General features: G+C 63.3%; 94 protein-coding genes, 1 tRNA gene, 1 pseudogene and 1 riboswitch (2 of these 97 only partly in view). Of the genes and pseudogenes, 35 read left to right on the top strand and 61 right to left on the bottom strand.

Annotated features, from left to right (window positions below; translation table 11 throughout):
- From EHO51_RS03645 to EHO51_RS03620, 6 genes are all read right to left on the bottom strand, one after another.
- A protein-coding gene (locus EHO51_RS03645; RefSeq protein WP_124737746.1) for a hypothetical protein crosses the window boundary here: on the bottom strand, window positions 1–715 show its 5' portion. Its footprint begins 29 nt before the window's first position; the window shows 715 of its 744 coding nt (coding positions 1–715); it begins with the start codon at window positions 713–715; its stop codon lies off the left edge, out of view.
- Window positions 712–1,992, bottom strand: a complete 1,281-nt coding sequence (locus tag EHO51_RS03640; protein WP_124737745.1) for a tyrosine-type recombinase/integrase — start codon at window positions 1,990–1,992, stop codon at window positions 712–714. Before EHO51_RS03640 ends, EHO51_RS03645 begins: the two co-directional genes overlap by 4 nt.
- Window positions 1,993–2,476: 484 nt before the next feature.
- The gene (locus EHO51_RS03635; protein ID WP_124737744.1) at window positions 2,477–3,178 is read right to left on the bottom strand and encodes a hypothetical protein; all 702 of its coding nucleotides are present in this window, start codon (window positions 3,176–3,178) and stop codon (window positions 2,477–2,479) included.
- Between the two features lie 83 nt (window positions 3,179–3,261).
- On the bottom strand, window positions 3,262–4,455 hold the full coding sequence (locus tag EHO51_RS03630) for an HlyD family secretion protein (RefSeq protein ID WP_124737743.1): 1,194 nt from the start codon (window positions 4,453–4,455) through the stop codon (window positions 3,262–3,264).
- Between the two features lie 57 nt (window positions 4,456–4,512).
- Window positions 4,513–6,084, bottom strand: coding sequence for an efflux transporter outer membrane subunit (locus EHO51_RS03625; protein ID WP_245434861.1), 1,572 nt, complete (start codon window positions 6,082–6,084; stop codon window positions 4,513–4,515).
- A 17-nt stretch (window positions 6,085–6,101) separates the two neighbouring features.
- Entirely contained in the window at window positions 6,102–7,688 is a 1,587-nt protein-coding gene (locus EHO51_RS03620; RefSeq protein WP_124737741.1) for an MFS transporter, read from the bottom strand.
- 457 nt (window positions 7,689–8,145) lie between these two features.
- Between EHO51_RS03620 and EHO51_RS03615 the strand changes: the two genes are divergently transcribed.
- Window positions 8,146–9,048 carry a LysR family transcriptional regulator gene (locus EHO51_RS03615; RefSeq protein ID WP_124737740.1) on the top strand — a complete coding sequence of 301 codons (903 nt, stop codon included), beginning with the start codon at window positions 8,146–8,148 and terminating at the stop codon, window positions 9,046–9,048.
- Here EHO51_RS03615 and EHO51_RS03610 read toward each other — a convergent pair.
- The gene (locus tag EHO51_RS03610; RefSeq protein WP_124737739.1) at window positions 9,037–9,951 is read right to left on the bottom strand and encodes a LysR family transcriptional regulator; all 915 of its coding nucleotides are present in this window, start codon (window positions 9,949–9,951) and stop codon (window positions 9,037–9,039) included. The two genes, EHO51_RS03615 and EHO51_RS03610, sit on opposite strands and share 12 nt — an antisense overlap.
- A gap of 294 nt (window positions 9,952–10,245) precedes the next feature.
- Between EHO51_RS03610 and ccrA the strand changes: the two genes are divergently transcribed.
- From ccrA to EHO51_RS03595, 3 genes are all read left to right on the top strand, one after another.
- Window positions 10,246–11,517 carry a crotonyl-CoA carboxylase/reductase gene (ccrA, locus tag EHO51_RS03605; protein WP_124737738.1) on the top strand — a complete coding sequence of 424 codons (1,272 nt, stop codon included), beginning with the start codon at window positions 10,246–10,248 and terminating at the stop codon, window positions 11,515–11,517.
- Between the two features lie 91 nt (window positions 11,518–11,608).
- Window positions 11,609–12,514, top strand: coding sequence for a sulfate adenylyltransferase subunit CysD (cysD, locus tag EHO51_RS03600; RefSeq protein WP_124737737.1), 906 nt, complete (start codon window positions 11,609–11,611; stop codon window positions 12,512–12,514).
- Window positions 12,515–12,713: 199 nt separating this feature from the next.
- Entirely contained in the window at window positions 12,714–14,003 is a 1,290-nt protein-coding gene (locus EHO51_RS03595; RefSeq protein WP_124737736.1) for an adenosylmethionine--8-amino-7-oxononanoate transaminase, read from the top strand.
- Window positions 14,004–14,213: 210 nt separating this feature from the next.
- Here the strand turns inward: EHO51_RS03595 and EHO51_RS20455 are convergent, their stop codons facing one another.
- The 8 genes and pseudogenes from EHO51_RS20455 to EHO51_RS03555 all read right to left on the bottom strand — a co-directional run bounded on the left by EHO51_RS20455 (window position 14,214) and on the right by EHO51_RS03555 (window position 22,470).
- Window positions 14,214–14,477 (bottom strand): hypothetical protein, encoded by a 264-nt coding sequence (locus EHO51_RS20455; protein ID WP_164479339.1) that lies wholly within the window; start codon window positions 14,475–14,477, stop codon window positions 14,214–14,216.
- Between the two features lie 108 nt (window positions 14,478–14,585).
- Window positions 14,586–15,149 carry a hypothetical protein gene (locus tag EHO51_RS03585; protein ID WP_124737735.1) on the bottom strand — a complete coding sequence of 188 codons (564 nt, stop codon included), beginning with the start codon at window positions 15,147–15,149 and terminating at the stop codon, window positions 14,586–14,588.
- A gap of 511 nt (window positions 15,150–15,660) precedes the next feature.
- Window positions 15,661–16,512 carry a DUF6671 family protein gene (locus EHO51_RS03580; protein ID WP_124737734.1) on the bottom strand — a complete coding sequence of 284 codons (852 nt, stop codon included), beginning with the start codon at window positions 16,510–16,512 and terminating at the stop codon, window positions 15,661–15,663.
- Between the two features lies 1 nt (window position 16,513).
- Window positions 16,514–17,617 (bottom strand): dihydroorotase, encoded by a 1,104-nt coding sequence (gene pyrC / locus EHO51_RS03575; protein WP_124737733.1) that lies wholly within the window; start codon window positions 17,615–17,617, stop codon window positions 16,514–16,516.
- A 33-nt stretch (window positions 17,618–17,650) separates the two neighbouring features.
- The gene (locus tag EHO51_RS20450) at window positions 17,651–17,800 is read right to left on the bottom strand and encodes a hypothetical protein (RefSeq protein ID WP_164479338.1); all 150 of its coding nucleotides are present in this window, start codon (window positions 17,798–17,800) and stop codon (window positions 17,651–17,653) included.
- 122 nt (window positions 17,801–17,922) lie between these two features.
- Window positions 17,923–18,213, bottom strand: coding sequence for a formate dehydrogenase subunit delta (locus tag EHO51_RS03570; protein ID WP_245434727.1), 291 nt, complete (start codon window positions 18,211–18,213; stop codon window positions 17,923–17,925).
- A pseudogene (gene fdhF, locus EHO51_RS03565) lies at window positions 18,210–21,078 on the bottom strand (formate dehydrogenase subunit alpha). Before fdhF ends, EHO51_RS03570 begins: the two are co-directional and overlap by 4 nt.
- Window positions 21,079–21,762: 684 nt before the next feature.
- A complete protein-coding gene (locus EHO51_RS03555) occupies window positions 21,763–22,470 on the bottom strand; it encodes a Crp/Fnr family transcriptional regulator (protein WP_124737730.1) in 708 nt (235 codons plus the stop codon).
- A gap of 140 nt (window positions 22,471–22,610) precedes the next feature.
- Between EHO51_RS03555 and EHO51_RS03550 the strand changes: the two genes are divergently transcribed.
- Window positions 22,611–23,231 (top strand): hypothetical protein, encoded by a 621-nt coding sequence (locus tag EHO51_RS03550; RefSeq protein WP_124737729.1) that lies wholly within the window; start codon window positions 22,611–22,613, stop codon window positions 23,229–23,231.
- A gap of 366 nt (window positions 23,232–23,597) precedes the next feature.
- Here the strand turns inward: EHO51_RS03550 and EHO51_RS03545 are convergent, their stop codons facing one another.
- From EHO51_RS03545 to EHO51_RS03520, 6 genes are all read right to left on the bottom strand, one after another.
- Window positions 23,598–24,593, bottom strand: a complete 996-nt coding sequence (locus tag EHO51_RS03545) for a polysaccharide deacetylase (RefSeq protein ID WP_124737728.1) — start codon at window positions 24,591–24,593, stop codon at window positions 23,598–23,600.
- Window positions 24,590–25,702 (bottom strand): hypothetical protein, encoded by a 1,113-nt coding sequence (locus tag EHO51_RS03540; protein ID WP_124737727.1) that lies wholly within the window; start codon window positions 25,700–25,702, stop codon window positions 24,590–24,592. Before EHO51_RS03540 ends, EHO51_RS03545 begins: the two co-directional genes overlap by 4 nt.
- Window positions 25,703–25,824: 122 nt before the next feature.
- Window positions 25,825–26,412, bottom strand: coding sequence for an Isoquinoline 1-oxidoreductase subunit (locus tag EHO51_RS03535; protein WP_124737726.1), 588 nt, complete (start codon window positions 26,410–26,412; stop codon window positions 25,825–25,827).
- Window positions 26,413–26,452: 40 nt separating this feature from the next.
- Window positions 26,453–26,953: a (2Fe-2S)-binding protein gene (locus EHO51_RS03530; RefSeq protein WP_432431924.1), complete on the bottom strand. Its 501-nt coding sequence runs from the start codon at window positions 26,951–26,953 to the stop codon at window positions 26,453–26,455.
- An 11-nt stretch (window positions 26,954–26,964) separates the two neighbouring features.
- Window positions 26,965–29,790, bottom strand: a complete 2,826-nt coding sequence (locus tag EHO51_RS03525) for a xanthine dehydrogenase family protein molybdopterin-binding subunit (protein ID WP_205788996.1) — start codon at window positions 29,788–29,790, stop codon at window positions 26,965–26,967.
- A 217-nt stretch (window positions 29,791–30,007) separates the two neighbouring features.
- Complete coding sequence (locus EHO51_RS03520) at window positions 30,008–31,243, bottom strand: M48 family metallopeptidase (protein WP_124737723.1); 1,236 nt, start codon at window positions 31,241–31,243, stop codon at window positions 30,008–30,010.
- A 344-nt stretch (window positions 31,244–31,587) separates the two neighbouring features.
- On the opposite strand from EHO51_RS03520, the gene EHO51_RS03515 reads away from it, so the two are divergent.
- From EHO51_RS03515 to EHO51_RS03505, 3 genes are all read left to right on the top strand, one after another.
- Entirely contained in the window at window positions 31,588–31,989 is a 402-nt protein-coding gene (locus EHO51_RS03515) for a DUF423 domain-containing protein (RefSeq protein ID WP_124737722.1), read from the top strand.
- Window positions 31,990–32,021: 32 nt separating this feature from the next.
- On the top strand, window positions 32,022–32,459 hold the full coding sequence (locus EHO51_RS03510; protein WP_026222846.1) for a response regulator: 438 nt from the start codon (window positions 32,022–32,024) through the stop codon (window positions 32,457–32,459).
- A 166-nt stretch (window positions 32,460–32,625) separates the two neighbouring features.
- Window positions 32,626–34,452 carry an AsmA family protein gene (locus EHO51_RS03505; RefSeq protein ID WP_245434726.1) on the top strand — a complete coding sequence of 609 codons (1,827 nt, stop codon included), beginning with the start codon at window positions 32,626–32,628 and terminating at the stop codon, window positions 34,450–34,452.
- Between the two features lie 10 nt (window positions 34,453–34,462).
- On the opposite strand, the gene EHO51_RS03500 is transcribed toward EHO51_RS03505, so the two are convergent.
- From EHO51_RS03500 to EHO51_RS03485, 4 genes are all read right to left on the bottom strand, one after another.
- Window positions 34,463–34,756 (bottom strand): hypothetical protein, encoded by a 294-nt coding sequence (locus EHO51_RS03500; RefSeq protein WP_245434725.1) that lies wholly within the window; start codon window positions 34,754–34,756, stop codon window positions 34,463–34,465.
- Window positions 34,757–34,852: 96 nt separating this feature from the next.
- Window positions 34,853–35,056, bottom strand: coding sequence for a hypothetical protein (locus EHO51_RS03495; RefSeq protein WP_018407613.1), 204 nt, complete (start codon window positions 35,054–35,056; stop codon window positions 34,853–34,855).
- 159 nt (window positions 35,057–35,215) lie between these two features.
- Window positions 35,216–35,286 (bottom strand) — tRNA-Cys (locus tag EHO51_RS03490).
- A 78-nt stretch (window positions 35,287–35,364) separates the two neighbouring features.
- Window positions 35,365–35,850: a cupin domain-containing protein gene (locus tag EHO51_RS03485; protein WP_124737721.1), complete on the bottom strand. Its 486-nt coding sequence runs from the start codon at window positions 35,848–35,850 to the stop codon at window positions 35,365–35,367.
- A gap of 109 nt (window positions 35,851–35,959) precedes the next feature.
- Between EHO51_RS03485 and topA the strand changes: the two genes are divergently transcribed.
- Entirely contained in the window at window positions 35,960–38,881 is a 2,922-nt protein-coding gene (gene topA / locus EHO51_RS03480; protein WP_124737720.1) for a type I DNA topoisomerase, read from the top strand.
- A gap of 141 nt (window positions 38,882–39,022) precedes the next feature.
- Window positions 39,023–41,299 carry a ribonuclease R gene (gene rnr / locus EHO51_RS03475; protein ID WP_205788995.1) on the top strand — a complete coding sequence of 759 codons (2,277 nt, stop codon included), beginning with the start codon at window positions 39,023–39,025 and terminating at the stop codon, window positions 41,297–41,299.
- 9 nt (window positions 41,300–41,308) lie between these two features.
- On the opposite strand, the gene EHO51_RS03470 is transcribed toward rnr, so the two are convergent.
- A complete protein-coding gene (locus EHO51_RS03470) occupies window positions 41,309–42,301 on the bottom strand; it encodes a hypothetical protein (protein ID WP_124737719.1) in 993 nt (330 codons plus the stop codon).
- Window positions 42,302–42,671: 370 nt separating this feature from the next.
- Here EHO51_RS03470 and rpmG point away from each other — a divergent pair, with 370 nt between their 5' ends.
- The 5 genes from rpmG (at window position 42,672) to EHO51_RS03445 (ending at window position 45,952) form a co-directional block, all read left to right on the top strand.
- On the top strand, window positions 42,672–42,839 hold the full coding sequence (gene rpmG, locus EHO51_RS03465) for a 50S ribosomal protein L33 (RefSeq protein WP_014892635.1): 168 nt from the start codon (window positions 42,672–42,674) through the stop codon (window positions 42,837–42,839).
- Between the two features lie 488 nt (window positions 42,840–43,327).
- The gene (locus EHO51_RS03460) at window positions 43,328–43,741 is read left to right on the top strand and encodes a hypothetical protein (RefSeq protein WP_124737718.1); all 414 of its coding nucleotides are present in this window, start codon (window positions 43,328–43,330) and stop codon (window positions 43,739–43,741) included.
- Window positions 43,742–43,745: 4 nt separating this feature from the next.
- Complete coding sequence (locus EHO51_RS03455; RefSeq protein WP_124737717.1) at window positions 43,746–44,492, top strand: 3-deoxy-manno-octulosonate cytidylyltransferase; 747 nt, start codon at window positions 43,746–43,748, stop codon at window positions 44,490–44,492.
- Window positions 44,489–45,352 carry a prephenate dehydratase gene (locus tag EHO51_RS03450; protein ID WP_124737716.1) on the top strand — a complete coding sequence of 288 codons (864 nt, stop codon included), beginning with the start codon at window positions 44,489–44,491 and terminating at the stop codon, window positions 45,350–45,352. Before EHO51_RS03455 ends, EHO51_RS03450 begins: the two co-directional genes overlap by 4 nt.
- A gap of 165 nt (window positions 45,353–45,517) precedes the next feature.
- A complete protein-coding gene (locus tag EHO51_RS03445) occupies window positions 45,518–45,952 on the top strand; it encodes an HIT family protein (RefSeq protein ID WP_124737715.1) in 435 nt (144 codons plus the stop codon).
- Window positions 45,953–46,017: 65 nt separating this feature from the next.
- On the opposite strand, the gene EHO51_RS03440 is transcribed toward EHO51_RS03445, so the two are convergent.
- Both EHO51_RS03440 and EHO51_RS03435 read right to left on the bottom strand, forming a co-directional pair.
- A complete protein-coding gene (locus EHO51_RS03440) occupies window positions 46,018–47,556 on the bottom strand; it encodes a DEAD/DEAH box helicase (RefSeq protein WP_124737714.1) in 1,539 nt (512 codons plus the stop codon).
- Between the two features lie 241 nt (window positions 47,557–47,797).
- Entirely contained in the window at window positions 47,798–48,154 is a 357-nt protein-coding gene (locus EHO51_RS03435; protein WP_124737713.1) for a hypothetical protein, read from the bottom strand.
- A 266-nt stretch (window positions 48,155–48,420) separates the two neighbouring features.
- Here EHO51_RS03435 and clpS point away from each other — a divergent pair, with 266 nt between their 5' ends.
- Both clpS and clpA read left to right on the top strand, forming a co-directional pair.
- Complete coding sequence (clpS, locus tag EHO51_RS03430) at window positions 48,421–48,777, top strand: ATP-dependent Clp protease adapter ClpS (RefSeq protein ID WP_018407599.1); 357 nt, start codon at window positions 48,421–48,423, stop codon at window positions 48,775–48,777.
- Window positions 48,778–48,786: 9 nt separating this feature from the next.
- Window positions 48,787–51,225, top strand: coding sequence for an ATP-dependent Clp protease ATP-binding subunit ClpA (gene clpA / locus EHO51_RS03425; RefSeq protein ID WP_124737712.1), 2,439 nt, complete (start codon window positions 48,787–48,789; stop codon window positions 51,223–51,225).
- A gap of 112 nt (window positions 51,226–51,337) precedes the next feature.
- Here clpA and uvrA read toward each other — a convergent pair whose 3' ends face one another.
- Window positions 51,338–54,340: an excinuclease ABC subunit UvrA gene (gene uvrA / locus EHO51_RS03420; RefSeq protein WP_124737711.1), complete on the bottom strand. Its 3,003-nt coding sequence runs from the start codon at window positions 54,338–54,340 to the stop codon at window positions 51,338–51,340.
- Window positions 54,341–54,624: 284 nt separating this feature from the next.
- Entirely contained in the window at window positions 54,625–55,461 is an 837-nt protein-coding gene (locus EHO51_RS03415; RefSeq protein WP_124737710.1) for a hypothetical protein, read from the bottom strand.
- Window positions 55,462–55,632: 171 nt separating this feature from the next.
- On the opposite strand from EHO51_RS03415, the gene dctA reads away from it, so the two are divergent.
- Entirely contained in the window at window positions 55,633–56,946 is a 1,314-nt protein-coding gene (gene dctA, locus EHO51_RS03410) for a C4-dicarboxylate transporter DctA (RefSeq protein ID WP_124737709.1), read from the top strand.
- 215 nt (window positions 56,947–57,161) lie between these two features.
- Complete coding sequence (gene ssb / locus EHO51_RS03405) at window positions 57,162–57,665, top strand: single-stranded DNA-binding protein (RefSeq protein WP_124737708.1); 504 nt, start codon at window positions 57,162–57,164, stop codon at window positions 57,663–57,665.
- A gap of 13 nt (window positions 57,666–57,678) precedes the next feature.
- Here the strand turns inward: ssb and lpxB are convergent, their stop codons facing one another.
- The 14 genes from lpxB to EHO51_RS03330 form a co-directional block, all read right to left on the bottom strand.
- On the bottom strand, window positions 57,679–58,821 hold the full coding sequence (lpxB, locus tag EHO51_RS03400; RefSeq protein ID WP_124737707.1) for a lipid-A-disaccharide synthase: 1,143 nt from the start codon (window positions 58,819–58,821) through the stop codon (window positions 57,679–57,681).
- Window positions 58,818–59,615 carry an acyl-ACP--UDP-N-acetylglucosamine O-acyltransferase gene (gene lpxA, locus EHO51_RS03395; protein WP_124737706.1) on the bottom strand — a complete coding sequence of 266 codons (798 nt, stop codon included), beginning with the start codon at window positions 59,613–59,615 and terminating at the stop codon, window positions 58,818–58,820. Before lpxA ends, lpxB begins: the two co-directional genes overlap by 4 nt.
- A 136-nt stretch (window positions 59,616–59,751) precedes the next feature.
- Window positions 59,752–60,216: a 3-hydroxyacyl-ACP dehydratase FabZ gene (fabZ, locus tag EHO51_RS03385; RefSeq protein WP_124737704.1), complete on the bottom strand. Its 465-nt coding sequence runs from the start codon at window positions 60,214–60,216 to the stop codon at window positions 59,752–59,754.
- Between the two features lie 66 nt (window positions 60,217–60,282).
- Window positions 60,283–61,353 carry a UDP-3-O-(3-hydroxymyristoyl)glucosamine N-acyltransferase gene (lpxD, locus tag EHO51_RS03380; protein WP_124737703.1) on the bottom strand — a complete coding sequence of 357 codons (1,071 nt, stop codon included), beginning with the start codon at window positions 61,351–61,353 and terminating at the stop codon, window positions 60,283–60,285.
- Between the two features lie 82 nt (window positions 61,354–61,435).
- Window positions 61,436–63,799 carry an outer membrane protein assembly factor BamA gene (gene bamA / locus EHO51_RS03375; protein ID WP_432431920.1) on the bottom strand — a complete coding sequence of 788 codons (2,364 nt, stop codon included), beginning with the start codon at window positions 63,797–63,799 and terminating at the stop codon, window positions 61,436–61,438.
- 359 nt (window positions 63,800–64,158) lie between these two features.
- The gene (locus EHO51_RS03370) at window positions 64,159–65,313 is read right to left on the bottom strand and encodes a M50 family metallopeptidase (RefSeq protein WP_124737702.1); all 1,155 of its coding nucleotides are present in this window, start codon (window positions 65,311–65,313) and stop codon (window positions 64,159–64,161) included.
- A 55-nt stretch (window positions 65,314–65,368) separates the two neighbouring features.
- Complete coding sequence (gene dxr / locus EHO51_RS03365) at window positions 65,369–66,616, bottom strand: 1-deoxy-D-xylulose-5-phosphate reductoisomerase (RefSeq protein WP_124737701.1); 1,248 nt, start codon at window positions 66,614–66,616, stop codon at window positions 65,369–65,371.
- A gap of 10 nt (window positions 66,617–66,626) precedes the next feature.
- Entirely contained in the window at window positions 66,627–67,505 is an 879-nt protein-coding gene (locus EHO51_RS03360) for a phosphatidate cytidylyltransferase (protein WP_124737700.1), read from the bottom strand.
- A complete protein-coding gene (locus EHO51_RS03355) occupies window positions 67,502–68,281 on the bottom strand; it encodes an isoprenyl transferase (RefSeq protein WP_124737699.1) in 780 nt (259 codons plus the stop codon). Before EHO51_RS03355 ends, EHO51_RS03360 begins: the two co-directional genes overlap by 4 nt.
- A 51-nt stretch (window positions 68,282–68,332) precedes the next feature.
- Window positions 68,333–68,893, bottom strand: a complete 561-nt coding sequence (gene frr / locus EHO51_RS03350; protein WP_014892614.1) for a ribosome recycling factor — start codon at window positions 68,891–68,893, stop codon at window positions 68,333–68,335.
- A gap of 171 nt (window positions 68,894–69,064) precedes the next feature.
- Window positions 69,065–69,793, bottom strand: a complete 729-nt coding sequence (gene pyrH / locus EHO51_RS03345; RefSeq protein WP_124737698.1) for a UMP kinase — start codon at window positions 69,791–69,793, stop codon at window positions 69,065–69,067.
- 189 nt (window positions 69,794–69,982) lie between these two features.
- A complete protein-coding gene (locus EHO51_RS03340; RefSeq protein ID WP_124737697.1) occupies window positions 69,983–70,972 on the bottom strand; it encodes an SDR family oxidoreductase in 990 nt (329 codons plus the stop codon).
- Between the two features lie 374 nt (window positions 70,973–71,346).
- A complete protein-coding gene (gene tsf, locus EHO51_RS03335) occupies window positions 71,347–72,273 on the bottom strand; it encodes a translation elongation factor Ts (RefSeq protein ID WP_124737696.1) in 927 nt (308 codons plus the stop codon).
- A gap of 89 nt (window positions 72,274–72,362) precedes the next feature.
- Window positions 72,363–73,415, bottom strand: a complete 1,053-nt coding sequence (locus EHO51_RS03330) for a 30S ribosomal protein S2 (protein WP_124737695.1) — start codon at window positions 73,413–73,415, stop codon at window positions 72,363–72,365.
- A gap of 423 nt (window positions 73,416–73,838) precedes the next feature.
- Here EHO51_RS03330 and EHO51_RS03325 point away from each other — a divergent pair, with 423 nt between their 5' ends.
- Window positions 73,839–74,030, top strand: coding sequence for a hypothetical protein (locus tag EHO51_RS03325; RefSeq protein WP_029650981.1), 192 nt, complete (start codon window positions 73,839–73,841; stop codon window positions 74,028–74,030).
- A gap of 204 nt (window positions 74,031–74,234) precedes the next feature.
- Here EHO51_RS03325 and EHO51_RS03320 read toward each other — a convergent pair whose 3' ends face one another.
- The 3 genes from EHO51_RS03320 to cobO form a co-directional block, all read right to left on the bottom strand.
- Window positions 74,235–75,164, bottom strand: a complete 930-nt coding sequence (locus EHO51_RS03320) for a DMT family transporter (RefSeq protein WP_124737694.1) — start codon at window positions 75,162–75,164, stop codon at window positions 74,235–74,237.
- Complete coding sequence (locus EHO51_RS03315) at window positions 75,161–76,204, bottom strand: sterol desaturase family protein (protein ID WP_124737693.1); 1,044 nt, start codon at window positions 76,202–76,204, stop codon at window positions 75,161–75,163. The genes EHO51_RS03320 and EHO51_RS03315 overlap by 4 nt, the downstream gene beginning before the upstream one ends.
- 167 nt (window positions 76,205–76,371) lie before the next feature.
- Window positions 76,372–77,004 (bottom strand): cob(I)yrinic acid a,c-diamide adenosyltransferase, encoded by a 633-nt coding sequence (gene cobO, locus EHO51_RS03310; protein WP_124740024.1) that lies wholly within the window; start codon window positions 77,002–77,004, stop codon window positions 76,372–76,374.
- A 48-nt stretch (window positions 77,005–77,052) separates the two neighbouring features.
- Window positions 77,053–77,249: riboswitch (cobalamin riboswitch) on the top strand.
- Window positions 77,250–77,300: 51 nt separating this feature from the next.
- Here cobO and EHO51_RS03305 point away from each other — a divergent pair.
- The 12 genes from EHO51_RS03305 to EHO51_RS03250 are packed head-to-tail and all read left to right on the top strand — an operon-like array spanning window position 77,301 to window position 89,779.
- Window positions 77,301–77,486 (top strand): CbtB domain-containing protein, encoded by a 186-nt coding sequence (locus EHO51_RS03305; protein WP_124737692.1) that lies wholly within the window; start codon window positions 77,301–77,303, stop codon window positions 77,484–77,486.
- Between the two features lie 12 nt (window positions 77,487–77,498).
- Complete coding sequence (locus EHO51_RS03300) at window positions 77,499–78,161, top strand: CbtA family protein (RefSeq protein ID WP_124737691.1); 663 nt, start codon at window positions 77,499–77,501, stop codon at window positions 78,159–78,161.
- Complete coding sequence (cobW, locus tag EHO51_RS03295; protein ID WP_124737690.1) at window positions 78,158–79,189, top strand: cobalamin biosynthesis protein CobW; 1,032 nt, start codon at window positions 78,158–78,160, stop codon at window positions 79,187–79,189. The genes EHO51_RS03300 and cobW overlap by 4 nt, the downstream gene beginning before the upstream one ends.
- 6 nt (window positions 79,190–79,195) lie before the next feature.
- Window positions 79,196–82,624 carry a cobaltochelatase subunit CobN gene (gene cobN, locus EHO51_RS03290; protein WP_124737689.1) on the top strand — a complete coding sequence of 1,143 codons (3,429 nt, stop codon included), beginning with the start codon at window positions 79,196–79,198 and terminating at the stop codon, window positions 82,622–82,624.
- Window positions 82,608–83,888, top strand: coding sequence for a precorrin-3B synthase (gene cobG, locus EHO51_RS03285; RefSeq protein ID WP_124737688.1), 1,281 nt, complete (start codon window positions 82,608–82,610; stop codon window positions 83,886–83,888). Before cobN ends, cobG begins: the two co-directional genes overlap by 17 nt.
- Window positions 83,885–84,517 carry a precorrin-8X methylmutase gene (locus tag EHO51_RS03280; protein WP_124737687.1) on the top strand — a complete coding sequence of 211 codons (633 nt, stop codon included), beginning with the start codon at window positions 83,885–83,887 and terminating at the stop codon, window positions 84,515–84,517. The genes cobG and EHO51_RS03280 overlap by 4 nt, the downstream gene beginning before the upstream one ends.
- A complete protein-coding gene (locus EHO51_RS03275) occupies window positions 84,514–85,278 on the top strand; it encodes a precorrin-2 C(20)-methyltransferase (protein WP_124737686.1) in 765 nt (254 codons plus the stop codon). The genes EHO51_RS03280 and EHO51_RS03275 overlap by 4 nt, the downstream gene beginning before the upstream one ends.
- The gene (cobJ, locus tag EHO51_RS03270) at window positions 85,275–86,027 is read left to right on the top strand and encodes a precorrin-3B C(17)-methyltransferase (protein ID WP_124737685.1); all 753 of its coding nucleotides are present in this window, start codon (window positions 85,275–85,277) and stop codon (window positions 86,025–86,027) included. Before EHO51_RS03275 ends, cobJ begins: the two co-directional genes overlap by 4 nt.
- Window positions 86,024–87,226: a precorrin-6y C5,15-methyltransferase (decarboxylating) subunit CbiE gene (gene cbiE / locus EHO51_RS03265; RefSeq protein WP_124737684.1), complete on the top strand. Its 1,203-nt coding sequence runs from the start codon at window positions 86,024–86,026 to the stop codon at window positions 87,224–87,226. The genes cobJ and cbiE overlap by 4 nt, the downstream gene beginning before the upstream one ends.
- Window positions 87,205–87,621, top strand: coding sequence for a cobalamin biosynthesis protein (locus EHO51_RS03260; RefSeq protein ID WP_124737683.1), 417 nt, complete (start codon window positions 87,205–87,207; stop codon window positions 87,619–87,621). Before cbiE ends, EHO51_RS03260 begins: the two co-directional genes overlap by 22 nt.
- A complete protein-coding gene (gene cobM / locus EHO51_RS03255) occupies window positions 87,618–88,382 on the top strand; it encodes a precorrin-4 C(11)-methyltransferase (protein WP_124737682.1) in 765 nt (254 codons plus the stop codon). The genes EHO51_RS03260 and cobM overlap by 4 nt, the downstream gene beginning before the upstream one ends.
- The gene (locus EHO51_RS03250) at window positions 88,379–89,779 is read left to right on the top strand and encodes a cobyrinate a,c-diamide synthase (RefSeq protein ID WP_124737681.1); all 1,401 of its coding nucleotides are present in this window, start codon (window positions 88,379–88,381) and stop codon (window positions 89,777–89,779) included. The genes cobM and EHO51_RS03250 overlap by 4 nt, the downstream gene beginning before the upstream one ends.
- A 229-nt stretch (window positions 89,780–90,008) precedes the next feature.
- On the opposite strand, the gene EHO51_RS03245 is transcribed toward EHO51_RS03250, so the two are convergent.
- Both EHO51_RS03245 and EHO51_RS03240 read right to left on the bottom strand, forming a co-directional pair.
- Window positions 90,009–91,265: a L,D-transpeptidase family protein gene (locus EHO51_RS03245; protein ID WP_164479337.1), complete on the bottom strand. Its 1,257-nt coding sequence runs from the start codon at window positions 91,263–91,265 to the stop codon at window positions 90,009–90,011.
- A gap of 153 nt (window positions 91,266–91,418) precedes the next feature.
- Window positions 91,419–92,384: an acetyl-CoA carboxylase carboxyltransferase subunit alpha gene (locus EHO51_RS03240; RefSeq protein WP_124737680.1), complete on the bottom strand. Its 966-nt coding sequence runs from the start codon at window positions 92,382–92,384 to the stop codon at window positions 91,419–91,421.
- Window positions 92,385–92,557: 173 nt separating this feature from the next.
- Between EHO51_RS03240 and EHO51_RS03235 the strand changes: the two genes are divergently transcribed.
- Window positions 92,558–93,442 (top strand): alpha/beta fold hydrolase, encoded by an 885-nt coding sequence (locus EHO51_RS03235; RefSeq protein ID WP_164479336.1) that lies wholly within the window; start codon window positions 92,558–92,560, stop codon window positions 93,440–93,442.
- Window positions 93,443–93,570: 128 nt separating this feature from the next.
- Here the strand turns inward: EHO51_RS03235 and EHO51_RS03230 are convergent, their stop codons facing one another.
- Genes EHO51_RS03230 through EHO51_RS03220 form a run of 3 tightly spaced genes read right to left on the bottom strand, consistent with a single transcriptional unit; the run spans window position 93,571 to window position 99,272 of the window.
- On the bottom strand, window positions 93,571–94,929 hold the full coding sequence (locus EHO51_RS03230; protein ID WP_124737678.1) for a TolC family protein: 1,359 nt from the start codon (window positions 94,927–94,929) through the stop codon (window positions 93,571–93,573).
- Window positions 94,926–98,072 carry an efflux RND transporter permease subunit gene (locus EHO51_RS03225; protein ID WP_124737677.1) on the bottom strand — a complete coding sequence of 1,049 codons (3,147 nt, stop codon included), beginning with the start codon at window positions 98,070–98,072 and terminating at the stop codon, window positions 94,926–94,928. The genes EHO51_RS03230 and EHO51_RS03225 overlap by 4 nt, the downstream gene beginning before the upstream one ends.
- A 9-nt stretch (window positions 98,073–98,081) precedes the next feature.
- Window positions 98,082–99,272, bottom strand: coding sequence for an efflux RND transporter periplasmic adaptor subunit (locus EHO51_RS03220; RefSeq protein ID WP_245434724.1), 1,191 nt, complete (start codon window positions 99,270–99,272; stop codon window positions 98,082–98,084).
- Window positions 99,273–99,552: 280 nt separating this feature from the next.
- Between EHO51_RS03220 and pepN the strand changes: the two genes are divergently transcribed.
- A complete protein-coding gene (gene pepN / locus EHO51_RS03215; RefSeq protein ID WP_124737676.1) occupies window positions 99,553–102,189 on the top strand; it encodes an aminopeptidase N in 2,637 nt (878 codons plus the stop codon).
- A gap of 135 nt (window positions 102,190–102,324) precedes the next feature.
- Window positions 102,325–104,763 carry a PAS domain-containing sensor histidine kinase gene (locus tag EHO51_RS03210; protein WP_124737675.1) on the top strand — a complete coding sequence of 813 codons (2,439 nt, stop codon included), beginning with the start codon at window positions 102,325–102,327 and terminating at the stop codon, window positions 104,761–104,763.
- Here EHO51_RS03210 and EHO51_RS03205 read toward each other — a convergent pair.
- From EHO51_RS03205 to EHO51_RS03165, 9 genes are all read right to left on the bottom strand, one after another.
- Complete coding sequence (locus tag EHO51_RS03205) at window positions 104,655–106,067, bottom strand: sensor histidine kinase (RefSeq protein ID WP_124737674.1); 1,413 nt, start codon at window positions 106,065–106,067, stop codon at window positions 104,655–104,657. The two genes, EHO51_RS03210 and EHO51_RS03205, sit on opposite strands and share 109 nt — an antisense overlap.
- Window positions 106,051–106,734, bottom strand: a complete 684-nt coding sequence (locus EHO51_RS03200) for a response regulator transcription factor (RefSeq protein ID WP_124737673.1) — start codon at window positions 106,732–106,734, stop codon at window positions 106,051–106,053. Before EHO51_RS03200 ends, EHO51_RS03205 begins: the two co-directional genes overlap by 17 nt.
- A gap of 176 nt (window positions 106,735–106,910) precedes the next feature.
- Window positions 106,911–108,428, bottom strand: coding sequence for a Do family serine endopeptidase (locus EHO51_RS03195; protein WP_124737672.1), 1,518 nt, complete (start codon window positions 108,426–108,428; stop codon window positions 106,911–106,913).
- Between the two features lie 218 nt (window positions 108,429–108,646).
- On the bottom strand, window positions 108,647–109,651 hold the full coding sequence (gene corA, locus EHO51_RS03190) for a magnesium/cobalt transporter CorA (RefSeq protein WP_124737671.1): 1,005 nt from the start codon (window positions 109,649–109,651) through the stop codon (window positions 108,647–108,649).
- Between the two features lie 14 nt (window positions 109,652–109,665).
- Window positions 109,666–110,262, bottom strand: a complete 597-nt coding sequence (grpE, locus tag EHO51_RS03185; RefSeq protein WP_124737670.1) for a nucleotide exchange factor GrpE — start codon at window positions 110,260–110,262, stop codon at window positions 109,666–109,668.
- Between the two features lie 56 nt (window positions 110,263–110,318).
- Entirely contained in the window at window positions 110,319–113,129 is a 2,811-nt protein-coding gene (locus EHO51_RS03180; protein ID WP_124737669.1) for a [protein-PII] uridylyltransferase, read from the bottom strand.
- Complete coding sequence (gene gshB, locus EHO51_RS03175) at window positions 113,126–114,103, bottom strand: glutathione synthase (protein ID WP_124737668.1); 978 nt, start codon at window positions 114,101–114,103, stop codon at window positions 113,126–113,128. The genes EHO51_RS03180 and gshB overlap by 4 nt, the downstream gene beginning before the upstream one ends.
- Window positions 114,104–114,474: 371 nt before the next feature.
- Window positions 114,475–115,314 carry a serine O-acetyltransferase gene (cysE, locus tag EHO51_RS03170; RefSeq protein WP_124740021.1) on the bottom strand — a complete coding sequence of 280 codons (840 nt, stop codon included), beginning with the start codon at window positions 115,312–115,314 and terminating at the stop codon, window positions 114,475–114,477.
- 3 nt (window positions 115,315–115,317) lie between these two features.
- Window positions 115,318–115,343, bottom strand: partial view of a LemA family protein gene (locus EHO51_RS03165; RefSeq protein WP_124737667.1) — the end only. Its footprint extends 571 nt past the window's final position; only the last 26 of its 597 coding nucleotides appear in the window; its start codon lies off the right edge, out of view; the stop codon is at window positions 115,318–115,320.

Here is a 115,343-nt window from a genome sequence, read left to right as displayed (position 1 = left end):
GGGGGGTCTGGTCGGCCGAGCGCCGCTGCTTGCGGTCGCGCGAGCGCATCGCGCTAACGAAGCCCGCTGGTGAGACGTTCATCTCAAAGACGTGGTTCACCGTTCGCGTCGCCACGACGACTGAAGCGCTGGCCTCGTCGCTCAGACTCTTAGAGCCTCGGTAGCCCAGCTGCGTCAGGCAGTTTTTGATTACTTCGCCGATTTCTTTCGCGGGGTGGTGCCACGGTGTGCTGTGATCGCCGCGTGAGGGGCCGGGTTCTGGATCTCCATGGCCGCCGAGCGCCATGAGATCGAGCTTGAATTCCAATATCCGCGCTTGAAACTCGCTCACGCTAAGGTCGCCAAATCTATAGCCGCAGCCGTAGAATTTTTCGATTTCGGTCAACGACCGACTGAGCTCGTTGAGCTGCACGTAAACCGAGACCGCATGATCCGCGACCTTGCTCCGCTTCTTTGCCTCAACGTCGCTCGGTGTGACGTCCTTTAGTTGCGAAAGGGGAACCTCTTCCTTCTTCTTGGAATAGCTTGCCCGAAGCCGGGCATTCTCGTGCGCGTTCACAATTTTTCTGATTTCTGTAGCCAATTCCACGCATTGATCGATCGATCGAATCGGATTGCCGCTGCCCAGTTCTTCGCTGAACCACCGATGGAGTTGCGAGGGCAGTTCACCCCATCGCTTCGGGGCTAACTCGTTCCTGCCTAAGTGCTCTGTCATCGGGCGCCGCCTCGGCGCACTTCGACGACGTTGCTGGGCTCCACAGTTCCGAACGTCGGCGCGAACTTCCGGATCGTTTCGGCGACATAGCTCGGCGCAAGATGTGCATAGTGTTTCTCGCACATACGGGTGTCGCTGTGTCCGAGGTTCTGCGCCACGACATTGAGCGGCGCGCCGGCCATCGTTAACAGCGAGGCGTAGGTATGCCTGAGGACATGGATGCCGGCCGCGGGTTTGATTCTCGCACCCTCGCATGCGTCCTTCATAGGGCGCAGCTGATGCGACTGGCCCCAAGCCCCGCCGCCGTCCTTCTCAAGCATGGGCGCGTTGGCTTCTCGCCCGGCAACGAGCTGGCGGAAGAACCGCTGCCCTTCTTCAGTCAGGACGACGTGTCGCGCTTTTCCCGATTTGCTCTTACTCACGAAAACCGTCCCAGCGTCGGCATTGAAATCCCCTACGCGTAGCCGCGCCAGCTCACCGTAACGTGCGCCGGTCAGCAGGGCGGCGTTGACGAGATGGCAAAAGGCGCCCTGCGCCGCATTTACGAGCCGCTGCGCTTCGTCGACGGTGAAGTAGCGAACGCGCGCCGCTTCCACTTCGCGGAATGGCTTGACGGCGCGCCATGCCGCGTCTGAATCGGTCTTGCCGTCCCGAAATGCTTGGTTCAACGCCGCGCGCAGCACGGTTAGCGTCCTATTTGCGGTCGCTTGGCGTCGCCGCTTTTCCTCTTCAGTCTGCGGCGCAGCGAGCGCTCGAGATTTCTTGCCGGCCTTGCCGCGCACATGCCGTGCGCGAGCTGCGACTCCATTCCGCCATTTCGTGATCACGTCGCGATCCAGATCGCGCACAAGCAGATCGCCCAGCTTGGGGCGGATCAAGTTGTCAGCGCGGTTCTTCGCATCGGTGAGGCTTTTCGAGTGTTCGGCCTCAAGCCGGGCGAGATAATCGTCCATCGCGGCATTGACAGTGAATGGCCCCGTGGCCTTGGTCCCTCGCGCTTCCTGCGCGCGCTCGCGCGCCGCGGCCTGCGCCTGGCTAAAATTCAGAATGGTCTTGCCGTCGGCGTCCTGAACGTCGTCGGCGGTCCCGATAGTCTCGACGGTATATTGTTCTCCGCCGAGATAGCGGCGCACGACCCATTTCCCCCCGCTCTTGCCCTTTCGATAGCCAAGATGGAGGCCGCTATCGAGCGCGCGAAAATAAGGCTTAGGCGCGCGCTTCAGTTTCTCGCGCGCTGCGCGGCTGTCCAATTTGGCGTCGCGGACCGTCTTTGCCACGGCGAAAACCCCCTCTTGTCCAATATGTGTCCAATATATCGGGGCACAGCACTGCGCACAAGAGTGAAGCGATATACAATTAACTGCAGGAGTTTCAGAAGGATATGGAATTGGCGTGGAGCGCTGTGGAGCATATTCTATGCCCTTTCACGGCGAAAACAGGGGTTCGAATCCCCTTGGGCGCGCCACTTCGGCACAAAACTGGGAACGCCAATTCCCGCCGATTTCCCATCGGCGGCGGCGGCGAGCGTGCGCAGCGGCGCTGCTTTCGACTCCATGATGCGGACCTGCGGTTCGTCGACCTCGACTCGCTGGGCCAGCCCGTCGAGATGGTCGCGCCGGTGTTCGCTTCTCGCTCTGTGGACTCGCGACGCCGGCAGTGGGAGGCGATTGGCCCGGCTCGACGAAGTCGGCGACGAACTTCCAGACCCGCGCATCCCCTTGCGCGGAACTCACAGCGCCAAAACCACGAATATTGGCGTTGTCAAAATCTCGGCGGCGGTTGCGGATGAGGCTCGGGATCAACCCATTCCTCCCACTCGATCGCGAAGAGAATATTTTTCTCGTAGAGAAATTCCGTCACGCGCTGCTCGATCTCGTCTCTCAGCGCAAAATCGGGCTTATAGCGCAGACGTCGCCATGGCAGGATGGGCGGCTCCAGCGTGATGGCGACGATATATTCCTCCACGCTTTCGTCGTCTTTAGGGCTGCCGGCATGGGCGATGGCGACCCAGACGGGGGAGAAGGCTTTCTCCCGAAGCCAGAAACCCCAGCCGTAATCCTCGCCGATCGGCTTGCTCAGCGAGACGGCCTTATCCTCGCGCCTCGCGATGAAATGCTTCAGTTCATCAGCAAACGCGCGGCCCCGATGGCCGTGAATATTCTGCACGCCGCTTGGGTCATCCACATAGCGGCCGGTCCTCACTTTGATGATGCGACCGGCTTTCGTGTCGCGGGACATGACGACGGCAAGCCGGACGTTGGCCGCCGAGATGAGAACGGCGAGAACAATGAAGGGGACGAGAAGCACCTCTTCCGGCACGAATTCGTACATTGCGAGCGACGGATCGAGGACGACCGACAGGCCGGTCAGAATCCCCATCGGAACGAGAAGGATCAGCGCGGCAAGCAGCGGCCCGGAAAGCAGGCCGAGCAGAATGTTCTGAAGGTGTTGCTTTCGCTCCATTCAGCTTGCTCCGACGCCCGCAAAGCAACGATGCCCGAGTCCCCGCCGGGTCCGTTTAACGCAAAGGGCGGCGCCGCTGCGACTCATTTCATCGCGACGGCGCAGGCTTCCGCCGCGTCCGGCGCGTCAAGCAAATTGTTCTTGATCACGGCTTCGGCCCGCGCCCTTGCTTCAGCCAGATCCTTGTCGAATACTTCGGTCGTATATTCGCTCGTCGCCGTCTTGACGATCGAGTCATTGGGCGACACGGGCGTGCTGTTCACGTCGATCGTCGTGATCGTCGAAAGCCCCGGCCGCAGCGGCTGCTTTTTCAGCTCTTCTGGGTCGATCGCGATGCGCACCGGGATGCGCTGCACGATGCGGATGAAGTTGCCGGTGGCGTTGTCCGGCGGCAGCGTGGCGAACACGCTGCCCGAGCCGGGCACGACGCCTTCGACGACGCCATGATAGGTTCGCTTGCTCCCGTAGAGATCGACAATGATCTCCGCCTTCTGCCCCGGCCTAATGCTCTCGAGACGGTTCTCCCAGAGATTGGCCTCGACCCAGAGATGGTCCAACGGCACGATATTCATGATCTGGTCGCCGGGCTTGACGCGGAAGCCGACCTGAACGCGGCGCTTGGCGACATAGCCCGTGGCCGGCGCGCGAATGCTCTGGCGCAGCGTTTCGACATAGGCGTCGTTGAAGCGCGCCCTCGCCGCCTCGATATCGGGATGGCTGACGCGCGTCGCATTGACGAGGCGCGCATCGAACGCCTGCAGCTCGGCGCGCGTCTCGCGCCAATCGGCTTCCTGCGCGGCGAGCTGGTCTTCGGTGTTCTGCAGAATCTGGCGCGAGGCGGCGCCGCTCGGCGCCGCCGACCGATAACGGGCGAGATCGTGCCGCGTCCGTTCGCGTGTCGCCGTACGGGAGGCAAGTTTCTGGCATACCTGCTGCCGACTGGCGAAAAGCGCGCCGACGGCGCGCACGGCGCGACCGAGTTCCGCCTCGGCTTGTCCCAACACCGCGCGCGCGCGCTGGGCGTCGAGGCGAACCAGCACATCGCCCTTTTTGACGAGCTGAGTTTCTTCGGCATTCACAGCGGCGACGACGCCCGTAGCGTCCGCCATCACCGGAATGATGTTGCCCGTAACAAAGGCGTTGTCCGTCGTGACGCGGTCACGGTCATAAGTGAGCCATTTGAACAGCGCTAGGAACGCGGCGACCGCAATTGCCAGGAAGACGACTTTAAGAAGAAAGGACCTTCTCGCGCGGATGCTTTTTCTCGACAGAGACATGGACTGATCACACCACCGCTTGCCGCATCAACATTGTACTCCCCGCGCAATGTCGTCTCAGCCGCCGGTCAGCGACTGGATTCCCTCGACGACGGGCGTGATTGGATCGGTCTCGGGCGCGGGCTTCGGATAATCGGGCCCCGGCCCGCCTGCAAAGCCGCCTCCAAGCGCCTGATAAAGATCGACAGCGGCGATCAGCCGGTCGCCTTCGAGCCCGCGCTGGGCAAAAATCGCGTCCAGCAGGTCGGCGCGTTCCTGCAGGATTTCTCGCTGGTCGCGCAGGCCGTCGCGCAGCCGGACCTTCGACAACGCCAGTTCGGTTTGGCGCGCGCGAACGAAGCGGCTTTGCGCATCGAATTCCGAGCGCGCACGCCTGAGATTGGCGATCGCATCAGCGACCTGCTGCGCAGCCTGCAGCAGCGTGTCATTATAGGCGTCGACCGCCTGATCATATTCGGCGCGCTGCACTTCAAGATTGCCGCTCAGCCGACCGCCCTGGAAGACGGGCAGGCGAATGGTCGGGGCGGCGACGTAGCCGAGCGCGGAAGGATTGAAGAGAAAACCCGCGAGCTTGCTAATCTTTGTCGAAGTGACGGAGGCTTCGAAGCCGCCGCCAAATGCAAGATCGACGGAGGGCAGAAACAGAGTTTTCGCGGCGTGAACGCGCGCCGCCCACGCCTCGGCCCGCGCGAGCGCGGCCGCGAGATCTGGACGTCGCCGCAACAATTCGATTGGCAGAGCTTTCGGCAATGCGGGCTGCGCCGGCACGACGCTGCTGCGCCCGTTGAGAACCGTGAGGCCCGCGTCAGGCCCTTCGCCCATCAGCCGCGCCAGCGCGTCGCGCTGCAGCGTGATCGCCGCCTTGACCGTCGCCTCGCGCCGCACGGCGACCTCTTCATTCGTGCGCGCGATCTGAACGCCATCGAGCGTATCAAGCCCGGTCTGGTAGCGGGTATCGGCAAGCGCGCGCAACTCTCGGCGCATTTTCACCAACATGGTTGCGAGGCCCGACTGCTGTGTCAGCGCGTAGCCGCGCAAATAGGCTCGCGCGACTCCCGTCGTCAGTAAAAGCCGGCTTTGCTCCGTCTCGCCCGCCTGCGCCGCCACCTCGCCGATCGCGGCGTCGAGCAGCGCGCGATTCTTCTGCCAGAAATCCAGCTCCCAGGTCAGCGCCAGCGGATTGATGAAGGCCATGGTCTTTTCCAGACCGCCTTGCTCCGGATTGTAGGAAGCGACGACGCCATGCAGCGGATTGCGCGACTGCCGCATGCCGAAAGTTGAATTGACTTCCGGCAGGAGACGGGCGCCGAAAATACGAATGGCGGCGTCGGCCTCTCGCAGCGCGTTTTGCGCCTTACGGTAGTTCTGATTGTCGGACAGCGCTTTGTTGATGACCGCGTCGAGTTCGGCGCTGCGGAAGGCGCGCCACCACTCCTCCCGCGGCCAGGCCGTCTCGCCCTCTACAACGGGAAGGCCCGCTTTCGAGAGCGTGCGGGTCATCGCGGGCTGCTCGATGAATTGTGAGCGGTCCGCTCTGTCGATGGGCAAGCACGCTGCGAGCAAAGCACCGGAGACCGCGGCGACGCTGACGCGGGTCGCGCGCCTGAGTTTGGCTGCGAGCCAACGCATTTTACGAACGAGAACCATCAATGCTCCGCCGCCATCGTCTGATGGAGCGGAGGCGCCGAGCCGCCCGCCAGCTTTGCTGGATATTTTTGGAGTTTGGCAAACCAGACGACACCGCCAAGCAGGAACATAATGACGGCGCCGAGCAGAAATGCGTCATCCATGGCAAGAATGCCCGCTTGTTGGCGGATGGCGCGCGCAATCACGCGACGCGTGACCGATTCAGACAGGCCCAACGACTGAAGCTGCTGCGTCAACGCCGCCAGCGTGTCCAGCGAGGCGTAGCGGCGGCCGCCGAGATATTCGGATAGGTTGAGTTGATGCCACGGCGTGCGGCGGAAGTAGACGACGCTCTGAAACGCGATGCCAAAAGCGCCGCCGACGAGACGAAACAGCAGGAACTCTTCCGCCGCCCGCTTATACGCGTGTCCTGATAACCCGTACGTCGCGAGGGTCGACGTCGGCGCCGATAGCGCGGCGACACAAAAGCCCAGGAAAACAACCGGTATAGCGAGCTTATCGTATGAAGCGTTCTTGTCGAAGAGCCCGAGCCAGGTGAGCACGACCGACGAGCACACGCACATCATGCAGATCACGAAGCGCACATCGAGCTTCTTCGAAATCTCGTACATGAAGCCAGCGAGCGGCAGGCCCGCGACCATCATCGCCAGATAGACATGGCCTGCGAGCGAGGACGTGTAGCCGAGCAAAAGCTGCATCTGCACCGACAGCAGCGACATCAGCCCCTGTATGACGAGAAAGCCGAGGAAGCCGCTGAGGACGCCAATGGCGTAACTCGAGCGCGAAAAGAGCCGCACATCGACGATCGGGTGGCGTTCGCCCCATTCCCAGATGATGAAGAGAGGTAGAGAGAATATGACGGTGATCAGCGCGACCGACAGCAGTGACGAGCCGAACCAATCGAAATCATTGCCCAGGCTCAGCATCATCTGCATGGCGATCAAGGTGATCACGAGCAGCACATAACCCACGGCGTCGAAGCGCACGATCTTGCGCTTATATTCGCGGCCATAGAGCAGCGCGCCAATGATCGCCGAGATGAGAACGCCCAGCGTGGCGTTGGCGTAGAACAGCCAACGCCAGGAAAAATACTCGGCCCAGAAGCCGCCGAGAAACACCGCCAGCGTATAAGGCAATATGCCGAGCGCGGCCCAGTAGCCGAGGCCGATCCTGTACTGTTTTTCCGGCAGTTCGCCGAGCGCCGCCGACTGACTGACGACCGCAAGGAAGCCGCCGAAAACCCCGAAAGCAAACCGCGTTGGGGCGTACATAAAAACGCTTTCGCTCGAGACGCAAATCAGCGAGGCGATCGCGTAGAAGAAATAGCCGAACGTCAGCACGCGATACTCGCCGAAACGACCGGAAAGGATCCTCGCGAACGGCACGCCGAGCGCAACCCCGATGAGATAGAAAGTTGTTCCCCAAGCGGCGAAGCTCGGCGTAACGCCTTCAAGCGATCCGGCTGAGTATGGCGTCAGCACGCTATGGCCGGAGACATTCGACAAAACGTCGACGTATCCAATCCCCAGCGCGCCAAGAAACAGAAGCAGCTTGCCGCCAACCAGCCTATCGAATGATACGATCATGCTGGCCGCCGTTTGCGAAAATGCGGCTCGACGTTCGCGAGCGCATCCATGACGGCGAGCACAACTTGTCGCACGATTGACTCAGATGAACGATTCACTTCCACACAAGGTGTTTCCGCAAGGCTTTCTTCGTTAGCAAAACGCCTACCGCGCAACAAATTCGAAAAACCAAACGTAACATTGCCTTTTTCGATACTTTCGCGTCTGTGCGCGCGTGGGGAGGGATCCTTCTAAACGACCTCCCGAGCGCGCCATCTAATGGACGACTCTGTCTTCGGGCGGCGCGAACACACGCTTCCCATCGAGTAGATCTTGTGGAAAACGAGGTCGGATTCTGGCTCGGGCCGACGTTGTCACAGTCCTTTAACAAAAGCGAACGGCAGGTTCGCAAATGCGAAATTTTCCCTCCCATGCCCGCGCTGTATGAGATTCGAGAAACAGACTCCAGGCTTTCATATTGGACCGGCTCAACTATCAGCACCTGTATTACTTCTGGATGGTCGCGAAGACGGGCTCGATCAAAAGCGCCTGTGAAGCGTTGAACCTCGCGCAACCCACGATCAGCGGTCAGCTCGCCCTGTTCGAGAAGGCGATCGGCTCGAAGGTGTTCAAGCGGGAGGGCCGGAAACTCGATCTAACCGAGCATGGCTGGCTCGTCTTCAATTATGCGCATGAAATATTCAGCGTCGGCGACGAACTGACTAAATGGCTGAAAGGCGCGTCGGGGGAACCGAGCCGCAATCTTAAGGTCGGCGTCTGCGACGGCGTCGATATGTCGATCGCGCTGCGACTGCTGTCGCGCGTACTGAATGCTCAGCATCCGCCGACGCTCTGCTGCGCCAGTAGCGACGCGGAAAGCGTGCTGCAGAATTTGCGACTGCGCGCCTACGATCTTGCGATCCTGACTGCGCCCCCGGTGTGTTCCGATCCCAACGCCACGTCCAGCCACCTACTCGCGACCCTCGAAATCTCGCTGTTCGGCCCGGCGGCCAAAGTGAAGAGCCATAGCAAGGGCTTTCCGCAGTCGCTTCATCGCGCGCCCGTGGTATTGCCAATTCAGAAAAGCTCCCTGCGACAATCGCTGGATCATTGGCTCCAAATTCATGGAATTGAACCGGACATCAAGTCGGAAATCGGGAACAGCGAACTGCGAAAGAGCGTCGCCGCGAGTTGCGACGCACTGACTTTCGCGCCGACTGACGCGCGGCAGGAAGTCCGCCAGCGCTATGGGCTGGAAGTTATCGGCGCGATCCATGGCGTGGAAGAGAGAATCTACGCGGTGACAACTCAAAGGAAAATAAGGAATCCCGCCATCGCGCAGATCATCGGGAGCATCGACGCCCACGAGCTAATCCCTTGACGATCGCTGTCGCTCGACGCCGAGGAGCTCTTTCAACAGCGGGTGTTCGAACCGGCGGCTTCGGGTAATGGCGTAAAAGGACTCCGTGATTTGACCGAGGCGACAAAGCTCGACCAACGCGCCGGACGCGAGCTCGTCCTTAACCACGACCGGCGGCGCCAGCGTAACGCTATGGCTCTCTCTGACGATCAGACGCAGCATCGCCATGTCGTCGACTTCGGCAAGCACGATCGGCTTTATGCCCGCTTCGTCAACGATGCGATCGAAAGCGATCCTGATCGCCTCTCCGCGCCCGGGGAGAACAATTGGCACTCTTGCGAGATCGTTCGGAAATCGAAAAGAAGCGCCTCTGCCTCTTCCTTTTCTCAGCAGCTCGGGATGACCGATGATGCTGACCGCCTGCTCGGCGATGAGCAGATTCCGCCATTCTGAATTCAGCTCCATGGTCGCCGGCTGATTGGCGAGCACGAGATCGAGCGCATGCGTTTCCATCTGGGGGAGAAGCTCTCCGAGCGCCCCCGACTTCACGACCAGTTCCACATCCTCGCGGTCGATCAGCGGCTTGAGAAACTCGATCTGGAAGTTGCGGGACAGCGTGGCGACGGAGCCGATGCGCAGCATCTGACGATGGCCGAGACTCATGCTCTTGAATGTGCTCAGCAGCTCGTCGCCGGACTTGAAGACCACCTTGGCGTAGTCGAAGGCGATGCGCCCCGCTTCGGTCAGGCGAAGCCTGCGGCCATCTCGCTCGAAAAGCGGCTGACCGAGCTGCTCCTCTAACGACTTCAGTTGAACTGACAGCGACGAGGGCGATACGTTCAGCAATTTCGCGGCGCGCGTCAGGCCGCCTTCATTTGCGATTGCCCAGAAGTATCGAAGGTGATGGTAGTTCAGAAAGCTCATAAATCTATCTATGATCGGAACGACTTGCTCCATCAATCGAATTTTTTTTGCGCCGCAGCAGCGACAGTCTCGCCCTCGATTGAATGGGACCGACATCGGGCGATCTGAAAAAGCTGGTTCGGCCATTTCGTCGACGTCCTGCTCCTCTGATCGCATCAGACGATCCGCCCGCCATCGGGCGACCGGCCAGTTCGCTCCTTCCGTTCTCTTTCTTCGAACGATTCATTCTGAACTTCGAATTTTTCACCTACTCGAAGTATTCATAGTCTTTTCTGACAGTTGGATTGAGGAGAAATGATGCTCAAGGATCTCTATGAAATTGGTGAATTCCCGCCGCTCGGACATGTGCCGAAGAAGATGTACGCCTGGGCCATCCGACGCGAGCGTCAGGGTCCGCCGGAAACCGCCATGCAGATGGAGGTCGTGCCGACCTGGGAGCTCGACAGTCACGATGTGCTCGTGCTCGTGATGGCGGCCGGCGTCAACTACAATGGAATCTGGGCATCGCTCGGCGAGCCTGTGTCCATGTTCGACGGACACAACAGTCTCCATCACATCGCCGGCTCCGATGCATCCGGCATCGTCTGGGCGGTGGGCTCCAAGGTGAAGCGCTGGAAGGTCGGCGACGAGGTCATCATCCACTGCAATCAGGATGATGGCGACGACGAGGCGTGCAATGGCGGCGACCCGATGTATTCGACGTCGCAAAGGATTTGGGGTTATCAGACGCCGGACGGGTCCTTCGCCCAGTTCTGCCGCGCGCAGGACCGACAGCTCATGGAGCGGCCCAAGCACCTGACTTGGGAGGAGTCGGCCTGCTACACTTTAACGCTCGCCACCGCCTATCGCATGCTCTTCGGCCATACGCCGCATGAGCTCAAGCCCGGCGACAATGTTCTCGTCTGGGGCGCCTCGGGCGGCCTTGGCGTTTTCGCCGTGCAGATTTGCGCGGCGGTCGGCGCCAATGCGATTGGGATCATCTCGGATGAGTCGAAGCGCGACTATGTGATGTCGCTCGGCGCCAGGGGCGTCATCAACCGAAAGGATTTCAACTGCTGGGGTCAGCTGCCGAAGGTCAATTCACCCGAATACCATCAATGGACCTTGGAAGCGCGCAGATTCGGCAAGGCGATCTGGGACATCACCGGCAAGAAAGACGTCGACATCGTCTTTGAACATCCGGGCGAGGCGACCTTTCCGGTCTCGGTGCTGGTCGCGAAGCGAGGCGGCATGGTGGTGTTCTGCGCCGGCACGTCCGGCTTCAATATCACCTTCGACGCGCGCTATGTGTGGATGCGTCAAAAGCGCATTCAAGGCTCGCATTTCGCGCATTTGAAGCAGGCAAGCGCCGCGAATCTGTTCGTGGTCGACCGCCGCATCGATCCCTGCATGTCTGACGTCTTCTCGTGGGACAGCATTCCCGCAGCGCATATGAAGATGTGGCGCAACGAACATCCGCCGGGAAACATGGCGGCGCTCGTTATGGCGCCAAAGCCCGGGCTGAAGACATTCAGCGAGACGATCGCCGCGGCGCGCGAAGGCGCAAGCGTCTCCGAAGCGGCATGATCGGCAACAGTGGCGACCGGCGCCAAGTCGGCGGAACGCTTGGCGGTCGACCGCACAGGACTCCGCTGAGGGTGAGAGGAGACGCGTTGTTTTGACGGGTCAGCTTTCTCATCTCTCCTGGCTCGAGGCGGAGTCCATCCATATTCTTCGAGAAGCGGTAGCGGAAGCCGAACGACCGGTGATGCTGTTTTCGGCGGGCAAGGATTCAACGGTGCTTGCGCATCTCGCGCTCCGCGCCTTTTATCCGTCCAAGCCGCCATTCCCGCTGCTGCATATCGACTCGACCTGGGAGTTCCGATCCCTCATCGAATTTCGTGACTTCTTCGCGCGAACGCATGGCTTCACGCTGATCGCTCATGCTAACGAAGACGGTCGCGCCGCGGATATAAACCCGTTCGATTACGGCGACCGATATACGCTGCTCATGCGCACCGAGCCGCTGAAGGCGGCGCTTGATCACGGAAAATTTGACGTGATTTTTGGCGGCGCGCGGCGGGACGAAGAGCGGTCGCGGGCAAAGGAGCGGATCGTTTCAGTCCGCAGCGACAAACATGTCTGGGATCCGCGCCAGCAGCGGCCCGAGTTCTGGCGTCAGTTCAATCTGCGTTTCGGCAAAGGGCAATCGGCCCGGGTGTTCCCGCTGTCAAACTGGACCGAGGCGGATTTGTGGCATTACGTGCTGATGCACAAGATCGAACTGGCGCCGCTCTATTTCGCGTCGCCGCGGCCCGTCGTCGAGAGAAAGGGTTCGTTAGTCGTCGTCGACGACGAAAACAGAATGCGATTCCAGCCCGGCGAGAGTGTCGTGACGAAGACAGTACGCTTTCGCACGCTAGGTTGCTGGCCGGTCACCGGCGCCATCGAGTCCGAAGCGGCCGATATCGAAACCGTCGTCGAGGAAACGTTGCGTTCAAAATGGTCCGAGCGGCAGGGGCGCGTCAGCGACGGCGAGGACGGCGGTTCGCTCGAGCAAAAAAAGCGTGAAGGCTATTTCTAGCAACACCCGCTGATAGAGAAGGCGAGAATGTCAGCATCCGGTTGTCAGTGCAAAAAGCCGCTAGTAATTGTTTAGTCGCCGTCCAGCTGTCCGCACGCGATTGCGGCCTCTCATTAAAGGCGACGTAGCGCAGCGTGCGAATGATTCCCGACCTCTACGTCTCCGCGCCATTTATAGAGTTCAATCCTAGAGAAAGCGCATGATCTGCTCCAACGACGGGCACTCGTATGGTGAGGAGGATGGGGGAGGTCTCGATGGCGCCAATATTTGGTTGCCTTACACCCAAATGAAAACCGAGCCGCGGCCTTTGCTCGCTGAGGCGACACGTGGCGCACGCATTCGGCTTGCAGACGGACGCGAGTTAATCGACGGCGTCGGTTCCTGGTGGACGGCATGTCATGGCTACAATCATCCGCATATTCTGGCTGCCATGCGCACGCAGATGGAGCGTATGCCACATATCATGTTTGGAGGAATAACCCACGAACCGGCGCTGCGTCTCGCCAAACGGATCGCCGCGATTTCTCCCGGCGATCTTACCCGAGTGTTTTTCGTCGACTCAGGTTCGGTCGCGGTAGAAGTTGCTCTCAAGATGGCTGTGCAGCACTGGTTGAACAAGGGAGAAACGGGGCGTACAAAATTTGTCCACTTTCGTCATGGCTACCATGGGGACACAACTGCCTGCATGGCGGTCTGCGATCCGAATGAGGGCATGCACAGCCACTTCGGGAATTACCTTCCAAAGAATTTTTTGGCGGATCTCCCTCGCGACAAGGAGACAAAGACGGCACTAGATGATTTGTTGAGACGTGAGCGAAATCGTATCGCTGCTGTTATCATCGAGCCGATTGTGCAGGGCGCGGGAGGCATGAAATTTCATGATGCGGCGACCTTGCGGAGTGTGCGAGATCTTTGCACAAAACACGACATCCTTATGATCGCCGACGAGATCTTCACCGGCTTTGGCCGAACCGGTAGGATGTTTGCCTGTGAACACGCGAGCGTAATTCCTGACATCATGTGTATCGGGAAAGGGCTGACTGGAGGCACAATTACGTTGGCGGCCACGCTCGCTCGTATTCATGTTTTCGAGGCGTTCTGGTCGGATGATCACCAGAAAGCCCTCATGCATGGCCCGACCTATATGGCAAATCCCCTCGCTTGCAGCGCCGCGAACGCATCTCTGGATCTATTCGAGAGCGAGCCCAGGTTGGAGCAGGCGCAGCGAGTAGAGTTCGCGCTGAAGCGCGACCTTGAACCGTGTCGTGATCTACCAAGAGTCATCGATGTACGAGTGCTAGGAGCGATTGGCGTAGTGCAATTCAATCGGGAGTTGGATCACGGAAGGGCCCGAGCCAGTCTTCTCGCGCAGGGCGTATGGATTCGCACGTTGAAGGATTGCATCTACCTCACTCCCGCGCTGAACATTCAGGATGCAGAACTGCGGGAATTGACGGATGCGGTCGTCGTGACTGCCAAAGCTTTATAGGAACGATCCTGCATTCAGGTCCTCGCGGGGCTTCCGACCGGTAATCTCGCCTGGCGAATATAACGGCCGTCGAGATCGACCCGGCGCCAGCGCGCAGCGGACCGATCGAACCCGCCGCACACCACAAGCGCCTGCTTGTGAAGCTCCCCTCCGGCGAACCTAAAGTTTCCCGCCCCGAGTCCAAAACGGCCCGGGTCCGCGCCACGCGCCTCACCAGCCCCAATGATGGCCGCCATGTCCTCGCGGGCTGAAGTGATCGTGACGATGGCCCGAACGCCGGCCATGGTCTGCGCCCCAGCGTCCGCGGTCGTTATCGATCCAGGCGCCGCTGTGGCGATGGCTCTTGATTCCATCAGCGCCGAAATGAGCGCGCGGACTTCTAAATTCAAAGTTGTCGCGCGCCGCCGCGGGCTCCGGCGGGAGGAAGAGTCCGGCAAGCGCGACCGCCGCGGCCGACATTTCTCTTATTCTCATTCGGTGCTCCTATTCGTCGCGCCCAGAACTCCGGCGCTGATCACGCTGCGGATAGGCGGACTGGCCTATCCGCGGAAAACGCGATCAATTCATAAAGTTTAATTCAGATCAGTCGTCAACTTCGCTGCTGGCCTCTGCGTGCTCGAATTCGTCCACACGCCGTATGGATCCACTCGTTCTGTTCCATGTGAGGGGCTCGCCAATTAACTCCGGAAACAATATTCGTAACCGCTCGGTCTGAAGCCAAATATGCGCCAACCCATCGGCTGCATCGAAGACTGGAGCGAACTGCGGAGCAGTATGATGTTGGTGAAATGTCCGCTGTTCAATCAAGGCTAACACCAACGATTCACGTAAAGCTCCGAGATCCACTGAACTGCTTCCAAGTGCAGCATCAAACCAACACAATAGCCATATGCCGCTCGAACCAAATGATCCGCTGGTCCGGAATACACGATGACCAGATGCCGAGGTGCGGCCCAACAGCTCTGGGGGTGTATCGACCCCTAAGGGGTCGACCCATATTCCAACAAACTCGTCGTCATGCTCTTCATGAATTGTCGGGAATGGGGCGTCCCGAAACGCTAGAAACTCTCCAGCTTCCTTGCAAGCGCGGGGAATATCATTGTCAGATCGAACCAAGAGCAGAAGGCACTTGTCGAACTGTCCCATCGAGCAGCATCCTCTTCATTCACTTCTAAGGTCCTATCGGGCACTCTCGTGTGGCGACCGAAACGCGCCCGTTGATTACAAGCGCATCCTTGTCTCCACGCCCCTGTCCCGCGAGTGCCGCCGTCGTCGATAGCATCACGCGCATGCCCGACTTTGGCAGTTTAGGCGGATTTCCATCGTTGCAAAAATTCAAAATCTGCAAGCATTTGTTTCAAAATAGCTCGCTTTGTAACCGGCCCCAGTCTCGCTAAGACGCGCCATTCGGTGAAGAGAAAGTTCGATCTTCTGCGGATGCAGCGCGCGCAGCGCTTCAGTGCGACGTCATGCGGCCGAAGATGGTTCGACAAGAGGGTCGATCCCGCAAGACCACAGTTCCTCTTGCTGAAACGGTGCGCGTGACCGCGTCACCGGCGAAGCTTGCTCTTCGCCTCATGGAGAATCCTGCGAGGAAAGTTACACTGCGTCAGTGTCAACAACAGAAGGTCCGGGAGCTGGGTATTCTCTCAATGCATCATGGGTTGCACAAAGGGCAGTGCTGAGGCGGCGCGCGCTGCAATCCATCTCTTCGAAGGCGCTCTTCCGTGTAATCGCATGCGGGACACCCTAATATCTCAGCAACGACCAACGCAGTGGGCGTCCCGCAGGCTTCGCAGAGCAAGCCGGCGCGAGATCCGGTTCGACCAAAGCCCGGCGCGCCGCAGGCCGGGCATTGCCGCGCCAAGCGCTGCGCCAGGCGTTCGGCCAATATGGCAAGACTCCTCATCCGCGTCGGGTTGAAGTGGGCGCGCATGTCCGTCTCCATGCGCGCCCGACCATCCGATGATACAGCAGCGGCTGCTTCAATGGCGCGCCTTAAGCTGTCGGAGTCGACAATGCCCTTAGCGAGAGCAGACGCCGCCTCACCTTCGTTCGGCCGCACGATCAGCCCATGGGTCGGAAAACCGATCCGTTGCAGAAACGCGTCGGACGCTTCCCCCGGCGAAATGACCCGATGATCATAATTCGTTTTCTCCGTGACTAAGCTTTCGGTGACAAAAATTCCGCTCTCGTCATCTACAAAAACCAGAAGCTCCATGCCTGCAGGAATATACGGAATGGCGGGATGCGGACCGAATGAACCTTCACTCGCAAGCCCAAGCGGCGCACCTGCGGCGCTCATACCCAGACGCGCTTTGCGCATGGCGACGTCGAGCATCGCGCCATTGCGCGGAATCTCTCCAGAGAACGTGCCAAATTGATCAGTATCTAATCCAGGCGTTGAAGTGACGATTAGACCGAGCGTAGACATGAGCGCGGGCGCAACGGCCTCTTCCTTGCGGTGCATCGTGGCGATCACAGCCGTTCGATTGCTCGCTTGGGCCATGCTAGTAAGCGCCGCTCGAGCGACCGCGAAGGGTCCAGGCGAGGGTAGCGTTCGCCTGAAACGGTATGATGCGAGTGTTGGCGACAACCATGGTTGAGGGCACTCTTCTGGGTGTCCGTTCGAGGACGATGGCGCCCGTGTTGAGGGGAAGACCGTAGAAGCGGGGGCCATGTTCAGCCGCGAAGGCTTCCAGTCTCTCCAGCGCGCCTTCCTCCTCGAAAACCGCCGCGTAGGTTTCCAACGCGACGGGAGCGTTGAAAATGCCGGCGCATCCGCAGTCGGATTCCTTGTTGCCGACCGCGTGCGGCGCCGAGTCCGTGCCTAAGAAAAACTTCGGATTGCCCGACGTCGCCGCGCGGCGCAGCGCCAGTCGATGCCGTTCCCGCTTGGCGACGGGAAGACAGTACAGATGCGGGCGGATACCGCCTTCGAACATCGCGTTTCGATTGATGACCAGGTGATGCGGCGTGATCGTCGCGCCGAGGTTCGGTCCGGCGGTCTCGACGAATGCGACGGCCTCCTCGGTCGTTATGTGCTCCAAAACAACTTTGAGCGCCGGGAACGCTGCGAGAAGTTTCGCGAGAACGCGCTCGATGAATACAGCCTCACGATCGAATACGTCGACGCGGTGGTCAACGACCTCACCGTGCACCAGCAACGGCATCCCAAGTCGCTGCATCACCTCGAGGACAGGATAGATGCGCTCGATATCGGTCACGCCTTGCGCGGCATTGGTGGTCGCGTGCGCCGGATAGAGTTTGGCCGCCGTGAAGACGCCAGATCCGAAGCCCCGCTCGATTTCGCCAGGTTCAATAGTGTCGGTGAGGTACGCGGTCATGAGCGGCGTGAACGCGAGACCCGGCGCGAGCGCCGCCTGAATGCGCGAGCGATAAGCCTCCGCAGCGGCAACCGTCGTCACCGGCGGAACGAGGTTTGGCATTACGATAGCCCTCGCAAATTGCCGGGCTGTTTCGTTGACCACTGTCCCCAGCATGGCGCCGTCACGCAGGTGCACGTGCCAATCGTCCGGCTGTCGGATGACCAATCTGGTCGCCGCGCCGGGCGTCGGAGTCTTGATCGTCACCGGGTCGCTAAAACGAGACATGACAGTTCCAAAGGACCTCGCCATCGCGATCGATCAAAGCAGCTTCACCACCTCCCCAATGGCGGGGGGCGTCACGGTTCGGTTCTCCTGATAGCGCAAGGCGATGACCTTGGACCGAGGAGCAAACTTGCCCTCTCGCCAATCGCTTCCCTCGTTCGGATGGATCAAGCGTCGGCGGACCAAGATCGAGGCTCCAATCCCCCTTCGCGTGAAAGAATAAGAAAGGACGGGTGGGGCGCCCGCCCTTTCTATTCGCGGCAATGGAGTTACGGGGGCAGGTAAAAATTCTCCATAAGCCGCTTTGGTCAAGCCTTCGGCGGTCCGTAATAGCCGGGCTTGGAATGGGTATCGTTCAGCAGCAGTTTCGCGCCTTCGACGACATGGGGCGCGAGGCCCGCGCCCCCCGTCTCGATCAGCGCCAGCAACTCGGCGCGCATCCTCGGATCCCAATAGGTCCGCAGATGATTCCTGATGCCTTCCGCGCGCCTTTCGGGCGGATAGGGCGCGAAGAAATCGCCGATCTGATTGGCCATGAGAACGATGCGGTCGAGCGCCATGACAGGAGTGTCGGCGCCCTGCGAAGGCGACTGCGTCATGCGCATTCCGCCGGCTCCAGTTCCTCGATGCGCGGCTTTTCCGCCTCGTGCGAGCTGTCCGCGGCGGGGCCGTTGGTGCGCACGACGTCGACCGCCGTGACCTTGTATTCGGGACAGTTCGTCGCCCAGTCGGAGAGGTCCGAGGTGACGGCGTTGGCCTTCGACTTCGCGTGGTGGAACGTTGTGTAGACGACGCCCGGGTTCACCCGCTCGGAAATCTTCGTGCGCAGCTCGATCTCTCCGAAACGGCTCGACAACTTCACCCAGTCGCCGTCGCTCACGCCGCGTGACATCGCGTCCTGCTCGTTGATCTCGAGCACGTCTTCGGGATGCCACATGGAGTTCGGCGTGCGCCGCGTCTGCGTGCCGACATTGTATTGTGAGAGAATGCGGCCCGTTGTCAGCAGCAGCGGATATTTATCGTTGGTGCGCTCCGCTGTCGGCACATATTCGGTGAGCATGAAGGCGCCAAGCCCGTTGGCGCGCGGAAACTTCCCGATGTGGAGCACTTCAGTGCCCTCGGGCGCGTCCTCGTTGCAGGGCCATTGCGCCGAGCCGACGCGGTCGATCAGCGCGAAACTTATGCCGCGATAGTTGGGCGACAGCCGCGCAATCTCGTCGAGAACCTCGCCGGGATTGTTGTAGGTGACGTTGTAGCCCATGGCGTTCATGAGCTTTACCGTGATCTCCCAGTCCTGAAGGCCGGCCAGCGGCTCGATCACCTTGCGCACGCGCGAGACGCGGCGCTCGGCGTTGGTGAATGTGCCGTCCTTCTCCAGCGACGAGGAGCCGGGGAAGAAAATATGGGCGTATTTCGACGTCTCATTGAGGAAGAGATCATGGAGCACGACGCACTCCATGTTCTTCATCGCGGCGATGACGTGGTGCTGGTTCGGATCGCTCTGCACCGGATCCTCGCCCATGATGTACATGCCCTTGAAGGACCCCGCGACGGCGGCGTCGAGCATGTTGGGCAGGCGCAGGCCGGGCTCGGCGTCGAGCGTCACGCCCCATTCCGCTTCAAAGCTCGAGCGGGTGGCGTAATCCGTCACGAAGCGATAGCCGCTGAACACATGCGGCCAGCTGCCGAGACAGCTTCCCCCCTGCACATTGCCCTGACCCCGTAGCGGATTGACGCCCACGCCCTCGCGTCCCAGCATGCCGCAGGAGAGGCCGAGATTGCCAAGGCACATCACGCCCGTCGAGCCCTGCGAATGTTCGGTGACGCCAAGGCCATAATAGATGGCGCTGTTGGGGCCGCCGGCATACATCCGCGCCGCCTTGCGGATGTCCGCCGGATCGACGCCGGCGAGCGGCCCGATGACTTCCGGCGCATATTTGTCGGAGCCGACAAGCGCCTTCCAGTTCTCGAACTCGTTCACCTCGCAGCGAGCGCGCACGAATTCTTCATTGTAGAGCTGCTCGCGCACGACGACATGCGCGATGCTGTCGAGGATCGCGACATTGGTGCCGGGCCGGATCGCAAGGTGGACGTCGGCCTTGCAATGGGCGGATTCCACGGTCTCGGTCTTTCGCGGGTCGATGACGATGAGCTTCGCGCCCTGGCGGATGCGCCGCTTCATCAGCGAGCCGAAGACTGGATGGCCCTCAGTCGGATTGACGCCGACAACCATGATGACGTCGGCCTGAAGGATAGAATCGAAGTGCTGGCTGGCCGCGCCCGCGCCGATCGTGTTGGTCAGGCCGAACTGCGTCGGCGAGTGGCAGATGCGGGCGCAGTTGTCGATATTGTTGTTGCCGAGCACCGCGCGCGCGAATTTCTGGACGAGAAAGATTTCCTCATTCGTGCAGCGCGAGCTGGAGACCGCGCCCACCGACTTAACGCCGTATTTGGTCTGGATGCGCCTGAATTCGCTCGCCGCGTAGTCAAACGCCTCCTGCCAGCTCACGGGCTTCCACGGGTCCTCGATCGAGGCGCGGATCAGCGGCATGCGGACGCGGTCCGGCGCAATGTAATAGTCGTAGGCGAAGCGGCCTTTAATGCAGCTGTGGCCATGGTTCGCCTTGCCTTCTTTCCAGGGCGTCATGCGCACGATCTTGCCGGCGCGCGTCTCGGCCTTGAAGCCGCAGCCGACGCCGCAATAGGCGCAGGTCGTGACGACCGATTTCTCAGGCTTCAGCGGGTTCGGCATGTCTGTACTCTCCCTCGAAGAGGCTCTTCTCGACCAGCGCATGGCTCGGGCAGGCCTGCACGCAGGCGCCGCAACTCACGCATTCCGATTCGAAGAACGGCTGATCCTGGCTTGCGACGACTTTGGATTCGAAGCTTCTGCCGGCGATCGTGAGCGCGAAGGTCCCCTGCACCTCTGCGCAGGCGCGCACGCATCGGCTGCAGACGATGCACTTGGCGGGATCGAACAGGAAGTAAGGGTTGGAGGCGTCGACGGGCGCGTCGAAGTGATTGGCGCCGCCCTTGCCGTATGGATGGGATGCGACGCCTTCGGCCTTCAGCGTTTCGTGGAGTTCGCTCCACCCCTCCACCATCTCGCTTTCGGGGAAGTCGGAAAGGTAAAGCTCCAGAACGCCCTTGCGCAGGCGTTGCAGCGTTTCGGTCTGGGTCTTGACCTTCATGCCCTCGACGACCGGCGTCGTGCAGCTAGCCGGGAACCCGCCGCGGCCTTCGATCTCTACGAGACAGACGCGACAGCTGCCAAAGGGCTCGAGCATGTCGGTGGCGCAGAGCTTCGGGACTGCGCGGCCCGCTTTCGCGGCGGCAAGCATGATTGAACTGCCGGCCGGAACCGTGACGGTCACGTCGTCGATATCAAGCGTTACGGGCGATCCATCACGTGGTGGGGTGCCAAAATCGATCTCGTCTTTCAGTCCGCGCAGTTCAGACCACATTCGCTGCCTCGCCAATCTAAAGCTGCCTTTTCTTGTTCCTTCAAGAGGTCACGACCCACTCAAGAGTGGGTTTTCCTTCCCTCGCACAGTTGCTCGATCTGCGACGACCTCAACGTCGCAACATGATGCAACCAGCTGGCATGGTCGCAGAGCTCAGCGCCTTTGGTGCTTCCGGCGGCGCCAGGAGCATGGCGTCAGGGTCCCAAGCCCTGCGACGTCGCGATCGGGATCGGGTCGGCGAGGCAAAACTGCCATCGCCGAAAATATGCCAACGGCGCTATATTTAGTCGAACGCGAACATCTCTCAATTTCAATTTGTCGAATAGCTCGTTCTATTATGGCAAAACGCCAGCGAGCACGGGATTTCGCCGAAAAATTATGGACTTTCTGGCGACTCGGGCTGGACTAACGGGGGAGACATGACGTTCGCCAGAAGCAAGCGAAGCGGCCAATGGCGCAGTATGGACAGAGCATCATAGCGGCGTAGCGTAGGCGTAGCCAGAGCCGCCTCAGATACGGAAATTTTACGGAAAACCCCTCCCGGAACGCCGGTGAATTTCGGTTAACGCAGCGCCTATCCTTCCGACGCTCGCCGGTCTTCGCGCTGTGGGCGTCCGGGGTGCGCACATATGGTGCTTGGACCCCGGACCATTGCATTTTGTCATTGCAAACGGTGGCGCTTTCTCATTCCGGGCTCTGATCGGGATTGTCAGCTTGAGAGCTTAGCGCCGCGCGCGGATCGTCGTGCAAGACGACGTTTAGTAAGGAACTGTGGACGGTAAAATGTCCATTATATTCGATGAACCCCAATCTCCGAAATTTATTCAAAAAGAAACTGACGCGCGATCGCGTTGTGCCAATCATGTCGGCGAGCGTTTCCTGAGTGATCGACGCCAATATCGGCTGCGGACTGCCTTCCTGGCCAAAATTAGCGAGGAGCAAAAGGAGACGCGCGAGTCGTTTCTCGCTTGAATTAAAGAGCTGGTCTATGAGATCGGCTTCGATACGAATGTTGCGTGCGAGCAAATATGTCATGAAAAGCGCCGAGAAATCGGGATTGTCATGCAAAAGACGGATGACCGTCGCCTTTTCCACGCGCGATAATGTGCAGTCGGTGATCGCCGTCAGTGTCGAGATGCGCAGCTTCTGACCGGCGAGACATCCCTCCCCGAAGAAATCGCTTGCGCCAAGGATGGCCACTACAGCTTCCTTGCCTTGCGTGGAGAGAGTCGTGACTTTGACTTTGCCTTCCTGAATAAAGAATAGCGCATCCGCAGGATCGCCCTGAGAGAAAATGACTTGGCCCTTATTCCAGTTTGAGGTGCTTCTTCCGGCGCCGGCGATGGCGAGAAACGCCTTTGGGTCGAAGACCGATTTGGAAACATTCGACATTCAACATGCTCGGCTAGAGTTCTTCGATTATTTATAGCGCTATTTCTAGTCTCTCTTTTTTATCATTGCAGAGCTGTTTTGCACAGACTCTGGCCCTGCGGCTGCTAACTTTGCCTTCGCCCGAGAAACGCTCGCGCTGGTTGAAGCGGACCTCCGGAAATTCCCGCTTCTTTTCGGACAACAGCTTCAACCAAAGCGTTTCCTTGCGGCCCGACGCCTGGTCCGAACTTCCTCCCCCCAAGGGCCAGGCGTCGCAACCAAATGAACACTGGTCGTTGGCTATGGAGATTCGCGCTGCCGCCAAACATCATGGCAAAGGCGACCGTGCAAAAGGTTCGCAGCATTCTGAAATGGCGCATTCACACTCTGAGAAGGCACATGGCATATTCAAGGAAACGAGAAGCAGAATGAAACGCTTCGTTCTCGTTGATAGGAAAAGAAGTCGAATCTGCTGTGATACGGCGGCAGTGGGTTGGCATGCGCCGATCTGGACAACGATTGCGGCCCATCTTGAAAATGTGCCGGTCCTATCTGCCTCAGCCGCACGTCTTGTAGACCAAAGTCTACGCAAGGCCGCTGAGGATTACATCTTCACCCCTTTTGCGGCGGACCAAGATTCAGAGGGCTATCTGGTTTTTATTTGTAGCCGCGAAGAAGCTTTTAATCCGCCGATGGCGTCTGAATCGCTCAGTTCTGATGAGGCGGTTACATCAGTCACAACAAGCTGGAAATATGTCGGTTACGTGCGCTGCGCTCACTGAATTTGACGCGCGATGCGGGGCATCGGCGTTATGTCCAGAGCGCCAGCCGAGCGAGTCTGACGCCGTTCACATAGATGGGCCGGAGGCGTCGGCATAAAGCGTCGCGAGCTGCGTCACGTCATCGATGCGCAGCGCGCGGCCGTCGCAATGCTCAATGCCCGCGGCATCAAAATGTCGCCGCAGCATTTTCACTTTTTCAGCTGGCGCCAAAACTTGCCGCAGACTCGGCCATCCGCCGATCGGTCAAATGTCGAGCCAGGATGAGAGCGCCGCCGGCAGTTCGCGGCGCCAGATCGCCAGATGATCTCTGAACGACGGATCATCCGTAACACGCTGGGTTGCTCTCCCTCGATGCGACAGCTTCGCTCATCTCAGGCCAGCCGCCTTCAAAATGGCGTCGGCGTCCGCCAGCCATACAGCGTCGTCTTCCTTGAGGCGCAAAAGAACCCGCCGCAGCGCGAGAGCTCCGTCAGGCGCGCCGACGACAAAGGGGTGAATTCCGATGACCACAGTCGTGGCGCCTCGCGCGGGGTTGGCGCGCGCCTCAATGACCAGTTCCGATACATAGTCCAACCAGAGCGTCTCGATCTCGCGGGTCGTCTTCATCCGCGCCAGATATTGCCCCATGTCGACGGTAACGGTCGGATAGGGCAGCAGGATGAGCGAACCTTCCGGCGTCTTCAAACGTGAGATGACATCCGAATCCATCTGGTCGAGCGTGTAGGCGACGCCTTCGGCGGCCATCGCCCGCATCGTGTCGCGATTGGCGTAGACGCTCGGACTCGACCAGCCCGTCGGCCTGACGCCGGTCGCTTCGGCGATGAGATCTAATGTGCGGCGAATGTAGGCCTTCTGCGCGCCGATGCCACTCCGGAGCGGCAACATGCGGCTTGTGTTGTTCATGCCATGCGCGATGATCGGCGCGTTCGGCAGCATCGTACGGAACTCCTTCCAGACCGATGGATGCTTGCCGAAAAACTCCGCATTCACCACGATGGTGAGCGGCACATTCAGTTCTTGGAATAGCCGGCCGACGCGGACAACGCCCCAGTCGATCGCGTATTGACGGAACGCCTCGTTCACGAGGTCAGGCTTGCGCGACGCAAGATCCGGGCGGAAGATCGGACCTTGGCCGAAGCCGAACTGCTCTACGAAGAACGCAAAGCTGACAGCGACCTTTTTGCCAGCCGGCCAGGCGGCGGTGTGGATCGCTTCGCGCTCGTAACCCGCGACGCGATCAACTCGATCTTGGGCGCCGCTCTCGAGGGGAAGCAGAGCGGCGAAAAGGAGCGCAACTCCGACGATAAGGCCAAACTCGGGAGCCTTTCGCGCCGTGATCCAGTTTACAGGATTCGAATTCAAGGAAGATCGCTCAAGCTCTTGGCGCCGGGCCCGGGCGTGATCAGCGTCGGCCATTGACGTGAGCCGAACGGCACTTGCGGCGGCAGGACCACATTCATCTTGCGCTTCGCGTCTTCGTCGATGATCGCTTGCCGGGCGTCTCCGCCCATCAATTCAAAATCCATAAGATGGTAATCGCCGAAGAATGCGGCGCCCACCGATCGGTCGGCGATGATCCGCGTCAGCGACTCCAGCATATCGTCGGGCGTCGTGGTGAAGGATATCGTCTCGATCAGCATCAAGCGATCATTGATGGCCTCAGGGCCGAAGAACTGCGCGAGCACGCTAAACAGGACATTGTTCTGGCGGGCGACATAGATCGTATTGCTGGCCGCATAGGTTTTGTCCCAGTCGGCGCCAAGCATCTCTTTCCAACCGCCGATGACATCCATCCAATGCGCGACCTGGGTCTGCGCCGCCCAAGCGATATTTTTCTTCAGCAGCGGCGACTGCTTCTTGGCGAATTTTTGCAGGCCTTCCGCTGAGATCGCGTTGTTCTTCAGGCACTCGTCCATGAAGGCGATGTTGTTTTGCAGAATGCTTCGATTGTTCGTTCGCCAGTCTTTTTGCATGCCGCTCGCGTCAAGCGTGTCGAGCGCGGATTGCATGCGGCTCCTATACGCCGCCAAGGCGCCGCGCCATGTCGTGTCCTTGGGACTGTTCAGATACGGAACGACGACTTCGGCCAACGCCATGGTGCTGTGGCCAACCGATTTCAGCAACTGATAGACGATCGGCGCCTGCGGCGCCTCAATCGGCGCCATGCCGGGTCGATAAAGGATAAATCGCCCGCCGGCGCCGGAAAAGAGTCCCAGAATAATTGGATGCTTCGCGAGGATGTTTTTCTTGAAGATCTGCGCGGCGTCGCCATACAGCTGGAACATCGACGTATTCAGCTGCAGCAGATTTTTGTTGGCGATTTCGGCTGGGCTGGCGGTCTCGGCGCCGACAAGTCCTGTGAAGTAGCTTGGCAATTCCGTCGCGCACGCGGGCGAAGCCGATAATCCAAAAACGACAACCGACGACAGCAGCGTGCGAAGACGGCTTGTCGTGAGCGTGGTGGGCATCATGAGACTCTCCAGTGAGATGGGGACAGCATAGGCGCGGCGTGGACGGGCGACTGTGTCGACGATAGATGCGGGGGCGTCGTGCGATCGCCGCCGGAAGGCGCACAGGGTTCGCTTATCCTCCGCTATTTCGGGCACACTGCCCCGGTGTTGATCCAGGCTTCGACGAGCGCCCCCGCCTCCTTCTGCGTTCCCGGCGCGGGTTGGCGGCCAAATCCGGGCGACCAAGCCCAGCCTACGAGCGTGTCGTCGCCAATGTGGCGCGCGAGCGCGTCCAGCGAACGGCCGCCATTGCGCGCCTGATCCTTGATCTGCGCACAGATCTCACCGAGCGTTTTGCCTTCCCAGCCCATCTCTCGCGGCGCGAGACGCCATTCGTGGTGACCGGGAACGCGGCCGGGATCAAAATTGGCGTCCTGATGGCAGATCGGACAGCGCATCGCCGTGAGGCCTCGGCCATCCGGTCCCCGCTCGACCGGCGGCTGGTGAACGCGGCCCAGTTCACCCTGATGCGGGCGATCGCCGGCGGGATGGCAATTGACGCAGCGGGGGTTGGTCAGGACTTTGCCGAGTTCGGTAAACAAGGCCGCGGACCGCGTCGCTGCGTCGCCGATGCCGGCAAATGTTTCTGGCGTTGCGAGCGTCGCCGATCGGCTGTCGCATGTCACGCATGTCGTCAGTCCCACGACCGCTGCGAGAACCGCAAATTTCATCTTCGGCTCCCCTCCCGCGCCACACTCATGCGAACTTTTGCTACGTCAGATATCGTCCCGGATCTGCGAGAACGACGTCGCGCACAGCCTCGTGATATTTGAAGTAGCCCGTGCAGCGGCACAGATGTCCGTCAAACGCGTCCGCGATCGTTTTCTCGAGATCGTCGCGCGCCACCGGCGTCTTCGCCAGACGCTCAAGCAGAACCTGTCCCTCGTTCAAGAAGCCGGCTGTGCAATAGCCGCATTGGAACGCGAAATGGTCGATGAAGGATCTTTGCAGCGCAGTGAGCTCGCCGTTCGTCGCATGCCCTTCGACGGTGCGAATGGATTTCCCGTTGAAGCTCGTCGCCGGAACGATGCAGGTTGGACTGGTGTGGCTCGTCCCGTCCGGATCGTCGATGATCACCGCGCAACTGAGGCACTGCCCGGCGCCGCAGCCAAATTTGGTGCCGGTGAGCCCAAGGCGCTCGCGCAAAAAATCATTCATGGTCAGTTCGTCGCGCACCTTCACCGGGCCGTAAGCGCGCCCATTGATCCTCATGCGCACAGTCGTCACGTGAGCGCTCCCTTGAGCATTTGTTGAGTCACCGGCAAGGCGTGGAAGCGACGCCCCGTCGCGTCGAAGATCGCGTTCAACAACGCCGGAACAATGGGAATCATGACGACCTCAGCCATGCCCTTTGGCGGATCGTTCGGCAGCGGGGGCAATATTTCGATCTCGAGCGCCTGCAAAGGCAAGTCCGACCCGCGCGCAATCAGATATTGCCCGAGATTCCATTGCCCATTGCCGGGCCCGTCTTCATAGAGCGGCAGCGATTCGAGCAGCGCGTAGCCGACGCCCATCGCGAAACCGCCCTGCGCCTGGCCAAGCACGATTTCGGGCGTCAGCGCTCGACCACATTCGAGGACAGTATATGCCCGGTCGATGCGCAAGGCGCCGGTGTCGCGTTCGATCTCGACACGAACCAGCGCGCCGCACAGCGATGTGTAGGAGGTCCCGATCCGGTTGAACACGGTGGGCGGGTATTTGACGTCGGCGCGATCTAAGCGAACGAATTTTCCTGAGCCTTTTCGCACCGCCAGCGCATCAATTTCCGCCGTCCACCCTTGTCCGTCGATCCCAAACGTCGCTTTCGACCATGACCAGCGCGAGAAGCTGTGCGCCATCGCCGCTGTCACGCCTTTGCGCGCATGGGCCCTTGCAGCGATCTCCGATAGCGGCAAAGGTCTCAACGCCGGCATCACGAGGCGCCCCTGCTCCCAACGCGCCGCGTCCAATTTCGTGGCTCTCGGATCGGTTGGCGCGAGTCCCCAAAGTTCGAGCGCCGCGGGCCACAAGCCGAACCGGAAGATGACGCGGGCGGCTTCGGACGCCGAATGAGTCCCGACGTGCGCGCCAATCGAGGAGCTGGTTGGCGAACTGATCGCCGGAACCCAGCGCGGATCGCGTTGCGCGGCGTCCTGCGTCGCCTGGTCCATCGTGTAAGGGTCGCCGGAGGTGACGAGCCCGAGCGCGGCGAAACGGTCGACTTCCGCGACGGCAACTTCGTCGGCCACGGCGCCGAGATGGGCCGCGACTCGGTTCGCAAGGGCGGTCCCTATGCCGTTCCCCATCTCGACGTGATCGCAGCGGATCGAGATCCGACCCTTTGGGTCGACCTCAACTGACGACAAAGAAGTGTCGGCGCCACTGCCGTAATCCTTGGTGACGCAAGCCACGCCCGTGCCGACAACGCTCCCTGGGCGCCGACCACGCGCTTTCTCTTCGGCGCGCTGTCGCCAGATCGCATGCTTTTCCAGTCTGTCGAGAATCTCGGGCGTGCGAACCACGACGTCATACGTGTTTCCCGCCATCGTCCGACCGCCGGTCTTCAGCGCGTTGCGTCGGCGAAATTCGATCGGATCAATCGCCAGCGTCGACGCCGCCTCGTCAATCAACACTTCCAGCGCCGTCATCGTCTGCAGCGTGCCATAGCCGCGCATCGACCCGGCCGTCACGCCGCGTGAATGCAGCGCGACTGTGGTGACGTCGACTTTTGGCACATCGTAGATGCCGATCGCGGCGTTGGCGGAAACCGCCGCCACGCTCGCCGAATAATTGGCGAGGCCGCCGCCATTCAGCACATGGTCAGCGGCGAAGGCGGAGATTTTGCCTGTCGCTCGATCGACGCCGATGCGTGTGCGCATCTTGAACGCATGCCGCTTAATTCCCCCCTGGAACTGCTGATAACGATCTTGGGAGAGCCGCACGGGGCGACCGGGAAGGAACATCGCCGCCAGCGCAACGTAAAGCGGGAATGGCGTGTGGTCGCGTCCCCCAAATCCGCCGCCCATATAAGCGAAATGCGCGTTGATATGCGCCGGCTTGAAGTTGGCGCGGGCGTTGCCCAGCAGAGTTGCGACGGAGGTTGCGGCGTCGTACGGCGACTGCACGCCGAGAACGAGTTCGAGGTTTTTGCGCTCAGCATCATACCAGGCGAGACCGCATTCGGGCTCGAGAAACATTGGATCAACGGATTGGGTCTCGAATTCGCGGTCGAGAACGAGAAGATTTGGAGTGTCGGCCTCAAGTTCCGCGCGGATCTGTTCGCCGTAGCTCGCCGCATTGGCGTAGGCGGCCCCTGTCGGCACGGGGAGCCGCGCCCATATTGGGCCGCCCCCCTCTTGAAAGAACCCTGGACTGACCCAGCCATCCTTGACCGGCGAGTAAACGTCGGGCGCGTCAGGCGTCGCGCCGGCGACGCGCGTGAATCGAAACGCGCCGTAGTCGCGCTCGACGACGGGACCCGTTTCGGCGCCGAATTTCAGGAGCGTTTCATTGCGTAAGGCAAGCCGCGCCTGATCGAAATTGTCGAAGCTTTCATAGATCAACAGAGCCGCCGGCTGACCAAGATACAAGGGCGTCTTGCCGACGGGGCAGAACAGGTCGCCGGAATAAAATTTAGGAACGCGAGCGCCGATGCGCGCGAGATCAGCTGCGGTCACGATCACGGAGGGTTTCAAAGCGCCGCTCAAGCGCGCGAAATCGACGCCCTCGTAGATGTGCGTGGCGTTCGCCGTCCGAATGAGCATGGCGTGCGCGGTATGCGTCGGCCATCCCGGGAGATCCGCGGCGCGGAAATCGGACGCGTATAGCTTCGCCCCTGTGACTTTGGCGACCCCATCAATCCGGCCTGCGCCCGTGGCCGCCGGATTCCAGCGTTGTCTTCCAGGCAGCGTCTCACGCGCTTCAAACCCGCGTTCCTTCGCTAGCGCGAGACGCGACAGGCTGAGCGCAATGCCGCTCGCGGTGACCAGCTTGGCGAACTCGCGTCGAGAAGCATTCACGCTCCGACCTCTTGGTTCCAGCTCGGCGACCGCCAACGGCGATGCTTTCATTCGCACGGGCATAGATCGCCAGCAAGCCCGGCTCTCCGCGCCTTGGTCTCTACAGGCGCTGATCCCAGGAGATCAATCCGACCAAATTGACGATGCAGTCGCCGTAAGTGCTTCGCGCGATGGGTTCGCATCGACTGCGACAGCTTTATCGCCGTCGTCGACCGCACCGAAGGGATCGCCGCCGTAACGAAGTCGCGGCCGACGAGCCTCGCGCCCGCTACGCCGCGGCGCGCAGTTGCGCGACCCGCACCGGCACCGGCGGATGCGAGAAATAGAAGGTGGCGTAGAGGGGATCGGGCGTCAGCGTTGCGAGGTTGTCGCGCGTCAGCCGGGTCAAAGCCGAGATCATCGGCTCCTTGCCGACAATATCGCGGGCGAAGGCGTCGGCTTCGAACTCCGCCCGGCGCGACCGCCACGCGAGCAAGGGCGACAGGACATGCGAGATCGGCTCTCGCGCAAGCAGCAGCGCGACGAGCACCACGCCGGGGTCGTTCGGCAGGCCGAACCAGCCGGCGAAGACATCCGAAGCGAAGGCCCACCACAGCACCGCGAAACCGACGAAGGCGATCGCGGCCGCCAGCGCCAGCATCTGCCGCACATGGCCGAATTTGAAATGGCCGAGTTCATGCGCGAGAATCGATTCGATCTCGTCCGGCGAATGTTTCTCGAGCAGCGTGTCGAAAAAGACGATGCGCTTGGCCTTGCCGAAGCCGCTGAAATAAGCGTTGCCATGCGTGGAGCGCGTTGAGGCGTCCATCACATAGAGGCCTTTCGACTCAAAGCCGCATCTGGCGAGCAGCGCCTCCATGCGCCACTTCATGGCGCCGTCCTCAAGCGGCGAAAACTTATTGAAGAGCGGCGCGATGACGGTCGGATAGATCACTGTCATCGCAATCGCGATAGCGATAAAGACGACATAGGCGATGAGCCACCATGTGTCGGGGGCGGCGCTCAGAAGCCAGAACATGCCAAAGAGCAAGGGCGTCGAAATGGCGAGTTCCAGCGCGCCGGACTTTGCTTGGTCGACGAGAAACTTTTGCGGCGTCAGCCGATTGAATCCGAACCTGTCTTCGAGCCAGAAGGCGCGCGCTGCGGCGAAAGGCATGTCGATCAAGCTGCCGATCACGCCGAAGACGAGAACGAAAAGAACGCTGCGAACGAGGCCCGGTTCGACGAAGGCGGCGATCGCCGCATAAAGCGGCGCGAGCCCCAGCGCCAACCACGCGATAGAAATCGCGGCGTCGAAAATCGTTTCGGCGACTGAAAATTTTGTTTTTGCGATCGTATATTCGGCGGCGCGGCGATGATCGTCGAGCGTGACTTCCTGCGCGAAATCCGGCGGCACCTGATCGCGATGGGCGTCGACCGTCGCCGTCTGCCGCATGCGCAGATACACGCCAAGTCCGGCGGAGGCGGCGATCGCCAGACAAATCACGACGCCCATTGCGCTCATTCTTCTCTCCCGCAAACTTTCATGCGGCAATATAGGAAAGTCCGCCCGGCTTTGCGAGAGCGCCGCCTTATGTCGCCGCCGAGCTGGACCGCTGTGCGCTTGCGCTCTCCTCGCTAAAGCTGATCTCGCCTTTAGTGCAGACGACGTCTTTCTCTTGACCGTTGCAGTGTGAACCCAAAGCCTGGACACCGCTATGTTGCGACACGACGGTTTGCAGGGGGCGATCTACCAATGAAGAACGCTGGTCGATTCTGCTCGATGTCTATAATTTGGCAATGACGCCTGCGACTCTTCTTAAGGTTGAGAACGCCATCCAGCGGAGGCGCGAAACGGAGTTCGCCATATTGAGACTGTCGTTCGCCATCGCGACCATCGCCGCTCTTCAAGGAGCGGCCGGCGTGTCTCTCGCCGCCGCCGCGGCCCATGCCGACGCGAGTCCTTTTCTCGCCACGGCAAGCCAATTTCTAATGATCCACGCCGCCGCCGGCGTCGGACTCGCGGCGCTTATCCGCACGACGCCGCGAGCAAAGGCGAAATGGCTCGCCGCTATCGCGCTGGCGCTCCAGGCGGGAGTCACGCTGTTCGCGAGCGACCTTGCGGCGCGGGTCTTTTTATCGGGAAGACTGTTTCCTCTCGCCGCGCCGATCGGCGGCGGGCTGACGATCCTGAGCTGGTGCGCTCTGGCCGTCTGGGCGGCGTTCGCCATGTTCGCAGCAAATTCGCTGCAAAAGCCGCCCGAAAGCTAGACAACTGCGGCATTCCGCCCCACCATTTATTCATGTCGGTTTCCAGCTCCGGCCTTTCGTCTTCGGCCGCTCCGAGAGATGACTCCCAGCGCACGAGCGATCCTTTGCTCGGGCGACGGCTGCTGATTGTCGAAGACGATCCCTATATCGCGCTGGCGCTGGAAGAGACGCTCGCGGAATTCGGCTTAGTTATCGCGGGGATGGCGCGCAGCGTCGACGAAGCGGTGCGGCTGTCCCGCGAGGATGGAGTCGATCTGGCTTTGCTCGACGTCAATATCGGCCACGAAAGGATTGATCCGGTCGCCGACGCGCTCGCCGCCCGCGGCTGCCCCTTCATTTTCACGACGGGATGCGGGCGCGCAGGACTGCCCGAGGCGCATCTTGAGCACGCCATGGTCGAAAAACCATTCTACGTCGAGGAGATCCTGACCGCGCTCCGCAGCGAACTGTCGCGCGCCGAAGCGCGCTAGGCTCGGCCTTTCGCCACTATATCGCCGCCCTTAGCCGCGACAAGCGACGTCCGAAGACTTTGCTTCAGGAGCACGGCTGCTGCCCTCCGCCATAACCGACAAGGCTTCCGCATCGTTGAAAGCGCGCCGCCCTTCAGGCGCTGCGCTTCGGCTATTGGCGACGGCCTTGGCGGCGGGGGCAACCCTGGCGGCGATCGCCGCCGTTGTTGCACCGTGGCTGTTCTCGCCCGGCGCTCTCATGGACGCCGTCGCCGACCAGCTCCAAGGCTCTTCGGGGCTCTATGTCGCCGCGCGCGGCCGAACGAGCTTCTCGCTTTTTCCGCGTCCGAGCATCGCCGTCGAAGGCGTCGCTTTCGCCGACCGGAATGGCGCGCTGCTTATCGAGTCGAGCGAACTTCGCGGCGACGTCGACGTTCTGCCGCTGATCGCAGGGCGCCTCAAAGTCGCCTCGGTGAAGCTCGTCCGGCCGCGCGCCCGCATCGATCTTGATAAAAAGCCGGCCGGCGTGGCCGGCGCAGCCGCCCGAGCGGCCGCCGCAAAGCCGGCGACGCTGGAAGCTGCGGCGGCCGATAATGTGCGGTTTGGGGTGGTGTCGATCGTCGACGGCGACGCTCGGATCACCTACCGCAGCCGCGTCTATGCGCTGGAGCGAATCAACGCGAATTTTGAATGGCGCCGCATCGGCGAGGCGGCGGCGCTGACGGGCGCGTTCGATTTGAACGGCGAACGGCTCGAGGCGATCTTATGGGTCGCGCGTCCAGGAGCGCTGTTGCGTGGAGAACCGTCCGTCGTGACGGGCCGGCTTGACGGCGAGAGTCTTCGTGTTGAAGCGCAAGGCGTGGGACAACTCGGCGCCAACGCCCGCTTTGAGGGGCGCGCGGCGGCCAGCGCGCCTTCGGCGCAACAGGCGCTGCAGCTCTTTGGCGTCGCCGCGCCCCTGCCCGGCCCCTTCACCGACGCGCAATTCTCCGCGCAAGCGACGCTCGCGCCCGGAGAGGCGCACTTCAAGGGCGCACGTCTATTTGTCGACGGAAACGAATTTCGCGGCGATATCGACCTTCAGAAGGAGGATGGCCGCCCGACGCTGACGGCGGCGCTCCAAAGCGAGTTCCTCTCCCTGCGGCCGTTTCTCGCCGACGCGCCGCCGCTTGTCGCCGCGAACGGACAGTGGAGCAAGCAGCCGTTCGATCTCCCGGACCTCTCCGGCGCCGACGTCGATCTGCATCTCGCCGTCGGCCACGCCAGACTTGGCCGGCTGAAGGTCGAAGACGCCGCCATCGAAGTCACGTTGCGCGATGGCGCCGCGGAGTTCGCGATAACGCAGGCGCACGCCTATCGCGGCGGACTCAAGTTTCGGGTTTCCATCGCGCCTTCGCCCGACGGGCTGTCGCTGCGCGCCAATGCGCAAATGACGGCGGTCGAAGCGGGCCCGCTGCTCTGGGACGCTTATGGAAAACCTGTTCTGGCGGGATCGCTTAATGCGACTCTCGCGGTGGACGGCGTCGGCGACCGGATGGCGACGCTGATGCAGAGCCTGAACGGGCGCGCCAACCTCGCTCTTATCGACGGGGAGATCTCCGGCGTCGATCTCGAAAAAGCGCTCCGCCGATTGGAGACGCGGCCTCTATCGAGCGCCGTCGACATCCGCTCGGGCCGCTCGACGCTCGACGCCGCGAGCGCGGCCGTAAAGATAGAGAACGGCGTCGCGGACATCTCCGAGGGCGCCGCGCGCGGACCCGGCTTTACGCTTGCCTTCGGCGGCTCGGCGCGCCTCCCGGAGCGCAGTCTCGCGGTCAGAGCCGTTGCGCGAGAAGCCGACAGCGCAGGACAGACCGCCGACTCTGCGCCAGGCATCGCGCTCGAACTCGCCGGCCCCTGGGACGAATTGGCGTTGGGGCTGGACGCGCAGGCCTTCATCCGTCGCTCAGACGCGGCCGCTCCGCTGCTGCCGCGACTAGACCCGCCGCCCCGGAAGGAACCGGCGGGGCGATGAGGCGAGAAGGTTACACGTCCTCCAGCTGCGTCTCGTGCAGCAGCCTCGTCAGTTCGTCAGGGATATCGAGATAGCGGAAGCGGCGAAGCTCAAAACCAACCTCAACGACGCCCCAGGGCGGCGCATAGGTCCGCCAGGGCGAAACTTCCCCAAGAATGACAACGTGACCGCCATCTATGCCGCGGGCGATCCGCGCAACCGTGTAAATTCCGCCACGGGCCAAGCCCTCGCAATGGCCATAGGGGCCCGCAGTCGCGTCTACGCAAACTACCTCGGCGCCGGGAGGCGTTTCAGGACTAATCATCTGGCGACCTCGTTCTGCGGCGCGATGAACGCGCGCTCCTAAATTAATTATGGAGCGCGCGTCGGCCGACGAAAGAGCCGACGCGCCGCGGAGCGATCACCAGACTTTCAAAAAGCCCAAAAAGCCTCTCTTCAGCTTCTTGCGGTCGAGAGCGCTGAGTTCGTCATAGACGCGGCGCGCCGACGCCCGCAATTCCAGAAGCCTGTCATCTGAGACGTCGAAATCAAGCACGGCGGATTTCAATTCGCGGCGCGCCTGGTCCAGCCGCGCCTGCGCATCCGCAATCAACGCATTCAGCATCGTTACCCTCTTCGATGTGATGTCGCCCCAACTATACCGCAACTGCGAAGAAAACGAACCCAAATGCAGCGCGTATTGACCGCGCGGCCCGCTTCTTCTGCGCTATCGTTAAGTGCGCGCCTTCAAAATATGGCGCCGATTTCTCGTGTGAGAAAGGCGAGGCCTCGGAGGGAATCGAACCCCCGTACAAGGATTTGCAGTCCTCTGCGTAGCCACTCCGCCACGAGGCCTTAGCACGGCGTGCGCCGCGTGCGACCGCTCATACAGGAGGGCGTCATGGCGAGCAAGCCAGCTCGCGCTTCCGCGCATCAATAGGGACGGCCGTCCTTGTGCGTCATGATCCAGCGGCCGTCCGGGCCGAGCGCCGCAGCGAGGTCGTCGTCGGGATAGGTCGCCGCGTCGCCTGCCGACCGGTCGCCAATTTCCAGATAGACGACGTCGCGATCGGTTCTGTTGACGAGGCAGTGGGCTGCGCCCAGCGCGGGGAAGCCCGCGCACATGCCGGCGCGCAGGAGGATCTCCTCATCGTCGCGCAGCAGCGTCGGCTCTCCCTCGAGGATAAAGACGAATTCGTCCTGCCGGCTGTGGCGATGCTTCAGCGCGGACTGCGCGCCGGGGGCAAGCGTCGTCAGATTGACGCCAAAATTGGTCAGGCCAAAAAAGTCGCCAAGCGACCGTTTCTCGCGGCCACGAACCCGCGCCGCGAATGGGTCGGGGTAGCTCGAGCGCTTGGCCCGAGGGGCGACATCCGCCGCCACGACTGCGGCCGACAGGCGCCTGATCGGCTTTTCCATGGCGCAGCTTTCCTTCCGGCCCCTGGACTGGCCAATTTGACAGGGGGCGCCCATTTTGACCATCTTCCGCCGCTCGCCAAGCCGGCGCGCCTCCTGGAATGATCACGAAATGAATGTCGTCATCGTCGAATCAGCGGCCAAAGCGCAGACGATCAACAAATATTTAGGCAAGAATTTCAACGTGTTGGCCTGCTACGGCCATGTTCGCGATCTTCCCGCCAAGGACGGATCGGTCGACCCCGACCAGGATTTTCTCATGGTCTGGGAAATGGACGCCAAGGGCGCGAAGCGCGTCGCCGCCATCGCCGAGGCGGTGAAGGGCGCCGACAAAGTCATCCTGGCGACCGACCCGGACCGCGAGGGAGAGGCCATCTCCTGGCACTTGCTCGACATTTTGAACAAGAAGCGCGTGCTCAAGGATAAGAAGATCGAGCGCGTCGTCTTCAATGCGGTCACCAAGGCGGCGATTCAAGAGGCGATGGCGCATCCGCGCGAGATCGATCAGGCGCTGGTCGACGCCTATCTCGCCCGCCGCGCGCTCGACTATCTCGTGGGCTTCACCCTGTCGCCGGTGCTGTGGCGCAAACTGCCCGGCGCCCGTTCGGCCGGCCGCGTGCAATCTGTCGCGCTTCGCCTAGTCTGCGACCGCGAGCTCGAAATCGAGAAATTCGTCGCACGCGAATATTGGTCGCTCGTCGCCCATCTGACGACCAAGGCGGGCGAACCCTTCACGGCGCGCCTCGTCGGCGCCGACGGCAAGAAGATTTCGCGGCTCGACATCGGCGCGGGTCAGGAGGCCGAGGACTTCAAGAAGGCGCTAGAGACCGCCGCGTTCGTGGTGCGCTCGGTCGAAGCGAAACCGGTGAAGCGCCACCCTTACGCGCCCTTCACGACCTCCACCCTGCAGCAGGAGGCCTCGCGAAAGCTCGGCCTCGCGCCGGCGATCACGATGCGCATCGCCCAGCGGCTCTATGAAGGCGTCGACATCGGCGGCGAGACGGCGGGTCTCATTACTTATATGCGAACCGACGGCGTCGACATGGCGCCCGAGGCGGTGGCCAGCGTGCGCCGCGTGATCGGACGGGAATATGGCGAGCGTTTCGTTCCCAAGGTTCCGCGCAAATATACGACAAAGGCCAAGAACGCGCAGGAAGCCCACGAGGCCATCCGCCCGACCGACCCGGCGCGATTGCCCAAGGATGTGGCCAAATATCTCGAACCCGAGCAGGCCAAGCTCTATGAGCTGATCTGGACGCGCACCATCGCCAGCCAGATGGAGTCGGCCGAGATGGAGCGCACCACCGTCGACATCGACGCCAAAGCCGGCGCCCGCGCGCTCGAGCTGCGCGCGACAGGTCAGGTCGTTCGTTTCCCGGGCTTCCTTGAACTCTATCAGGAAGGCCGCGATGACGGAGAGGACGAGGACGGCGGTCGCCTGCCGGCGATGGCGCAGGGTGAGCCCTGCGCGCGCGAAAAAATCGACGCCACCCAGCATTTCACCGAGCCGCCGCCGCGCTTCACGGAAGCGACGCTGGTCAAGCGCATGGAGGAGCTCGGCATCGGGCGCCCTTCGACCTACGCCTCGACGCTCGCCGTGCTGCGCGACCGCGACTATGTGCGGATCGATAAGAAGCGCCTCGTGCCCGAGGACAAGGGACGCCTCGTCGTCGCCTTCCTCGAAAGCTTCTTCTCGCGCTACGTCGAGTTCGACTTCACCGCCGACCTAGAAGAAAAGCTCGATCTCGTCTCCAATAATGAGATCGACTGGAAGCAGGTGCTGCGGGACTTCTGGAAAGATTTCTCGGCGGCCGTCGACGGCACCAAGGATCTGCGCGTCAGCGAGGTGCTCGACAGCCTCAACGAGCTGCTGGGTCCGCATGTCTTCCCCTCAAAGGAGGACGGAGGCGATCCGCGGCTCTGCCCCGCCTGCAACAGCGGTCAGCTCTCGCTCAAGATCGGCAAGTTCGGCGCCTTCGTCGGCTGCTCTAACTATCCCGAGTGCCGCTACACGCGAACCCTGTCGCCGCCGACGGGCGACGCCGCCGACGCGGCGAGACCGGGCGTGAAGGTCCTGGGCGTCAATCCCGAGACCGGCGCGGAAGTCACCCTGCGGGATGGCCGTTTCGGCGCCTATGTGCAGGAAGGCGAGCAGGAGGAAGGCGGCGAAAAGCCCAAACGCGCGTCGCTCCCCAAGAGCATCAGGCCTGACGATCTGACGCTGATGCAGGCCATCGCCCTGCTCGCGCTGCCGCGCGAAGTCGCGAAACATCCGACGAGCGGCGATCCGATCGTCGCCGGCATCGGGCGCTTCGGGCCCTATGTCCAGCATGGCAAGACCTACGCCAATATCGGCCGCGACGACGACGTGCTGAGCATTGGCGCCAACCGCGCCATCGATCTCATCGTGCAGAAGGAGTCGGGCGGCGGAGGCTCCCGTTTCTCGCGCGGCCCGGCGGAGCCGGCGCGCGTGCTGGGCGATCACCCCCAGGGCGGATCGGTGACCGTCAACGCTGGCCGTTTCGGTCCTTATGTGAACTGGGGCAAGATCAATGCGACGATCCCGCGCGCCATCGATCAGGCGTCGCTGACGCTCGAACAGGCGCTCGAGCTTCTCGCCGAGAAGGCCGCCGGCGGCGGCGCGACGGGCGGCGGGGGACGCTTGCTGGGCGAGCATCCCGAGGGCGGCAAGGTCACGGTGCGCCCCGGCCGCTTCGGCGCATACGTTAACTGGGGCAAGATCAACGCGACGCTGTCCAAGGGCGCTTCGGCCGACGACGTGACGCTCGAAGAGGCCCTGCAACTGATCGAAGCCAAGGGCGGCGCGCCGAAGAAATCGGCGAAAAAAGCGCCGGCCAAGAAAGCGGCCGGTAAGAAGGCGCCGACCAACGCCAAGAAGAAAATCGAAGACAGCGACGAGGCGCCCTTCGATGAATCCCAGCCCGTAAAGGTCGCCGGGACGGTCGCAAAGAAAGCTGCAGCCAAGAAGGCGCCCGCGAAAAAGCTGGCGACGAAAAAAGCCGCGGCGAAATAAGAACGCTCTCTCGAATTTCGCCGATCTTGAAGCAGCGTTTCAACTTTGCCGCCGGCGTCCTATATGTGTGATGCCGAGTCCGGTTGAAGTGCGCGCGCGCCGCGTCGAACGGCGATTTTATTGCCTCTTTTGAGCGAGCCCTTGGCGAAAGACGACACAGCAAAACACACGCCCTCCCGCGAAGACATCCTCGCCTTCATCACCCGCGAAACCGAGGCGGGCGGCCCGCGCAAGATCGGCGTGCGTGAAATCGCCCGCGCCTTCGGCGCTGCCGGCGACGACCGCATCGCCATCAAGCGCCTGCTCGCCGAGATGGCGGACGAAGGCATTCTGGAAAAGCGCGGCAAGCGCGTGAACCGCAAGGGGACGCTGCCGCCGGTGGCGCTCGTCGACATCATCGCGCGCGACCGCGACGGCGAGATGATCGCCGCGCCGGTCGAATGGGACGAGGACGAGCTAGGGCCGGCGCCGCGCATCCGCATTCACGCGCCGCGCCGCGCCCGGCCGGGCGAGCCCCTGCCCGGCGTCGGCGACCGCGCACTCGTTCGCGCCGAGCCCGACCGCGACGCCGGACCAAACGAGCCGCCCTATGTCGGACGCGTCGTCAAACTCCTGTCGCGCCAGCGGCAACGCGTGCTCGGCGTGCTGCATATCGAAGCGAATGGCGCCGGCCGCATCGAGCCGATCGACAAGAAGCAGGCGGGACGCGAACTCGCCGTCGCGGCGGCCGACATTGGCGCAGGCAAGCACGGCGATCTCGTCTCGATCGATCTCGTCGGCAAGACGCGCTTTGGCGCGCCGCGCGCCCGCGTGCGCGAAACGCTCGGCTCGGTGACGGGCGAAAAGGCGGTGAGCCTCATCGCGCTGCGCGCGCATGACATTCCCGACGTCTTTCGCGCCGAGGCGACGGCGGAGGCCGAGCGCGCGCAGCCCGCGTCTCTGCACGGCCGCGAAGACTGGCGCGATCTGCCGCTTGTCACCATCGATCCGCCGGACGCCAAGGACCACGACGACGCGGTTCACGCGGCGCCCGACAATGCGCCGGACAATGACGGCGGCTTCGTCCTGACGGTCGCGATCGCCGACGTCGCGCACTATGTGACGCCGCGCTCGGCGCTCGACCGCGACGCCTTGGAGCGCGGCAATTCGGTCTATTTCCCTGATCGCGTCGTGCCGATGCTGCCCGAGCGCATCTCCAATGACCTGTGCTCACTGCGGCCCAATGAAGATCGGCCCGCGCTCGCTGTCCGCATGCGCGTCACCAGCAAGGGCAGGAAGATCGACCACAGTTTTCATCGCGTGATGATGCGCTCGCACGCCAAGCTCGCCTATGCGCAGGCGCAGGACGCAATCGAAGGGCGCACGGATGAAACCACGAAGCCGCTGCTCGCTCCGGTGCTGCGGACGCTTTACGCCGCGCATGAAGCGCTGCAGCACGCCCGCAATCTGCGCGCGCCGCTCGATCTCGATCTGCCCGAGCGCAAGATCCTTTTGAAGAAAGACGGCTCTTTCGACCGCGTCATCATTCCGCCGCGGCTCGAAGCGCATCGGCTGATCGAAGAATTCATGATTCTGGCGAATGTCGCGGCGGCCGAAACCTTGGAGCAGCATCGCCAGCAGCTGATCTACCGCGCGCATGACGAACCTTCGCGCGAAAAGGTCTCGGCGCTTTCGGAGTTCCTGGCGACGATCGGCGTCAAGCTCGCCAAGGGCCAAGCGCTGCGCCCCGCGCATTTCAATGTGATTCTGGGTCGCGTGAAGGGCCTGGAGCACGAGAACATCGTCAACGAGATCATTCTGCGCACGCAGGCGCAGGCCGAATACACGCATGAAAATTACGGGCACTTCGGCCTCAATCTGCGCCGCTACGCGCATTTCACCTCGCCGATTCGCCGCTACGCCGATCTGATCGTGCATCGCGCGCTGATACGCGCCTTGAAGCTCGGCGAAGGCGCCTTGCCGGAGATGCCGGTTGGCGAACTCGCGGAGATCGCCGCGCGCATCTCCGCGGCAGAGCGGCGCGCCATGGCGGCGGAGCGCGAGACGGTCGATCGGCTCATCGCGCATCATCTCGCCGATCAGATCGGCGCGCGCTTTGCCGCGCGCATCTCCGGCGTCACGAGATCCGGTCTGTTCGTGCGCCTCGCCGAGACAGGCGCCGATGGATTCGTGCCGGCGGCGACTCTGGGCCGCGAATATTACGCCTATGACGAGGCCGCCCATGCGCTCACCTCGCGCTCTGGGGTCAGCTACCGGCTGGCGGATATTATAGAAGTGAAGCTGATCGAGGCGGCGCCGATCGCCGGCGCCTTGCGTTTCGAGGTCGTGAGCGGCGGCGAACGCCGCGCGCCGCCGCCTCGGGCGAGCGCCAAACCAAAGGATCGGCGGACGTCAGCGCGTTCCAAGAAGAACCGATAGGCCGGGCGCTCACGCGCCCTTCGCGCAGATGAAGACCTGGCGGCGCCTGCCCCAGCATTCCCCGGTCCGATAGACCTTGCCGAGGCTGCGGCCGCCGAGGCTCGCCGTCCACGTCCGTCCATGATCTTGCGTCAGAACAACGGCGTCGTCTCCGGCGTTGAGCGTCACCGTTGAGCGCGTGGGCTGGCGGAGCATGCAGCTGCGCTCGAAGAGAACCCGTCCATCGACCTTGACGAAGCATTTGGCGCGGCGACCCTCGTTCGCGGGCTCGTCCTTGCGCTGGCTTTCGCGCGCCGCAGTCCGCGCCGCTGGCGCCTCGTCGCCCGGCTCCGCCGTCGCGGCCGTATCGACCGGCGGCGCGTCGTCGAAGGCGGTCTTCGGCAGCGCCGCGTCAAGCGGCGGAACCGCCGCCGCGCCGAGCGCCGACGTTGGAATGTCCGCTTTTGGGGGCGGCGCCAGCGGCTCGGGCAAGGGCTCCGCCGCGGCCTGAGCCTCCAGAAGCCGCTCTTTCAGCTCCTTGGAGCCGGGCGTCGGCGGCATGGGAGGCGCAATTGTGTCCGGCGGGGCGCTCACGGTAAGCGCCGAGGATGGCGCGACGTCGGCGGCTTGCGCGGCCTCGGTCACGGGCGCCGGCGGCGGCGGCTCGATCCGCACAGGCGTCGTCGGCGTTTCGACCTGACGCAGCGTCGCGCCATCAGCGCGCAGCGCTGGCGCGCCTCTCATCGCGAAAGTCGCGACGACGCCGCCGCCTCCAAGCAGGATCATCCCCGCGACGACATAAAACCAGACCGGCGCTCTGAATGACGCGGTGCCCTGAACCGCGCGCCACTCGCCAGCGACGTCGCTCAAAAAATCCTTGATCCAGCCCATCGCGCGCGTGTTGCGGAAGGGCCTCTCCAAGCTTTCGAGCTCTCTTAAGAGGCGCCGCTTCTCTTGGAGTATCCGCCGTTCAAAATTCTCCAACTCCGCGACTTTGCGCCGCTTTTCGAGTGTTACGCTCATACTACTCACTCCAAGCGCGTTCGCGTGAAGGCGAAGGAAGTACTTCTTCACGACGATACATGCAGGCGCTGCGCTCGACGGCGCGCGCGAGCACCAGCTACTTACGAGATAGTTTCCTCCCGCCCGAGTATTGCCGCGCAATTCGCCGGAGTCGTTCCGGCCCTACGCTGCTCGTCTTGTGGACTAATCAACAAAATTATGGCTGTTCTTTGCCGCATCCTCTTGACGAGGCGCGAATCGCGTTCGACTCAGGTCGGCCCCGCGCGCCTTCTTGACATCGTTCGCACCGCACGTATGTTGCCGGCCAATTCGCTCCCGGCGCGCTCAGCGACCGGGACGATTTCATTTCTCTGATAGACTGGGATGAGCGATGGCCAAGTCCGCCATGATCAAGATCAAGCTCCTGTCCACGGCGGATACGGGCTATTTCTACGTGACGAAAAAGAACGCGCGCACCAAGACGGAAAAGCTCGTCTTCAAGAAATACGATCCCGTCGTGCGCAAGCACGTGGAATTCAAGGAAACCAAGATCAAGTAAGCGCGCGCAGATAACGCGCGCGCCTTGCCGTAAGCGCGCAGATAAAGCGCGCGCCCTGTCGAGGCGTTCGTCACAACCGCTGGTCTAGCCAGGAGGAGCGTCGCCGCAGGGGGACGCTTCGAGAATTTTTGGCTGGAGAGAAACCGCTTGGGGAAGGCGGCCGACTGACGATGGCTTCAAGGAGGCCACTCCAACCACCGCCAGTCGGCCAACCCCACGGACCCAGGAGATGCGGCGGACCTGAGCACTCCGCAGGGTATTCAAAGTTGTGCCGAATACGCATCAAACGCTTACGCACGCCATGGGTCTTCTTACAGGCCCTTCGACGCCGCCAGACGCGCAACTCATTTGGCGCAGTCACGTTACTCCGGCTGCACAAAAATGCAACTATCTGATATGAATTTTCACAGACGCTGAGTTGCGAAGCGTTTGTGCGATATCGAAACAAATAACATCGCGCTGCGATGAACGCGGCGCCGGAGGAGTAGATGGCTTCTGGATTCCGCTTTGTTCTCGGCGTCATGGCCGGCGTCTCGATCGCCCTGACGCTTTCCGGTTGCGGCGATCATATGCCCGGCGACGCCACGGGCGCGAAGGTCTTGCGCAATCTTCTGGAGAAGAACCGCGTGGACGCCAAGCTCGTGTCCTTCAAGAAAGTGCAGGGCCGCGAAGTGAAGCGCGAGAACGTCGACGCTTACGAATTGATGTATGAGGCTGAAATTCTGTTTCCCGAGGGTTTCGAAGCCAAATGCGCTGATGAGCGCGAGCGCGGAACCTGCGCCTTTCTCGGCCTCGACAACGACCGGACATTCACCAAGGCCGAAGTGCACACGAGCGAAGGCACACTGCATTTCGTGAAGAGCGAAAAGGGCTGGATGGCCGAGGACAGCAACGCCTATTAGCGCCGTGCAGGCGCTCGCGCCGATCGTCATCATTCCGGCGCGTCTGCGCTCGACGCGTCTGCCCGGCAAGCCGCTCGCCGAAATCGACGGTCGGCCCATGATCGTCCATGTCTGGGAGCGCGCATGCGCAGCGGCGCTCGGACCTGTCGTGGTCGCGACCGACTCTCCTGAGATCGCGCGCGCGATCGAGTCGGTCGGCGGACACGCGGCGCTCACGCGCGGCTCTCACGCCTGCGGCAGCGATCGCATCGGCGAAGCCTTGCGGGCGCTCGACCCGCAATGCCGCCATGGCGCCGCCGTCAATCTGCAAGGCGACCAGCCCTTGCTTCCTGACGGGGCGCTCGAAGCGGCGCTCGCGCTTCTCGACGATCCAGCCGTCGACATTGGCACCCTCGCCTGCCCGGCGCGCGCCGAAGAAGCCGGCGATCCCAACGCCGTCAAGCTCGTGGGAGCTCCGCTCGCGCCTGGTCGGGTTCGCGCGCTTTACTTCACCCGAGCGCCCGCCCCCCATGGCGATGGGCCGCGTTTGAAGCACATCGGCGTCTACGCCTTTCGCCGCGCCGCTCTGGAACGATTCGTCTCGCTGCCGCCCTCCTCGCTTGAACTGCGCGAAGGGCTTGAGCAGCTGCGCGCGCTCGAGGCCGGCATGCGCATCGACGCTGCGCTGCTGGACAAAGGCGCCCCTTCGGTTGATACGGAACGCGATTTGACCGCGCTGCGCGCCGCGGCGCGCGAACAGGACCCAAAGTGACGCAATATATCGCCTATCAAGGAGAACCCGGCGCGAATTCCGACCTCGTCTGCCGTCAGGCCTTTCCCCAACTGACGCCGCTTCCATGCGCAAGCTTTGAGGACGCCTTCGCATCGGTGACCGAGGGGCGCGCCGTGCTCGGCATGATCCCGCTCGAAAATTCCATCGCCGGACGCGTCGCCGATATTCATCATTTCCTGCCGCATTCCGGTCTGCATATCGTCGGCGAACACTTCCTGCCGATCCATTTTCACTTGATGGCGCCCAGGGGCGCGACGCGGCAGGGGCTCAACAGCGTTTACAGCCATGTCCACGCGCTGGGTCAGTGCCGCCGCGCCATCCGCGAACTCGGCCTCGCGGCGCATACCGCCGGCGACACCGCCGGCGCCGCGCGCGAAGTGGCCGAATGGGGCGATCCGACGAAGGCCGCGATCGCGCCGCGACTCGCCGCCGACATCTACGATCTCGACGTGCTGGCCGAGAATATCGAGGACGAAGCGCATAACACGACGCGCTTCATCGTGCTGTCGAAGACCAAGCAATGGGCGGCGCCGAACGCGGGTTCGACCATCACCACCTTCATCTTTCGCGTGCGCAACGTGCCGGCCGCGCTCTACAAGGCGCTCGGCGGCTTCGCCACGAATGGCGTCAACATGACCAAGCTCGAAAGCTACATGGTTGACGGCGAATTCGCCGCGACGCGCTTCCTCGCCGACGCCGACGGACATCCCGAGCAGCCGGCGATGGCGCGGGCGCTCGAAGAACTGCAGTTCTTCTCCAAGGAAGTCGAAATTCTCGGCGTTTATCCCGCGAGCGATTTTCGACTCACCAATATTCGCGCCTTCGCCTTTAGGGATTGACAGGCATCAAGGGCAATTGCTTTCCTTGTCGGCCTTCTTCAGCGAGAACGGACTGTCGCCCAAGCGACGCTTCGTTCGCGCCATGAGCGACGTCCCTTAAGACGCAAGCGCCCGTCGGAACGGCCAAAATGAATTTCAGGAGCAAGCGCTCGAAGGGAACAGCCCATGGCCGTCGCCTATGATCCCAATAATATTTTCGGCAAGATCCTGCGCGGAGAAATCCCTGCGCATAAGGTCTACGAGGACGACGTCTCGCTCGCGTTCATGGACATTATGCCGCGCGCCGAGGGACATGTTCTGGTGATTCCGAAGGAGGGCGCGCGCGGCCTCCTCGACGTCTCGTCGGAAACGCTCGGTCAATTAATGAAGCGCGTGCAGCATGTCGCCAAGGCGATCGAAAAGGCGTTCGCCGCGGACGGCCTGACCCTGCATCAATTCAACGAAAGCGCCGGCGGACAGGTGATTTATCACCTGCATTTCCACCTGCTGCCGCGTTGGGACGGCGTCGCCTTGCGACCTCCGGGGACCATGGCCGACGATGCAAAGCTCGCTGAACAGGCCGAGAAAATTCGCGCCGCCATGGCGCCTTTCGAAGGATGAGGCCGCCGCGGCGACGGCTTGCCTGATCGGGCAAGCCTTTGACCAGGCGAGCCTTGCTGGAAGACCTATTCTTCGCCGACTTTCGCCGGCCTCAGCGCCACCGGGCGCAGCAGGAAGGACGGCACGTGGTCGCCCAGTCCAATGACGGGGGGCCCATCGTCTTCATGATGGCGCGGGCGGCGCTCACGACGGTCTGCGACAGGCGCCCCTGCCGGCGCCCCATAGGCCGGAGGCCGGAGACTTTCTCCCTCCGCCTTGGCGCGGCCGCCGCGGGACCGGCCCATGCTGACGGGCGCCTCGCGTTCGGCGGCTGGCCGGCGGTTGACAGGCGCTTCGCGCTCGGCGGCGGCTGAGCGGCGGTTGACGGGCGCTTCGCGTTCGGTGGCGGCTGGCCGGCGACCGCGTTCCCGGCGGGGTCCGCGTTCGTCGCGCTCGCCGCGGCGCTCTTGCGGGCTCGTCTCCATGGGCGGCGGCAAGGCGTCGAAGCCCGGCCCCTCCCAGTCGATCGCCTTGCCGATCAGGCTCTGGATCTGGTCGATATATTTCATGTCGTCGCCAGTGACGAGCGTGATCGCCACGCCCGATCGGCCGGCGCGGCCGGTGCGGCCGATCCGATGCACGTAATCCTCGCTGTGCGTGGGGACGTCGAAGTTGAGCACATGACTCACGTCCGGAATGTCTAGGCCGCGGGCCGCTACATCCGAACACACGATCAGCGACACATCGCCATTCTTGAACGCGTCGAGCGAGGCCATCCGCGCCAGCTGATCCATGTCGCCGTGCAGGGCGCCGGCGGAAAAGCCGTGCTTGACGAGCGAGCGATGAAGGGTCGCCACGTCGCGCTTGCGGTTGCAGAAGATGATCGCGTTCTTGAAGTTTTCGGCGTCGCGAATGAGCTTGCGCAACGTCTCACGCTTGTCGGCGTGGCCCCGCGAAGCGACGAGAACCTGCCTGATCGTGGTCGCCGTCGTCGCGGCGCGCGAGACTTCGCAACGGATCGGATTATGCAAAAAGGCTTCAGTCAGGCGCGTGATCTCAGGCGGCATGGTCGCAGAGAAGAAGAGCGTCTGCCGCGTGAACGGCACCAGCTTGCAGACGCGCTCGATGTCGGGAATGAAGCCCATGTCGAGCATGCGGTCGGCCTCGTCGATGACGAGAATTTCGATGCCGGTGAGCAGCAGCTTGCCGCGATCGAAGAAGTCGAGCAGTCGGCCCGGCGTGGCGATCAGCACGTCGGCGCCGCGCATGATTTTGGTTTCCTGCTCGCCGAAGGCGACGCCGCCGATCAGCAGCGCGACGTTGAGACGATGGTTCTTGCCGTATTTGGCGAAGCTTGCTTCGACCTGCGCGGCAAGTTCGCGCGTCGGCTCGAGAATAAGGGTTCGGGGCATTCTGGCGCGAGCCCGGCCGCTTTCGAGACGGCTCAGCATCGGCAGGGTGAAAGCGGCGGTCTTGCCGGTGCCCGTTTGGGCGATGCCGAGAATGTCGCGCCCCTGCAAGGCGGGTGGAATGGCCTGCGCCTGAATTGGCGTGGGGGTCGTATAGCCGGACGTTTGGACGGCTGCGAGAACCTTTTGGGAAAGGCCCAGTTCTTCGAATGTCATTAATTATCCTGAATTACGGCTCGCATGTGCGGAAATTCCGCTTGCGCGCTAGCCGTAAAGAAGCGCGCGTGGATTGTTGAGAGAAGTCGCCGTCGTCGCCGCAACGGTATCTGGCCCGCCGACGGTCCGCCGCAAAGAAGCGCGGGCGATAGCCACGGGAATGCTTTAAGGGCAATTGCCAGATTGTCAATAAATATATGCGTCTGTCGGGCTGCGCACACGAGGGCTGGTCGCAAAAAAACTAATGATTGGCGATTTCGCCAGCTTCGCCGCAAGGCGTCAACGCCTTCCGCCCTTTGCGCCTGTCTGGAATCGCGCCTGTCGGCAAACGGTCGATGTCGACCTCGCGTTGTCCGGTCGGCGCTGGCGCCTCGGTTTGCGGCGCCGGCTTGGCAAGACCGGGCAGATCGGCTCCTGCTCCCCGGGAAAGGCCCGCGGGCGCTAGCGCTTCGGGAGGCTCAAACATATTTGAGAGCAGCTTGGCGCCGAGCACGCTGCACAAACAAGCGGCGATCGACAGCGCCGCGAGACTCCAAACGCCCGCCGGAAGGCCGGCGCGGGGGTGGCTTAAACGGCGATGCTCGACGGTTCGACGCACTTGAATGCCTGAAGGTTAGCGGTGTGACGCTAATCTTGCGTAGGTAAATTTTTTATTGATGCGACTTTCGACAAACTCGGCGACGGCGCGTCGCGCGACCCCTTGCCAAGCCGGGGGGAAAGCTCAAAACTAGCGATATTCTTGATTTCCCTCACTGTGGAAATGGCCCAGATTCTGCGAGGCGACCCTAAAAGAACCACTGTGCCGACCTACATGAAAAGGATCGAAAGGGTGAAGACGTGGCGGCGGAGGATTTAACGCTAGCGATGGCGGCCAATGCGCCGCGAGCGGCCAAGGAGCCGCGCAAGGGAGGCGACGTCGGTCCCGGGGCCGGAACCGCGCTCGTCACGCGAACGCGTCCTCAGACGCGCAAGCCCAATATGTATCGGGTGCTTTTGTTGAATGACGACTACACGACGCAGGAGTTCGTAGTGATCGTGCTGCGGAAATATTTCAACAAATCCGTGGAGGAAGCCACGCGCATCATGCTCCACGTTCACAATCACGGCGTCGGCGAATGCGGCGTTTACACCTACGAGGTCGCTGAGACCAAAGTCACCCAGGTCATGGATTTTGCAAGGAAGCATCAGCATCCCCTGCAATGCATCATGGAAAAGAAATAGGACGAGCGCATGCCGACCTTCTCGCGCAATCTCAAGCAGACCCTCGACCGTGCGCTCGCCTCCGCCCGCGAGCGGCGCCATGAATATGCGACGCTCGAGCACCTGCTGCTGAGCCTCGTCGAGGACGTCGACGCGTCGGCGGTGCTCCGCGCCTGTTCCGTGGATCTCGACGTGCTGACCAAGAATTTGCGCGACTATATCGATCGCGAGCTCGACAACCTCGTCAACGAAGACGCCGATGAATGCAAGCCGACCGCCGGGTTCCAGCGGGTCGTGCAGCGGGCGATTATCAGCGTCCAATCGTCCGGCCGCGAAGACGTCAGCGGCGCCAATGTTCTTGTCGCGCTGTTCGCCGAGCGCGAAAGCCACGCCGTCTATTTCCTGCAGGAACAGGACATGACGCGCTATGACGCCGTCAATTTCATCAGCCATGGCATCGCCAAGCGTCCCGGGCTTTCGGACGCCGGCCGGAGCCCGCGCGGCGTCGAGGACGACGGCGAGCGCAGCGAAGGCCGCGAGGGCCGCGACGGCGAGAGCCGCAAGAAGGAAGGCGCGCTCGAGGCCTATTGCGTCAATCTCAACAGGAAGGCGCGCGACGGCCGCATCGACCCGCTGATCGGCCGCGAGCCGGAAGTGCTGCGCACGATTCAGGTCCTGTGCCGCCGGCAAAAGAATAATCCCCTGCTCGTCGGCGATCCCGGCGTCGGCAAGACCGCGATCGCCGAAGGCCTCGCGCGTAAGATCGTCTCGAACGAAGTGCCGGAGGTTCTCGCCGGCGCGACGGTGTTCGCGCTCGACATGGGCGCGCTGCTCGCCGGCACGCGCTATCGCGGCGACTTCGAAGAGCGCCTGAAGCAGGTCGTGAAGGAAATCGAGAATCACAAGAACGCGATTCTCTTCATCGACGAGATCCATACGGTGATTGGCGCGGGCGCCACCTCGGGCGGCGCGATGGACGCCTCGAATCTTCTGAAGCCCGCGCTGGCGCAGGGGGTTCTGCGCTGCATCGGCTCGACGACCTACAAGGAATACCGGCAGTATTTCGAGAAGGACCGCGCGCTCGTTCGCCGCTTCCAGAAGATCGACGTCAACGAACCCTCGATCCCCGACGCGATCGAAATCGTGAAGGGGCTCAAGCCCTATTTCGAGGAGTTCCATAAGATCCGCTACACCAACGACGCGCTGAAGGCGGCGGTGGAGCTCTCGGCGCGTTACATTCATGACCGCAAGCTGCCGGATAAGGCGATCGACGTGATCGACGAAACCGGCGCGGCGCAGATGCTGGTCGCGGAAAACAAGCGCAAAAAGACCATCGGACTGAAAGAGATCGAAACGACGATCGCCACCATGGCGCGCGTGCCGCCGAAGACCGTCTCCAAGGACGACGCCGAAGTTCTCGCGCATCTCGACGAGACGCTGCGGCGCGTCGTCTATGGGCAGGATAAGGCGATCTCGGCGCTGACGTCGGCGATAAAGCTGGCGCGGGCGGGTCTGCGCGATCAAGAGAAGCCGATCGGCTGCTATCTCTTCTCCGGACCGACCGGCGTCGGCAAGACGGAGGCCGCGCGCCAGCTCGCGACATCGCTCGGCATCGAGCTCGTGCGCTTCGACATGTCGGAATATATGGAGCGCCATACGGTGAGCCGGTTGATCGGCGCGCCTCCCGGTTATGTCGGATTCGATCAGGGCGGACTGCTGACCGACGCCATCGACCAGCATCCGCATTGCGTGCTGCTGCTCGACGAGATCGAGAAGGCGCATCCCGATCTCTACAACATCCTGCTGCAGGTGATGGATCACGGGAAGCTGACCGACCATAACGGCAAGACCATCGACTTCCGCAACGTCATCCTCATCATGACGACGAATGCGGGCGCGCAGGATCTTGCCCGCACGCCGATCGGCTTCACGCGCACGCGCCGCGATCTCGACGACAGCGAAGCGATCAATCGGCTCTTCGCGCCGGAGTTCCGCAATCGTCTCGACGCCATCGTGCCTTTCGGTCATCTGCCGGTCGACGTCATCAAACGCGTCGTCGACAAATTCATCATGCAGCTCGAAGCGCAGCTCGCCGACCGCAACGTCACGATCGAGCTCACCGACGAAGCGCGCAGCTGGCTCGTCGAGCACGGCTATGATGAAGCCATGGGCGCGCGGCCGATGTCGCGGGTCATCCACCAGCACATCAAGACGCCGCTCGCCGACGAGGTGCTGTTCGGCCGCCTGAAGAACGGCGGCGCGGTGCGAGTCGTCGTCGTCGGCGACGACAGCGGAACGAAGTCGCTTGGCTTCGTCTTCCCGGAGGGTCCGGTGTTGCCGCGGCCTGAGCGCGACATCTTCGAGGCCGGCAAGAAGCGCGCGGCGGAGGAAGCCGCATCCGGAGATGATTCGGCGATTCGCGCTGCGGATGCGGAACGCGACGAACGTCCGGCGCCGCTGAAGAGCTAACTCTAACGGCGGCGCGTCGCACAACAAACAGGGGCCGCTTCGCATGCGCTGCGAGGCGGCCCCTAATTTTTTGAGCAGAAGACGTGGCGGCGGCGCTGGGCGCGACGGGCTTTTAAACCGTTCGCGCTTTCTTGGGTTTCGCCGGCGCCGGCGCCGCCACGGATGGTTTGCGCGCCATCGCTTCGGCGAGATAGCGCCCCGTGTGGCTGCGCGCTTCCTTGATGATCTGAGACGGCGGTCCCGCCGCGACGATTTCGCCGCCGCCGTCGCCGCCCTCCGGCCCCATGTCGATGATCCAATCCGCCGTCTTGATGACTTCGAGATTATGTTCGATCACGACCACGGTATTGCCCTGTTCGACAAGCTCATGCAGCACTTCGAGCAGCTTGGCGACGTCGTGAAAATGCAGGCCCGTCGTCGGCTCGTCGAGAATATAGAGCGTGCGGCCTGTGGAGCGGCGCGACAACTCCTTGGAGAGCTTGACGCGCTGCGCCTCGCCGCCCGACAGCGTCGTCGCCTGCTGGCCGACATGGATGTAGTCGAGGCCGACGCGTTTTAAGGTTTCCATCTTGTCGCGGATCGAGGGCACCGCCTTGAACAGGGTCGCCGCCTCCTCGACCGTCATGTCCAGCACGTCGGCGATGGATTTTTCGCGATATTTCACTTCGAGCGTCTCGCGATCGTAGCGCTTGCCCTTGCACACGTCGCAGGTGACGTAAACGTCGGGCAGAAAGTGCATCTCGATCTTGATGACGCCGTCGCCCTGGCAGGCTTCGCAGCGGCCGCCCTTGACGTTGAAGGAGAAGCGTCCCGGCGCATAGCCGCGCGCCTTCGCCTCCGGAAGACCCGCGAACCATTCGCGAATAGGCGTGAAGGCGCCGGTATAGGTCGCCGGATTGGAGCGCGGCGTGCGGCCGATCGGCGACTGGTCAATGTCGATGATCTTGTCGATCTGCTCGAGGCCTTCGAGGCGATCGAAGGGCGCCGGGTGCTCATGCGCGCCGGAGAGTCGCCGCGCGACGGCCTTGTAGAGCGTTTCGATGACGAGCGTCGACTTGCCGCCGCCCGAGACGCCAGTAACGCAAGTGAAAAGGCCAAGCGGCACTTCCGCCGTGACCTCCTTGAGATTATTGCCGCGCGCGCCGAAGAGCTTGAGCCAACGCCCGGCCGTCGGCTTGCGCAGCTTGTGACGAAGAATCACCTGCTTCTCGCCGGTCAGATATTGCCCGGTGAGCGAAGCTGGATCGTTCATGATCTCCTGCGGCGTCCCTTGCGCGACGATTTTGCCGCCGTGAATGCCAGCGCCGGGTCCGACATCGACGACATAGTCCGCGGCGAGAATCGCGTCCTCATCGTGCTCGACGACGATGACGCTGTTGCCGAGATTGCGCAGACGCCGCAGCGTGTCGAGCAGACGGTCATTGTCGCGCTGATGCAGCCCGATCGACGGTTCGTCCAGCACATAAAGGACGCCGGTCAGTCCCGAGCCGATCTGCGACGCGAGGCGGATGCGCTGACTTTCGCCGCCCGAGAGCGAGCCTGAATTACGCGACAGCGTCAGATAGTCGAGGCCGACGTCGACGAGAAAATTTAGCCGGTCGCGAATCTCCTTCAAGATGCGGAAGGCGATTTCATTACGCTTCTTGTCGAGCGCGTCGGGCAGCGCGCGAAACCAGTCGAGCGCGGCGCGCACCGAAAGCTCCGATACTTCGCCGATATGTTTGCGCGCGACTTTGACGGCGAGCGCTTCGGGCTTCAACCGAAAGCCTTCGCAGGCGAGACAGGGCGTCGCCGACATATAGCGGCCGATCTCTTCGCGCGCCCATTCGCTGTCGGTTTCGAGATAGCGCCGCTCGAGATTGATGACGACGCCTTCGAACGGCTTCTTCACGTCATAGGCGCGAAAACCGTCGTCATAGGAGAAGCGGATCTCCTCCTCGCCCGAGCCGTAGAGAATGACGTTTCGCGCCTTGTCGGAAAGCGTCTCCCACGGGACGTCGAGCCGAAACTTGTAATGCTTGCCGAGCGCTTCGAGCGTCTGCTGATAATAGGGCGAGGTCGATTTCGCCCAGGGCGCGATCGCGCCTTTGCGCAGCGTCAGCTTCGGATTCGGGGCGACGAGGTCGGCGTCGACCTTCTGCTCATGGCCGATGCCGCCGCAGACCGGACAGGCGCCGAAGGGATTGTTGAACGAAAACAGCCGCGGCTCGATCTCCGGGATGGTGAAGCCCGATACGGGACAGGCGAATTTCGATGAAAACAAAATGTGATGCGGCGCGTAATGCGTCGAGACGTTCGCCGCCGGCTGCACGGGCGCGAGCAAAACGTTCTGGCCCTTTGGCGCGTCGGCGAATTCGACGACGGCGAGGCCGCCGGACAAGTCGAGCGCGGTCTCAAAACTGTCGGCCAGTCTCGCGCTCATGTCGGGACGCACGACGATGCGATCGACCACGACATCGATGTCGTGCTTCAATTTCTTGTCGAGCGCCGGCACGTCGGCGATCTCATGATAGGCGCCGTCGATCTTGAGGCGCTGGAAGCCTTTCTTCGTATATTCGGCGATCTCCTTTCGGTATTCGCCTTTGCGGCCGCGAACGACCGGCGCGAGCAGATAGAGCCGCGAGCCCTCAGGAAGCGCCAGCACGCGATCGACCATCTGCGAGACGGTCTGGCTCTCGATCGGCAGCCCTGTCGCCGGCGAATAGGGCACGCCGACGCGGGCCCAGAGCAGACGCATATAGTCGTGAATCTCGGTGACCGTGCCGACGGTCGAGCGCGGGTTTTTGGATGTCGTCTTCTGTTCGATGGAGATCGCCGGCGATAGCCCGTCGATCTGATCGACGTCGGGCTTCTGCATGATCTCCAGAAATTGCCGCGCATAGGCCGACAGCGACTCGACATAGCGTCGCTGGCCTTCGGCATAGATGGTGTCGAAGGCGAGCGACGACTTGCCCGAACCGGACAGGCCGGTGAACACCACCAGCTTGTCGCGCGGAATCGTCAGATCGACGTTCTTGAGATTATGTTCGCGCGCGCCGCGGATGGAGATGGATTTCGAGTCAGCGAAAGCCTTCTCCACCACTAGGGCCACGGATTTTTTGCTGTTGCTCGCCATTGATGAGGGCTGGTGGGGAACGGGAAGCGCTAATTTAGGCGCTCGCGGGGGGGAAAGCCACTTGTTGCGCTGCGCAAATCACAAGCTGCTTAATTGCCAGGTAGACCGTCTCCTAGGTAGCGAAGTGGGGCAATTGGGCAGCCTTTGATCTGGGTGCGCTTTCGCCCTCGGTCCTCTCCGCCCAAATAATGAATTCTTGAGCAGCCGACGACTCCGACGCCAACGATCATTAGGGCAGCGCTGCGGCAGTGCTAACCAAGCATTTTCCCCATGGTAACAATATGTCATTCACTACTTGCAACATCGGAGACGCACGGTTTCTCGGGCTCCCTGGAAATTACGATTTCTCCCTGCTCCAACCTACCGGCAACCGACTCGTAATACTCGCCATCGAAGCGTGTCTTTTTCGTGCTTGACTGTGAGGCGATCCGCACGAAACCTTTGATTGGTTTGAACTTTAGATCGTAATGATAGATGATATCCTCATCAAGATAGGCAGAGGGGTCGCTGTACCACGAGTCGTTGGAGCAGGTTATCTTCCCGTCCGGCGCCTTTTTCCAGTTTCGAACGCCGATCGCTCTAAATGCATTTTGATAGCTGCCTTCGAATTGGACGATATTCATGGTACCGCCCCAAGAAGAACCGTCGCTTCCCCTTGCCCAATAACTCCATTGACCAAGTACCGTAGGCGGGCAGAAAACGCCAAGCATAGTGCATGTCAGGCCAGCAACGTCTTTCTTCGCATCGTCCCACTTGCCAACAGTGAAAACGTACAGGCATGCGCCCCCGAGCAGCAACACGAGTAAGATGATCGTCATCTGCGCTGCAGCCAGTAGCCGGCTACCGCCACCATGAATCAGCACTTTAAAATTTTCGAAAAGTCGATGCAGTAACAGCCACGCAAGAGCCCACGCGTTCTTCGGCAACCCAATCAACTGATCGTGCGCTACTCGTGTTACTCGTCTGAGCCTAGTTTCTTTGGGGGGAACATTCTTTTGAGCGTTGGCTCCGTCGATTACCGCAACCGCATCGTGGCTCTCTGGGTCCCTCGTTTGGAGGAGACGCTGAGTAACGACATGCCAAATTGATTCGCCGATCCGGCGCAAAAACGTCGCTGCCATGACCTACCACTCCAGTCAAAGTTCCACTCAAACCAATACTGGAAATGCTCGCATATTTTAGATTGAGGCAAATTGATGTCAAGAGAACAGATAATATGCCCTCTCGCTACCTTGCCAAAAAAAGCGTTAACTCAGCCATATCAGGGCGTCTGTCTCCACTACTAATCCCCCATGACCGAAAGCCATCTCGAATCCAGGGCAAAGCCTTTTTACCGGCACCTCTATGTCCAGGTGCTCGCGGCCATTGCGCTTGGCGCGCTGTTCGGCTGGCTGGCGCCGCACGCCGCCGCGCAGGACTGGGTGAAGGCGCTCGGCGACGGCTTCGTCAAGCTCATCAAAATGGCGATCGCGCCGATCATTTTCTGCACGGTCGTCTCCGGCGTCGCCCATATCGAGGACGCGCGCAAAGTCGGCCGCGTCGGGCTCAAGGCGCTCCTCTATTTCGAGATCGTCTCCACATTCGCCCTCGCGCTCGGCCTGCTGATCGGAAATCTTGCGCAGGTCGGCTCCGGCTTCGCCGGAAAACCCGACCCTTCCGCCATCGCCAAATATACGGCGCTCGCGGAAAAGCGCGGCGGCGTCGATTTTCTTCTCGACATCATTCCCGACAGCGCGATCGGCGCCTTCGCCAAGGGCGATATTCTACAGGTCCTGTTGTTCTCGCTGCTCTTCGGCTTCGCGCTCTTAGCGCTCGGCGAGCGCGGCCGCGCGCTGCGGGTGATCATCGACGACGTCGGCCACGCCATGTTCGGCGTCATCGCCATCATCATGAAGGCGGCGCCGATCGGCGCCTTCGGCGCCATGGCCTATACGGTGGCGAAATATGGCTCAGCCGCGCTTCTGTCGCTCGCCGGACTCGTCGGTCTGTTCTATCTCACGGCCGGGCTCTTCGTCGTCTTCGTGCTGGGTGCCATCGCGCGCGCGGCCGGTTTCAACATCTTCAGCCTTATCGCCTATCTGCGCGACGAGCTGCTCATCGTGCTCGGCACATCCTCGTCGGAAAGCGCCCTGCCCGCTCTGATGGAGAAGCTGCAATGGCTCGGCTGCTCTAAGTCGGTGGTCGGACTCGTCGTGCCGACCGGCTATTCCTTCAATCTCGACGGCACCAACATCTATATGACGCTGACGACGCTGTTCATCGCGCGCGCGATGGGCGTCGAACTGGATCTGTCGCATCAGGCGACCATCCTCATCGTCGCCATGCTAACGTCAAAAGGCGCGAGCGGCGTTTCAGGCGCGGGGTTCATCACCTTGGCGGCGACCTTGACGGCGGTCGATCCGCAGCTGGCCCCAGGCATGTCGCTCGTGCTCGGCGTCGATAAATTCATGAGCGAGTGCCGAGCCTTGACCAATTTCATCGGCAATGGCGTCGCCGCCATCGTGGTCGCCGCCTGGGAGGGCGAGCTGGACCGCGCACGGCTGACCGCAGGGCTCGCACGCAAGATTGATCCTTCCGATGTCGCGATCGGCGTCACGACGGAGTGAGGCCAAGGGCCGCCGCCGCCCGCAACCGCTAAGCTTCGGAAAAAGAGAACAAAATTCCGCTGTGCTTGCACGATGTTACGAGCGCTGCTAGAACAAAAATCGAACGTTCTGGGGTCGAGAGGCGCGACAACATCAGCTGTGGACAAGCCGAGCCGGCGCCCCCCGGGACCGGCCTTTGCACTAGAGTGCCACGCGTCAAGCAAGCGGAGAGCGACATGGCGGGCAGCGTCAACAAGGTGATCCTGATCGGCAATCTCGGCCGCGATCCGGAGGTGCGGACGCTGCCGTCCGGCGATCGCGTCGTCTCCTTCTCGGTGGCGACCACCGAGTCCTGGCGCGATAAGAACACCGGCGAGCGCAAAGATCGCACCGAGTGGCACAATGTGTCGATCTTCAACGAAAATCTCGGGAAGATCGCCGAGCAATACTGCCGCAAGGGCTCCAAGATCTATCTCGAAGGCCAGTTGCAGACCCGCGAATATACTGACAAGGACGGCAATCAGCGCAAGGCGACCGATGTCGTGCTGCAGCGTTTTCGCGGCGAGCTGACTCTGCTCGACAGCAAGGGCGGACGCAGCGAGGGCGACTACGACAGCGGCTACAGCCAGAGCGGCGGATCCTTTGGCCGCTCCTCGCCGATGGAGCGCGGTCCCGCCGAGCGGCGTCCCGCCCCGGCCGGCAAGCTCTCCGACCAACTCGACGACGACATTCCCTTCTGATCCCAGACGCGCTCTAAGAGCGACCGTGCGACGCATATTGGAGGATGATGTCGGCCGCCCGAGCGCTCGGCGTTCGACCTGTCTCGAGCAGGCGCGTGCGGACGCGCTTGAAGGCCGCGAGCTGCGCTTCGCGCGCGGCGCTCTCGCGCAAGAGCGGCCTCAGCGCCTCGGCGAGCGCGCGCGGCGTCGCCGCCTCCTGCAGGAATTCCGGCACAATATTCTCGCCGATGACGAGATTGGGCAGCACGATCGATTCGACTTTGACGAGAAAGCGCAGCAACGATTCGACGCGCGAGACCTTATAGGCGACAGCCATCGGAACTCCGGCGAGCGCAAGCTCCAGCGTCGCGACGCCGGACGTCACAAGCGCGGCGCGTGCATTTCGGAACGCGGCGAATTTCTCCGCCTGGCCAATCAGACGCGGCGTCAGCGGCCATCCCCGCAGTTCACGTCGCAAGGTCTTCTCAACATTCGGCGCGACAGGAATGACGACCTCGAAGTCGGCGCGTTCGCGCAAAAGAAGTTCGAGGGCCTCGCCGTAAATCGGCGTCATGCGCCGCACTTCCGCCAGACGCGACCCGGGCAGAACGAGCAGCGACCGCGCCGCGCCGCGATCGTGAGAAGGCCGCGTCAGCTCGTCGAGCCGCTCGACGAGCGGATGGCCGACATAGACGCATCGCGGCCCGCCAAGGCGAACATGCGCCTGCGGCTCGAAGGGCAGCAGCGCCAGCAGGCAATCGACATAGTCGCGCATGGCGCGCGCGCGGCCGGGCCGCCACGCCCATACGGTCGGGCTGACGTAATCGATGATCGGCAGGTCAGGTCGGGCGGCCCGCACGCGACGCGCGACGCGATGGGTAAAATCCGGCGCGTCGATGATGACGAGACAGTCCGGCGCCTGATCGACGACCGCTCGCGCCGTCTGGGCGATGCGCCGGACAAGGCGCGGCAGCCGCGCTAAGACCGGAATGAGGCCCATCACCGCGATGTCTTCGAGCGGAAACAGCGAAACGAGGCCCTCGCGCGCCATCGCCTCGCCTCCGACGCCGGCGAAAACGGCCTCCGGACGCGCGGCGCGCAAAGCCCGCATCAGCGCTGCGCCGAGTTGATCGCCAGAGGCTTCGCCAGCGACAAGGAAGATGCGCGGCGCGCTCATGGTTCAGCGCGCGCGCGAGGCGCGCAAAGCGGCCGCGTCGAAGGCGCCCGCAAAAATTCAACGATCGCCGCAACGTCTGCGTCATCCGCGAAATCTCGCGACAGACGGTCGATGCGTTCGCTCAGCGCGCGCGCCTCTCGTGCGAAGAGCAGGCCATACGCCCGGCGTAGCCGCTCGATGCGCTCCGGCGCAAAACCGCGCCGCTGCAGGCCGACGCGGTTGAGGCCGAAAAGATGGGCGCGGTTGCCCGACGCGAGCGTAAAGGGGATGACGTCGCCTTCAACGCCGGAGAGGCCGCCGACGAAAGCATGCGCGCCGATGCGCACATTCTGATGGACCGCCGTCGCGCCGCCGATCATCGCATGGTCCCCGATCTCGACGTGGCCGCCCAGCAGAACCTGATTGGACAGTATCACGTCGTCGCCCAGCCGACAGTCGTGAGCGACGTGCGAAGCGGCAAGAAAGACGCAACGCGCCCCAATACGCGTGCCCTCGCCCACGCCTGCATTGATGGTCACGCCTTCGCGAATGACGCAATCGTCGCCGATCGTCAGCGCGCCCGGCGCGAGCGCAGCCTTGATGTCCTGCGACGCCAGTCCCACGGCGGCGAAGGGGAAAATACGGGCGCGCGCGCCGATGCGCGTACAGCCGCCGACGACGACATGGGAGTGGAGAGTCGCGCCGTCGCCGATCTCGACGCCGGCGCCGATATGGCAAAACGGGCCGATGGCGACGCCGGCGTCGAGCCGCGCGCCGTCTTCGACGACACTGGACGGATGAACCGAAGGGCTCAATGTCGCACTCGCCGCGTCGACGCTAGAGCGCGTTGCGAAAAAGTGGGAACCGGTTTTTCGCATAGAGCGCGCTCTAAACTTTGGGAATCGATCACGTTATCTGCATTTGGGCGATTCCGCCCAAATGCAGCGTGATCTAGGCGCCCATCATGACGCTGATCTGCGCCTCGCAGACCAGCGCGCCGTCGACTAACGCGCGCCCAGAATACCACCAGATGTTTCGCTTCTGCGCGGTTTTGGCCATGTGGAATTCAACGCGGTCGCCGGGCGTCACCGGCTTGCGGAATTTCGCATTGTCGATCGTGACAAAATAAACGAGACGCGACCGATCCGCGCCTTTCAGCGCGCGGATGGCGATGACTCCGGCGGTCTGCGCCATCGCCTCGATGAGCAGGACGCCGGGCATGATCGGACGCTCGGGAAAGTGCCCTTGAAACTGCGGCTCGTTGACCGTGACGTTCTTCACGCCGACGCATGATTCGTCGCCGCGGATGTCGAAGATGCGGTCGACCAGCAGGAACGGATACCGATGCGGCAGTTGGCTCATGATCTGCATAATGTCGGCGCTCTCCAGAGTCGCGCCAGCCGCGGCCTCGGGCATTTCTTCCTCCCTCTCGAGGGCATGGCGAGCGCCATCCCAGTTTTTGCTTGTTTTCGTCGGCTTGTCTTACGTCGGCTTGTCCTTGCGCGCGAGTCGGTCGAGCAGCGCCGCGCCGCGCAAGAACCGCCGCAATGGGCGCGCTGGCGCGCCGCCGACCCGCGCCCCGGCCGGCAGGTCGCGCATCACCCCGGATTTGGCCGCTACCGCTGCGCCTTCGCCGATCGTGAGGTGGCCCGCGACGGCGGATTGTCCGCCAAGCGCGACGAAATCGCCGATCTCACAGGAGCCGGCGACGCCCGATTGGGCGACGATGGCGCAAAAACGGCCGATCACCACATTGTGGCCGATCTGCACGAGATTATCGATTTTGGTTCCCTCGCCGATGATCGTGTCGCGCGACGCGCCTCGATCGATCGTCGTATTGGCGCCGATCTCGACATCGTCCTGCACGATCACGCGACCGACCTGCGGCGTCTTGAGATAGCCTTGGCGCGTTGGCGCGAAGCCGAAGCCATCCTGCCCAAGCCGCGCCCCCGGGTGAATGACGACGCGGTCGCCGATCAGCGAATGGGTGAGGCTCGCATGCGCGCCGATTGAACAGTCGCGGCCGATGCGCACATTCGGACCGATCACCGCCTGCGGCCCGATAATCGTTCCAGCGCCTATCTCGGCGCCCGGCCCGATCACGGCGCCGGGATCAACCACCACGCCTGGTTCGAGTCGCGCCTGCGGATGCACCGCCGCTCCCGGAGAAACGCCGCTGGATTGGAATAAGGAGCCGGGCCGCAGCGCGTCCGGAAAGAGATGCGCGGCGGCGAGCGTCATCGCCCGCTGCGGATCGTCGACGACGAGCGCGACGACGGACTTGGGCAGCAGATCAATATGGCGCGCGCGCAGGAAGCAGGCGGTCGCTCGGCACTCCAAGAGGGCCTTGCGATAACGCGGGTTGTCGTAGAAGCAGAGGTCGCCCGGCCTGCTCCAATCGAGCGTGGCCACGCCGATGATAAGGGGCGGCGGCGCAAGCTCGGCCGACGCTTGCGCGCCGTCAGGACCGCCGCGCATCTCGGCCCCGGCGATCTGCGCAATTTCGCTCAAAGGGGCGGGTCGCGCCAAGGGAAAGAAGGCCGCTGCGCTCACGCTACAAAATCCAGCGCGGCAGCCCAAGCCAAGCCTTCAGCCGTCCGCCGGGCGCGGTTCGCCCGGCGATCGTCTCCGATCATCAGAAGTTGGTGCCGCCGCTGAACCGGAAGTTCTGAGTGATATCCTCTTTCGCCTTCGAGGTCACGACCGCATAGTCGAAGCGGATCGGCCCCATCGGCGAATTCCAAAGCACCGAGGCGCCCACGGACGACCGAACCCTGAAGGAGTTGGCATTCGGCACAACGCAATTGCCCTGCCCGAAACCCGCCTCCGGCGTATAGGCGCCGATGCAGGTCACGCCGGGAATCGTGGGCAGATTGTTGGCGTAGTTCGTCTTACCGCTAAAATTCCATAGCGAACCGGCGTCGGCGAAGACCGCCCCTCTCAGCCCCAGATCCTTGGGCAGGTACCAGAAGGGGAACTGAACTTCGAGCGATGCGCCAACATAGTTGGAGCCGCCGAGTGAGTTGCCGCGATTGTTGTTGAAGCTCGTCAGAATGTTCGAGTCGCGTGGGCCGATGCCGCCCGGCGCGAAGCCGCGCACCAGGCTGGGGCCGAGGTTGAAGTTGTCCTGAATGCGCGGCTTGTAGCCGCCGAAGGTCGACAGATCGCCGCCCTGCAGACGGGCGATGCCGACCACATCGTCGATATAGGGAATCTCACGGAAGTAGCGAATGTCTCCGGTCGTGCGCAGATAGCGCGTGCCGCCGCCAAGACCCGCGACGTCCTGATTGAGCGAGGCGAGCCAACCATTATGCGGGTTCTTGAAGTTGTCGATGGTGCTGTAGTTCAGCGAATAGCCGACGAGCGACGTCAGCAGCCCACCCTGCGACTCCTTGATCGCGAGCGACGCCTCGCCGTTCGACTGACAGTTCACGAAGAGGCTCGTCGTCGGCATGAAGGGACTGAACCCCGGCGTGTAGCCAAGTATCGGCACCAAACAGTCGTTGTAAGGACGATTCTTGTCGTTCGGGATTGAGATCGTCGTTTGATAGATCGAGTAGTGGGGCGAGAAGCTGAGCTCTTCGGTGATCGGGATGCCGAAGCGCAACGTGCCGCCGTAGGACGTCGAGCTGTAGATCGAGTAGTTATAAGCGTCCTGTTGACGCACGAAGACGTCGAAGCCGGCGGCGATGCGCTGGTCGAGGAAATAAGGCTCGGTGAAGCTGAACGTCACGCCGCGGGCGATCTGGCCGCCCTGCACCGAAAGGCGAACCGCTTGGCCGCGACCCATGAAGTTGCTTTCCGACACGGACACTTCGGCGATAAAGCCCTGGTTGGTCGAATAACCGCCAGAGACGCCGAAGTTGCCGGTGGGCTGGTCCTCGACGTCAACGTTGAGGATCACGCGATCCGGCGCCGAGCCCGGCTCATTGGTGATTTTCACCTTTTTGAAATAGCCGAGGCCATTCAGCCGGCGTTCGGCGCGGTCGATCAGGACGCGGTTATAGGCGTCGCCCTCGCCGATATCGAACTCGCGGCGAATGACGTAGTCGCGCGTGCGCGTGTTGCCGCGAATGTTGATGCGTTCAATATAGACCCGGGGTCCTTCCTCGAGCAGGAACTGGATCGCGACCGTCTGATCGGCCGGATTGCGTTCGCCGCGCGGGCGCGCCTGGGTGAAGGCATAGCCCTTCCGGGCGATTTCGCGGGTCAGCGCTTCGACGGTCTTCTCGACCGCGTCGCCGTTGTAGACGTCGCCCGGCGCAAGCCGCAGCAGATCATTCAACGCGGCGCCGTCGACGTCGGGGAGATGGGATTCGACGCTGACCGTTGACACCCGATACTGCGGGCCTTCGTTCACGACGATGCTGATGATGTAGCCGCCAGCCGCCGGATCGAACTGCACGTCGGAGCTGATCACGCGGAAATCGGCGTAGCCGTTCTTAAGATAGAATCGACGAATGAGTTCGAGGTCCGCGGCGATGCGGTCGGGATCATAAACGTCGCTTGTCTTGAGGAACGACAGGAAGTTCATTTCCGTCGTCTCCATCATGCCGACAAGACGGCGTGTGGAGTAGACCTCATTGCCGATGAAACGGATCTCCTTAACGCCGGTCTTGTCGCCTTCAACGATGCTGAAGACCAGGTCGACGCGTCCGTTCGGCAGATCAACCGTCCGAAAGCTCACTTTCGCCGCAGCGCGTCCCGACCGGCGATAGACTTCCGTCAATCGCGCGACGTCGGCCTCGGCCATCTGCGGGTTGAATTCTGTGCGGGCGCGCGAACGCACCTGCTCCTGCAAGATGTCAGTCTTGACCTTGCTGTTGCCCTCGAACGCGATGCGATTGATGTCGGGCGCGGCGAACGCCGGAACGCTAAACGCCAGCAGAGCGGCCACAACCGCGAACAGGAACGATGATTTCCAAATGCCGCTGATAGAGCGCATATAGTGCAGGTCCTCGTCGCAACGTCGCCGCCCGGGCCGCGGCACGAAACTCATGTAAATGCGCCGACGATCGGCGCTTCGCCAGCGTTGAGCGATTCCTTCTACAAGGTTTACCCGACCCTGCAAATGCAGAATAAATGTTGTCGCCGCAATTTGTCGAAGGCGTGACGTTAAAGCCACGATTCATGGTCAGCGCATGGTTAAGACGTGGCGCCGCAAACGTCATCATGTCCAAATTACGACAGGAATCGCGCGCTTACACGGCGTACTGCACGCCACGTCGTTGGAGCAGCTGCGTGCGCGAAAGCAGATCCGAAAAAGTTGGCGGACTTTTTCGATGAGAACCTGCTCCAGCATTTTTATTTAGAGCGATTCCTATCGATCACCTGATTCCAATTGATCTTGGAAGCGCTCTAGGAGCCTGAGCCGGTGAGCTTGTGAATCAGCCGCGCGATGTCGTTGTAGGTCGAGAAAATCATCAGCGCGCCGACCATCGCGAGACCCACTCGGAAGGCGACTTCCTGCGCGCGCTCGTTGAGCGCGCGGCCGCGCGCCGCCTCAATCGCGAAGAACAGCAAATGTCCGCCGTCAAGCAGCGGCACCGGCATAAGATTGAGCAGGCCGATCGAGACTGAGAGAATCGCGATGAGGCTCAACAGCGGCGCGATGCCGACCTTGGAGACCGCCTGCGCCATTTGCCCCGAGACTTGCGCGATGCCGATCGGTCCGGAGAGCTGATCGGCGCTCTCGCGTCCGGTGACGAGTCCGCCGATATAATTTCCGGTGCGGCGCACGACCGTCCAAGTTTCCTGCACGCCCATCGCCACCGCGTCGGCGGGTCCGTAGCGTTCCCGACGGATGTCGGCTGCGGCCTTTGAGGCCTGAATGCCCAGCATGCCGATTCGGATTTTGCCGATCGCGCTCTCGACCTCGCGCAGGGCGGGAACGACCGGAAGCGTCAGCTGCTGATCGCCGCGTTGAATCACGAAAACGAGTTCTTTGTCGGCCGAGCTCGAAACGATTTCCTGCAGATTCGAAAAGGAGTCGACCGGCGCGCCGTCGACAGTCAGCACCAGGTCGCCGGCCATGAAGCCCGCAGCGGCGCCAGCCCCGCCAGGCGTCAGCGAGCCGACGCGCGGCGCATAGACCGTCCGCCCATAAACGCCGAAGAGAATTGCGAAAATCGCGATCGCCAGAATGAAATTCGCAAAAGGACCGGCGAACACGATGGCGGCGCGCTTCCATACCGACTGCGCCGCGAAGGTTACCGCGCGCTCGCTTTCAGGCATCGCGCGCACCGCTTCGGGGTCCGGCGCGCTGGCGGCGTTGGCGTCGCCATGGAAGCTGACGTAGCCGCCGAGCGGAATGCTGGCGATGCGCCAGCGCGTGCCGTGACGATCCACCCGAGACCACAGTTCCGGTCCGAAGCCAATGGAAAAGGCGTCCACCTTCACGCCGCACCACCGGCCGACGATGAAGTGCCCAAATTCGTGCACGAACACGACGAGCGTGAGAACGAGCACGAAGGGGATGAGATAAAAGGCGAAGGTCGTCAGGAGGTCTAGCAAAGCGCTGTCTCGCAGGTCTCGCTTGCGCCAACCCTGTCGGCGGCGCGCGCCATGATCACTGAAGCAGCATGCCTGATGCGGCGCGCCCGGCCAAGGCCGATCGTGATCTTTCTCTGACAATATGGTCCACCGCGAGGGCATCCTCAACTGTTGCGGGCGCATTTGCGGTTCCATCGCGCAAAGCGGCCTCGCAGGCCTCGGCCACATGGCGAGCGATTCCGTCGAAGGAAATGCGGCGATCGAGGAAGGCTTCGACGGCGATTTCATTGGCGGCGTTGAGCACGGTCGGCAGGCCGCCGCCGGCGCGCAGGACGTCGAGCGCCAGTCTGAGCGCCGGAAACCGGTCAAAATCAGGGGCTTCGAATGTCAGGGTGGCGATTTTCGCCAGATCGAGGCGCGGCGTCGGAGTCGTCAGCCGGTCGGGATAGCCCAGACAATGGGCGATCGGCGTGCGCATGTCCGGCACGGCGATTCCCGCGGTCACCGAGCCGTCGGAAAAGGCGACGAGGCCGTGGACGATCGACTGCGGATGGACCACGACTTCGAGCTTTTCCGCCGGAATGCCGAATAGATGATGAGCCTCGATCAGTTCGAGCCCCTTGTTCATCATGCCGGCCGAATCGACGGTTATCTTCGGGCCCATCGCCCAATTGGGATGGTTGAGCGCCTCCTCGACGCTCGCCTCGGAGATGCGCTCCTTGCTCCAGGTGCGGAACGGGCCGCCGGAGGCCGTGACGATCATGCGTTCGATGCGGGAGGCGTCCTCGCCGCCAAGCGCCTGGAAAATGGCGTTGTGCTCGCTGTCCATCGGCAGCAGCCGCACGCCCATTTCCGCCGCCATCCGCATGAAGGGCACGCCGGCGCAGACGAGACATTCCTTATTGGCGAGCGCCACGTCGCGGCCGGCGGCGAGCGCGGCGTAGGTGGGCTCGACGCCGGCGGCGCCGACGATGGCCGAGACCACGAGATCGGCGTCGCGCAGCGCCGCCTCGATGACCGCCTCGCGGCCCGCGGCGACCTGAGTGTTGGTCCCGGCGAGCGCTTCCTTGAGCGCCGCATAGGCGCTCTCGTCGCGGATCGCGGCGAATTCGGCTCTGACCGCGCGGGCGACGCGCGCGAGCGCCTCGACATCGCGGCCGCCCGCCACCGCCGACACCGAAAATCCTTCCGGATCGCGTTCGAGAAGGTCGACCGTCGAACGGCCGATCGAGCCTGTCGCGCCCAGCAGCACGATGCGGCGCGGGACCGGCGCCCGCGGCTGGACCGGGGCGTGCGCGTGAAACTGTCCGTTTGCTAATGCCATTGGCTCCGCCCTACCAGAAGAAAAGACCGGCCGCCACCGACGGCGCGCCGCGCAGCAAGCCCACCGCCGCCGCGAAGGCGCTGGCGAAGATGAAGCCGTCGAGCCTATCCATGGCGCCGCCATGGCCGGGAATGAGCTGGCTCGAGTCCTTCACCCCAAAGCGGCGCTTGACCGAAGATTCGAAAAGATCGCCGACTTGCGAAAAGGCGGCGGCGGCCAGTCCGACCAGGAACACGCGCCAGTTCGCAAGTTGCGGGCCGGCGCCGAGATAAACGGCGACGAGGCCAAGCAACGCGCCGCAGAGCACGCCGGTGATCGTGCCGGACCATGTCTTACCGGCCGAGACGCGCGGCCAAAGCTTGGGTCCGCCGATCAGCCTGCCGCCAAAATAGGCAAAGATATCGGTGCCCCAGACCACGGCAAACAGGAACGCGATGGCGAGCGCGCCGACGTCGGGCGACTCGCGCAAAAGGCATACGGAGAAGGCGAGCGCGCCGGCGTAGACGACGCCCGTCGCCGCCCAGAGCCGACGCTCGGCCCCCGCCAGCGCCGCGCCTGCAATGGCAAGGAGCGCAATCGCGAGCGCGGCCGCGCCCGGCATGGAAACGCGTCCGAACGCCATTGCGGCGGCGACCGCCGCGCCGCCGACGGCGATTCGGGGGGCGCGACCCTCGCCGCCGATCAGGTTCTGCCACTCCCAGCTCACCGCGAAAGCGGCCGCCAGCCAGAAGAGCGCAAAAACGTCGCCGCCAAGATAGAGCGCGCCGAGCGCGGCGATGACCATCGCTGCGGCGGAAGCGACGCGCGGACCAAGGTCGGCGAAGCCTCCGGCAGACGGCTTTCCGGAAGATTGCCCGGCGCTGCTTATGTCTCTTCGATCCGCCGTCATGACGCGGTCTTGGCGCTGCGCGCCGCAGCTTCAAGCCCGCCGAAGCGCCGATCGCGATGCGCGTATTCGGCGATCGCGGCCGCCAGCGCCCCCTCGTCGAAATCGGGCCAAAGAATCGGCAAGAAGACGAATTCGGCGTAAGCCGCCTGCCACAGCAGGAAATTCGACAGCCGCTGCTCGCCCGACGTGCGGATAATCAGGTCGGGGTCGGGAATGTCCGCCGTGTCGAGCCGCTGCGCGATGGCGTCGGCGTCGATCTCCTCAGGCCTCAGTCGGCCTTGCGCCACCATTTCCGCGAGCGCGCGGGCCGCCGCCGCGATCTCCTGCCGCGCGCCATAGTTGAACGCGACGACGAGCGTGAGCCCGGAGTTCGCCTGCGTCATCTGCTCGGCCTCGCGCAGCAGGTCCGAGATGTCAGGCGCGAGCTCGGCGCGCGCGCCGATGACCCGCACGCGCACATTGCTCGCGTGCAACTCCGCTAGATCGTTGCGGATGAAGCGATGCAGCAGCGAGAGGAGGCTTTCCACCTCCTCGCGCGGGCGCGACCAGTTTTCCGCCGAGAAGGAATAGACCGTCAGATAGCCGATGTTGAGCTTGATCGCCGCCCGCACCGTGCGACGCAGCGCCTCGACGCCGCGCCGGTGCCCTTCGAATCGCGGCAAGCCCCGCTTGGCCGCCCAGCGGCCGTTGCCGTCCATGATCAGCGCGACATGACGCGGCGCCGCGCGCGCGCGCTGCGCGTTCGTTTGCGCCTCCAGAATGTCGCTTTCCGTCATATTCGGGTTCCGAATGGCCATGGGACCTGCGCCAGGCGACGTCGCAGCTTCCTAGACCTGCATGATTTCCTTTTCCTTGGCGGCGAGCGCGGCGTCGATCTCCTTCACCGTCTCGTCCGTCGCTTTCTGCACCTCTTGTTCGTGGCGCTTCTCGTCGTCCTCGGGAATCGCGTGATCCTTTAGCAACTTCTTGAGAATGTCGAGGCCGTCGCGGCGCACGTGGCGCACGGAGACCCGCGCCTCCTCGGCGTATTTATGCGCGACTTTGACGAGTTCCTTGCGGCGCTGCTCGTTCAGCTCCGGCATGCGTATGCGCAAGTTCTGACCTTCAACCGTCGGCTGAAGACCGAGATTGGCCTCGCGGATCGCCTTGTCCACGGCGATGACCAGCGCCTTGTCCCACACCTGCACCGAAAGAAGACGCGGCTCGGGCACGCTGACGGTGGCGACCTGATTGAGCGGCGAAACCTGCCCATAAGCTTCCACATGAATCGGATCGAGCAAGCTCGTCGAGGCGCGTCCTGTGCGAAGCCCGCCGAATTCGTGCTTGAGCGTCGCGACCGCGCCCTGCATGCGGCGCTTCATATCCGCAAGGTCAAAAGTTTCCGCCATGTTCACAACCTGTCTTTGATCTGTCGCCGCTCTCACGAACACTCGCGCGGCTCGGCTTCTTATGTTTTCCAATGTGGCGCGGCGAAAAGGCGCACGCCGCCGCCCTCGCCGGCGCTGCGGCTCCGCGGCGCAGGATTTATTGCACGATTTCCCGTCGTGCGCGAAAGGGTCTTACGGCGCGACGAGGGTGGCGCGCGCCCGACCCGAAAGCGCCCCGTCGATGGCGCCGGCCTCGGCGATCGAAAAGACGAGAATTGGGATCTTATTCTCGCGGGCGAGCGCGAAGGCCGCCGTATCCATCACCGCCAGGTTTTTGGCGATCGCCTCGTCATGGCTCAAGCTGTCGTAGCGCTGCGCGGTCGGATCGCGCTTGGGATCGGCCGTGTAGACGCCGTCGACCTGAGTGGCTTTGAGCACCGCGTCGGCGGAGAGCTCCGCGGCGCGCAACACCGCGCCGGTGTCCGTCGTGAAGAAGGGGTTGCCGGTGCCTCCGGCCGCAATGACGACGCGTCCCTTGGCCAGATGATGCAGGGCGGCGCGGCGCGAAAAGGATTCGCATATGGACGGCATGGTGACGGCGGAGAGGCAGCGCGCCTGTCGCCCCTGCCCTTCGACCGCCTGCTCCAGCGCTAGCCCGTTCATCACCGTCGCCAGCATGCCGATCGAATCGGCGCGCGCGCGCTCGATCCCGGTGTCGGCCCCCTTGATGCCGCGAAAGAAATTGCCGCCGCCGACGACGACGGCGATCTCATGTCCCGCGTCCGCGGCGGTCGCGAGGTCGGAGGCGATGCGGGCGAGCGTGACGGCGTCAAGCCCGTGCGGCGCCGACCCCTGCAGGGCTTCCCCGGACAGCTTGACGACCACACGCTTGAATCGTCGCGTCGACGTGAGGTCGGACATGGGGCGGATCTCGCTGACTGAGGCGGGGCGCGTTCTTCTTACGGACGCCGAGCGGCGCCCGCAAGTGAGGCAGTCGTGACACTCAGGCGCTAAGCGGCCATGAGCAACGTTCTGCGGACGCGGCGACGACCCCCCACGTGAATGCAAACAAGCGCCACGCGTCAGTCAGGACATTATTCACGGCATTGATTACGGCCCCACCTCGCCGCCCGTCGCGCCAAACACCTGGCCCGTCGTGAAACTCGCCTCGTTTGAGGCGAGCAGCACATAAAGCGGCGCGATTTCCGCCGGTTGTCCCGGACGCCCGAGCGGCGTGTCGGCGCCAAATTCGGCGAGATGATCGGGAAATTGTCCGCCGCTTGGCTGCAGGGCCGTCCAGAACGGGCCGGGCGCGACGGCGTTGACCCTGACGCCTTTGTCAGCGAGCTGCTTCGCCAAGCATCTCGTAAAGTTGAGGATGGCGGCCTTCGTCGCAGAATAATCCAGAAGCTGCGGCGAAGGATCGAAGGCGACGATCGAACTCGTATTGATGATCGACGATCCCGGCTGGAGATGCGGAATCGCGGCTTTCGTGATCCAGAACAGCGCGTAGAGATTGGTTTGAAACGTCCAGTCGAGATCCTCGGTCGTAATGTCGAGGATCGATTGGCGCGCATGCTGACGCGCGGCGTTGTTAACGAGAATATCCAGGCCGCCGAGATCGCGCGCCGCATCGTCGACGAGCTTGCGGCAAAAGCCTTCATCGCGAATATCGCCCGGAAGCGCCACCGCATTGACCTCGGCCTCGCCCAGGAGAGTCATGACCTCCTTCGCGTCCGCCTCCTCCTCCGGCAGATAGTTGATCGCGACATCGGCGCCTTCGCGGGCGAAGGCGATCGCCGCGGCGCGGCCGATGCCGCTGTCGCCGCCGGTGATGAGCGCCTTGCGGCCAAGGAGACGCCCCGAGCCCCGGTAGCTCTCTTCGCCATGATCGGGACGCGGCGTCATGAGGCCGGCGAGACCCGGCCAGGGCTGGGTCTGCTTCTCGAAGGGCGGCTTGGGATAGAGCTCGCGCGGATCGCGCAGTCCCCGCGCGGACGGCGCGTCATCGAAGCCGAGCACGGAGGTGGCGGTTTCGATCGCGCGCCCAACGCGCGGTCCGCGAATCATTTCGTCTGCGGCGGTCTTCTTGGCGCGCATCTAATGCTCCTCTGCTTGATCTTCGCCATGTGCGAAGATCAATGTCAGGAGCTAAACGCCGCCCGCCCGCGATTGTTCGCGCGGGGGGACGACCAAAGCATCGCCAACAGCTGTTGCATCCTTCTTCGCGCACGCGGCCCCAAGGAGGATGGGGCGAAGGCGAAGGTCGCAGGCGGCGATGCGTGGGGAGTGACGGCGCGGCCTTTCAGCCGTCATGGCCGGGCTTGTCCGGCTCTCCACGCGGCGCCGCTGAGTAGACTCGTGGGCGCCCGGCACTAGCCCGGCATGACGCGGAGAGGTTCGCGGAAACAAAAAAGGCCGGGGTAAACGCCCCGGCCCGCACTGACCTTTTCACCTCAAGCGGAGGGAATGACTTACCCCTTCACAGCGGCCGCGACCTCGGCGGCGAAGTCGCTCGTCTGCTTCTCGATGCCTTCGCCGAGCGCATAGCGCACGAAGCCCTTGATGGCGATCGGCGCGCCGGCCTTGCCTTCGATCTCCTTGACCGCCTGGGCGACGCTCTTGCCGCTGTGGTCAGGATGGTTGGAGACCTGATCGAGCATGCAGACCTCCTTGGCGTAGGTCTTGATGCCGGAATCGATAATCTTCTGCAGCACGTTCTCAGGCTTGCCGGCGTTCTTCTCGGCAAGCAGCTTCTTTTCGCGCTCGACCGTCGCCGGGTCGAGGCCCGAGGCGTCAAGCGCCAGCGGATTCGCCGAGGCGACATGCATGGCGAGCTGGCGCGCGAGCGTCGCCAGCACGTCCTTGTCGCCCTTCGATTCGAGCGCGACGATCACCGCGATCTTGCCCTGGCCGTCGACGACCTGCGCATGCACGTAACGGCCGACGACGCCCTCGCTGACGCTGAGCGCGGCGGCGCGGCGCAACGTCAGGTTCTCGCCGATGCCGGCGATCGCCTGGGTGATCGCTTCGCTCACCGTTCCGCCGCCGGGATAGGCTTCCTTGCCGAGCGCCTCGACGTCGCTCTTGCCGCTTTTTAAGGCGACTTCGGCGATGTTCTTCACAAGCGACTGAAAATCGGCGTTGCGGGCGACGAAGTCCGTTTCCGAATTCACCTCGACGACGACGCCGGAATTGTCTGAAACGAGCGCGGCGACAAGCCCTTCGGCGGCGACGCGATCGGCTTTCTTCGCGGCCTTGGAGAGCCCCTTCTTGCGCAGCCAGTCGACCGCCGCTTCAAATTCGCCGTCCGTCTGGGTGAGCGCCGCCTTGCAATCCATCATGCCCGCGCCGGTGCTCTCGCGCAGTTCCTTCACAAGGGCGGCGGTGATCGTAGCCATGGCTGAAATTCCTTCTTAAGGGAGTCATGCGACGACGCCGGCCCATTGGACCGGCGCGCGCGTCTTAAGCATTGGACCTGACGGATCGATTAGGCGGCGAGAAGCGCCTTCGCCTGATCGACCCAGCCGTCGCGCGCAATGCGGCCGTTCAGCTTCAACTCGCCGTCGAGTTTTTCGACGTCCGCCGAAGTCATCGCGGCAAGCTGCCAATAGTGATAGACGCCGGCGTCGTTCAGCTTCTTGACAAGCTGCGGGCCGACGCCGTGCAGCTTGGCGAGATCGTCCGGCGCGCCGCGCGGCGCCGACAGCAGTTCGAAGGCCTCGAGAGGCGTCTCCGCATCCGTCCCGGCGGCTTCGGCGGGACGCAAATCTTCGCGCACCACCGGGCGAGCCTCGAGCGCGGGCTCAAGCGCCGGCGACTCATCGGCGCCGATATCGATTCCCACCGAGCCTTGGCTGCGCGAAATGCCGTCGATTGCGGCTCTCGCCACGAGATCGCAGTAGAGCGCGATGGCGCGGCCCGCGTCGTCGTTGCCGGGGATCGGATGGGTGACGCCGTCCGGATCACAATTGGTGTCGAGCACGGCGACGACGGGAATCTTGAGGCGATTCGCCTCCTTGATCGCGAGCTGCTCTTTGTTGGTGTCGATCACGAAGATCAAATCCGGCGTGCCGCCCATATCCTTGATGCCGCCGAGCGCCTTTTCGAGCTTGTCGCGCTCGCGGGTCAGCAGCAGGCGCTCTTTCTTAGTGATGCCCGAAGCGCCGGCCGAAAGCATCTCGTCGAGCTTGCGCAGACGGGTGATCGATCCGGAAATCGTCTTCCAATTGGTGAGCGTGCCGCCCAACCAGCGGGAATTGATGTAATATTGAGCGCTGCGCTTGGCGGCGTCGGCGATCTGCTCCTGCGCCTGGCGCTTGGTGCCCACGAACAGCACGCGGCCGCCCTTGGAGACGGTGTCCGAAATCGTCTTCAGCGCCTGATGGAGCAGCGGCACCGTCTGGGCGAGATCGATGATGTGGATGTTGTTGCGGGCGCCAAAGATGAAAGGCGCCATCTTCGGGTTCCAGCGATGCGACTGATGGCCGAAGTGAGCGCCGGCCTCCAGGAGGCCGCGCATGGTGAAATCGGGCAGAGCCATAGTGTCTTTTCTCCGGTTGAACCTCGGCGAGAGAGTAAAGAGGCCGGAGATCCGGCCACCGGAGCGACGTCTTAAGGCAGACGCCGCGTAACTCTCGCCTGTGGAATGGCGCGCTTATAGGCGATGCGCCTACATCCGGCAAGGGCCGCCGCCGGCCAACCGGCGCGGACGCTTTAGTCGTTCGACGCCTGGCTGGCGCATCGGCGTTCGGAAGGGAAACAAGGACAAGGAAATGCGCTTAATTTTTTGAAATGCCCGCGACGTTCTGTCGCATGTTAACGGTTTGAATTTCAAAACTAATATTGCTTTTTTGGCGGAGCTTTGAGCCCTCGCAAGAGCGCATTGCCATCCGATCGGAAACAAGCTAGGCTCCCTCTCGATGCGGCAAGCATTCACGTAAAATCAAGAACAGGGGGAAAACGCATGGCCGTCAACGTTCACAATACCGGCGATATCGGCAAGATGCTGCTTTGGATCGCCGCCTTCGTCGCGTTCGTCGTCGTCGCTCTGACCTGGGTTCCGGATTGGATTTCTCCTGAAGGAACCAACGGCACGGGCAACCGCAACGGCATCCAGGGCGATGGCGTTGGCTCTACTGCCCGCATGATCCAGTAAAACATACCCCTGCCGAAAAGACTCGCCGGGCGCGCAAGCTCCCGGCCCTTGTCTTTCTGGCGGGTGATCGGCCGGTTACCGCGCAGATCATTTTGGAGCCGACGTTCTCGACGTGATCGAGCGTCGGCTTCCACTTTTTCGGACGCTTAGAGCGCTTCCTGGCTGGGGTTCTGAAAAAGTCTGTCAACTTTTTCGGAACCTGCTCTAGCGCGCCCGACTCCACACTTGCGACAGCCGACTCCAGTACTGCGACGCCCATATATTTTGCGCGGCCGGTCCAGCTTCGACGAGCACGGCGCTGAGCAAGATGAGCAACCCGCCCAGCATCGCCGGCGTGGTGAGGCGCTCGGACAGCAGGATGGCGCCCGACAAGGCCGCGAAAACGCTCTCCAGCGACATGATGAGCGCGGCTTCGGCCGCGGGCGTATATTTGAGCGCCACGATTTGAAGCGTGAAGGCGATCCCTCCGGAGCAAAGCCCCGCATAGAGAATCGCCGGCAGCGCGGCGCTCAGGCCCTCGAGCGAAAAAGGCTCGCCGCCGAGGCCCACAACGGCTCCAAGAACGCCGATGACGCCGAACTGCGCGAAAGCCAAAAAATACGGCCGGTCGGTCCGAGCGAGAAAGGTCGGGACGAGACTAATGCCGGCCGCCCACGCGATGTCCGCAATCAAAACCAAGGCGTCGCCCGACGTCCAACTCTGGAGCTGCGCGCTGTCGGTCAGCAGCCAAGCGCCCGCGATGGACCCGACGCCCGCGAAGAGAACGACCTGCCGGGGTCTTACGCCGGTCTGCGCAAAGACGAACACCGGAACGAGCACGACATACAGCGCCGTGAGAAATCCGCCGTTGGTCGCCGTCGTCGTGGCGAGGCCGACTTGCTGCAAAGCCGCGGCGAGGAAGACGCACAAGCCGATCAGGCCGGCGAGAGGCAAATCGCCCTTTTTCAGCGGAGAGTCACTGTAACGGCGTTCATAGAGCGCCAGCGGCGCGAGCGCGGCGCAGGACAGTAGAAAACGGACGCCGACGAAGGTGATCGGCCCCATAAGCTCGCCGGCGTTTTTTTGCGCGATAAAGGCCGTCCCCCAGATAAACGCCGCAAGCACAAGCAACAGATCGGCGCGAACGCGGCTCATAATATGCCTGTGCTCTTGAGCCTTTGACGGCGCTGCTCCAGTCGCTCAGTCCCTGCATTCCATGCCTCGGCGGACGCGCGCCAGAGCGCGAGGGCGGCTCTATAAATCGGGGTCGCCAATAATCCGAAGGACGAATGCGGGTCCGCGGCGTCTTCCTCGACCCCGTATTTAAGGCGCGGGTTCTTGGTCGAGGGCATCTCGAGCGATCCGAACATCCAGTCCCAAACGGCGAGAACGCTGCCGAAGTTGCGATTGAAGTGCTGAGGATCTGTCGAATGATGAATCTGGTGGTGCGCGGGGCTTAGGACGACGTGTCCCAAAATCCCGCGAAACGGAATCCAGAACTGCGAATGTTGAAGATGCCCGATCGTCCAAAGGAAGAAGATGAAAAGGATGTTCTTCCCGTCGACCGTGAAGGATTCAGTGGTTCGCCCAAAGACCCACGCCAATACGCCTGACGCGCCGCCAATGAACATCGCGAGCATGTAGCCGAAAAAGATGTTGTCGATCGGATGATTGCGAAAATTCGTCACCGGGGTCAGCACCTCGGCGGTGTGATGTACCTTGTGGAACTCCCACAAAAACGGGATCCGATGCTTGAGATAGTGATCGACCCAATAGCCGATCTCATAGGCCAAAAAGAGCACGGCGGTAGAGAAGAGCCTTATCGAAAGGTCACAGCAAGAGGTCGGCGCAAAAGCGCCAAATGAACTGCGCAGCGCGGCGCTCACGGCGGTCGCAACGCCGTTCGTCGATAGAACGAGCGCGCCCACCACGACCGGCATGAGAACGACGCTCAGGACGAAGAGCTTGACGTCCGCGGCAAAAGATTTGGATAGCAGGAGTCTCTTGTCGAAGATCGCCCGCGCGATGGCCCGCAGGTTGACGCGCCCCCGGCGCATCTTGCGCTGATAGGCCAGCGCGCCAACGGCGATGAGAAACGTCGTCGCCAGCGAATAGACCGAAAAAATCGATCCCGCCGAAAACAGCTCGTTGGAGATCTTCGCAGCGGAAAAGCGGAGCGCGTCGTAAACGTCCATCGAGCTTTCGGGTCCAGATGATGTTGAGAGTCCAGCCAGGACTGACGCTGCTCGCGTCGCTGGCGCGCGTCCCTGTCCGCCACGGAACTGCCTGCCCGCAAAGCGTATTCTCTACGCGAGCCGCTGCCAAGAGCGATAGGCCGGCGGGCTTCAGAACAGGTTTCAGGTTAGAATTCGATTCCCTCCTGCGCTTTGACGCCGGCGCCGAAATGATGCTTGACCAGGGTCATCTCGGTGACGAGATCGGCGGCGGCGATGAGCTCCGGCTTGGCGTTGCGTCCGGTCACGACGACATTGAGGTCGTCGCGCCGCGCGGCGAGCGCATCGAGCACCTCGTCCAGCGGCAAATGCTCGTAGCGCAGCGAAATGTTCAATTCGTCGAGCACCAGCAGGCGAATGTGGGGGTCGTCCATCAGTTCGCACGCCTTCTCCCAGGCGCGCCGCGCCGCCGCCTCGTCGCGCGCGCGGTCCTGCGTCTCCCAGGTGAAGCCCTCGCCGAGCGTATGCCAGGCGACTTGACCGAACTCTTGACCGAACTCTTGGCCGAGCTTTTCGAGCATGTTGCGCTCGCCGGTGCGCCACTGGCCCTTGCCGAACTGAACGACGCCGATCTTCCAGCCATGGCCGAGCGCGCGCAGCGCCAGCCCGAAGGCCGCCGTCGACTTTCCCTTGCCGGCGCCGGTGTGGACCATCAGCAGGCCTTTGCGGGCGACCGTCTTGCCGGCGACCTCGGCGTCCTGAACCGCCTTGCGCTTCTCCATCTTGAGACGATGGCGGCGCGCCTCGTCGTCTTCGTTCATCTCGGTCACAGGCGCTCCTCGGCCGGTTTGACGGAAGCATGAGCCGCGCATATGACTAGTCGGGACGGTCCTTCGCAAGAAGTGAAAAGGGAACGCGGCGCGGGCATTAGGTCCCGTATCCGCGGCTGCCCCCGCAACTGTAGCCGGCAAGGTCCGCGCCATCTGCCACTGAGCGAGATGCTTGGGAAGGCGGCGCGGTCCGACGACCCGGGAGCCAGGAGACCTGCCGTCAGGGCGATCAATTTGGATCGCCGCGCGCATCGCATCGCCGCCGGTGGGGCGGCAGGGAGACCGATATGAACGCCAAATCATCCGCCAACGCCGCCGCCCTCCCCGCTTCGAGACTCGAGACGCTGAAGGCCGCCGTTGTTGCGCTCACTCTCGGCTTCGGGCTCGTTTGGCTTGCGGGCTTCGCCTATCCAGAAAGCGTCCATGACGCGGCGCATGACACGCGCCACGCGCTCTCCTTCCCCTGTCACTAGGCGCCAACGCGCTTGATCGCGCGCGTTTTGACGACCGGCCTGATCGCCGGCCTTGTCGCCGGGCTTGCGGTCGCGGCCCTGCAGCACTTCACCACGACGCCGCTGATCCTCGCCGCAGAGGTCTATGAGGCGGCGCAGCATGCGCATGACGGCGCCGACGCGGGCGCAGCGCTTTCCGGCCTGAGCCGCACGGCGGCGACGAGCGCCGCAACGATCGCCGTCTCGATCGGCTACGCGCTCATACTGCTCGCCGCGATGCTTCTCTCCGGCGACGCCATCGCGCCGCGCCGCGCCGCGCTGTGGGGCGCCTGCGCCTTCGCGGCGACGGGACTCGCGACGAGTCTCGGCCTCGCCCCGCAGCTTCCCGGCATGGCGGAAACCGAACTCGCCGCGCGCCAGATCTGGTGGCTTGCGACCGCGCTGTCGACCGGCGCCGGACTCTTCGCCCTGTTGCGGCTTGACTCGACCGCGGCGAAGATCGCCGGCGTCGCGCTGATCGCCCTGCCGCATTTCTTCGCGCCGCAGCCCGCGACGCCCGAGAGCACGGCGCCGGCGGAGCTCGCCGCGCGCTTCGCGGCCGCCTCGCTCGCCGTTCAGGCGATCAGCTGGGCGCTTGCCGGCGCGCTCGCCGGTCTCGTCTGGCGACTCCAGTCGCGCCAACAGGAATCCTCATGAGCGCCAAAATCCCTGCAACGATTGTCACCGGCTTCCTTGGCGCGGGGAAGACGACGCTCATTCGCCATGTGCTCGAGAACGCCAAGGATCGGCGCCTGGCGCTCGTCATCAATGAATTCGGAGACGTCGGCGTCGACGGCGAAATACTGCGCGCCTGCGGCGTCGAAAACTGCCCGGAAGAGAACATCGTCGAACTCGCCAACGGCTGTCTGTGCTGCACCGTCGCCGACGATTTCATCCCGGCGATCGAAGCGCTGCTCGCGCATGAAAAGCGTCCCGATCACATCATCATCGAAACCTCGGGATTGGCGCTGCCCAAACCGCTGGTCAAGGCGTTCGACTGGCCGGCGATCCGCTCGAAGCTGACGGTCGATGGCGTCATCGCCGTCATCGACGGCAAGGCCGTGGCGGAGGGCCGTTTCGCCGACGATCTCGATGCGATCGCCAAGGAGCGCGAAGACACGCAGACGATCGACCACGACAATCCGCTTGAAGAAGTGTTTGAAGATCAGCTCGCCTGCGCCGATCTCATCATCCTCAACAAGACCGATCTGCTGGGCGCCGACGAAGAACGCGACGTCGCAAACCGCTTGGCGCTCGGCGCCCGGAAAGCGGCGAAGATCGTGCGCGCCAGCGGAGGGCGCGTCGATCCGCTCGTGCTGCTCGGCCTTTCGGCGGCGGCGGAGGATGATCTCGCGACCCGTCCGTCGCATCATGACGCCGAGCCGGAACATGACCATGACGACTTCGACAGTTTCGTCGTGTCGCTCTCTGCGGTCGCCGATCCGGCCGCGCTGATCGCGCGACTCGCCGAAGCGGCGCGCGCGCATGACGTGCTGCGCATCAAGGGATTCGTCGAAGTCGTCGGCAAGCCGATGCGCCTGCTCGTGCAAGGCGTCGGCGCGCGCATCGAACATCATTTCGATCGGGCGTGGAGACCCGATGAGCAGCGCATGAGTCGCGTCGTGATCATTGGCGAGAAAGGCCTCAATCGCGACGCGGTGATCGCGACGCTGGCGCAGCCGTGATACGCCATGCATCTTCTCCCGCGCGATCTCCATAATCTCGACGACGCCGGCGGCGCGGTCGATCTCGGTCAATCTCCCGCGGAGATCGTGTTTCTGTCCTTCTCTGATTCAGAGCTGCGTTTGCTGGCGCGGCTTTATGAGCAAAGCGGCGCGACTCTCCCGAGCTTTCGCTGCGCGTCGCTCGCGCAATTGAAGCACCCCTACTCCGTCGATCTCTATCTCGACACTGTGGCGCGACATGGGCGGCTGATCATCGTGCGGCTGCTCGGCGGCAAAGACTATTGGCCCTATGGCGTCGAGCAGCTCGAGGCGCTTGCGCGCGCAAAGGGAATCGCCCTCGCGATCGTTCCCGGCGATGCGCACGACGACGCGCGCCTGAAGCAGGCGTCGACGCTCGGCGCGGAGACGCTCAATCAAATTTGGCGGTTCTTTCAGGACGGCGGTCCTGACAATCTGCGTTCCTTTCTCGGTTACGCCGCGACGATCGCCGGCCATCCGGCGCAGTGGCGGGAAAGCGTTCCCGTCGCTAACGCCGGACAATTCGAGACCGCATGCCGCGCCGGCGGCGAATTGCGCGCGACGATCGTCTTCTATCGCGCCATGTTCCTCGCCGACGACGTCGCGCCGATCATCGCGCTCGCCGACGCGCTGGCTGAGCGCGGGTTCTCCGTCGAGGCGATCTATGTCGCGAGCCTGAAGGAGGCGGAGAGCGAAGCCTTCGTTTCGGGCGCGCTCGAATCCTTCGCGCCCGACGTCATCCTCAACGCCACGGCCTTTTCGGCGCGTCGCGATGCGGGAAGCGTGCTGGATCGCGCGGACGCGCCGGTGCTGCAGGTCGCACTTGCCACCTCTTCACGCGAAGCGTGGGAAGGCTCAACGCGCGGCGCGAACGGCGCCGATCTCGCGATGAATGTCGTCTTGCCGGAAGTTGACGGGCGCATCTTCACGCGCGCGATTTCCTTCAAGGAGGAAGCGCCGCTGCGTCTTGCGGCGGAATTCAGCGAGACGCGGCATGCGCCGGAACGCTCGCGCATCGATTTCGTCGCGGACCTCGCGTTGAGCTGGGCGCGGCTGCGCCGCAAACCAAACGCGGAAAAAAGCCTCGCACTCATTCTCTCCGACTATCCGACGCGACGCGGCCGTGGCGGCTACGCCATCGGCCTCGATGCGGAAGCGAGCGTGCATGAGATCGTCTCGGCGTTGATCGATGCGGGATATGACATTGGCAGCGATGCAGAAGACGCGCTCCCCTCTCCCGCGCGCGGGAGAGGGTGGCCTTGCGAAGCAAGGTCGGGTGAGGGCCCTCATCCGTCGCCACTTCGTGGCGACACCTTCTCCCGCCGGCGGGAGAAGGCGGACGCGCCATCTTTGCTGCGCTATCTGGAAGACCAGACGTTTGTCGTCACTTTTCCGCTCGACGACTATCTCGCGCTGCTTTCAACCCTCCCCGCATCTTTCGTCGCGAGCGTCAACGACGCCTGGGGCGCGCCGCAGGATGATCCTGCCGTCGTCGACGGCGCCTTCCACTTTTCCTGTCTCGAAGCCGGCAAGCTGATCGTCGCGCTGCAGCCCGATCGCGGCGCGCGCACAGATCGTTACGAGACCTATCACGACGTGCAGCGCCCGCCGCGTCACGCCTATCTCGCCTTCTATCTCTGGCTGCGAAATGTGCGAGGGATCGACGCGCTCATTCATCTTGGCGCGCATGGCACGCTCGAATGGCTTCCCGGCAAATCGGTCATGCTGTCTGAGACCTGCGCGCCGGAAGCGGTACTCGGTCCGACGCCGCTGATCTATCCGTTCATCGTCAATGATCCGGGCGAAGCCGCGCAGGCGAAGCGCCGCACATGCGCCGTGACCATCGGCCATCTGACGCCGCCGCTCGTCGACGCCGAACTTTTCGACGCGGCGGCGAAAGTCGAAACGCTGCTCGATGAATATGCGACGGCAAGCGCGCTCGACGCACGCCGCGCGAAACTCATCGCCGGCGCGATCATCGACGAAGCCGAGCGCAGCGGCCTTGCCGCCGAATGCGGCGTCTCGCGCGAGTTGGACCTCGCCGAGACTTTGACGCGACTCGACGCCTGGATGTGCGATCTAAAGGACATGCGCATCGGCGACGGACTCCATGTCTTCGGGCGCGCCGAAGAAAATTCCGACGCGGATCCTGCGCGTGGCGCCTGCGCGCGCGCCGAACGCCAGGCACTCATCGCCGCGCTTGGGGGCCGCTTCGTCGAGCCCGGCCCGGCCGGCGCGCCGTCGCGCGGGCGCGCCGACGTTCTGCCGACGGGACGCAATCTTTATTGCATCGATCCGCGCCACGCGCCCACGCAAACGGCCTATGACATTGGCCGGCGCGCCGCCGCCGAGGTGATGACGCGCCACGCGCAACTGCATGGCGAATTCCCGCGCCGCATCATGCTCGACCTGTGGGGAAGCGCCACAATTCGCACCGGCGGCGAAGATTTCGCGCAAGCGCTCGCGCTTCTCGGCGTCGCGCCGCGCTGGGATACGGCGAGCGCGCGCGTCATCGGCTTTGAAATTTTGCCGCAGGCGCGGCTCGAGTTTCCGCGCGTCGACGTGACGCTGCAGGTTTCGGGGCTGTTTCGCGACATGTTCGGAAATCTCATCGCGCTTTTCGACGACGCTGTGCGCGCGGTCGCCGCGCGCGATGAAGACGCTGAAATCAATCCGCTGAAGACGGCGGACGATCTGCGCCGTGTCTTCGGCGCCGCTGACGGCGCTTACGGCCTTGGCGTGAGCGATCACGCGTTGCGCGGCGAATGGTCGGACCGCGATGATCTTGCGCGCGCCTATCTTTGCGCCGCGGGTCACGCCTATGATCGCGCGGGCGACAGCAACGAAGCCGTCGCGGCGTTCAGCGCGCGCGTCGCTGACGCCGATGCCCATGTCCATGTGCAAGACATGGCCGAAGTCGACGTTCTGATCGGACCCGCCTTCGCCGATTACGAGGGCGGTTTCGCCGCCGCTAACGCCATGCTTGGCGGCGACGCCGATTTGGTGCATATCGATGCGACGCGGCCGGAACGGTTACGGCCGCGCGCTCTGAAAGACGAAATCGCGCGCGTCCTGCGCATGCGGCTCGCCAATCCCCAATGGCTTCAAGGCCAGAAGCGGCACGGCCACCGCGGCGCCGGCGAAATCGCCGAGACGATAGACAATCTCTATGCTTTCGCCGCGACAAGCGGCCTCATTAGCGATGCGCAATTCGATCTCGCTTTTGACGCCACCTTAGGCGATGATGCGACACGGGATTTTCTCGCCATAGAGAATCCCCGCGCGCTCACCGCAATCGCGCGGGTTTTTAGCGAAGCGCTCGTGCGCGGCTTGTGGAATACGCAACGCAACAGCGTGCGCGGCGCCTTAAGCGATATCGAACGCCAAGAAGGAGGGCGTCTTGCAGCCGAGGCCTGAGATCAAGGGCTGGTGTCCCGGAGCTTTCGCGCCGATGCCGAGCGGCGACGGTTTGCTGATCCGCGCCAAGGCGGTCGGCTCTCGCATGAGCGCGGCGCAGGCGCGCGAGATCGCGAGGATTGCGGACAGCTGCGGCAATGGGCTGATCGATCTCTCGCAGCGCGCGCAACTGCAGCTGCGCGGGATCAGCGAGGCGACGATTGCCGAAGCCCTGCGCGGCCTCGAGGCGATCGGCATGCTCGCGCCGAGCGCCGACGCCGAACGCGTGACGAATGTCATCACGTCGCCGCTCGCCGGCCTCGTCGCTGGCGCTTTCGACGCCAACGCCGTGGCCGTGCAGCTTGCTGCGGAAGTGCAGCGCGACGCGGCGCTGCGTGCGCTCCCGCCGAAATTTCTGTTTCTTCTCGATGATTGCGGCGCGCTGTCGCTCGCCGACGTCGAAGCCGACATTCGGATCGAAGCGATTGCAGACGGCGACGTCGCAATTCGCATCGCCGGCGTTTCCAATCGCGCCGTCGTCGTCGCGACCGATGACGCGCTCGACGTGGCGTTGCGCTTTGCGCGCGCCTTCGTGGAGCTGCGCGACCGTCATGCAAATAGCTTCAGGCGGGTCCGCACGCTGGTCGAGGCGCTCGGCGCCGACGCGCTGCCACGCGCGGCCGGACTCGTCATGCGGGTCTCTAGGGAAGCGCCCGCGCCTGCGCGATGGTCGCAAATTTTTGGCGCGCAACGACGCGGCGCCGTCGCTTTCGCGGGCGTCGGCGCGCCTTTTGGCCGCTGGCGCGCAAGCGAACTCGCCGCCGTCGCCGATTTTGCACAAAGCGAGGGAATAGGCGAACTGCGCCTCACGCCGTGGCGCGCCCTGCTGATCGTCACGCCCGATGAAGAACACGCGCGACGCGTCGTCTCGCGCGCGGAAAGCCGCGACTTCATCACATCGGCAGACGACAAGCGCCTTGCCGTCATCGCCTGTCCCGGCGCGCCGGAATGTCCGCAGGCGTTCGCCGAGACGCGCGCGCATGTGATGGATCTCGCGCCGCTTGCGCAAATGATCGGCGGCGCGGATGGCGTGGGCCTACATCTTTCGGGCTGCGCAAAAGGCTGCGCCCGGCAGAGCGCCTCGCCCATCACGCTGCTTGCCTGCGCTGAAGGATTCGATCTCATCGAGAACGGCGGCGCCGACGGCGCGCCGCGCTTCCGATCGCTGACCTTCGAGGCCGTCATGCGCGAACTCTCCGCGCGCGCAAGCGGTAGGACGCAATGAGCCGCCGCTTCGACTATATCCACGAAGGCGCGCAGATTTATGCGCGCTCTTTTGCGACCATTCGCGCCGAGTCGAATCTCTCGCGTTTCACGCCCGAGCAGGAAAAGATCGCCGTGCGCATGATCCACGCCTGCGGCATGGTGGAACTCGCCGACGACATCGAATTCTCGCCGGACTTTGTTGCGGTGGCGCGCGACGCGCTGCAGAAGGGCGCGCCGATTCTATGCGACTCCAACATGGTCGCGCATGGCGTCACGCGTTCCCGTCTGCCCGCGGAGAACCAGGTGGTTTGCACGCTGCTTGAGCCGCGCGTGCCGGCGCTCGCCGCCGAGATCGGCACCACGCGCAGCGCCGCGGCGCTGGAGCTATGGCGCAATCGTATGGATGGCGCATTGGTCGCGATCGGCAATGCGCCCACCGCGCTGTTCCGCCTCCTCGAGATGATTGACGAAGGCGCGGCGCCTCCGGCCGCCATCATCGGCATGCCGGTCGGCTTCGTCGGCGCGGCGGAATCGAAAGACGCGCTGCGCGAATATGGCCGCGTTCCCTTCGTGATCGTGAAAGGCCGCAAGGGCGGCAGCGCCATGGCCGCCGCCGCCATCAATGCGCTGGCGAGCGAGCAGGAATGAACGCGCTCGCCTCGACATCGCATGAAGCCGTCGCGACGCTCGGCGCGCTGATCGGCGTCGGACTCGGTCCTGGCGATCCGGAGCTTGTGACGGTGAAGGCCGCGCGCCTGATCGGCGCGGCCAACGTCGTCGCCTTCTTCGCCAAGCGCGGACGCGCAAGCCACGCGCGCGCGATCGCCGCGCCCTATCTCGCGCCGGGCTGCGAAGAGATCGCGCTGCTCTATCCAGTGACGACGGAGATTCCTTTCGATCAGCCGGAATATGTCTCGTCGCTTCAGCACTTCTATGAAGATTGCGTGATGCGCATTCGCGCCGTGCTCGAAGCCGGCCGCGACGTGACGCTGCTCTGCGAAGGCGATCCGCTGCTTTACGGCTCCTTCATGCATATGTTTGCGCGGCTCGATGCGCGCTTTCGGATCGAGATTTGCGCCGGCGTCTCGGGCATGTCGGGATGTTTCGCCGCGGCGCGCCAGCCGATGGCCTGGGGCGACGACATTCTCACCGTTCTGCCGGCGACGCTCGACGAAGACAGGCTTGCGTCGCGCCTCGCCGAAACCGACGCCGCGGTGGTGATGAAGCTTGGCGGCAATTTCGCCAAGCTGCGCCGCGCGATGACTCGCGCTGGCGTCATCGATCGCGCGATCTATGTCGAACGCGGCGCGATGCCCGGCGAAAAGATCATGCGCTTCGCCGACAAGCGCGACGATGACGCGCCCTATTTCTCGATGGCGCTTGTGCCGGGGCGAGGCCGGCGCCCTTGAGCGGCGCGCTTGACATTGTCGGCCTTGGTCCGGCCGACGCGCGATGGCTGACTCACGAGGCGCAAGAGGCGCTCGGCGCCGCGCAGGACATTATCGGCTATGCGCCTTACGTCGCGCGCGTTCCCGAGCGCGCTGGTCAGACACGGCTTGCAAGCGACAACCGCGTCGAGATCGACCGCGCCCGGGAGGCGCTGGCGCGCGCCGCGCAGGGTCGCCGCGTCGCCGTCGTCTCCGGCGGCGATCCCGGCGTCTTCGCAATGGCGGCGGCGGTGTTTGAAGCGGTCGATTGCGGCCCGCGGGAGTGGCGCGATCTCGATATTCGCGTGCTGCCTGGCGTCTCGGCGATGCAGGCGGCGGCGGCGCGGCTCGGCGCCCCGCTCGGCCATGACTTTTGCGCGATCTCGCTGTCCGATAATCTCAAGCCGTGGGACGTCATCGCCAAGCGGCTGGAGCATGCCGCGCAAGGCGACTTTGTCATCGCGCTATATAATCCTGCGTCGCGCGCACGGCCGACGCGCATCACTGACGCCTTTGCGCTGCTGCGTCGTTATCTTCCCGGCGAGACCTTCGTTGGCCTCGCGAAATCCGTCGGTCGCGAGAATGAAGAGATCATTCTGACGCGACTCGACGAAGCCGAGGCCGACAAAGTCGATATGTCGACGCTTGTCGTGATCGGCGCCAGCGGCACGCGGCGCATCGCGCGCGATCGCGCGCGCGACTGGGTCTATACGTCGCGGAAGGCGACATGAACGCGCCATGGCTGTCGCTGATCGGCCTCGGCGAAGACGGCGCCGACGCCTTCACGCCGGCGGCGCGCGCGCTCGTCGCGCAGGCCTCGCTGATCGTCGGCGGCGCGCGTCATCTCGCGATGATCGACGCGCCGGCGGAGCGCCTGCAATGGCCCTCGCCGCTCTCCGACGCCTTGCCGCAAATTCTCGCCCAGCGCGGCAAGCCCACAGTCGTTCTCGCCTCAGGCGATCCCTTCTTCTACGGCGTCGGCGATCTCATCGCGCGCCATGTCGCGCCTGACGAAATTTTCTGCATTCCGGCGCCTTCGGCGTTTTCACTCGCGGCCGCACGGCTCAAATGGAGCCAGCAGGATTGCGCCCTCCTCTCGCTGCACGGCCGCGCCTTTGAGCGCGTGACGCCGCATCTGCAGCCGCGCGCAAAGATCATTGCGCTCTCCTGGGACGAGACGACGCCCGCGCGCCTGGCGCGCCATCTCGCCTTGCGCGGCATGGGCGGATCGCGCGTCCATGTGTTCGAGCGGCTCGGCGGTCCACATGAGCGCGTCCGCGACGCGCGCGCCGACGCCTTCGCGCTCGATGACATTGCGCCGCTCAACACGGTCGCCGTCGAAGTGGAAGCCGGCGGAGACGCAGTGGTCATTCCGCTTGCGCCGGGTCTGCCCGACGATTGGTTCGAGCATGACGGGCAGCTCACCAAGCGCGACATCCGCGCCGTGACGCTCTCCGCGCTCGCGCCGCGCAAGGGCGAATTGCTGTGGGACGTCGGCGCCGGCGCCGGCTCTGTCGCCATCGAATGGATGCTGAGCGATCCCGCGAACCGCGCCATCGCTATTGAACGAGACATGGAACGCGCGGCGCGCATCGCGCGCAACGCGCTGTCGCTCGGCGTTCCGGATCTGCGCGTTGTCAATGGGGACGCGCCGCAAGCGCTCGTTGAACTCGAACCGCCGCAGGCGATCTTCATCGGCGGCGGCGCCGATGCGGCGACGCTCGCCGCCGCGTGGGACGCGCTCCCTCTTCTCGGACGCATCGTCGTCAACGCCGTTACGATTGAGACTCAGTCGCTGCTCGCCAACGCCTATCGCGACAAGGGCGGCGAGCTCATACATCTGCAGATAGCGCATGCGCGTCCCATCGGCCGCTTCCATGCGCTCGATCCAGCAATGGCGGTCACGCAATGGCGAGCGACAAAGAGATGAATGCGACATATGCCTTTGGGCTCGGCGCAAGGCGCGGCGTCGCCGCGAACGATATCGTCGAACTCGTGCGCCGCGTCGCGCAAACGCATAACGTCGACCTCAGCGATGCGAGGCTCTACGCGCTCGAAAGCAAGGCGCAGGAAGCGGGGGTGCACGAGGCGGCGCGCGAACTTGGGCTTGAACTCGTCTTTCTGCCGCTCGCCGCGCTGCGCGCCCGCAAGGCGACCGCGGCGACGCATTCGCCGCGCGTGCAGGCGATGTTTGGCGTGGGCAGCGTCGCCGAAGCCGCGGCGCTTGTCGGCGCCGGACAAAACAGTCGCCTCGTCGCGCCGCGCGTGACGACGCCGGTCGCCGCCTGCGCGCTGGCGAAGCGCGGCGAAGAGCACAACTCATGACCGTGCATTTTATTGGCGCGGGTCCCGGCGCCGCCGATTTGCTTACCCTGCGCGGGCGCGATCTCATCGCGCGATGCCCGGTCTGCCTATACGCCGGCTCGCTCGTGCCTGCCGGCGTGCTGGCACATTGTCCGCCGGGCGCGCGCATCGTCGATACCGCGCCGCTGTCGCTCGACGCCATCATCGCAGAAATGCAGCAGGCGCATGACGCCGGTCTCGACGTCGCGCGGCTGCATTCGGGCGATCTCTCGATCTGGAGCGCCGTGGGAGAGCAGATGCGCCGCCTCGACGCGCTCGGCATTCCTTGCACGATGACGCCGGGCGTTCCCGCCTTCGCGGCGGCGAGCGCCGCGTTGAAGCGCGAACTCACGCTGCCCGAAGTCGCGCAATCGCTGGTGCTGACGCGCACGTCGGGCCGCGCCTCATCGATGCCTGAGAGCGAAAGACTGGCGACATTCGCGCAATCGGGCGCGACGCTCGCGATCCATCTCTCGATCCATGCTCTCGCGCGGGTCGTGGAGGAGCTGACGCCCTATTATGGCGGCGGCTGTCCCGTGGCGCTCGTTTATCGCGCCTCGTGGCCAGATGAGCGCATCGTGCGCGGAACGCTCGCCGACATCGAGGCGCACGCGGCCGAGACGCCGATGGAACGCACCGCGCTCATTCTCGTTGGACCGGCGCTCGCGAGCGAAGATTTTCGGGAAAGCGCGCTTTACGACGCGGACTATGATCGGCGATTTCGGCCGAGAGGCGAAGGGTGACCGCGCCTGGCCTGCTGATCGGCGCCGCCCGCTCCTCCTCGGGCAAGACGACGCTGACGCTCGGCCTGATGCGCGCGCTGATGCGGCGCGGCTTGCGCGTCGCCCCCGTCAAATGCGGGCCGGACTACATCGATCCCGCCTTTCACGCGGCGGCCACCGGCCGCGCAGGCGTCAATCTCGATTCATGGACGATGGATGCGGCGTTGATTGCGCGGCTCGCCGCGCGCGCGAGCGAAGGCGCGGACATCGTGATCGCCGAAGGCGCGATGGGGCTCTTTGACGGCGCGCCCGCCGGGGCGGCGGGAATCGGCGCCAGCGCCGACATCGCCGCCCTGCTCGGCTGGCCGGTTGTGCTGGTTCATGACGTCTCCGGCCAAGGGCAGACGGCGGCGGCGATTATTCGCGGCATCGCTGGACACGACGCGCGCGTAAAGGTCGCCGGCGTCGTGCTGAACCGCGTCGGCTCCGAGCGTCACCGCAGACTCGCCGGCGAAGCGATCGAGGCGCTGGGCATCCCGGTGTTTGGCGCGCTGCCCCGCAACGAGGCGGTTGCTCTCCCCGAACGCCATCTGGGGCTGGTGCAGGCCGGCGAAACGCAAGGTCTCGACGAGCGTCTCAAGGCGCTCGCGGACTTCGTGGAAGCGCATGTGGATGTGGGTGCAGTGACCGAGACTGCGCGCGCCGCCCCCTCCCCGACCCTCCCCCGCTTCGCGGGAGAGGGAGCAAGGCGGCGCACGTCATCAGCAACACGCGAAACCATCGTGAGCGTCCCCTCTCCCGCCGCCAGGCGGGGGAGGGACAGGGAGGGGGTCCTTCCGCCCCCCGCGCAGCGCATCGCGGTCGCGCGCGACGACGCCTTTTCCTTCTTCTATCCGCATCTCGCGCAGAGCTGGCGCGACGCCGGCGCGGAGCTTTGCTTCTTCTCGCCGCTCGCCGATGAGGCGCCGCCCGCAGATTGCGATCTCTGCTGGCTGCCGGGCGGCTATCCGGAACTGCACGCCGGCCGGTTGTCGGCGGCGCAGGGCTTCATAAAGGGGTTACGGCGTTTCGCTCAGAGAGGATGGCTCCACGGCGAATGCGGCGGCTACATGGTTCTCGGCCGCGCGCTGATCGACGCGGCGGGCGAAGCGCATGAAATGGCCGGACTGCTCGAACTGGAAACGAGCTTCGCCCAGCGCAAGTTGCATCTCGGCTATCGGCAGGCGCAACTCGCGGCGGACCACCCGCTGGGCGCTGTCGGATTTCGACTGCGCGGCCATGAATTTCACTACGCGACTGTTCTTCGCGAAGAAGGCGCTCCCTTCGCGCTGGCGCGTGACGCCTATAGCGATGATGAACGCCCGGCCGGACTGGCGCGAAACGGCGTTTCCGGCTCGTTTTTCCACCTTATGGCATAAAAAAGGGCCGCCGGACGAACCAGCGGCCCAAGTCAAGGGAGGAAACGCCCAAGGAGGGCTACGAAGCAAGACAACTCTCGCTGCGTCGCACTGTTATATTGCTGCGCCGCACAAGAGTCAACATATTTTTCGCTGCATGGCAAAGCTTCCGCTGCTGCCTGCCCGCCGGCCTTGGACAAAAAGAAAGCCGCGCCTAGGCGCGGCTTTGAGTTCGAAGGATCCGAGAGTCTCAAAAAGATTTGGATGAATGAGCGGCGGCGGATTTCCTGACGCCAATAGAGGCTGGCGGCGTCGGAATATCTCCCGATGCGTCCCTGTTGGAACGCGCCAATTTTTTAAGGCTGTTGGTGGGGCTTGGATCCGAGGCCGCAAGCGCGGACAAGTCGCGGTGCTCGCTGCGCATCGGCGCCATCGCGACGACGCGCGTTTGCCGGCTTTCGTCAGCGGCTTTCGCCCCGGCCAAGGTCACGACCGGCGATTTGACGGCGAGATTGGCGGTTGTCGACCCGGCGCCTCGATCTGGCTTCTCGTCGAGGGCGATTTCGGTCGGCGGAAGGATCGTTTCCGGCCGGCTGACCTCTGGAACCCGCGACGCAAAGGCCGGGTGCTGGCCGCCGTCCTGATAAACGATCCGCACCGGCTTCACGCCGCTTTGCGCGAGCTGGGCGATCTTGGCTTGGTCCTTGGCGCTCTTCTCGGCCACCGCCTGGGCGATCTCCGGATCCTGTTTGAGCGGCGGACAGGCGGCCTCCGGATCGAGATTGGCCGCGCCGGCGGCGTTGAACACGTAACGCCGGTTGCAGAAGGCGACTTGCGGCTCCTGCAAGGTCACCTCGAAATGATCGGAGCCCTCCTTGAGCTGCTTCCAGAAGTCGATGTTCGGATCGAGACGATGTTTGGCGAGATTTTCCGCCGTCATCTTGAAGGGGAAGGACTGCATCTGAATCGCGCGTTGACCGCCGGCGAGCGAAGAGCGGGCGATCGCGTAGATTTCGGCGATCTGCTTGTCGGTCATCGAGAAGCAGCCGGCCGACGAGCAGGCGCCATGCACCATGATGTCGCCGCCGGTGTGGCCAAGGGCGCGATCGAGCGCGTTCGGATAGCCGACGTTGAACGACAGATAATAGCTTGAATTCGGATTCATCTGCGCCGGGCCGATGGCGTAAAAGCCTTCCGGCACTTGGCGGTCGCCCTGGCGACGCTTGGGGCCGAGCTGACCCGACCAGCGGCACATCGGAAACGTCTTCAGATGGACGTAATGACCGTCCGACCGCATCTTCCAGATTTCGAGCTCCGCTTCCTTTTTATAGGCGCGGATCAGCATCGGCGCTTCCTTGGTCGTGCCGGCCTGCTCCATCAGGGCGACAGTCTCGGAGGGGATCGGCGCAAGCGAGCGATGCGCCAGACCGCTCTGCTCGCAGGCCGAGAGCGCGAAGGCGGCCAGGACGGCAAGCCCCAGCGCCGGCGCTATGCCTCGAGTCTTCATGGTGTCCCCTCTGGCGGCGCAGTCGCCTCGCAGGTCTCGGAAGCGAGCCGCCGCGCCTGATCACGAAAAACAAATAATGGGACGAGAACATGTCCGAATTAGCGAAGAATCGCACGCGCACGGGCTTCCAGGCCCAATCTTCTGGAATTTACGTTAACGCTTCTCTTCCAGTTTCCGGCCCATGGCCAAAAACTTGTCGGCGCGGAATTGTCTCAACTGTTCGCGCGAAAGATTAGCCAGGCCGGCAAGCTCCTTGGCGAGCGCCTCTCCGACCGCGCCAATGGCCGCCTGGGGATCGCGATGGGCGCCGCCCGGCGGCTCCGTCACAATCAAGTCGATAATGCCGAATTTCAAGAGATCCTGCGCTGTGATCTTCATGCTCGTCGCCGCCTCTTGCGCCTTGGCGGAATCCCGCCACAGGATCGAGGCCGAAGCTTCGGGCGACGCGACCGTGTAGACCGAGTGCTCAAGCATCAGCACTCTGTTGGCGGCGGCGATCGCGATCGCGCCGCCGGAGCCGCCCTCGCCCACCACCACCGCGACATTGGGCACGCCGAGCAAGAGCGATACGTCGGTGGAGCGGGCGATCGCCTCGGCCTGCCCGCGCTCTTCGGCGTCAATGCCTGGAAAAGCGCCAGCCGTGTCGACAAGCGAGACGACCGGCAAACCGAAACGGTCGGCGAGCTCCATCAGGCGGACCGCCTTGCGATAGCCTTCCGGCCGCGCCATGCCGAAATTGTGATGAAGACGGCTCGACGTGTCCGAGCCCTTCTCCTGGCCGATGACGCAGATCGGCTCGCCGCGGAAGCGCCCGAAGCCGCCGACGATCGCGAAGTCCTCGCCGAACAGCCTGTCTCCGGCGAGCGGCGTGAACTCGTCGAAAAGCTGCCGGACATAATCGGAAAAATGTGGCCGCTGCGGGTGCCGCGCCACCTGGATCTTTTGCCAGGGCGTCAGGCCGGCGTAGAGATCCGCGAGCGCCTTCGCGGCTTTGGCCTGGAGCTTGCTGAGCTCCTCGCCGATCGACACGGCCTCTCCGTTTTCAGCCAGCGCGCGCAGTTCGTCGACCTTGGTTTCGAGTTCTGCGACAGGCTTTTCGAAGTCGAGATAGGAGCGCATTGAGGCGGCGTTTTCCTTTAGGCGAGGGACGCCTCGCGGGCGCGGGCAAACTCGCCGCAACCGGCTTTGAAGTCAAGGAACACAAAGCGCCAACGGCGCGGTTGCGAAACTCGATTCATCGCGTCAATGTCGCTGCATTGGGGCAGGTTTCATTATGCGGGAATGGTCGTTCCATGACGTCTGGGCAAGAGCCGGTTAGCCGTTACATTCGCGCGGCCGACGGGCTCCGCTTGCATTATTTCGACTATCCCGCGCCGCCGGGCGGCGGCGGGAGTCCGCTCCTCCCGGTCGTTTGCCTGCCGGGGCTTGCACGCTCAGCCGATGATTTCGACCGCGTCGCCAGAACCCTGCAAGCCGACGGCCGGAGGATTCTTGCCCTCGACTATCGTGGACGCGGCCGATCCGACTGGGATCAGGACTGGCGCCGCTATGCCTTCGACGTCGAGCATGCCGACATCATCGCTCAACTTGCCGACGCGGGCGTCGAGCAAGCGGTGTTTATCGGCACGTCACGCGGCGGTCTTCACACAATGCGCATCGCGGCGCGCCGGCCCGGCGTCGTACGCGGCGCCGTGCTCAACGATATCGGACCGAAGATCGAGCATGCCGGCCTGCTCCGCATTAAGCGCTACGTTGGGAGACTGCCGCCGATCGCCTCCATGCGCGAAGCGATCGCCTTGATGCGGATGACCGCCGGCGTCGATTTTTCCGGCGTCTCGCCGCAGGAGTGGGAGGACTATGCGCGCCTCACCTTTGTGGAGAAAGACGGCAAGGTTCAGCTGCGCTACGATCCCGACCTGTCGCATACGCTCGATGGCGTAGCGCCCGATGTGGAGCCCGAAGAATATTGGGACGACTTCGCCGCGCTGGCGAATGTTCCGATTCTCGCCATCCGCGGCGCGAACTCGGACATTCTCTCGCCCGAGGTCTTTGACGAGATGGCCCGGCGCGCGCCGCGCCTTGAGCGCGCCTGGGTCGAAGGCCAGGCGCACGCGCCGCTGCTGCTTGATCAGCCGACGATTGCGCGCATCGCGGACTTCGTGCGCCAATGTCCATAATTCACGCCTCGGCGATCGCTCGGGCAGGTTCCGAAAACGTTGACAGACTTTTCGATGAGAGCCTGCTCCAACATTATGATTTGAGCAGTTCTTATCGATCACGTGTTTCCATGTGATCGGGAGGCGCTCTAAGGCGCATATCCCTGCGCCTGATTAAGTCGGGAGATCGCGACGCCGACATTGATCTCGGCATTCGCCTCCATGCGCTGCGCCTCGAGTTGAATCTGGCGCACGCGATAAAGATCGAAGGCGCTGAGTTCGCCGAGCTTGAACGCTTTGCGCGACAGTTCGAATTGATCGTTGGCGACGACGAGGCGGGCGTTGGCGAATGTCGCCGCGCGCCGCGCCGCCGCTAATGATTCACGCGCGGCTTTTATCTCCGCCAGCACGACGCGCTTCGCGCGTTCATATTCGGCTGTGGCGCGATCCATCTCGGCAAGCGCCTCGGCGCGTCTTGGCTCATTTCGACCGGCGGTCGGAATCGCAATGCGTAAGCGCACGCCAACTGTCGTCGCATCGGTGCGTTGGTCGGAAATTTGCTGCGACGGGTCGGTCGAATATTGATCGTTATGTTCCTGGCGGCCAAAAATACCGATTTCGGGATTATCGATCGGCGTCGCGTCGACAAGCTCCGCCTGCGCCCGGGCGCGCGCTAGCGCGGCGCGCGGCGCGCGCAGCGAGGGATGCTCCTCGATGTCGATGGCCGGGCGCACCGATTCCAACGCGCCGCTGGGCGGCGCGCCGCCGGTCAAGGCCATGTAAGTGACCTGCGCCACTTTTACCGCGCCCTCCGACTGCGCAAGCTCCGTTTCAGCGGCCAGCGTCTCATTCTTCGCAAGCAGCGCATCGGTCTGGGCGGCGTCGCCAAGCTCGACGCGGCGCGTCATGTCCGAACCGATATCGCGCGCCGTGGCGACGCGATTGCGCGCGACGGAAACTTCCCGCGCCGCACGCTGCGCGTTCCACCATGCGTCGCGCAAAACGCCGGCGACTTCCAATCGACGGAGCGCGAGGCGCTCCTCCACCTCGAAGAGTCCGGTGTTCACTGTTCCCGCGAGGGCGTCACGCTGCCCCGGCAGCCATAACGGCATGCCGACCTCAACTTCGGTCTCGTTGTAGTTTCGTAGATTGCCGGCCGCCGCATTGCGCTGATAACCTGCGACATAAGGCGAGCCTGGCGTGAGCGAATTGACTGTCGCGTAACGCGCGGAGATGGCGCGAAACTGCGCCTCGAGCGACCGGCTCTGGGCGTCGATCAGGACAGCCATCTCAAGATGTTTCGCCAACACGCCGCCGCTTCGCTGGGATGGCGGCCGCGCGCCGGCTTTCTTGGGCGATGTCACGCGCGCTTTCTTGGGTGACGGCTTAACAGACGCTTTGATCTGCATCTCCGCCGGCTCGTTCTGCTCCTGTGCAAAGACTCCCGTCTCGAAAGGCAAAGCGAACGCAATCAGGGAAAATGCTGTGAAAACCGCGCCGACCCTCATGCGCGAGCGTCCTCGCGCTCACGCATCGGCGCGGGTTGCCGCATCGCGCGCGAGCGGAACTTCTGACGAATGACCAGGCCCAGATTGGCGGTACGGTCATAAAGAATTGGCAGCAGGATCAAGGTCAGCACCGTGGCCGAAATCAACCCGCCGATGACGACGATGGCGAGCGGGCGCTGGATCTCGGCGCCGGGCCCATGCGCGAACAGGAACGGTATCAAGCCGAAGGCCGCGATGGTGGCGGTGAGCATAACGGGCCGCATGCGCCGACGCGCGCCCTCTAACACCGCTTCGCGCGTGCTGCGCGTGCCTTCCGCCACAAGCTTGTTGATGTAGGAGATGAGCACGACGCCATTGAGAACCGCGATTCCGATAAGCGCGATAAAGCCGACCGACGAGGGCACGGACATGAATTCTCCCGAAAGCCACAGGCCCAAAATGCCTCCGATCGCCGCGAAAGGCACATTGCAGAACACCAGCGTCGCCTGTAGCACCGAGTTGAAGGTTAGATAAAGCAAGAGAAAAATCAGCGCCAGCGCGATCGGCACGACGATCGCGAGTCGGGCCGATGCGCGTTGCTGGTTTTCGAACTGGCCGCCCCATTGATAGCGATATCCCGGCGGCGTCTTTACGTTTTTGGCCACGGCTTTCTTGGCTTCGTCGACGAATCCGACAAGATCCCGTCCCGTCACATTGGCGAGAACGGTGGCGAAGCGACGGCCTTCCTCGCGAATGATCTGGATCGGCCCGTTTTCCACGCGCACGTCGGCGAGTTGCGACAATTCGACGACTTTGCCTTCCGACGACACCATCGGCAGCCGTGCGAAATCGACGGACGAGCGGCGCGAGGTCTCCGAGCCGCGGATGACCAGCGGCGTGCGGATCGGCCCTTCCAGCACGATGCCGACCGGCTGACCGTCGACCCACACGCGCAGCGCATCCTGAATCTCGCCGGCGTTGAGGCCAAAGCGCCCGGCAGCCAGCCGATCGACACGCGCCGTCAGATAGCGCATGCCGTCGTTCTGCAGACCGAAAACGTCGCGCGACCCCTTGATCTTGCGCAATGTCGCGGTAACCTCGCGGGTGAGGCGGTTGAGCTCATCGAGATCGTCGCCAAATATCTTGACGACCACGTCGCCGCGGGCGCCGATGATCATTTCCTGAACGCGCATGTCGATGGGCTGCGAAAAGGCGTAGGAAATGCCGGGCATGCTATCGAGCACGGCGCGAATCTCGCCCATCAGCCAATCTATATCCTTGCCGCGCCACTCGCTTTGCGGCGCAAGCGTCAGGAAATTATCGGTGTCGTTGAGGCCAACAGGATCGATGCCGAGCTCGTCGGCGCCAGCCCGGGCCATCATTCCCTTGACTTCCGGCACGCGCTCCATGATTGCGCGCTGAATGCGCATGTCGGTCTCCGCGGCCATATTGACGCTGATCGTCGGATGTTTGCGGATGGTGATGACGGGCGTGCCCTCGTTCATCACCGGCATGAAGGTCTGGCCGATGCGCGCATAGGCGGTGAAGGCTACGACGAGGCCAACGACGGCGGCGGCGCCGACAATTAACGGCTTGTCGAGGGCGCGCTTGAGCAGCGGCTCGTAGACGGCGGCGAGCTTGCGCACGAGCCAAGGCTCGTCGGCATGGCCCGGCTTCAGCAACGTCGCGCTAAGCGCCGGCACGACGGTGAGCGACAGCACGAGCGCCGATCCGAGCGCGAAGGCGATGGTCAGCGCCACCGGCGCGAACAGACGCCCTTCCAGCCCTTCGAGAGAGAGTAGCGGCAGAAACACGGTGACGATGATGACCACGCCGGAAGTGAGCGGGACGGCGACCTCGCGAGTCCCTTCGAGCGTCATGAAAATGCGATCGGAGAGACTGACGTCATGCGCGTGCGCCATGCGATGTTCGACGTTCTCCACGACGACGACCGCGCAGTCGACCAAAAGCCCAATGGCGATCGCAAGACCGCCGAGCGACATGATATTCGCCGAGAGCCCCCACCAGCGCATGATGCCGAACGTCGCGAGCGCGGCGAGCGGCAAAATGACCGACACGACAATCGCGGCGCGAAGATCGCCAAGGAACAAGACAAGCAGGATGACGACAAGGACGATGGCCTCGATCAGCACTTTCTGTACGGTCCAGACCGCCTTGCCGATCAATTCGCTGCGATCGTAGAAGATTTCGATCTTGGCGCCTTTCGGCAGCGTCGGCTCGATTTCTGCCAGCCGCTCCTTAACGCCCTTGACGACAATGCTCGCGTCGGCGCCGCGCAGACCCAGAACGAGCCCCCACACCGCCTCGCCTTCGCCGTTACGCACGACGACGCCGTTGCGCGGCAACGCGCCATTGCGCACTTCGGCGACGTCGCCGACGCGGACGATGCCGGTGTCCCGCGCGGCGATGACGACAGACCGTATTTCCTCCAGCGATCGCAAGCGGCCTTCGGCGCGCACGAGCAACGCTTCCTCGCCATCGCGCACGCGCCCCGCGCCGTCGTTTTTATTGTTGTTGGAAAGCGCCGACTGGAGCATCTCCACCGTGACGCCGCGAGACGCCATGGCGGCGGGGAACGGCGCAACTTCGAAGGTGCGCACGAAGCCGCCGAGCACGTTGAGGTCGGCGACGCCTGGCAGACCACGGATCGCCGGGCGTATCGTCCAGTCGAGCAACGTGCGTTGCTCCGTCGGCGTGAGGTCGCCGCCGACAATGGTGAACATCACCATCTCGCCGAGCGGCGTAACGATGGGCGCGAGGCCGCCGGAGACGCCTTCCGGCAACTGGCTCTGCGCCTGCGCCAGACGCTCGTTCACCTGCGCGCGCGCCCAGTAGATGTCTGTCCCTTCCGAAAATTCGAAGGTGATCAGCGTCACTGAATAACGCGTCATCGAGCGCATGCGAACGAGGCTGGGAATGCCCTTCGCCGCGAGCTCGATCGGCACAGTGACGCGCGCCTCCAACTCCTCTGGCGTGAGGCCCGGCGCGCGCATGGCGACCAGCACCTGCACCGGCGCGACGTCTGGAAATGCGTCGATCGGCAGTTTGAAGTAGCTGACCGCCCCCCACCCGGCGATGCCGAGCGCGCCAAGAAAGACGAGCAGCCGCTGCTGGAGCGCGACACGGATCAGTCTTTCAAGCATTGCGTATCGTCACCTTTCGGCCTCGGCGAGTTCCGCCAGCAAGGTCAGCAGGCCGCGGGTCGCGACGCGCTCGCCTGCCTTGAGCGCGCCCTGGACGGACGCGGACTGCGGCGTCTCGGAAAGTAGCGTCACCGGGGTCGCGACAAAGCCTTCCGGCGAGCGCACGAACACCCAATTGTGATTTTTGAAGTTCACGAGCGCGTCGGCGGAAACGCGCCACTGGGAAGCGTCGCCGCCTTTAAGGCGCAGGATCGCCTGGACCGCTTGGCCAGGGCGCAGCGGACTCGATCCAGTCCGAAACTCGGCGACGGCCGTGACCGACTGCGTCGCCGCGTCCACGGTGCGGCCGATGCGAATAAGTCTGCCGTCGATGCCCGCTAACGGCAAATGCACGCGGTCGACGTTATCCAGTCCCGCGGCGCGGCCAAGGGGCACTTGCAGATTGACCCAAATGGGATCGAGCCTCGCAATGGTGATGAGCGGCGCCGAGGCCTGCACGCGCTCGCCGGTGGTTCCGTGTCGCTGCAGGACGGTGCCGGTGACCGGCGCGCGCACGACAAGCGAGCTAGCGAGCTTACGCTCGCGCTGCAGCGTCTCGATCTCTTTATCCGTCATGCCGGCCAGCGACAGAATTTGTCTGCGCTCATCGAGCGCCGAGCGCGCCTGAGTCGCCTCGGCGCGCGTGACGATCAACCGCCGCTCAGCGATGATATGCTCCTTGAACAGCTGCTCGTCGCGCCGCAGCTTCTCCGCCGCGAGATTCGCCTCCGAGACAGCGTGCAGGAAGGCGCGCTGCGCCTCGATGAGCTCCGACGACTTCAACGTCGCGATCGGCGCGCCTTGTTTGACATCCTCGTCGATTGCGACGAGCAGAGTCTCGACGAGACCGGCGGCGGGGGCCGCTACAATGAGGAGTTGCTGCGGCGGCACCGCGACGACGCCGGGCACGACGAGTTCGCCCATGCCCGACTCCTTCTCGACGGGCTGAGTCTCAACGCCGGCGACGCGCATCTGATCTTCGCTGATTTTGACGAGGATCGGCTCCAGGTTCTGGTTTTCTGCGGGCGCAGCTTGCACCTCTGCAGCGCTGAATGTCAGAAGGCCGCCAAGAATGGAAAGGCCAGAGAGAGCAAGAAGGCCAAAGATAGGAGCAAGCGCAGGCCGCATGTGATTGATCATAACCTTCGCTTTGCAGGTCATCCGCCTGCCTTCCGCTGTCGAGGGCAACGGGACGCGCTCCAGAGGCGAAGCGGCGCACGCTGAAGTGACGCGCACAACAGCGGCCGCCGCATTCCTACGGCGCCGCGATGGCTGATTTTGCCCGGATGCGGCGACAGGCTCAAGGCAATTCGGCTGCTCGCCGGAGATTTTCCAAAAAAAACAGGCCTTGCGCTTCCGTATTCGTCGGCTCTGGCCGTCGCAAACGACGGCTACCGTTCTATAATCACCGCAGAAACGTGCCCTAGCCCTGAGGAGCGAAATGCGTCATCCTTCGACCGCCGCCATCCGGCTCGCCGATTACCGTCCTGCCGATTTCGCGATCGATTCCGTCGAACTCGATTTCAGACTGCATGCCACCCAGACCCGCGTCTCCGCGCGACTGGCGCTGCGCCGCAATCCAGCCGGGGACCCTTCCGCGCCACTCGTGCTCGATGGCGACGAGTTGATGCTGCTGGGCGTGAAGCTCGACGGCCGTACGCTCGGGCCCGGCGAATATGAAGCGACGCCCGATCGTCTCACTCTCGCGAATGTTCCCGACGCGCCATTTACGCTGGAAATCGACACGGAGCTCAATCCGAGCGGCAATACGCAGCTTTCCGGGCTCTATCGCTCCGGCTCGGCCTATTGCACGCAGTGCGAGGCGGAAGGTTTTCGCCGCATCACCTATTTCCTGGACCGTCCCGACGTGCTCAGCGTCTATACGACACGCATCGAAGCCGAGAAAAGCGAAGCGCCGATCCTGCTGTCGAACGGCAATCCGGTCGAGCATGGCGATGTCGCAGGATCCAATCGCCACTATGCCCTCTGGCGCGATCCGTTTCCAAAGCCCTCTTATCTGTTCGCGCTCGTGGGCGGCGATTTGGGCGTTGTGCGCGACGAATTCACGACAATGTCGGGCCGCGTCGTCGAACTTGCCATCTACATCGAACATGGCAAGGAATCGCGCGCGGCCTATGCGATGGACGCGCTGAAGCGCTCGATGCGCTGGGACGAAGAGAAATTCGGCCGCGAATATGATCTCGACGTGTTCAACATCGTCGCCGTTTCCGACTTCAACATGGGCGCGATGGAGAACAAGGGCCTCAACATCTTCAACGACAAATATGTGCTCGCCTCGCCCGACACCGCGACCGACGGCGATTACGCCGGCATCGAAGGGGTCATCGCGCACGAATATTTCCACAATTGGACGGGCAATCGCATCACCTGCCGCGATTGGTTCCAGCTTTGCCTCAAGGAAGGGCTGACAGTTTTCCGCGACCAGGAATTTTCGGCTGACATGCGCTCGCGCGCGGTTGAGCGCATCGGCGACGTGCGCGGCCTGCGCCTCGCGCAATTCCCCGAAGACGCAGGTCCGCTCGCACATCCCGTGCGTCCGGACGTCTATCAGGAAATCAACAATTTCTACACGTCGACCGTTTATGAGAAAGGCGCTGAAATCATCCGCATGCTGCGGACGCTGATCGGCGAAGACAAATTCCGCCGCGGCATGGATCTTTATTTCGAACGCTTCGACGGGACGGCCGCGACGATCGAAGATTTCCTCTCCTGCTTCGCCGCATCATCCGGCCGTGACCTGACGCATTTCGCGCTTTGGTACAGTCAGGCGGGAACGCCCGTCGTGACGACGTCAGGCGAATATGATTCCGCCGCCCAGACGTTTGCCTTGAAGCTGAGTCAGCAAACACCTCCAACGCCCGGTCAAAGCGACAAGAAGCCGGTCGTGATCCCGCTGGCGCTCGCGCTCTTTGGCGAGAACGGGCAAAAGCTCGATCTCGTGAGCGAAGACGCCGCACCGACTGAACTTGCCCGTGGTTTGATCGAACTGGACAGCGCAGAGCGCGTCATCCGTTTCCGCGAGATTTCGTCACGGCCCGTGGTCTCGCTGCTGCGCGGCTTTTCCGCGCCTGTGCGCCTCGAGCCGGCGCCGGCGAGCGAGGATCTCGAGCGTCTGCTCGCCTGTGACGACGATCCGTTCAATCGCTGGCAGGCGTCGCAAAGCCTCGCCTTGCGAGCGATCTTCGGCCGACTCGAAACCGGCGCTCTTGACGCCCGGGGACTGAGCGAAGCGCTGCGACTGCTGCTCGCCAAGGCCGAGGATGATCCGGCGTTGGTCGCACAGGCGCTGTCGCTGCCGTCGGACATCGATCTTGCGCGCGAAAAAGGGCGCGACGTCGACCCGGATCAGCTCTTTGAGGCGCGCATGGCGTTGCGCGCGGAGATCGGCAGGTCGCTCGGCTCAGAACTCGACGCGATCCACGCGCGCTTTTCCGCCGCTGGCGCCTTCACGCCCGACGCCGCGAGCGCGGGACGCCGCGCATTGCGCAACGTGACGCTCGATCTTTTGGCCGCGGGCGATGCTGACAAAGGTCGGTCTCTGGCCACGGCGCAGTTCGAAACCGCCGGGAATATGACGGACAAGCTCGCCGCGCTCGCGACATTGGCGCTTCTCGGCGGCCACGCGCGCGAGGAGGCCTTCGCCCGGTTCTACGCACAATACGCCGGAGACGCGCTTGTCATCGACAAATGGTTCTCGCTGCAGGCGATGATTCCGGAAGAGGCGACCACACAGCGCGTATTGGGTCTGATGACCCATCCGGAATTTTCGATGAGCAACCCCAACCGCGTGCGCGCGTTGATCGGCGCCTTCGCCAACGGCAATCTCACGCGCTTTCATGCGCTCGACGGGTCAGGATATGATTTGCTCACGGCCGTCGTTCTCGAAGTCGATCCGAAGAATCCCCAGGTGTCCGCGCGGCTTCTCTCGGCGCTGCGCTCCTGGCGCACGATGGAGTCGCGGCGCCGCGACCTCATTGAAGCCCGACTCAAGCATATCGTCGCGCAGGAAAATCTCTCTGCGGACCTGCGCGACATCGCCACGCGGGCGCTTGGCTGAAGCGCTTGGCTGAGGCGCCCAAAAAAGAGTCGTTAACGTCGCGTTAAGTTCTGGACAATTGCGCGTCGAGAGATTCGAATGAAGGTGATTCGCTCGTAAGCCGCGTTCGCATCACAATCAATTTGGAGGCTATCGATGGCGCGCGCTCCCGCTGCCCGCGTGAAGACTCACGCCCATACCGTGTGGGGAGCGTGCCGGTTCGATGAGGACGGCGCAAAGGGCCTGAAGGACTTCTCCTGGCTTCGCCCTCTGGCGTTCGCCGCCTGCGCGGTTTGCCTCGTCTCTCTCGCCGCCTTTGTCGTGTCGCTGACCAGCGCGATGCAGGATCGACTGGTCGAGCAGGCGGTCGACGATCTCGATCTTTTCGTTCGCGCCGTGTCGCAGGACCTGCGCGATAAAATTAAAACCGACGCGCAAAAGCCGTTCGGCGCGCCGCTCAATCAGCTCGTGCCGCAAGGCGCGCTGGCGCGAGGACGACGCATTCTGGTGACGGACGAGCGCGGCCGCGTCGCCGCCGCCTTTCCGCCAATTCCTTCGACAGACCTCACGTTGTCGCAAGCCATCGGCGCAGAAGACGCGCTCGTCGACTTCGCCGACAACGCCGGCGTCTTGCGCGTCACTTTGCCGGATGGCGTTCCCGCCCTCGTGAGCGTCCGAAAGCTGCCGACGCCATTCGGCCAAGTGGCGATGATTTATCCCGTGGACAATGTGCTGGGCGAATGGCGCGTGATCGCGTCCCGCTATGCGCTGCTGTTCGCCTGCACCACGCTGCTGCTGCTCGTCATCGTCCTCGCCTATTTCCGCCAGAGCCGGCGCCGTCTGGACGTCGAACGCGCCAACACGCTGATCCGCAGACGCCTCGAGGCGGCGCTTTCGCGCGGCCGATGCGGCCTTTGGGAATGGGACATTGCGCGCGGCCGAATCTCCTGGTCGGACTCCATGTATGAAATGTTGGGGCTGCCGGCCGAACGCCGGTCCCTCTCCTATACCGAATTGAGCGCGCTGCTGCATCCCGACGACGGCGACTTCCAGACGATGGCAGACATGGTCGCGAGCGCACGGACGAATAGCGTCGATCACGAGTTCCGGCTGAAGAACGCCGCCGGCGAATGGATCTGGCTGCGCGCGCGGGCGCAGATCGTCGAAGATGGTCGGGAAGCCGGCAAGCATTTGATTGGAATCGCAATCGACGTTTCCGAGCAACGCGCGCTCGCCGAACAAACGGAGATGGCCAATTTGCGCCTGCGCGACGCGATCGACGCCATTTCCGAAGCCTTCGTGCTGTGGGACGCCAAGAACCGCCTCGTGACCTGCAATTCGAAATTTCTCTCGCTGCATGGGCTCTCGCTGGAAGCCGCATCCGCCGGAGCCAACTATCGGCAGATCATGAGCTGCGCCACCGCGCCCTTGATCCGCACCCAGGTCGCTTCGCCCGACGGACCTTCGCCGGACGCCCGCACCTATGAGGCGCAGCTCATCGACGGCCGCTGGCTTCAGATCAACGAGCGCCGCACCAAGGATGGCGGCTATGTCTCCGTGGGCGCCGACATTACGGCGCTCAAGCGCAACGAAGAGAAGCTGCGTGAATCGGAGCGCCGACTCACCGCGAGCGTCGCCGATTTGACCCGCTCGCGACAGACGCTGGAAATGCAGGCGCAGCAGCTCGCGACTCTCGCCGAGCAGTATCATCATCAAAAGGCCGAGGCGGAAGCCGCCTATGTGGCGAAATCGGAATTCCTCGCCAATATGAGCCATGAGCTGCGCACGCCGCTCAACGCCATCATCGGCTTTTCGGAGATGATGGAGGCGGAGCCGTTCGGCGCGCTCGGTTCGCCAAAATATCTCGAATATTGCTGCGGCATACGCCAGGGCGGCAATTACCTCAACGAAGTGCTGTCCGACATTCTCGACATGTCGCGTCTTGAAGCGGGCCTCGTGCGTCTTGCCGAACGGGAGATCAACGTCGCCGAGGCGCTGCGCAAGGCCGTCGGCGCCTGGCGCGCGCGCGCCGATGTGAAGAACATCGAGCTTGTCGCCGACGTCCGCGAGAACCTGCGATGCGTCGGAGACGAAGCGGCGATCGTCAAGACGCTCAGCATCTTCCTGTCCAACGCCGTCAAATTCAGCGAATTCGGACGCGTCGTGCGGGTGCGCGCGCGAGCGCATGGCGGCGCGATCGACGTCTATGTCGAGGATTCGGGGCGCGGCATCGACCCGCGCGCCATCCCCAAGCTCGGCAAGCCGTTCGAACAATGCGCCGATCTGATGGAAAACGGCATGCGGGGCTCCGGGCTCGGCCTCGCCATCGCGCGCGCCCTCATCGAGCTGCATGGCGGCGCGCTGCGCGTCCGCTCCCGTCTCGGAGAAGGCACGGTCGTCATGATGCGGCTGCCGGCGGCCTCGGCGACCGTGACCCCTTTGAAGGCGCGCGCGGTCGAACCCGGCGCATCCGCGAAGATTGCGCCTTACGCGCGCTCCATCCGCGCCGTCGGGCCGACAGTCGTGCGCATCGCGGGCAGCGACAGCGCCACGCGCAATCCAGGCGCATTGTCTTCGATCCGCAACGCGCCGTGATGCATTCGCGCAACCGCCGCCGCGAGCGACAGCCCCAGACCTGATCCCGGCCGCGAACGGGAATTCTCAAGCCGCACGAAACGTCCCACCACGCGCTCTCGATCCGACGGCGCGATGCCGGGTCCGCGGTCCGCGACGATGATTTCCACACGATCGCCGACGCGCCGCGCCTCGATGGCGATGCGCGGCGCGTCGCCTGTCCCGCCATATTTCAGCGCGTTGTCCACGAGATTCACGAGCGCCTGCCCGAGCAGTTCGCGGCTGCCGGTGACCGCAAGTCCGTCCTGCGCCGCGACATCGAGATGGACGCCCTGCTCTTCGGCGACGGGCTCATACATCTCGGCGATGTCGCGCACGACGGAATCGGCGTCGAAGACGGCCATATTGTCGCTCGAATATCCCGCCTCCGCCCGCGCGATCATTAATAGCGCGTTGAACACGCGGATCAGGTTGTCGGACTCTTCGATCACGGCGGCGAGCGCCGCACGATGCTCGCTGTCGTTTGAGCCCGCCCGCAAGGCCGCCTCGGCGCGGTTGCGCAATCGGGTCAACGGCGTCTTGAGGTCATGCGCGATGTTGTCGGAAACTTCGCGCAATCCGGCCATCAGCTCGCTGATGCGTTCGAGCATGGCGTTGAAGTTTTCCGCCAACCGGTCAAGTTCGTCGCCGGCGCCCGAGATGGCGAGTCGCTCGTGCATATCGCCCGCCATGATGCGGCGCGCCGAGCCCGACATCACGTCGACGCGCTCCAGCATGCGATGCGAGACGAACAAGCCGCCAAGCGCGCCGACGAGCGCGAGCCAGAATAGCGACACGCCGAGCGCGCGGCGCAAGATCCCGCGAAGCACTTCATGATCTTCGATGTCATGGCCGATGAGCAGGCGAAAGCCGCCGGGAAGCAGAAACAGCCGCAGCAACGCCGGATGCTTGACGCCCGGCTCGCCGCGTCGCTCATAGGCGGTCTCGACGAGTTCCGTGCCGCCGGAAGGCGTGAAATTCGGCGGCTCGATATTGCCGACGATGACGTCCCCGGCATGACTCGAGAGCAGATAGAGCGAACCGCCGGGCGCGCGCACGCGGCGCTCCACCGCATTGACGAGCTGGCGCAGGCCGCCCTGCGCATATTGTTCGGATAGCGCCCGGATTTCGGCGTCGACGGTCTGCTCGATCTGCTCATCGAGCACTTCCTTGACGCGAGCGCCGACTCGCGCGAGCACGAGGCCCGCGCCAATCGAGAACAGCACGAGATAGGCGATCGACAGTTTGAACGCCGTCGTGCGGAAAAGCTTACCGAGCGCCGTCACGGATCATATACCCAGCCCCGCGGATGGTGTGCAGAAGCGGGTTCTCGCGGCCTTTGTCGATCTTAGATCGCAGACGGGAAATATGCACGTCGATGACATTGGTCTGCGGATCGAAATGGTAATCCCAGACGTTTTCGAGCAGCATGGTGCGGGTCACCACCTGGCCGGCATGTTTCATCAGATATTCCAGCAGCCGAAACTCGCGCGGCTGAAGCACCACCTCCTGGCCGCCGACCGTCACCTTGTGCGACAGCCGATCGAGCTCCAGATCGCCGACGCGATATTGGGTTTCTTCGCCCTTGGGCCCGACCCGGCGGCGCGCCAACGCCTCGACCCGCGCCAGCAGTTCCGAAAAGGCGTAGGGCTTTGGCAGATAGTCGTCGCCGCCCGCGCGCAGACCTTTCACGCGGTCATCGACCTGGCCGAGCGCGGAGAGAATAAGCGCCGGCGTTTGAACGCCTTGCTCGCGCAAGCCAGAGATCAGCGACAGCCCGTCCATCTTGGGCAGCATCCTGTCGACGATCACCACGTCGTAACCGCCTTCGCTGGCGCGTCCATAGCCAGAAAGCCCGTCGGCGGCGTGTTCGGCGACATGGCCTTGTTCACGGAACGCCTTGACGAGATATTCGCTCGCTTCGCTGTCGTCTTCAATGATCAGAATGCGCATGTTTCACTATAGCTGAGATTGCAAAAAAACGGCAGGCCGGCGCATTGTGCGCCAGCCTGCCCCGCGTTCGGAAGCCAGGAGGGGACTGGCTCTGCCCGACGCTCTTCATTGCGGAGACCGGCTGCGGGCGGGTGCAGTATGTGACGGCCTCGACGCAAGAAGTCCCTTAAGCGGCCTTAGCCGGCTCCGCCTCTCACCGGAACGGCGATGAACTTCGCGCCGTCCGCAGATTTCACACGCAGCAGCACCGAGCGCCGTCCCTCTTTGCGCGCCGCCTCAACTGCAGAGGCGAGTTCGCCGCGGGAGCTCACCGGCTGCCCGGCCGCCTCGATAATCACGTCGCCCCTGCGCAAGCCTTTTTGCGCGGCGGCGCCGGAGGGATCGATGTCCGTCACGAACAGCCCTTCCCGGCCCGCGCCGCGCACCTCGGCGGCCGGGGCGACCTCGAGCCCAAGGCCGGACAGTTCGGGCCCCCGCTCCGAGAAGCCTTCATCGTCGGCGCGCGCTTCCCGTTCGTCCGGAAGGACGCCGAGTTTCAGCTTCACCGTCTTTTCGGCGCCCGAGCGCAGATAGGTGATGTCCGCCGTCTTGCCGGGGCCAAGGGTCGCGATGCGGCGCGCGAGATCGCGCGACGTGTCGATCTTGTCGCCGTTGACGGCGACGATGACGTCGCCAGACTTCAGGCCCGCCTCTTCCGCCGGAGCGCCCCGCTGCGGCTGCGCGATCAGCGCGCCTTTCGACGATTTCAGCCCCATGCTGTCGGCGATTTCTGGCGTCACGTTCTGAATCTTGACGCCGATCCAGCCACGCGACACGGAGCCCTTTTCCTTGAGCGCCGCCACGACGTCCTTGGCCACTTCGGCCGGAATGGCGAAGCCGATGCCGATCGAACCGCCCGAAGGCGAATAGATCGCCGTATTGACGCCAATCACATTGCCGCGCGAATCAAAGGCCGGACCGCCGGAGTTGCCGCGATTGACCGGCGCGTCGATCTGCAGGAAGTCGTCGTAAGGGCCGGCGCCAATGTCGCGGCCGCGCGCCGAAACGATGCCGGCGGTGACTGAGCCACCCAGGCCGAACGGATTTCCGACCGCGATCACCCAGTCGCCGACACGCGGCGCCGCAGAGCCCCAGTCAACATAGGGGAGCTTCGCGCCGTCGCTGATCTTGAGCAGCGCCAAGTCGGTGCGCTTGTCCGTGCCGACAACCTTGGCGGGCAGCGTTCTTCCGTCGTCGAGCGCAACGTCGACTTCGCTGGCGTGTTCCACAACGTGGTTATTGGTGACGACATAGCCGTCCGGGCTGATGATGAAACCAGAGCCCTGCGACATCGTCATGTGTTTTTGCGGACGCCCCCCCTGACCTTCGCCGAATCGCTTGAAAAAGCGATACATGGGGTCGTCAGGCGACACGTCCGGCATCTCAAAGATGCCGCCGCCCTGCTGATCATCGACGGCCTTGACCTTGATGGCGACGACGGCGGGTTTGACGCGCTCGACGACGTCCGCGAAGGAGGCGGGTCCAGCGGCGGTGACAGATCCTGAAAGCGGCGCTTCGGCGTAAGCCGGCGTCAGCGGCGCCGGACCGATCGCAGCGCTAAGCGCGAACGCCGCCGCAGCGCCCATCAGCGCCAGACGGGACGCGCGGCGCGGCGCTTCAACGGCGCGGGCGCGAGGATTGTTTGCGATAGGCATTTTTCGAAAATCTCCATCTTGAACGACGCCGCGTGGAGGAGAAGCGCAACGTCGCCGTAAGATGAAACATGGAGATCGCCGCTTTGCCGGCCAATGGCGGCGGGATGAAACTTTCGTAAGGCGCTACGCCCAAGGAAACGGTCGCAGGCGACTGCGCGTGAGACATGCGCAGCGTGAGAGCGCTGGTGAGGCGCCTGCGCCGTGATGGCGGGCGGCGTTCACAGCCAGCCAGCGCGACGGAGCCGGTAATAAAGATAGAAGCAGATCGTCGCCGTCATGCCCAGGACAACGTAATAGCCATATTTCCAGTCGAGTTCGGGCATGTGACGGAAGTTCATGCCGTAAATGCCGGCGATGGCGGTGGGCACCGCCAGAATCGCGGCCCAGGCGGCGAGCCGGCGCGAAATGTCGGTCTGCTGGATCTGCGCGTTCATCAGGCTCGACTCGAAAGCGAAGGCGAGCGTCTCACGCATCGTGTCAATGCGTTCCTGGACGCGGCGCAGATGGTCGCGAACGTCGCGAAAATGCGGCCGCATCTCGCGATCAATGGCGACGACGTCGCTGCGCTCCAGGCGACGACAGACGTCCGAAAGCGGCGTCGCGGCGTTGCGCAGCCGCAGCAAGTCGCGCCGCAGCGTATAGAGCTGTTCGATCTCGCTCTTGCCCATCGTCGTCGCGAGGACATGATCCTCGATGTCCTCGACCTGATCACTGATCGCGTCGAGCACCGGAAAGTAATTGTCGACGATGAAATCGAGAATGGCGTAGACGATGAAATCCTCGCCCTCCGACAGGCGTTCCGCGCGCGCCTCGCAGCGTTCGCGCACATGCGCATAAGAACTCGACGCGCCATGGCGCACGCTCACGACATAGCCGACGCCGACGAAAAGATGCGTCTCGCCGAAGGCGATGCGGCCGTCGACAATCTGCGCGGTGCGCGCGACGATGAAAACGCTGTCTTCATATTCTTCGAGCTTGGGAAACTGATGCGCCTTGAACGCGTCCTCGATCGCGAGATGATGCAACGCGAACTGTTCGCCGACGCGCTCCAGCAGCTCTTGTGACGGCTCGTAGAGTCCAATCCAGACGACATAGCCTTCGCGTTTGGTCCACTCTCCGGCCTCGCCGATTTCAATATCGGCGATCTTGCGTCCACCGTGATAGACCGCCGCTGCGACAACCCCGGCTTCCGTGGGCTTTGTCGCGGTCGCTCGCTCGTCCATGCATCCTGCCCCGGTCAGGACGGCTTTGATCCGCCGCGCGCCACGCCGACTTTTGCGGGGCGCAGCACGCGTTCGCCGATCATGTAGCCTTGCTCAACGACCTGAGCCACCGTGCCCGCCGGTTGCGTCTCGTCGGGAATTTCGAACAGCGCTTCATGCTGATTGGGATCAAAGCGCGCGCCCTTTGCGTCGATCTTCCTGACGCCGAAGCGCGTGAGTCGCGCAAGAAAATCGCGCTCCATCACGTCGACCCCCTCAAGCAGCGATGCGACCGCCGGCTCGGCGCGCGCCCCCTCGGGCACGCTCTCGATGGCGCGGCGCAGATTATCGGCGAATGACAGCATCTCCCGCGCGAAATTCGCCACGCCATAAGTTTTGGCGTCGGCGATCTCGCGCTCGGCGCGACGGCGCACATTCTCGACTTCGGCCAGCGCACGAAGAAGCTTGTCCTTTAACCCTGCGTTTTCTGTATAGAGATTTTCGAGCTCGGTGAACGGCTCCGGCTGCGCGATGTCGGATTCGGCCGACGGCTGCGACAAGGACGAAGGCTCAGCGCCTCCCCGATTCTCCGTCGACTCAGCCTTTTTGTCTGCGTTCGTTGGATCGCTCATGCTGTCACCATCATTCTTTCGTAAAGGCTTCGATATCTGCGCGCGAAGCGTCAAAATCAAGTCGCGGCGGCGGCGGGCGCTTTGGCCCCGCGCGCGCCGGGACCGCGAAACACGTCCAGGAGCTGGCGCTTGATTGTCGCCTGCCGCTGGGGTGAGGCGATCTTCGCTCCCGTCAAATCCGTGACATAGAAGGCGTCGACGGCGCGCTCGCCAAAGGTGACGATATGCGCCGAGGCGATATTGAGATTGAGCCGCGAAATCGCGTTGGTGAGCTCGAACAGCAGCCCCTCGCGGTCTAGTCCCGAGACCTCGATGACCGTATAGACGTTCGACAGGCTGTTATCGACGACGACCTCAGGCGCGACCGAGAAGGCGTCGGTCGGCAGATGCGCTTTGGCGCGCGCCCGCAGCTCTTCGGACACGACGACCTCGCCGCGCAGCGCCCTGGCGATGAGGCCGGCGATTCGCCCGGCGCGGCGCATCTCGTCTTCGTCAAAATCAAAGGCGCGCGAGAAGAAGATCGTGTCGAGCGCGAGACCATCCGCGGTGGTGAAAATATGCGCGTCGACGATATTGGCGCCGCCTGCCGCGCAGCCGCCGGCGATGATCGACAGCAGACGCGGGTTGTCCGGCGCGACGACGGTCAGCTCGACGGCGCCGCGCGTCCTGTCGAGTTCGACCGCGGTTGCAAGCGGCGCCGATGCGTCGTTCATCTCGCGAAGCAGCTGCGCGTGACGCAGCTTGCGGGCGACGTCGACCTTGAGCCAATAGGCCGGATAGTGACGCTTGGCGTAGGCGTCGAACTCGTCGTCGCTCCACTCGGGAAGCGCCGCGCGCAGCTCGGCTTTCGCGGCCGCGACGCGACTCTTGCGATCGACCGCCGAATGGCCGCCGCCGAGCACAACCTCGGTCTCCCAGTAGAGCACGCGCAGCAGCTGCGCCTTCCAGGCGTCGAGCACGCCGGGCCCGACCGCGTTGATGTCGCAGACGGTGAGAACGAACAGCATCTTCAGCCGCTCCATCGTTTGAACGATAGCGGCGAAATTTTCGATGGTGACGCGGTCGGAGAGATCGCGGCTCTGCGCGAAGCTCGACATGGTGAGATGATGCTCGACGAGCCAGGCGACGGATTCGGTTTCGCCCGGGGTGAAGCCCAGACGCGGACACAGGCTGCGCGCCACCTCCATGCCGGCGAGCGAGTGATCCTCCTTTCGGCCCTTGGCGATGTCGTGCAGGAAGAGGCCGAGATAAAGCACCTTGCGGTTGACGATCGTCGGCAGGATTTCGTCAACAAGCTGCTGATGCTCCGGCATGCGTCCGGCTTCGAGATCGGACAGTCCGCCAACCACGCGCAGCAGATGCTCGTCGACCGTATAATGATGATACATATTGAATTGCATCATCGCGACAACTTTGCCGAAATCCGGAATGAAACGCCCAAGCACGCCGGTCTCATTCATCCGGCGCAGGGTGATTTCAGTCATGTTGCGCGAGAGCAGGATTTCGAGAAACAGCCGATTGGCTTCCTTGTTCGCGCGCAGATTGGCGTCGATCAGACGCAGCGACAGAGTCACCGCGCGCAAAGCGTCGGGATGCAGCGGCAGGCCGTGATGATCGGCCATCCAGAAAAGCCGGATGATGTTGACGGGGTCGCGCTTGAACACATCCGCGTCGACAATGCTGATGCGGTCATGATCGACGATGAAGTCGCCTTGCGGGGCGCGACTGCGCCGGCGCCGAAACGGCTGCAGAAAGCGCTCGAAGATGGCGCGCGGCTTCGCCTGCTTTTCTTCAAGCGCCGCGCAGACGATCGCGGTGAGATCGCCGACTTCCTTCGCGACGAGAAAATAGTGCTTCATGAAGCGCTCGACCGGCGACAGGCCGCTCCGGTCGTGATAGCCGAGGCGCCTGGCGATCGTCGTCTGCACGTCGAAGGCGAGCCGTTCCTCGGCGCGCCCCGTCGCGAAATGCAGATGACAGCGCACGCGCCACAAAAACTCCTCGCAGCGCTCGAACAGACTGAGCTCCGCCGCGGTGAAGAGGCCCGCGGCGACGAGCTCCTTCGGCTCGCGGACGCGATAGACGTATTTGGCGATCCAGAACAGCGTGTTGAGATCGCGCAGGCCGCCTTTGCCTTCCTTCACATTCGGCTCGACGAGATAGCGCGAGGCGCCGGCGCGCATCACCCGCGCGTCGCGTTCGGCGAGCTTGGCGGAGACGAATTCGCGCGCATCCGAACGGGCGATCTCGCGATCGAAGCTCTCGCGGAACTCGCTGAACAGCTCGGCGTTGCCGAGAATGAAGCGCGCTTCGAGAAGCGTGGTTCGAATGGTCATGTCGGCGCGGGCCTGGCACATGCATTCGGCGACGGAGCGCGTCGCATGGCCGACCTTCTGACGCAGATCCCAAAGAATATAAAGGATCGCCTCGATGACGCTTTCGCCCCACGGAGTCTGTTTGTACGGCACGAGAAACAGAAGATCGATGTCGGAGCCCGGCGCGAGCGTCCCGCGCCCATAGCCGCCAACCGCGATAATGGCGAGACGCTCGGCAAACGTCGGATTGTCGACGACGTAAACATAGCGCACGACATAGTCGTAGATGGCGCCGATCAGCTCGTCTTCGAGCCCTGAAATCAATCTCGCGCACGCCAGTCCCGAGCCGCGCGCCTCAAGCCGGACGCGCGCGATCTCGCGTCCTTCCGCCAAAACCGAGCGAAACAATTCGACGATCGCCGTGCGCCGCGCATGGCCGCGCTCACCCTTGCAGATCGCGGCGACCGATGGCGCGAGGGCCTCGCGCAGTCCGCGGAACTGCTTATCGGGATCAAGCCCGGCGAAAACGCTGAGCGGCGCTGCTTCGTTCATAGAGTCAATTCCGGCGATCCGCCCGATGCGCGCAGGGCGCCTAGACGCGCCTCGATGGCGTCGAAGAGCGGCGGCGCAAGATCCGGTCCGCCGATGCGTTTTAGCGCGCGCAGCCCCGTCGGCGAGGTCACGTTGATCTCGGTGAGCCAGCCATCGATCACGTCGATGCCGACGAAGACCAGTCCGCGCCGTTTCAGCTCCGGCCCGAGCCTCGCGCAAATGTCTCTTTCGCGCGCGTTGAGTTCGGACGCCGCCGGCGCCCCGCCGCGCACCAGGTTCGAGCGGATGTCGTCATCGGCCGGAATGCGGTTGATCGCGCCCAGCGCCTCGCCGTCAATGAGAAGGATGCGCTTGTCGCCCTTGACGATCTCCGGCAGGAACCGCTGCACGACCCATGGCTCGCGGAAAGTCGTCGCGAACATGTCAAAGAGCGAACCGAAATTCGGATCGCGCGGCGCGACCTTGAACACCGCCGCGCCGCCATGGCCGTAGAGCGGCTTCATGACGATCTCGCCATGCTTGGCGCGAAAGCGCTCCATCGCCGCGCGGTCGCGCGTGATCAGCGTCGGCGGCATCAGATCGGCGAACTCCATCACGAAGATTTTTTCCGGCGCGTTGCGCACATGCGCGGGGTCGTTGACGACGAGCGTCCTCGGCGCAAGCCGCTCCAGAAAATGCGTGGAGGTAATATAGGCGAGATCGAAGGGCGGGTCCTGACGCAGCAGCACCACGTCCATGGCGCCGAGTTCAAGGTCGGTGGCCTCGCCCAGCGTGTAATAGCGGGAAGGATCGTCGAAAACGTCGATGCGGCGCGCCCGAGCCGTCAGCCTGTCGCCTTCGAGCGACAGTTGATCCGGCGTGTAGAACCACAGGCGATGGCCCCTGCGCTTCGCCTCCAGCATCAGCCCAAAGGTCGAATCTCCAGCAAAATTAATGCGTTCCAAAGGGTCCATCTGGACCGCGATCTCGAGCATCGATCCCCCTGCTCCGGCAGCCGCCGCCCTGCGCCGGCCCTTGGGAACGGCGCCGCCGCCCGGCGACACATAGCAGGAGAACCGTGGCCCTGCGCAACCCTCAATCGCCCAGGCGGCAGGGCGATCGGGCGAAGGGCTTCCTCATCCTGAGGAGCGTGCGCAGCACGCGTCTCGAAGGGCGAGGAAGCCCGTTCTCGCGTATTTTCTCACCCTCGTCCTTCGAGACGCCGCCTTCGATCTCGGGCCTGCCCGAGATCAAATCCGCAAGTCGGGTAAAACCCGACTTGCGGCGGCTCCTCAGGATGAGGGTGAGGCAAACAATCCTTCATCGGATTCCCTGGCCCGGCCCTCAGAGGCCGCGGCGGCGCGGGTCAGATGACGTAATCGAAAGAATCATAGGCGAGGCCGCGTAGGATCTGGTCCATGTCGCGCGCCGGCTCCATACGCGATTCGGTCCCGACCACCTTCGCCGGAACGCCGGCGACGATGGAATTCGGCGGAACCGACTGCAGCACCACCGAGCCCGCCGCGATCCGCGAACAGGCGCCGATCTCGATATTGCCGAGAATTTTGGCGCCCGCGCCGATCATCACGCCGCGCCTGACCTTCGGATGACGGTCGCCCGCGACCTTGCCCGTGCCGCCCAGCGTCACGCCGTGAAGGATCGAAACGTCATCGTCGACGACCGCCGTCTCGCCGACGACGAAACCGGTTCCGTGATCGAGGAACAGCCCATGGCCGAAACGCGCGGCCGGATGAATGTCCGCCGCCAGCGCATCAGAGGCGCGGCTCTGGATATAGAAAGCGAAGTCGTGGCGCCGCGCGCGCCACAGCGCATGCGCCAGCCGCGCCGACTGGATGGCGTGAAAGCCCTTGAAATAGAGCAGCGGTTCGATCATCCGCCCGCAGGCCGGATCGCGCTCGACATAGGCGGCGAGATCGGCGCGGAAGGCCATAGCGATCGCCGCGTCGTCGCGCACCGCCTGCAGGAAGGCGTCGGCGATCGTCTCGGCGTCCACGGCTGACGCGCCGAGTCTCGCGGCGATGCGATGGACCACCGCCTCTTCGAGCGACGCGCGATTGAGGATCGCGCCGAGCATCAGCGGCGTCAGCGACGGGTCGAGACGCAGCGCCTCCTCGGCTTCGCCGCGCATATGCGCCCACATCGCCTCCCGCGCGATCAGCTCTTCTGTCGGCGCGTCGGCGCTCATCATTTAGAACTTCACTTCCGGCGGCGATT

This window comes from Methylocystis rosea, assembly GCF_003855495.1.
GTDB classification, from domain to species: Bacteria; Pseudomonadota; Alphaproteobacteria; order Rhizobiales; family Beijerinckiaceae; genus Methylocystis; species Methylocystis rosea_A.
The sequence above is the reverse complement of the archived record's forward strand: the minus strand, read 5'-3'. Positions and strand labels throughout refer to the sequence as shown.

Bases quoted from the DNA above. Each gene is read 5' to 3' on its own strand.
- cobW (WP_124737690.1), top strand. From the start codon at position 78,158: ATGAGCGCCAAAATCCCTGCAACGATTGTCACCGGCTTCCTTGGCGCG.
- EHO51_RS03225 (WP_124737677.1), bottom strand. From the start codon at position 98,072: ATGCTTGAAAGACTGATCCGTGTCGCGCTCCAGCAGCGGCTGCTCGTC.
- bamA (WP_432431920.1), bottom strand. From the start codon at position 63,799: ATGAGTTTCGTGCCGCGGCCCGGGCGGCGACGTTGCGACGAGGACCTG.
- EHO51_RS03625 (WP_245434861.1), bottom strand. From the start codon at position 6,084: ATGCGTTGGCTCGCAGCCAAACTCAGGCGCGCGACCCGCGTCAGCGTC.
- EHO51_RS03280 (WP_124737687.1), top strand. From the start codon at position 83,885: ATGAGCCGCCGCTTCGACTATATCCACGAAGGCGCGCAGATTTATGCG.
- EHO51_RS03180 (WP_124737669.1), bottom strand. From the start codon at position 113,129: ATGAACGAAGCAGCGCCGCTCAGCGTTTTCGCCGGGCTTGATCCCGAT.
- cbiE (WP_124737684.1), top strand. From the start codon at position 86,024: ATGAACGCGCCATGGCTGTCGCTGATCGGCCTCGGCGAAGACGGCGCC.
- frr (WP_014892614.1), bottom strand. From the start codon at position 68,893: ATGGCGGAAACTTTTGACCTTGCGGATATGAAGCGCCGCATGCAGGGC.
- EHO51_RS03585 (WP_124737735.1), bottom strand. From the start codon at position 15,149: ATGGGACAGTTCGACAAGTGCCTTCTGCTCTTGGTTCGATCTGACAAT.
- tsf (WP_124737696.1), bottom strand. From the start codon at position 72,273: ATGGCTACGATCACCGCCGCCCTTGTGAAGGAACTGCGCGAGAGCACC.
- EHO51_RS03220 (WP_245434724.1), bottom strand. From the start codon at position 99,272: ATGACCTGCAAAGCGAAGGTTATGATCAATCACATGCGGCCTGCGCTT.
- clpS (WP_018407599.1), top strand. From the start codon at position 48,421: ATGGCGGCCAATGCGCCGCGAGCGGCCAAGGAGCCGCGCAAGGGAGGC.
- corA (WP_124737671.1), bottom strand. From the start codon at position 109,651: ATGGACGAGCGAGCGACCGCGACAAAGCCCACGGAAGCCGGGGTTGTC.
- EHO51_RS03525 (WP_205788996.1), bottom strand. From the start codon at position 29,790: ATGAAAGCATCGCCGTTGGCGGTCGCCGAGCTGGAACCAAGAGGTCGG.
- EHO51_RS03630 (WP_124737743.1), bottom strand. From the start codon at position 4,455: ATGTCTCTGTCGAGAAAAAGCATCCGCGCGAGAAGGTCCTTTCTTCTT.
- EHO51_RS03460 (WP_124737718.1), top strand. From the start codon at position 43,328: ATGGCTTCTGGATTCCGCTTTGTTCTCGGCGTCATGGCCGGCGTCTCG.
- dxr (WP_124737701.1), bottom strand. From the start codon at position 66,616: ATGGCATTAGCAAACGGACAGTTTCACGCGCACGCCCCGGTCCAGCCG.
- EHO51_RS03500 (WP_245434725.1), bottom strand. From the start codon at position 34,756: ATGATTAGTCCTGAAACGCCTCCCGGCGCCGAGGTAGTTTGCGTAGAC.
- EHO51_RS03210 (WP_124737675.1), top strand. From the start codon at position 102,325: ATGGCGCGCGCTCCCGCTGCCCGCGTGAAGACTCACGCCCATACCGTG.
- ssb (WP_124737708.1), top strand. From the start codon at position 57,162: ATGGCGGGCAGCGTCAACAAGGTGATCCTGATCGGCAATCTCGGCCGC.
- EHO51_RS03440 (WP_124737714.1), bottom strand. From the start codon at position 47,556: ATGACATTCGAAGAACTGGGCCTTTCCCAAAAGGTTCTCGCAGCCGTC.
- pyrH (WP_124737698.1), bottom strand. From the start codon at position 69,793: ATGTCCGACCTCACGTCGACGCGACGATTCAAGCGTGTGGTCGTCAAG.
- cysE (WP_124740021.1), bottom strand. From the start codon at position 115,314: ATGAGCGCCGACGCGCCGACAGAAGAGCTGATCGCGCGGGAGGCGATG.
- EHO51_RS03495 (WP_018407613.1), bottom strand. From the start codon at position 35,056: ATGCTGAATGCGTTGATTGCGGATGCGCAGGCGCGGCTGGACCAGGCG.
- EHO51_RS03595 (WP_124737736.1), top strand. From the start codon at position 12,714: ATGATCTGCTCCAACGACGGGCACTCGTATGGTGAGGAGGATGGGGGA.
- pyrC (WP_124737733.1), bottom strand. From the start codon at position 17,617: ATGTCTCGTTTTAGCGACCCGGTGACGATCAAGACTCCGACGCCCGGC.
- EHO51_RS03445 (WP_124737715.1), top strand. From the start codon at position 45,518: ATGGCCGTCGCCTATGATCCCAATAATATTTTCGGCAAGATCCTGCGC.
- EHO51_RS03235 (WP_164479336.1), top strand. From the start codon at position 92,558: ATGACGTCTGGGCAAGAGCCGGTTAGCCGTTACATTCGCGCGGCCGAC.
- EHO51_RS03240 (WP_124737680.1), bottom strand. From the start codon at position 92,384: ATGCGCTCCTATCTCGACTTCGAAAAGCCTGTCGCAGAACTCGAAACC.
- EHO51_RS03230 (WP_124737678.1), bottom strand. From the start codon at position 94,929: ATGAGGGTCGGCGCGGTTTTCACAGCATTTTCCCTGATTGCGTTCGCT.
- EHO51_RS03510 (WP_026222846.1), top strand. From the start codon at position 32,022: ATGTCGGTTTCCAGCTCCGGCCTTTCGTCTTCGGCCGCTCCGAGAGAT.
- EHO51_RS03330 (WP_124737695.1), bottom strand. From the start codon at position 73,415: ATGGCTCTGCCCGATTTCACCATGCGCGGCCTCCTGGAGGCCGGCGCT.
- gshB (WP_124737668.1), bottom strand. From the start codon at position 114,103: ATGCTCGAGATCGCGGTCCAGATGGACCCTTTGGAACGCATTAATTTT.
- rpmG (WP_014892635.1), top strand. From the start codon at position 42,672: ATGGCCAAGTCCGCCATGATCAAGATCAAGCTCCTGTCCACGGCGGAT.
- EHO51_RS03540 (WP_124737727.1), bottom strand. From the start codon at position 25,702: ATGATGCCCACCACGCTCACGACAAGCCGTCTTCGCACGCTGCTGTCG.
- cobO (WP_124740024.1), bottom strand. From the start codon at position 77,004: ATGAACGAAGACGACGAGGCGCGCCGCCATCGTCTCAAGATGGAGAAG.
- EHO51_RS03620 (WP_124737741.1), bottom strand. From the start codon at position 7,688: ATGATCGTATCATTCGATAGGCTGGTTGGCGGCAAGCTGCTTCTGTTT.
- EHO51_RS03610 (WP_124737739.1), bottom strand. From the start codon at position 9,951: ATGAGCTTTCTGAACTACCATCACCTTCGATACTTCTGGGCAATCGCA.
- EHO51_RS03275 (WP_124737686.1), top strand. From the start codon at position 84,514: ATGAACGCGCTCGCCTCGACATCGCATGAAGCCGTCGCGACGCTCGGC.
- EHO51_RS03315 (WP_124737693.1), bottom strand. From the start codon at position 76,204: ATGGACGTTTACGACGCGCTCCGCTTTTCCGCTGCGAAGATCTCCAAC.
- EHO51_RS03570 (WP_245434727.1), bottom strand. From the start codon at position 18,213: ATGACGCAGTCGCCTTCGCAGGGCGCCGACACTCCTGTCATGGCGCTC.
- topA (WP_124737720.1), top strand. From the start codon at position 35,960: ATGAATGTCGTCATCGTCGAATCAGCGGCCAAAGCGCAGACGATCAAC.
- EHO51_RS03635 (WP_124737744.1), bottom strand. From the start codon at position 3,178: ATGGAGCGAAAGCAACACCTTCAGAACATTCTGCTCGGCCTGCTTTCC.
- clpA (WP_124737712.1), top strand. From the start codon at position 48,787: ATGCCGACCTTCTCGCGCAATCTCAAGCAGACCCTCGACCGTGCGCTC.
- EHO51_RS03260 (WP_124737683.1), top strand. From the start codon at position 87,205: ATGGCGAGCGACAAAGAGATGAATGCGACATATGCCTTTGGGCTCGGC.
- EHO51_RS03355 (WP_124737699.1), bottom strand. From the start codon at position 68,281: ATGACGGAAAGCGACATTCTGGAGGCGCAAACGAACGCGCAGCGCGCG.
- EHO51_RS03530 (WP_432431924.1), bottom strand. From the start codon at position 26,953: ATGAGGATCAATGGGCGCGCTTACGGCCCGGTGAAGGTGCGCGACGAA.
- EHO51_RS03535 (WP_124737726.1), bottom strand. From the start codon at position 26,412: ATGAAATTTGCGGTTCTCGCAGCGGTCGTGGGACTGACGACATGCGTG.
- EHO51_RS03415 (WP_124737710.1), bottom strand. From the start codon at position 55,461: ATGGCAGCGACGTTTTTGCGCCGGATCGGCGAATCAATTTGGCATGTC.
- EHO51_RS03360 (WP_124737700.1), bottom strand. From the start codon at position 67,505: ATGACGGCGGATCGAAGAGACATAAGCAGCGCCGGGCAATCTTCCGGA.
- ccrA (WP_124737738.1), top strand. From the start codon at position 10,246: ATGATGCTCAAGGATCTCTATGAAATTGGTGAATTCCCGCCGCTCGGA.
- EHO51_RS03470 (WP_124737719.1), bottom strand. From the start codon at position 42,301: ATGAGCGTAACACTCGAAAAGCGGCGCAAAGTCGCGGAGTTGGAGAAT.
- EHO51_RS03580 (WP_124737734.1), bottom strand. From the start codon at position 16,512: ATGGCCCAAGCGAGCAATCGAACGGCTGTGATCGCCACGATGCACCGC.
- EHO51_RS20455 (WP_164479339.1), bottom strand. From the start codon at position 14,477: ATGAGAATAAGAGAAATGTCGGCCGCGGCGGTCGCGCTTGCCGGACTC.
- EHO51_RS03325 (WP_029650981.1), top strand. From the start codon at position 73,839: ATGGCCGTCAACGTTCACAATACCGGCGATATCGGCAAGATGCTGCTT.
- EHO51_RS03200 (WP_124737673.1), bottom strand. From the start codon at position 106,734: ATGCGCATTCTGATCATTGAAGACGACAGCGAAGCGAGCGAATATCTC.
- grpE (WP_124737670.1), bottom strand. From the start codon at position 110,262: ATGAGCGATCCAACGAACGCAGACAAAAAGGCTGAGTCGACGGAGAAT.
- EHO51_RS03245 (WP_164479337.1), bottom strand. From the start codon at position 91,265: ATGAAGACTCGAGGCATAGCGCCGGCGCTGGGGCTTGCCGTCCTGGCC.
- uvrA (WP_124737711.1), bottom strand. From the start codon at position 54,340: ATGGCGAGCAACAGCAAAAAATCCGTGGCCCTAGTGGTGGAGAAGGCT.
- EHO51_RS03340 (WP_124737697.1), bottom strand. From the start codon at position 70,972: ATGCGCGCCAAGAAGACCGCCGCAGACGAAATGATTCGCGGACCGCGC.
- fabZ (WP_124737704.1), bottom strand. From the start codon at position 60,216: ATGCCCGAGGCCGCGGCTGGCGCGACTCTGGAGAGCGCCGACATTATG.
- pepN (WP_124737676.1), top strand. From the start codon at position 99,553: ATGCGTCATCCTTCGACCGCCGCCATCCGGCTCGCCGATTACCGTCCT.
- cobN (WP_124737689.1), top strand. From the start codon at position 79,196: ATGCATCTTCTCCCGCGCGATCTCCATAATCTCGACGACGCCGGCGGC.
- EHO51_RS03555 (WP_124737730.1), bottom strand. From the start codon at position 22,470: ATGTCGAATGTTTCCAAATCGGTCTTCGACCCAAAGGCGTTTCTCGCC.
- EHO51_RS03305 (WP_124737692.1), top strand. From the start codon at position 77,301: ATGAACGCCAAATCATCCGCCAACGCCGCCGCCCTCCCCGCTTCGAGA.
- lpxB (WP_124737707.1), bottom strand. From the start codon at position 58,821: ATGAGCGCGCCGCGCATCTTCCTTGTCGCTGGCGAAGCCTCTGGCGAT.
- EHO51_RS03520 (WP_124737723.1), bottom strand. From the start codon at position 31,243: ATGAGCGCAATGGGCGTCGTGATTTGTCTGGCGATCGCCGCCTCCGCC.
- EHO51_RS03320 (WP_124737694.1), bottom strand. From the start codon at position 75,164: ATGAGCCGCGTTCGCGCCGATCTGTTGCTTGTGCTTGCGGCGTTTATC.
- dctA (WP_124737709.1), top strand. From the start codon at position 55,633: ATGACCGAAAGCCATCTCGAATCCAGGGCAAAGCCTTTTTACCGGCAC.
- EHO51_RS03195 (WP_124737672.1), bottom strand. From the start codon at position 108,428: ATGCCTATCGCAAACAATCCTCGCGCCCGCGCCGTTGAAGCGCCGCGC.
- cobM (WP_124737682.1), top strand. From the start codon at position 87,618: ATGACCGTGCATTTTATTGGCGCGGGTCCCGGCGCCGCCGATTTGCTT.
- EHO51_RS03485 (WP_124737721.1), bottom strand. From the start codon at position 35,850: ATGGAAAAGCCGATCAGGCGCCTGTCGGCCGCAGTCGTGGCGGCGGAT.